The sequence below is a fragment of the Thioalkalivibrio sp. ALE16 genome, assembly GCF_000381305.1.
In the GTDB taxonomy this organism is placed as follows: domain Bacteria; phylum Pseudomonadota; class Gammaproteobacteria; order Ectothiorhodospirales; family Ectothiorhodospiraceae; genus Thioalkalivibrio.
Map to the genome: position 1 here is coordinate 1 of NZ_KB906356.1, position 115,343 is coordinate 115,343.

The window sequence follows — 115,343 nt, forward strand, 5'->3', positions numbered from 1 at the left end:
ACCACAAGCACATGAAGAGCACCAACATGCTCGAGCGGCTGAACGAGGAGATCCGGCGCCGGACCCGGGTGGTCCGGATCTTCCCCAACACCCACAGCTGTCTACGTCTGGTGCGGGCCCTGGCCGTCGAAATCCACGAAGGCTGGCTGGAGGACAACCGCTACCTGAACATGGATCTGCTCAAAGAACACAAGAAGATCTTGCTCCGGCAGGCCGAGGCCGCCTGAGCCATACGGACCAACCGAACATGGCCGACTCATTTCTGCACAACTTGACGCACACAACCGGATGCGTCGGTAGTCGACCTCGCACTTAATAGTGATATCGGCAGGAGATGATCGTGATAGACGAATCCTCCACCGCATACACAAGTCGATTGGTGTCATCAATCCGACGCGACCAGAAACCCGCCAGGTTCTCCTTGAGGGCTTCCGGCTTGCCAATGCCTTCAAATGGAGACCGCCTCACGTCTTCTATCAACTTGTTGATCCGCTTCAGGGTCTTCTTGTCCTGACGTTGCCAGTAGAGGTAGTCAGTCCATGCTTCGTCGGTCCAGCAAAGCAACCGACTACTCATCCCCACCTACCAACGCACGCTCGGTCGCCTTTCCTGCCTTGTATTGCGTAATGGACCTGTTGAGGTGCTCTGCATTGGCAGGGGAACGCAAAAGATGCACCGTTTCCATCAGGCTGTTGTAGTGATCAAGTGACATGACCACTGCATCCTCCGAATCACGGCGCGTAATCACCGTGGTGTCGGCATCGTTGACCACCCCATCCAGTACGGCCTTGAGACCGTTGCGAGCCTCGGTGAATGAAACAATCTTCATGGCGCCTCCTGTACCTTGACTTGTACAAGTATAGGCCGGCCGGCCCACATGTACAACCAACTGTGCAGGTTGTGCTATCGCGTCGCCGAGTGAAATACCGGTTACCTGACAGCCACTCGCCTGACGCTGGTGGACCCCGTGTTCACCGCGCGGGGCGCGAGCCTGCTGCCTCGGGCCACCTCGACGGTACCCTGTTCATCGATCGCGTCACCGAAACTACCCGCCTCGCCTTCCTCGACGAATACCGCGAGTTCCACGCGGAGGCGTAGGCATCACGCCCCGTGGAGGCGCGGCCAGGCGTTGCGCACCACCTCCGCCCCCAGCGCATCCAGCAACGGGTGGGCCGCCAGGCCGAGCAGGCCGTCGGTCAGGGGGTTCTCGTCGCCGCAGCGCACGGCCAGTTCCAGATGCGTGCCGCGCGCGCTCGGGGTTAGCCGATAGCAGCCCTCGCAGGACAAGCCGGCCAGCGCGCGCCAGCCGAGCAGACGTGGCGGGACCGCGACCAGCACCTCCACGTCGAACGTCAGCGGCACCCCGGCCACCCGCACACGCCAGCGGTAGCGCTCGGGCCCGACGCAGGTGATGGACTCGATAGCCTCGCTGTAGGCGGCGAACGCCTCCACCCGGGCCATCAGCTCGAACACCGCCTCCGGAGCGGCGTCGATCTCCATCTCGTGGTGGATCACCGACATCGGCCACCGCTCCAGGTTGCAGGGTCGCCGCCGGTCGGGCCGGCGGCGCAGGCCCGATCAGTCGTGCACGATGATGCGGGAGCCGGCGGCGTCGATATCCACGCGGGAGCTGGAGTAGGCGCAGGCCTGCGCGATGTCCTATAGGGGAACACTGACCCATGTACACGCTCGCGCTCGAGTCGCTTTTGCGTGCGAACAAGGCGCGGTGACTGCCGTGCAGTCATTCTGCACAAGGGAACCGCAACGCCGTGCGCGCGCAAAAGCGGCCGAGCCCCTTCGGGGTTGGCACCCCAGGTTCCCCGATCCTGCGTTGCGGCCCTTGCCGGTAGAACCACTACCGGCTGCACGCCGCGCCTTGCCTCGGAAAACCTGGGGTACCAACGCGAGTGTGTACATGGGTCAGTGTTTCCCTGGTCCGGGCATGTCATTGAGCTCCGCAAGCCGATGCAGAAGACTGCCGCCTTCGCAGTCGTGTGGCACGCCGTTCTCGTCCAGCGTGCAGCCGAACTCGCCCTCGTTCACCGACCAGTCTATGTCGGCCGGCATCTTCAGCACCACCGGCTCCTCGTGCATCACCTGGAACTTCGCCCGCATGGCGTTCTTGCCGTCCTGCCAGTCGAGCACCGGCATGTTGTCTACGCTGCGCATGGTGTGCCTCCTTCGCGATTCCGCGAGGTTGCAACGGGTTTGCCGGAGCCGTTCCCTGCCCCTCTCCTTTGACGCTAGACGCCGTCCACGAGGCGGTCAAAGGTGACCCCGGCGGCGATGGGGAAGGATTCGTGTGGTCCATTACCGTTTGGTGGACTCCTTCAACAGGTGGCACACCGCAGGGCAAGCGGCAATTGCCCCCGAAGTTCTCGCTCCCGATCAAGCTATTTGGCGGTCCAGGACGTCGGTTCAAGGGCCCGCCCACGCGCATGGAGAGCCGTAGGTCCCTGACTACGGTGAAAAACTGGAGCCCGGACCGAGCATCAGCTACACAACAGCTTGACGACTCGTACACAAATGTACGAGTCTATGGGCAAGGGATTAGTGGGCCGCAACATGAATGGAAACGAATACCTGAAGCGGCTGCAGAAGCTGGGAAAGAAAACCGGCACGCCGGTTCAACTGGTCGAGCACCAAGGGAAAGGGAGCCATGGCCGAATCTACTACGGTGACCGCTTTACGACCCTGAAGGACCGTAAGAAGGAGATCGGCCCCGGGCTGCTGAAAGCCATGTGCAAGCAGCTCGGTATCGACCCGAACGACATTTGAGGACAGAGCCATGCGCTACGCATACCCCGTACAACTCGAACGCGACGAAGGCGGCCACTACCTGGCCACGTGCCGGGACGTGCCCGAGGCCCTGACGGACGGGGAATCTCAAGAGGAGGCGCTGCGCGAAATGGGTGAGGCCCTGGGCGCGGCGCTCGCTGGCTATGTCATGGAGGGGCGCCCCATCCCCTCCCCCACCGACCCAGAACCGGGCGAGGCCATCGCGCCGGTGTCGCCCCTGATCGCCGCCAAACTCGCGCTCCGGGTCGCCATGCGGGCGGAAGGGGTCAGCAACTCGGAACTGGCGCGCCGAATGGGCAGCCATGAGGGCGCGATCCGGCGGCTAATCGACGTGGATCACCGCTCCAGGATCGAGGCGGTCCACGCCGCGATCGCCAGTCTGGGTCATGGTCTCGTCGTGGAGGATGCTCGCCCCTTTAAACCCGTCGCAGCATAGAGGGTAACCGCCAGCGCCCGCCCGGGCCCGCGGGTTCAGGCCTGCGCGGCCTCGCCGATGCGGCGGAGGAAGGGGGCCTGCGGCGGGCCGGTGACGATCAGCTCGTCCATGGCCCGGGTCATGGCCACGTAGAGCAGGCGGGCCTCTTCGGCCTCGCGCTCCTCGGCCGTGTCCATCTCGCCCAGGCCGGTCAGGGCCACCACGGGAAACTCGAGGCCCTTGCTGGAGTGCATGGTCACCATCTTGACCGTGTCGGCCGGGGTGGCCGACTTCTGGCGATTGCGATCCCCGAGGTTTTCCAGCGGGATGCCCGCGCGCTCGAACACCGCGCGGATCTTGCCGGCGGCGGGCACGCGGCGGTGCAGCACGGCCATCTCGCTCCAGGGGCGGCCCTGTTCGTGCAGCCGCTTGAAGTGCCCGGCGATGTATTCGATCTCCTGCGGCTGAGCGGGCAGGGGGATGATCGCGGGCTCCGGGCCTTCGCGGCCCGCGCTTTCCGGCGGCACGAGCGGGATGCCGTCTTCCTCGGCCTCCTGCGGATCCAGCAGTTCGCGGGCGAAACGAGTGGCCAGGTCCAGCACCTGGCGGGTGTTGCGGTAATTCACCCGCAGGATGGTGGTGCGCCCGCGGGCCTCCACGCCCACGCTCGAGAAGCTGAACCGGCTCTGGCTGCGGCCGTAGATCGACTGGGCGTCGTCGTACAGCACCAGCACCGAGTTGGTGTCCGGGTCGACCATCTGCGTGGCCAGCCGGAACCAGTGCGGCTCGAAGTCGTGCCCCTCGTCGATCATCACTGCGCCGTACTGCCCGCCGGGGATCTGCCCCTGGTCGACGCCCTCGATCACCTGCTGCACCAGCTGGTCGAAGAACGCCCGCTTGTCCGTGTTATTCGGCGGTGGCGGCACGTTGTAGGTGCGCAGCTGGGCGTGGCACCAGCGGTGGAAGTTGTACACCACCACCTGATCGCCCGCGCCCTTCTCCGCCAGGATGGCCTGCAGGCGGTCGGCCAGGGTGCGGTTGTAGCACAGCACCAGGATCGGCTTGCGCAGGGCCCGCGCCAGATGCAGGCAGCGGTAGACCAGGATCAGCGTCTTGCCCGCCCCGGCCGCGCCATGGATCACCCGATGCCCGGTGCCCAGGCTGCGCGCCAGCTGCTCCTGCTGCAGGTCCATCACCCGCATCAGGTCCGGGAGCATATCGGCCGGGGATTCGGTGTCGTCCGCGTCGTGCGCATCGTCGAACAGGCTGCCCTGGCGGATGCGGATCTCGGGGAACAGATGGCCGCGGATGCGGTCGATCTGCGGCAGCGACAACCGATGCGGGAACTGCACGGTGAACATGTCCCACAGCCGCTTCTGGAAATCCTCCGAATCCTGCGACTCGGTCATCTCGTCGCGACAGATGACCCGATTGGCCGGAATCACCTCGCCCAGCTCCTGCTGCTCGAACTGCGCGCGGGTAATATTGGCCAGCACCACGCCGTGCCCGAACGGCAGCATCAACCGGCCCTGCAGCGAAGACCCCGGCGGATGCACCAGCTGCGGATCGCGCTCCAGTGGCTTGATGACCTGATAGGCATACTGGCGCGCCTGCTCCAGCGGGTTGGGCACCACCTTCAGGCCCCGGTCCGTCAGGATGGTCGCCTCCTGGCGATCGATCTGCCGGATGATCTCCAGCCGCCAGTCCTTCACCTCCAGGATCAGCAGCCCCCGCTGCGGGTGCAGCACGATGAAATCCGGATGCGCCGACCGCCCGCCTACCGGCACGTCGTACCAGCACAGGTAGTCGTCCTCCAGGAAGTGCTCCAGACGCCGCGCAAAGCGCTTCTCGCCCGACGTCATCCGTGGGAGGCAGCTGTTCAGCGAAGGTATTAGCGTTGTCATTCTCCGAACCCTACCTGCGTGGATAACGATAATCTGAGCCGCGCCGACCCCGACGCAGGATCACAAGCACCCGCGTCTCACGGCGTCGGCTCAGGCGCATTGTTATACAGAGACGGCCATCTATTTCTTGAATACATCCAGATAATCGACTAATAGCTCGTCTTTGCACTCACTTGGTTTCTTAAAGAGCTGAATGCCCGCGTCTGAGAAGAGTTTGTTTTGGCTCGAGAGCATACACTTTACGAACTCGTTACCCGACACATCTGGATTATCAATCATTTTGCGAAACTCTGTGATACCGAGTCCTAAGTATCGGCTGAAAAACACGTACCAGACCACCTCGAACGCCGACCCCTTTTTAGACGCCGACCTGAGTTCCCATTCCACGACGGCTTTTAGGTAAGCCTTTAGCTCTGGACGTATATGTTTCTTTCCTAAGTAGACAACCTGAATAATCGCAAGCACGTGGCAAAGCGTCTTCTCCGATTCTCGCTTGACAAGAAATAGCAGGGAAATCATCTTCTTTACTTGATCGAGCTCCCGCCGTTTTCCGTTAGAGAACCGAATCTTTAACTTGTTTTCTCGACTAAAGAGTTCAGACATAAACTTCTCGAGAATACTAGTCCCCGGAAATCTTCTATGCACATCGAGCGCGATAAGCAACGTGTGCTCGAATGTTTTAAAAGGTATTTCCGTTCGCCAGCGCAGGGAGTGCGGGAAATACTCTCGATCGTGAGCGCGATACAGCCCATCCGGCAGTTCAGTAATGTGGGTCTTGCGCTCATTCAGGGATAGGTTTATATCCGAAAGCTCCTCCGAAATCCGACGGAGTACTTTTTTGGCCTCCTCCTCTGTCTGCGCCAAAATTCTATAGTCATCCTTAAACCGAACTGCAATAAAATCGACATCTGATAGCTTTTCTGATACACGCCTATCGATGTCCGCAAGTACGATTTCAGCGACTAGATCACTGAGGGCAGAGCCAACCGCTATTCCGTTCGTTCGGGCATCGTTGGAATACTGGAATAACTTGTCGATCTTGTTTCCGAAGAGCGAACAATGCTTATCCTTAAAGGCCTCTTCCCTTCCTTCGAGTGCCCACGCAATGCTATGCGTATATATCGAGGCATAGAAGTTCGCGACGTCGGTTCTCGCTAGGACTTTGTACGATACAGCGTCGGATACGAGGTCATTCTCGGCCATCTGAATCCACTCGTATATCATCCGGCCGGCTCGTAGTCGGCTCAGACCTGGGAAGTCACTCTTTGTTACGGGTATGGGAATACTATATGAGTAGATTCTGAGATTTTTATGGAAAAGTATATCGAGGATTGTCGACCAATGCTTATTTAGATAGAAGACAATGTCGTGGTAGTTTCTCGGATCCATTACGGCGAACTTCCTCGCTGTCAATAGCGATTTTGGATAGGACAGCGCGATGAGCTTCCGCCTTTTCAGGGATGTGATATTGCTATTGTACGGCTTCTTCCTAAGCGTGAAGTTGTGAGTTCCAAACGTAGGGGGGGCGACGTGGTTCTCAGGGAAATACCCCCGGCGAAGCATCCATTCAGAGACGTCATCGTTCGGAATTTTCCGAAGGAGTCGCTCGGTCTCACGAAAATGCTTTTCAACGAGATAGCGTTCTAGATACATGAGACGTTCGGCATACAGACTTCGTGTTCGGTATAACGGCGAAGCTCAGCCGAGGAAGGCCGCATTGCGGCCTGAGGTCGGCTGAAGCGCGTGGTTAGCATAGTTCTGACAAGCCTCTTGCAACGCCAACTGCCAGCAGACCGGCGACAAAACACCACCACTCAACGTAGTGCTTGATCTCATGCTTCCTACCGAGACGGTCAAGAACAACATCGAATCGACCGGCATTTTCATCAACTTTGGCAATCACTTCCTGAATTGGCATTGATTTCTGGCTTTCAGCGTCTATTACGTAGGGGCTCCCCTTTTGTTGAGCTACTCGTAGATCCCGAGATATCTGGACGTAGTTTTCCTTCCGTGACTTCGTATAAAGCATGCTGGAAATCCACTGCACTTTAGAAAGGCCAGCAATGCCAGAAGAAGCCAATAAGGCCCAACCAACCAACTCCATCCAAATGGAAACGTTTGGACTCGAAGTGAAGTTCGCGGTCTGAACGGAGGCTCCAAGCAGTGTAAAGATAAGCGCCAAAAAATAGAACTCGAACTTCTCCATGACACTTTGAGATGTTGGCTCTGCCATGAACTCTCCTTAGATGCTAACGCTCAGCTTAACCGGTCGGCTTTGGAGCGCGAGGGAAAAGCCGGTCCATGTTTAAGCTTTTGTTATGTTTGTGCTTCACATGCAATCGGAAATAGTAGCGACCTTCTTCGTCGGCAAAGAGCGTCTGATTGTGTTCGTATTCCAGTTCAACCTCATAGCGCTGAGAAAAAGTATCTTCTGCCAAACTTGAGTAGCGCACAGTGAGTTCCGCCGGAACAAAGTTTGGAATAGGAACATACTTTTTCCTGTCATCACGCTCATGAATCAATACGTGCAAATAAACCACGAAGGCTTCCATGAAGAACGCCGGAGGTCGCACGTATACGGGTTCTTCTGTGCCACGCGGGGCGATTATTTGTACTCTCTCCTCCAACTGACGCGCGTAGAAGTGATTCCAGCTTAACCTAAGTTCATTCCAGTTCTCGTCCTGCCCTTCGTGGATATGAACGTTATAGATCTTTCGCTGATCGACTTCTCGCAGAAACTCAACCAGCTCCTTCACATCAATGGACCAACGAAGTTCGAGATTGAGCAGAGGCCCCCTGCCAAAGTTTTCCAGCCTAATACCTTCGAAGTCGACTGTGTGCTGGAGCTGCGGCTTGGTCTGCTGGATATGCACGCTGCCTTGCGAGTCGAGGGGAAAAAGCTTCGGGTTCGTCGACACCTCTCGAGACAGCCGCGTCTCACGCAATGTTTTGAACGTTGCAATAGAGGTTCCCAACGCGGCCATCGCGGTGAGAAGTGTTCCAGTCGCCAATAGGATCTCAACCATCAGGATCGCCTACATGCATCAATACATAACGCATAGCTAACCGGCGCGAGGTACGAGCGTCCGGTTGAGCGACGTGTTATGTGCGTGACTCACGAATCAGTTCCGCGATCTCTGTCGCTATTTCTTCGACTGTGTGAGTACCCGTGCTGCGAGCAACCTTGTCAGCCAGCGATGGGCTGTACTCCATTACTTGCTTCTTAGTTACGCCGTGCCAAATAGGCAGAAGAACCTGTTCTCCCGATACGCTCCGTGAGACGATGCCGTCGAGTTCGTAGTTTGCCCAGCCCTTTCCAAAAAAGGCCTCCGAGAAGACAACCAAGCCGACGCGGCTGCGCGCAAGCCCTTGATCGATCTTCTGCCGCAAACTATCTCCGATCCGGAGCGAGAAATCGTCGTACCAAACGTCTAGGCCTTCGGCGACAAGGGCATTCGCCAGGTCTCGGACTATCGACTCTTTGTCGTCCGACGCATGAGAGATGAAGACATCGTGCTCTTTCTGTCCGCTTGATACTCCCGGCGGCGGCTCGTCATGCACAAGACCCGGGACTGACGATAGCGCTGGCTCTTTCATCTCTGGCAAGGCACCCGGTAGGACTCGCACTGACGCGTTCGTTTTGCCTCGTAGCCCCTGCATATCCACTGCGACATGCCAGTGGCCATTGCTCGGGATCTGCAACTTTACCGGTGAGCGCTTCGCCAGACCTCCGTGGTAGCGATGGCGGCCGCCCCGTTTGTACGCTGCGAAGTTCGAACTGTCCATAAGGCGCACATTCGCGGCGTTCCCGGTAAGTGTGATTTCTACGGTTTCTCCGCGCTTCCTCTGCCCAAGGTCGGTGTGTATAAACTTCATCGTGAGCCGTTCACTCCTTTACCTATTGAGCACATAACGCCGCAAATCAGCCGACCGAAAACCGCGCAGTGGTTTTTGGGTCGGCTGGATTTCCTTGTTAGGGCATTATTAAGTCTAAAAATCATCATTTGGCACCAGCCAACTTTCACTTGGCTCATGGCCGACACGCAAAGCACTCTTTATAAAGCTGGTTGTGGTTGATATTGCTTGTCGTATTGCTTCGCGCTCTGATTCGCATGAGGTTCGCGAAGGATAGTAAGGCCCTGCTTGCTCTGGCGTGTGGACGTGATGACTAACTTCGAAGTGATAAGTTGCGCTCGGGATGACGCTGCTTTTATATATTTTGATTTTTATTCGCGGATTAAAAGATCCTTGACCGACATCAAGGTATGCCTTGATTTCACGAAGAAGAACATACGACTCCATAACCTCATCATCTTCATCAAGGACTTCTATGGCACTATCAACTGACATCTGGTTTCTCCTTTTTATGTCCTAACAGTAGATTAGACAGAATCTGTCATATTGGTGATATACAGTTTCTGCATATCATCCCGTCGTTCTCCTCTCGGTGGCACACCACCACATCTAAACCATGCTTTTATCATGGTAGTGTGCATCGCGTCGAGTGGCGGGGCATCCGGCCCACTGGGACGAAGAATCTTTGGAGCTTAGTCAAAGTCTTACATCGGCCCGGCGATCCAACATAGGCGGGATGCAGGGGCCGACGTTGAAGGCTTGGGGGGGTGAACGGATTCGGGGCGAGACGTGGAAAGCGGCGGTTCGGGCGTGACAGAGCGCGGTGCTATACAGAATCGGTATATCACCGTTAGCGCAGTGTGGGGTGACGGGAGGAGCCACCACGCGGGGCGCGAGAATTGGGCTTCCGGCGGGAGCCGTGGCGGCGTTCCCTGGTACGATCCGGCCAGAGGTTAACGGAGAGCCGGTGTTGGAAACGCTCATAGAAGCGAATCAGGCGGTGGTGGTCTGCGGCATTCTGGAGGATGCGCAGGGGCGGATCTTTCTGGCGCGTCGCGGGGCCGATCAGGCGCTGGCGGGGTATTGGGAATTTCCCGGTGGCAAGGCGGAGCCGGGCGAGAGCCTGGAGGCCGCGTTGTGCCGCGAATTTCGCGAGGAGCTGGCGCTGGAGCTTCGAGTCGGGGAAGAGATCGGTCGTTCGCCGATTCCGGGTAACGGAAGCCTTGAGCTGGTTGCGCTGCGTGCGTGGACGGATGACGAGAGCCCGGTGCTGGCGGTGCACGATCGCTGGTGCTGGGTGTCGCCGGCGGAGGCGCGCGGGCTCGAGCTGGCGCCTGCGGACATCCCGTTGCTCGAAGCCTTTATTGCCGGACGTTCCGCATGAGCCGGGATAGCGCCGCCAAGTCCCGGTCCGGGGCCGAATGGGTCGGCCTGCATGAACGGCTGGATACGCCGCGGGTACGGCAGGCGCTGGAAGCCCTGGGGCTGGAGGACCACGCCCGCTGGAGCCAGGGGCTGGAGGGTGACGATCTGGCGATGACCCTGGCGGCCGAACTGGCCCAGCGGCTGGCGGAGCGGGCCGGGGAGCTGCGCGAGAAGGGGCATGAGGATTGGACCCGGGCCGTGCAGATCCTGGCGGATGCGCTGGCGGCGGCCGGGCATCCGCTGTCGGGCATTGAGGAGGACCTGCCCCACCCGCCGTTTCGGCAGTTGTTGGAGGTGCGCTCTCCGACCGCCGATCAGGTGGGGCAGCAGGAGACGCCACGGCCGGATGTTCCGCTGGCTCTGTCCAGCCTGCTCACCGGTTCAGATCGCACACCGAGTCTGGTGACGCAGATCGAGAAGGAGCTGGCCAGTGCGGAGCGGGCAGATTGGTTGGTGTCCTTCATCAAGTGGAGCGGCATTCGCGCCCTGCGCGAGACGCTGAAGCGCTTTACCGAGACCCCGACGGTGGATGGCTCTCCCAGGCTGCGGATCGCGACGACCTCGTACCTCGGGGCTACCGACCTCAAGGCGATCGAGTTTCTGCTGGGCCTGCCGAACACCGAGATTCGGGTCTCGTACGACACGCACCGCACGCGCCTGCACGCCAAGGCCTACCTGTTCCATCGGGGCACGGGGTTTGGCAGTGCCTACATCGGCTCGGCGAATGTCTCGCGGGTAGCGATGGATGAGGGGCTGGAGTGGACGGCCAAGGTCAGTGAATACGAGCTGCCGCATATGTGGCGCCAGATCCAGACCTCGTTCGAGGCGCACTGGGCAGACCCGGCGGAGTTCGAACCGCTCACCACGGACGACCTACCCCGCCTGCAACAGGCACTGGAGTCGGAATCCAGCTCGGGGCCCGGGGCGCAGAAAGACGCCACCGCGTTCTTCGACCTGCGGCCGTATGCCTTCCAGCAGGAGATCCTGGAGGACATCCAGCGCGAACGCCGTTCGGGGATCGACCGCCATCTGGTGATCGCCGCCACCGGGACCGGCAAGACGATGATCGCCGCGTTCGACTATCGGCGCTTTGCGCGTGAGCAGGCGGATAAAGGGCGTCCGTCGTTGCTGTTCATCGCTCACCGCGAGGAGATCCTGCGTCAGGCGATGGCGAGCTTCCGGCAGGTACTACAGGACCACGAGTTTGGTGACTTGCTGGTGGGCGGGGCGCGCCCGAGTCAGGACCGCCATCTGTTCTGTACGGTGGCGAGCTGGAATGCACGGGACCTCGACCGGCTGGCCCCGGAGCATTTCGATTACGTGGTGCTGGATGAGGCGCACCACAGTACCGCCGGCAGCTACCAACGAATCCTCGACCATGTGCGGCCCAAGTGCCTGCTGGGCCTGACGGCGACCCCGGAGCGCACGGATGCCGACGACATCCGCCAGCACTTCGGCCAGCGTTACACCCACGAGATCCGCCTGCCGGATGCGATCGAGCGGCGCCTGCTGGTGCCGTTCCATTACTTCGGCGTGGCCGACCATGAGTCCGTGGATCTGAGCCGAGTGAGCTGGCAGCGTGGCGGCTATGACGCCGACGAACTGGAAGGGGTGTTAACCGGCAACCGGGCGCGCGCCGACTGGGTCCTGCAGCAGGCCCATGAACACGCCACGGATCTCGGGACGGTGCGAGGCTTGGGCTTTTGCATCAGTCGCGCCCATGCCCGATTCATGGCCGAGCATTTCTCGGCCAAGCAGGTGCCCAGCGCGGTGCTGACTGGCGAGAGTTCTGACCACGAGCGGCTGTCGGTACAGCGTGACCTGCGCGAGGGGCGCATCCGCTTCATCTTTACGGTGGACCTCTACAACGAAGGCGTGGACCTGCCGGAGGTGGACACCGTTTTGCTGCTGCGCCCGACCGAGAGCCTGACGGTCTACCTACAGCAGATGGGCCGCGGCCTGCGCTTGCACGAGGGCAAGCCGCACCTGACCGTGCTGGATTTCGTCGCGCCACAGGATCGGCGTTTTCGTTATGCCGCTCGGTTCCGGGCCCTGAGCGCGCGGCCGGAGAAGCGGGTGGATCACCAGATCCAGGAAGGCTTCCCTTGGTTACCCAGCGGCTGCCTGATCCACCTCGACCGCTTGGCCACCCAGCACGTGCTCGACAACATCCGTTCGCAGATCAACCGCCAGCGACCGCAGATCGTGCGCGAGCTGAAGGACTGTTTCCGGGAGGACATCGACTCCGCCAGCCTGTCCAAGATGCTCGACTGCCTGCATATGGATGATGCGGAAGACCTGCTGCGCAAGGACCTGCCCTCCCGGCTGCGCGCGGACTGCGGAGGCGAGTCGACCGAAGCGCTGGGACCCTATGTCAGCAGCCTCAAACGTGGGCTGCAGCGCTTAGCGCGGTGTGACGATCACCAGTTGCTGGAAACCCTGCAGACCCATCTGGCGCAGCCGGCCGCGAACGTGGAGCAGCTTGCCGAAGAAGATCGGCTCCGGCTGGCACTCGTCCACAGCACCCTATGGGGCAAGACGCGGCCGGGGGACGGGGACCTAACCGCAGTGGACGCATTCGTCCGCGAACAACGCCCCCTTTACCGGGATCTCCAGGAAGTCGCCACCTGGCGACACGAGCGTATCGTCCCCGCCAGCGGCATCACCTTCCCGGAGCAGACGGGGCCGCTGGAGCTGCACGCGTCGTACACCCGCGAGCAGATCCTGCTGGCGCTGGGACTTGGCAGCCTGGAGAAGCCGATCACCCAGCAGGAGGGTGTGCGGCACGTACCGGAGCGGCGGGTGGATGCGTTGTTCGTGACCCTGGAGAAATCCGAGCAGGAGTTCTCGCCCACCACCATGTACGAGGACTACGCCCTCAACGAGCGGCGATTCCACTGGCAGTCGCAGTCCGGCACCTCCCCCAGCTCGGACACCGGGCAGCGCTACATCCACCACGAGGCGCGTGGCTACACCCCCATGCTGTTCATTCGGCGGGCTAAGCGTGATGCGACGGGCCTCAGCGAGCCTTTCACCTTCTGCGGCCCGGTGCGTTACCAGCACCACGAGGGCAGCAAGCCGATGAGCATCATCTGGGAGCTGGAGTACGAGATGCCCGCGCGGCTCCTGCACCTCGCCCGCCGCACGGTCCTGTAACGCGGCTGGGGAAACGCGGATCAGGCGGTCTGTAGCGCGGTCTTCTGTTCCCAGGCGAGGGCGTGGCGGACGATCTGGTCGAGGTCGTCGTATTGCGGCTCCCAGGCGAGGGTCTGGCGGATGCGGCGGGCGTCGGCCATCAGGGCGGGCGGGTCGCCTTCGCGGCGCGGGCCGAGGGTGACGGGGAAGTCCACGCCGCTGGCGCGTTTCACCGCGTCGATGACCTCGAGCACGCTGTAGGCGTGGCCGTAGCCGCAGTTGAGCACCTGAGAGTCGCCGCCGCCGTCGAGGTGTTCCAGGGCGCGGACGTGGGCGGCGGCCAGGTCTTCCACGTGGATGTAGTCGCGTTCGCAGGTGCCGTCGCGGGTGTCGTAGTCGGTGCCGAATACGGTGATGCCGTCGCGCTGGCCGGTGGCGGCCTGGCAGGCGACCTTGATCAGGTGGGTGGCGTCGGGCGTGGCCTGCCCCAGGTGGCCGTCGGGGGCGGCGCCGGCCACGTTGAAGTAGCGCAGGCTGACGTAGCGCAGGTCCGAGGCGGCGCCCAGGTCCATCAGCATGCGCTCGGACATCATCTTGGAGGCGCCGTAGGGGTTGATCGGCTGCAGCGGTGCGCCTTCCGCAACCGAGACGGTGTCGGGGATGCCGTAGACCGCGGCGGTGGAGGAAAACACGAAATGGCGCACGCCGGTATCCGCACAGGCCTGCAGCAGATTGAGGGTGTTGCGGGTGTTGTTGCCGTAGTACTTGAGCGGATCGGCGACCGATTCGGGCACGACGATATGCGCGGCGAAGTGGAGCACGCCGTCGAAGCCGCGCGCGAGGGTGTCGCGCAGGCCTTCGGTATCGGCCAGGTCGCCGACGACCAGCTCGGCATCCCCCACAGCCCAGGCGTGGCCGGTGCTGAGGTTGTCGTACACGGTGACCGTGTGCCCCGCCCTGCGCAGGTGCTGCAGGACATGGCTGCCGATATAGCCGGCCCCGCCCGTTACCAGCAGTTTCATCCATCGCCCCCGGTCGCTGTGGATTGGGGCTGGCGGGGCGCGTCAGGGGTCGGATGGTGCCGGGTGACGGCCGTATTGCCAGCGATACCACAGAATACCGAGGTACTCGTGCATGGCGAGCCAGCTCGTGCGCATGGCGTTAGCCTGGGGTTTGAAGGCGCCTAACGACAGCCGCGTGTCATGCGCGACGAACGCCCCGGTCGGTGCCGGGATGGGTTCCAGCCCGGCGCGCTCGAACGCGGCCGTGGCGCGCGGCAGGTGGTGGGCATGGGTGACCAGCAGGACGCGTTGCAGGCCGTGTTCCTGCAGCAGCGCGGCCGAGTGGCGGGCATTGCCCTGCGTGTCGCGCGCCCGCGGTTCCTGCCACACCGGCGATACCCCGAACTCCTCCAGCACCTCGGCCATCCAGCGGGCCTCCGGTTCCCGATCGTCCGGGCCGCCGCCGGTGGCGACCACCGGCAGGCCGGTGCGCCGGTGCAGGGCCGCGGCATAGCGCAGGCGCACCAGGGCCAGGTCGTTCACCGTCTCGCCGGAGAACTCGACGGCACCGCTGCGGTAGCCGGCGCCCAGCACGACGATCGCCTCGGCGCGTTCCAGCGCCGCCGCGTCGGGGGGTGACCACGGCGCCTGCAACGGGGCCATCAGGGCGTGGCTGACGGGCGGGAGGCTGAAGGCGTAGGTCAGCAGGAGCCCGGTGATCAGCAGCGCCTTGCCCGCGAGGGTGCGCATCAGCAGAAGGCCCGCCAGGGCCAGCAGCAGCGGCCCGCTGGGCGGGAGCAGCAGCCAGTCGGCCAGAAAACGCAGCGACAGAAAATCCACGGGGCACCCTTGTTGGCGGTAGCAGGACGGCCCGGCGGCGCCGTAACGCGAACGTTAGTCAGGAGCCGCCGGGAATGAAGGCCTTACGTGGACTCTGTTCACAACCGGGGCCTAACATCAAGTTGCTTGTGGAATCCGGTATTCCCGGTAAGCGTAGCCAGGTATCGCGGCCTTCGGGGTGCGGTGCGGGCCCGGTTCCCGGTCGGGTGAAGCCTCCAAACAACCGTCAGAAATGTCCAAGGGGGAGTCGCGATGTCCCTGATCCATGCTTCAAAGGTCGGGCCGAAGTTCGGGTTCGCCTTCCTGCTGCCGGCCCTGATCCTGGGTGGCTGCGCCACGACCGATTTTCCGGATGCCCCGACCTCCATCGAGCGCACGGTGATCGAGCAGTACATCATCGGTCCCGGGGACTCCCTGCAGGTGTCTGTGCGTGGCAATCCGGATCTCTCCACCGGCGTATCCGTACGCCCGGACGGGCAGATCACCACCCCGCTGGTCGAGGATGTCCAGGCCAGCGGCCAGACGCCCACCGAACTGGCGCGGGCGATGGAGGAGGAGCTCTCCCGGTTCCTGCGCGATCCGATCGTCACGGTGATGGTGACCGGCTTCGCCGGGCCCTACAGCCGCCAGATCCGGGTGATCGGGCAGGCCGCGGAGCCGCAGGCGCTGCAGTACCGCGAGGAGATGAGCGTGATGGACGTGATGATCGCGGTGGGCGGTATCACCGACTTCGCGGCCGGCAATCGCGCGGTGATCGTGCGCAACGAGGACGGCGAGCGCAAGCAGTACCGGGTGCGCCTGGACGACCTGGTGAACGGCGGCGACATCTCGGCCAACGTGGACATGCTGCCCGGCGACACGCTGATCATTCCGGAACGACGCTTCTGACGAGCCCGGGGCGCGACGGGCGGGTTCCGGGCGCGCGGCGCTGAGGCGCCGCCGGGGAATCGTCGCCGCCACGCTGCGGGATCGGGGACGGTAGACATGGACCCCCTGACAAGGACGCACAACCCCGCTGCGCAAGCGCCTCGGCGAGAGGGCTAGTCGTGCGCATCTTCGGCCACTACATACGCCGCCGCGTGCTGATGCTCGCGACCGCGGAACTGCTGGTGGCGTATCTGTGCCTGTATCTGGTGCTGAGCCTGCCGCCCTTCCAGCCGGAGGCCCTCAGCCTGCTGGACCCGGAGCTGGTGGCGGCGACGCTGGTCGTCCTGCTGGTGCTCACCCTGGCGGGCCTGTACGAGTCGGACTATCTGGCCACCCGCAGCACGCTGCGCTCCCTGTTGCGCCTGGTGCCGGCGCTGCTGTTCGTGGGCGGGCTGCTGCTCCTGTATGGGGCCCTGGTGCCGGCGGCACTGTTTTCGCCAACGGCGGTCGGCGGCGGGGTGCTGCTGTTGCTGACCGGGCTGGTTGCCGAGCGCACCCTCTGGTGCAATTTCTCCGACGCCGACGCCTTCAAGCGCCGCATCCTGGTGCTGGGTACCGGCAGCCGGGCCCGCGCGATCGAGACGGTCCACCCGGACAAGGCCCCGGACGACCTGCCGTTCCGGGTGCTGGGCTACATCGCCACCGAGGGCGAGAAGGACTGCCCGCAGGATCCGGCGCGCCAGTTACAGCTGGGCTGCGATGCGAGCCTGCTGGAGATGGCGCGCGAGTTTCGGGCCCACGAGATCGTGGTCGCCATCCGCGACCGACGGGGCAACCTGCCCGTCCGGCAGCTGCTCGAGTGCAAGCTGAACGGGGTGGCTGTCACCGATGTGTCCAGTTTCTTCGAGCGCGAACAGCAGCGGGTGCAACTGGACTCGCTGAACGCCAGCTGGCTGATCTTCGGCGAGGGATTCCGCCAGCACTGGTCCCGCAACGCCATCAAGCGGACCTTCGACGTGCTGGCCAGTTCGATGCTACTGCTGGCCACCCTGCCGGTGATGCTGGTCACCGCCCTGGCCATCAAGCTGGAAAGCCGCGGCCCGGTGTTCTACTGGCAGACGCGCGTGGGGCTGGGGAATGTGCCATTCGAGGTCTGCAAGTTCCGCAGCATGCGCGAAGACGCCGAAGTCGATGGCGTGGCGCGCTGGGCGGTGCGCGACGACGACCGCGTGACCCGCGTGGGGCGCATCATCCGCAAGCTGCGTATCGACGAGCTGCCGCAGGTGATCAACGTATTTCAGGGCAGCATGTCGTTCGTCGGGCCGCGCCCGGAGCGGCCCGTGTTCGTCGAACAGCTGACCGAGCAGATCCCCTATTTCCCGGCGCGCCACTCGATCCGCCCCGGCATTACCGGCTGGGCGCAGGTGCGCTACCCCTACGGGGCCTCGGTCGAGGACGCGCGGCAGAAGCTGCAGTACGACCTGTACTACGTGAAGAATCACACCCTGTTCCTGGATGTCCTGATCCTGATCGAGACGGTCAAGGTCGTCCTGTTCGGCCGCGGCGCGCGCTGATCCCGTAATGACCAGTGTTCCCCTGGCCGCGATCGGCTACCTGACAGCGGCACTGGCGTTCCTGGTGCTGGCGGTGGTGACGCTGGTGCGCTGGCGCAACCGGCCCTCGGGCCTGTGGGTGGTCCTGGCCGCGTTGCTGTCGGTGGGCTGGGCGGGCTACCTGGGTTTTCTCGCCTGGCAGTACGGGACCAGCGCGGCGATCTCCGGCGGCGTGATGGAGGTGGCCCGCAATGCCGGCTGGTTCGCGCTCCTGCTGGCATTGCTCGCGGGCAGCGGAAGCCGCCCGGGGGTCGATCCGCGCGCCCTGCGCTGGTGGGCCAGTGGCGTCGCGGCCTTTCTGCTGTTCATCCTGGTGCCGATGCTGTGGCCGCAGCTGCTGGGCGCGATCTGGCCGGGGCTGGCCACGCTGCTGATGGCGATCGCCGGGCTGGTGCTGGTGGAACAGGTCTACCGCAACACGCCGCCGCAGAACCGCTGGGAGATCAAGTTCCTGTGCCTGGGTCTGGGCGGCCTGTTCGCCTTCGACCTGTTCCTGTTCGCGGATCTGGTGCTGTTCCAGACCATCGACAGCCCGTCCTGGCAGGCCCGAGGGTTCGTGAATGCGCTGGTGGTCCCGCTACTGGCAATTTCGGTGAGCCGGCGCCTGCCGCAGCGCGAGGGGCCCACGGTTTCGCGCCACCTGCTGTTTCACACCGCGTCGCTGATCGGGGCCGGGCTGTACCTGCTGGCGGTCGGCGGCGCGGGCTACTACCTGCGCCACCACGGTGGCGACCTGGGTGCCCTGCTGCAGGTGACTCTCCTGTTCGGGGCGGTGCTGCTGCTGGCGGTGGTGCTCTTCTCCGGCAGCGTCCGCGCCCAGCTGCGGGTATGGCTGGCCAAGCACTTCTTCAACTACCGCTACGACTACCGCCAGGAATGGCTGCGCTTTACCGGAACCCTCGCGCAGACCGATGACGAGACCCCGTTCCGGCAGCGGGCGATCCAGGCCATCGGCGAGCTGGTCGAGAGCCCCGGTGGCCTGCTCTGGGTCCATCGCGACGACGGCCGCTTTGCCCTCGACGGCGTGCTGAACCTGGGCGAGCCGGAGTACCCGGCGCTGGAACCGGACGATCCCCTGGTGGCATTCCTGATGCGCTCCGGCTGGGTGATCGACATCGACGAGTTTCGCCGCGATCCGACGTTCTATCACGGGCTGGAGCTGCCGGCCTGGCTGGTGGACAACCCGCGCCACTGGGCCGTGGTGCCGCTGCTGAAAAGCGATGGCCTGGAGGGCTTTGTCGTGCTGGCCCAGCCGCGGGCGCGGCATCGCATCGACTGGGAGGAGCGCGATTTGCTGAAGACCGCGGGTCGCCAGCTCGCCGTGTACGTGGCGCTGGTCCAGACCGACGAGGCGCTGCTGGAGGCGCGCCAGTTCGAGACCTTCCATCGGCTGGCGGCGTTCCTGGTCCACGACCTCAAGAACGTCTCCGCCCAGTTGTCCCTGATCAGCGCCAACGCCGAGCGCCACCGCGACAATCCCGAGTTCGTGGCGGATGCCTTCCGCACCGTGGGCCATGCCCGCGAGCGCCTGGAGCGCACCCTGGCCCAGCTGCGCAAGGCCCAGCCGGGGGCCGACAGCCCGCGTCAGGCGATCGAGGTGGACGCCCTGCTGGAGGAGGTCGCGCACGACAGCCGCGAGGTTCGGCCGGTGCCCCGGGTCACGGTCGAGGCCAGCGCCGGAGTCCTCGGAAACCGCGACGCACTGCGGAATGTGCTGCTGCACCTGGTGCGGAATGCACAGGAGGCCACGCCGGATAACGGCGATATAACCATGACCCTGAAAACCCGGGATCAATGGGCCATCATCGAAATCGAGGACAACGGGGCGGGCATGGACGAGGACTTCGTCCGGCGGCGGCTCTTCCGCCCCTTCCAGACCACCAAGGGAAACGCCGGCATGGGCATTGGCCTGTACGAGGCCCGGGACCTGGTGGTCCGGATGGGTGGGCGGATCGATGTATCCAGCCGCGTTGGCGAGGGGACCGCCTTCACGCTGCGTCTGCCACGGTACGGCACATGAGGCGTCTTCGTGCCGTTCACCATCACGTCCTCGCGGGGCCGGGTGCAAAGTAATGGAGTCGATGCTCAAGCTGCTGATTGTCGAGGATGACGCCGGCCTGCAAAGCCAGTTGCGCTGGTGCCTGGACGGCTACGAGATCCTGCAGGCCCAGGATCGCGCGAGCGCGATGGCGCATATGCGCCGGCACGAGCCCGAACTGGTCACCCTGGACCTCGGCCTGCCCCCCGACCCGGCCAACGCCACCGAGGGCCTCGCGCTGCTGGAGGAGATCCTGGCGTTCAACCCCGGGGTCAAGGTGATCGTGGTCACCGGCAATGACGATCGCGAGAACGCGCTGAAGGCCGTCGCCCTGGGGGCCTACGATTTCTACATCAAGCCCGTGGATGCCGAGCTCCTGCGCCTGATCGTGGACCGTGCCGCCCGGCTGTACGAACTCGAGGAGGAGAACCGCCGGCTGGCCCGTGGCAGCACCTCTTCGCTGTCCGGGATCATCACCTCGGATCCGCAAATGCTGCAGGTCTGCCGCATGGTGGAGCGCGTGGCGCCCTCCGACGCGACCGTCCTGCTGCTGGGCGACAGCGGGACCGGCAAAGAGGTCCTGGCGCGCGCCGTCCACGACCTCAGCAACCGCGCGAAGGAGCGCTTCGTCGCGATCAACTGCGCCGCGATCCCGGAGAACCTCCTGGAGAGCGAACTGTTCGGCTACGAGAAAGGTGCCTTCACCGGCGCGACGCGCCAGACCATCGGCAAGATCGAGCATGCCGACAAGGGCACGCTGTTCCTCGACGAGATCGGCGACCTGCCGCAGAGCCTGCAGGCCAAGCTGCTGCGCTTCCTGCAGGAGCGCACGGTCGAGCGCTTGGGCGGGCGCAACGAGATCCCGGTGGACGTCCGCATCATCGGCGCCACCAATCAGGACCTCCAGGCCCTGATCCGGGCGGGCGACTTCCGCGAAGACCTGTTCTATCGCATCAGCGAGATCAGTATCGACATCCCGCCGGTGCGCGAACGCCAGGGGGATGCGACCCTGCTGGCCCACGCCCTGCTGGAGCGCTTCGCGCGCGAGCAGGGCAAGCCGCGCCGCGGCTTTACCGCCGACGCGCTGCGCGCGATCGAGGGCCACCCCTGGCCCGGCAATGTGCGCGAGATGGAAAACCTGATCCGGCGCGCCGTGATCATGGCCGACGGCAACCTGGTGACCGCGGAGGACCTCGGGCTCGAGGACCACGACCAGGAAGCGCCGCCGGAGCGTCTGCGCGAGGCCCGCGACCGGGCCGAATACCAGTCCGTGATCAAGGCGATGGGCCGCTGCAACGGCAACATCGCCCAGGCGGCCGATACCCTCGGCATTACCCGTCCAACGCTCTACGGCCTGCTCGACAAGTACGGGCTCAGATGAGGCACACCATGGTGACTACCCGATACACGAAACAAGCATCCGGCCCGGCCCGGCCCCGTCACAATGGGATACTGCCGGGACGCCTGAAGCCGCTGGCACTGGCGGTGGTCCTGGCCACCGGCGTGGGCCTGGCGGGCTGTGACCAGATCGGGACGGCCAGCGAACAGGACTACCTCGACCGTGCCCAGGCCCTGCAGGAGCAGGGGGACTACCGGGGCGCCCGCATCGAGTATCGCAACGCCCTGCAACTGAACACCGATGCCCCGGCCACGCGCCGCAGTCTCGGCGTGGTGTATCTGCAGCTGGACAACCCGGAGGAGGCCCGCCGCCAGCTGGAACGGGCGCAGTCGCTCGGTATCCCGGAGGCGCAGGTGGCGCTGCCGCTAGCCGAGGCGTGGTTCGCGACCGACCGCTTCGCGCGGATCCGGGCGCAGTCGGTGCCGGAGGATCTCGCCGCCGAGGAGCGGCCACGGCTGCACGCGCTGCGGGCGGTCGCCTTTGCCGCCGTGGGCGAGCGCGACGCCGCGGAGGCCGAGCTGGCACAGGTCGAAGCGTCCGAGCAGGCGCCGCTGCAGGCCCTGGCGCATGCCCATCTGGCGATGGCCGAGGGTGATGCCGAGCGGGCGATGGCGTCCCTCGAACAGGCGCTCGATCAGGACCCCGAGCTGGCGCATGCCTGGAGCCTGCTGGGCGAGTACCGCCGTATCACCGGCGATTCCGAGGGCGCGGAAGAGGCCTTCACCCGGGCCATCGAGGTGCGCCCGGCTTCCGGACGTGACTACATGGCGCGCGCGATGGTGCGCCTGAATGCCGGCGATTATGAAGGGGCGCGGGCGGACGTCGACGGCCTGATGCAGGGTGGCTCGTCGCATCCCGGCGTGCATTACCTGGACGGGATGCTCCTGATGCAGGAGGAACGCTACAGCGACGCGCGCGCGAGTTTCGAACGGGCCGTGGCCGGAAATCGCACCTACAGCCCCGCATTGCTGGGGCTTGGCCTGGCGCATCGCAGCCTGGGCAATCTGGAGCAGGCCGAGCACAACCTGAACCGGCATGTGCAGGAGAGCCCGGGATCGCTGCAGGGCATCCGTACCCTGACCGCGATCTATCTGGAACAGGATCGGGTGGAGGATGCGCTGCGGTTCGTGGACCGGGTCAGCCGCGACTACACCGGCGATCCCGCCGACATGGCGGAGCTGCGCGGGCGCCTGCTGCTGGTGGCCGGCGACTCCGAAGCCGGGATCGAAGCCTTGCGCGATGCCGTGGCCGCGAGCCCCGGCTCTCAGGGCCTGCAGGAACTCCTGGCGGTGGCGCTGCTCCGGGGTGGCGAGACCGAGGAAGGCCTGGACGTGATGCGTGCCGCCGGTGGCGGCGAGGTTACGGCGCAACAGGTCGATACCACCATGGTGCTCTACCTGTTGCAGGCGGGTCGCTATGACGAGGCGCTGGAACGCGCCCAGCGCCTGCAGGAGCTGCAGCCGGAGGCCGCCGGCCCGCTGAGTCTCCAGGGCGCCGCCCTGATGGGACTGGGCCGGACCGACGAGGCGCGCGCCGCGTTCCGCGAAGGGGTCGAACGTGACCCGGACGATATCTCCGTGGCGATGAACCTTGCCAGCCTGGAATTGCAGGCCGGCAACCGTGGCGCGGCACGGGAGGTCCTGGAAGCGATTCAGGATCGCCACCCCGGGCATGCCCGCTCCGCGCAGCGCCTGGCCAACCTGAGTCTCCAGGACGGGGACCAGCAGGGCGCCGCCCGCTGGTTTCGGGTGGCGATCGAGTCACAGCCCGAGATGCTGCCACCGCATCTCGCGCTGGCCCAGATCCAGCTCCAGGGCGGCCGCCCCGAGCAGGCCCTGGAGACGCTCGAGGCTGCGAGTGAACATCATCCGGACAATCCCGATCTGCTGTATGCGCTGGCCGATGTCCAGCAGACGCTTAATCGTCCCGATGCCGCGGTCGCCAGTCTCGAGGCGGCCGTCGGGCAGGCGCCGGACAATGTGAACCTTCGGCTTGCCCTGGCCCGCGCGCATGCGCAGGCCGGTGACGAGGCCGCCACCGAGGCCACGCTGCGCGAGCTGCTGGAACGCCAGCCGGAACATTACCGGGCCCGCGTGCTGCTGGCTCGAGGGCTGGTCAACCAGGAGCGCACGGAGGACGCCCGGCCGCATCTGCAGCGGCTGGAAGAACGCTTCGAGGATCGCAGCGAGGTCCAGGCCCTGCTGGGACGTGCGGCCCTGCAGCGGGATGATCCCGCGGCCGCCGTGCGGCACTACCGGGCCGCGCTGGCGGATCCGGGTGGCCAGCGCCGGGACTGGGTCCATGAACTGGCCCGCGCGCAACGGGAATCCGGCGAGTTCGAGGCCGGCCAGGCCACGCTGGAAGGCTGGCTCGACGAGCACCCGCAGGACCTGGCGACCCGGCACATCTATGCGGCGCAGCAGATGGGGGCCGGCGACGAGTCGGGCGCCGTGGCCTCGTACCGCCGCATCGTCGAGCAGGATGCGGACGACGTGATTGCCCTCAACAACCTGGCCTGGACCCTGCGTGAACGCGAGACCGAAGAGGCGCTCGGACACGCGCGCCGGGCCGCCGAACTCGCTCCGGAGGCGCCCCCGGTGCTGGACACGCTGGCCGTGGTGCTGATCCACGCGGGCGAGCCGGCCGAGGCCGCGGATATCCTGGGTCGCGCGCACGAGCTGGCTCCGGAGGATCCGGGCATCCAGTACCACCTGGCCTGGGCGGAAAGCGAACAGGGCGCACGCGACGCCGCCGCCGACCGCCTGCGGCAACTGCTGGATGCGCACGACGCCTTCCCGCAACGGGCCGACGCCGAGGCCTTGCTCGACCGCCTGTAAGCCCGAAGAGGTCCGACGTTCGAAGGGGCTGCCACAGGCAGCCCCTTTTTTCATGCCTGCCCGTACGCCTGCACGGCCGGGATGACGGTGTGTGGGGGTATGAGGCCGGGAATCTGGATGGCCTGTTCCGCCCCCTGTAGGAGCCTGCTCGCAGGCGAATGCCCCTGCCCGCGTCCGGCTCTGGCAGGAGCTTCGCCTGCAAGCAGGCTCCCACAAGGATGTTTCCACCGCGCACCCCTCTGTCGTCATCCCGGAGACCGCGCAGCGGTTATCCGGGATCTGCCGGGATCTGCCGGGGGCTGCCGGGGGCTGCCGGGGGCTGGCGCGGCGTCGGTGGCGGGGGTGGGAGATCCCGGCTCTTCGCTTCGCTACGGCCGGGATGGCGGAGTGTGGGGGAGTGCAGCGGTGGGGAATCCGGATGTCCTGATGTGACCCCTTGACCCCTGTGGGAGCCTGCTTGCAGGCGAATGCTCCTGCCCGCGTCCGGCTCTGGCAGGGGCTTCGCCTGCAAGCAGGCTCCTACAAGGATGTTTCCACCGCGCACCTCCCTGTTCGTCATCCCGGAAACCGCGTAGCGGGTATCCGGGATCTTCAGGGCTGGCGTGGCGTTGGTGGCAGCGTCGGGAGATCCCGGCTCTTCGCTTTGCTGCGGCTGGGATGACGAGGTGTGGGGGAGCGCTGGACCTGGGGTGACGCGGGTGTGTGGGGGCGTGGTGTCCGGGGCGGATTGACGGGCGTGGGGGAAGGCTCTGACTGGGGTGTAGATGATGGTGGTGCGTGATGGTTGGTATGCCCAGGGCTGGGCGTGGGGTTGCCGTATGGGCCGGGGCCGGGCAGAAAAAAGGGCTCCGCGGAGGGAGCCCTTAACTCGGTGACCCCACAGGGGGGGGTGGCCACCAAGGCTGTTGGTGGTGCGTGTTATGCGGCCTGGCGGTGGGTGCTGTTGGAGCGGCGGCGCATGCCACCGACGCCGATGAAGCCCGCCAGGATCAGCAGGGAGAGGCCCATCAGCGCCAGGGTGCCCGGTTCCGGCACCGCGAAGCGCAGGCTGCCGTCGTGGGTCGACTGGGTCTCGCTGAAGAGGCCTTGCCCTTCGCGCTCGTCGCCATAGACGTTGTTGGCGTCATCGCCGAAGAACGTCACGGGACCGGGTTCCTGGATCGTGCCGGCGCTGGCAAAGGCCGAGACCATGAACGTCGGGGCGCCTTCTTCGTCTTCGATCAGGTCGGCGAAGTCGATGCCGTCAGCGGTGAACCAGAAGCCCGGGAGCACGCTCACGACCTGGAATTCGAAGGTGAAGGTCCCTTCGATGAAGTCCCCGCCCGCGCTGTCGAACTCCAGGATGCTGTTGCCGGACTTCAGGGCCAGCTCCATCACCTGTTCGCCAGCGCTGAAGTGGGCCGCCGCCGCTTCATAGTCCTGACCGAAGCCGGGATTCAGGTCGGAGACGAAGAGCTGGAAGTTGTCGGTGCCCACCGAGGTGTAGTTGGCGTTGACCACGTAGTTGTTTGCGGGGTTACCGTCGACGTAGCCGGCGCTGGCGACCACCCCGCGGAGTTCATCCCAGAGGAGCCCCATGGAGTATGTGGCCCCAACGAAGTCAGGCCCGGACTGGGGAGCAGATCCGCCGAGCGAGGTCCGGTAGGACCCGGCATCGCCGTAGCCTCGGTCATAGAAGACATCGCCGGCCTGCACCGGGTTCAACGGATCCTGAACGTACTGGAAGGTCTGGGTGTTCAGGTCGAACTGGATGCGGCGGATGTTTTCGGCCGAACCGCTGTAGTTCGTCGTGGCGTCGAGGTTGATGTCGAAGTCGATGATCTCTGCCGCTGTCGCCGTGCTCGCGCCGGCGGCGAACATGCCGACAAAGAGCGAAGCGAGAAGTACTTTTTTCGCGTTCATGGGGCTCTCCTGATGCTCAATTTACAGCGATTCAACCATCGCCGGGGTCTGGCCTGGTGGCCGTGTCTGTTGCTTTCGGTTGAATACAAAGCAGGCTCCGTGCCAATTTCCAGGCTCAGGGCGGATGGGTCGCAAGGCATTGAAAAGAACGGAGAAAATTGGGGGTCAGCTGCTGGGCCATGGACCGCGTGATCGCAGGAGGGTCTTCTGGCCGGGGAACTGTAAAGGGTGTCGACGAGCGGGCCGGCTGGATGAGGCCGTCAGGACGCCCGAAACCGGAGAAACCGGTAAAGAATGTGCAAAAACATAGGGTTGTGCGGATCACTTGGCTTGTAAAGCATCTCGACAGGCCGGTCGCCAGAGGCGCGGCCGGGGCTCGGTCAGGCCGTGCGGGCCCGCGCGAGCCGGTGCCCGACGACCAGCAGGGCCGGTAGTACCAGCAGGTCGAACAGTAGCGCCGCGATCAGCCCGAAGGCGGTCAACCAGCCAAAGGCGGCCGTGGGCTGGAAGTCGGACAGGGCCAGCAGCAGGAACTGGCCCACCAGCACGATGGTGGTGGCGGTGATCGCGCGCCCGCTTCGGCGGAAGCTGCGGGCGAGCGCCCAGGCGACCGGACTGCCCCGCCCGCGGCGCTGGCGATAGTTGTGCAGGATGTGGATGGTGTCGTCCACGGCGATGCCGATGGCGACACTGGCAATCATGGCCGTGGCCATGTCCAGCCAGATGCCGAGCAGGCCCATCAGGGCGAAGATCATCGCCACCGGTGCCAGGTTGGGGATCATGCTGAGCAGCGTCAGCGGGATCGAGCGCCACATCAGCAGCATCAGCAGCGTGATCATCGCGGCCACGGCATACAGGCTGTGCAGCTGCCCCTCGATCAGTAACCGCTCCTGGTCCGCGAACAGTCGGGCCATCCCGGCCATGTCCCATTCCAGGTCGGCTGGCGGGTTGGCCTCCAGGTGGTCGCGCAGGTCGTCCATCAGCGCGTTGATGGCCCGTGCCCCGTGGGCGTTCAGGTTGAGCAGGATGCGGCTGCGTTCGAAGTCGCGGTCGACGGCATCGAACAGGTCGCGGCCGTCGTAGATGAACAGGTACTGGGCGACCAGGTTGGGGTCGTCCGGGATGCGCCGGAAGGCCGGGTCTTCCTCGTTGAAGGCCCAGTGCATCTCGGCGACGAGATCCGGCAGGGACAGGCTGTAGTCCACCTCGGGACGCTGGTCCAGCCAGTCCTGCACGCGCTGGATGGCCTGCATGCGTTCCGGGTCCTGCAGGCTGTCCCAGTCCGGCCCGTCGAACACCACCTCCAGTGCCATCACCCCGGAGAGTTCGTTCTCCACCGCACGGGTCGCCTGGGTGATCGAGTGGTTGTCGTCGAAGAAGGCGTAGAGATCGGTTTCGACCTCGACATGCCGGATCTGCGGGATGGCCAGCGCCAGCAGGATGGCCGTGGCCAGCAGGACCCAGCCGGCCCGGCGGATCGCCAGGTGTGCCGCCAGCGCCGTCACGCGGTCCAGCAGGCGCAGCCCGCGCCGGGGCGCGAGCCAGTTGCCACGGTCCCAGCGCACCATGATCGCCGGCAGGATCAGCAGCACGACCGCTGCCGCGACGAGGACGCCAAAGGCCCCGATCAGGCCGAAGGTCTCGATCGGCCGGATGCTGCTGACCTGCAGCGAGGCGAGCCCCGCCGCCGTGGTCAGCGCCATGAACCACGTGGGCCGGGCCACGGCGGAAAGCGCCGCTTCCACTCGCGCGCGCCCCCGGTGGCCACGTTGCGCGGCGTGCAGCATGGCGTTGAAGAAGTGCATCAGCATCGCCACCGTCAATGCGGTCAGCAGGGGCGGCAGGATGGCGGAGATCAGTGTGAACGGCCGGTCGAGCAGGATCAGCAGGGCGATCGCGGGCCCGGTGACCGCGCTGATCGTGGCAGCGGACAGCACGACCACCAGCGGGCGCCGGAACAGCCACCACAGCAGCAGGAGGCTGATGGTCATGGTGCCCGGAACCAGGAAGGCGAGGTCCTTGACCATCGCCCGGAGCTGCGCGACATCCAGGGCGATATGGCCGGCGATGGCGGTCAGATCGCCTTCCAGGTCGTGCTCGGCGATCCGGTCGCGGAGCAGGCGTTCCAGCTGCAGGCGCTGCAGGCTGTTTTCCAGCGCGTGCGGGCGCACGACCACCGCCAGGACCTCGCCGTCGGGGCCGGCTACCAGGCCGGGGGCGAAGCGGTCACGCAAGACCCGCTCGCGCCATTCATCGGCCGTGCGTTCGTCCAGCGCGCGGCCGTCCACCAGGCGGTCCACGGTGAAGCCGTCGGTCGTGGCCCGAATGTGGTCCAGGGTGGTGACCGACAGGACCCGTTCGACGCTCGGGTCGGCCTCCATGTCGCGCACCAGCGCGTCGATGCGTTGCAGGAAATCGGCCTCGAACAGCTCGCTGCCGGTAAACAGGCCGACCAGTACCTGATCCTGAGGGAAGCGTTCGCGCAGTTCGCGATCGAAGGTGACGGCCGCGGCATCCTCGGGGAAATAGGACTCGGGGGCGTTATCCAGGTTGACCTGCAGGAGAACGGGGCCGGGCAGGAAGAGCAGCAGGACCAGGATGCCCAGTGCCAGTCGCGGGCGCCCCAGCAACCAGCGCATCAGAACTGCCCCCGCCAGCCGGTGACGAGCATGCGGTTATCGCGGTAGAAGCCCCCGGCCGTGCCCTCGGCCCCGTCCAGCCAGTGCAGGCCGATATAGAATTCCATGGGTTCGCGGGCGATCCATGCCAGTTCCGGGTTCAGGTAGACGTCGCGGCGGTTGAGCCCGATCGAATAGCGCAGGCGCGCCCGCCAGTTGTAGTCGGCAAACGGGCTCTCCAGTTCTCCGGTCAGGAAGTAGCTTTCGCGCGCATCCAGCATGTCGCCGGCGTTCAGCAGGTGCTGGCCCGCCAGCTGGGTGGTCATGCGGAAGTCCCCGTCTCCGGGGAAGCCCTCGGCGCCGACCACCCAGTCGACCCCCTCCACCGTGGTCTGGCGCAGGTCATCCGCGCGAGTCACCGGTACGTCGCTCAGCCAGGCGGCCTCGGCGCGCCAGGTCCAGGCGCCGGTGGCAAAGGCGGTGTCGCCGCCCACCACCCAGGTCCGCGGGTGGACGGCCTCCAGCGTCGGGTCCCCGGGTGGCTGGCCGGCAAGGATGGCCTGGCGGGTGTCGGTATCGAAGCGGTAGTAGGGCTGCGAATGCCGGGCCCGCTGGACGGTGACGGCGAAATCGGCGCCGCGGCCGGAGCGCCCCAGGCGCACGCCGGCGCCGCCGTTGCCGGAGACATCGTCGTCCAGCGCGGCCTGCTGGATCACCGGCGCCAGCGCCGGGTCCTGTGGCAGCCCCAGCAGGCGTCCGCGGTTGCGGTCCACCGGGTGCCAGAGGCTGTCAAGGTCGGGCAGCTCCGCCGGCCGGAACAGGGGCAGGAAGACCAGGTCCGCATGCCACGGCCCCTGGAAGAATTCCGCGCGGATCGCCGGGTTCGCGCGGCGCCGTTCGCCGTACGGGTCCAGGCCGAAGCGGGTCAGGTCCTTGGTGCTGAGCCGGTCGGTGGGCGGGATCTCGTCCACCCGTCCCCACAGGATGCGCTGGGTGCCCACGGTGACGCGCGTACGATCGCCCCGGTAGCGCAGGAAATTTTCGTCATAGTCGGCGCGTGCGCGGGTGGTGCTCGGGTAGTCGCCGCCCTGCTGGGCCTGGATGTCCGCGCGCGCGCCCAGGCGCAGCTCCCAGGCCTCGTTCAGGTCGCGGCGGGCACTGACCACGCCGCGACCGTGCTGCACATGGTCCACGGGGCGCCCGGATGTGCCCAGCACGCCCAGTTCGATGCGGGCGTCCTCTACCCGCAGGTCCCAGGCGGCGGCGCCGGTCTGGGTGTCCGCGTCCGCATCCTCGGCCGACTCCTCGCCGAATACGAACGCGCGCTGTGCTTCGTCTTCGGCATCACCGTTTGGGGTGTCGCGCGACGGTGCCGGAGTGTCAGGCGCGGCGTCGCTCGCGGGAGCGGAGGATGCGTCGGCGACGGCGACGGGCGCAGCGGCGGACCCAGCCGTGGGCATGTCCGGGACCTGCAGCACCGCGCCGGCGCGCAGGGTATGCACGTCGCCGTCGAAGGCGTGCGGATTGTGTTCGAACAGGCGCTGGACCATCTTCCGAGTGGGGATGCGCGGGTCCGGGCGCAGGCGCTCGGCCACGCTCCACAGGGTGTCGCTGGCGCGCACGGTGTAGTAGTTGCCGGCGCCCGGGATGGGCGCGGGTTCGGTGCGCGCAAGCTCGTCCGGCGCGGGCGGCTGGAGCGTCGCCCCGGCCTTCAGGCCCTCGGGCCCGCCGTCAAAGGCATCCGGGTTGCGGGCATACAGCGCCTGCGCCATGGCCTGGATGCGGACGGACGGGTCGGGGCGCAGATCGCGGGCGATGCTCCAGAGGGTGTCGCCCGGCTGCACGGTATAGGGGGCCGGCGCCGCGGCGGCCAGCGGCATTGGCCCCAGCACCAGCAGCCCGGCGAGCACCGTGGCGCACCATCCCCCGGGCCGGGGCGTGGGCGCTTCATGGGCGATAGGGGCGCGCAAGGCTCGGGTCCGATAGGCCGCGGAGGGTGAATAGCTCGTCCGGGAGACCGCTATTGTAGGTCACGTCCTCGACCTCGAGGATGGTGGTGCGGCCGCTGGCAAGATCGGTCATGGAGCTGCGGGTTACCGTCCAGTAGCCCTGGATCTCCTCGATCCGCTGTACCTCCAGGCGCTTCGCGGGCTCGTCGCCCCCTTCGTACAGGTCGATACGCAGCGGCAGGAGGGTCTCCTCGTGGATCCAGCTGACTCGCTTGCTGTAGACGGAGTTGCCGCTGTCCACGGGCACGCTCTCGAGCACGGTGACCGGGGTGCCCTCGTAGGTATCCTCGCCCAGGATGCGGTGGTGGTCCTTGTGCGGTTCGCGGTCTTCCAGGTCCTCGAAGTAGAGCTCGGACTGCACGAAGCTGCCGCCCCGGTTCTCGCTGCTGATGCGGCGCTCGCGCTGGATCGCGGGCAGGTAGAGCCACTGGTCGACATCGCCGCCCGGGTGGTTGTGGACCAGGATGGCCGTGTCGGCAATGTTGCGCGGCGACGTAAAGCGAATGAGGTTGCGGCTGGCACCGGGCTCGTCGCCATCCAGCCGGTACTCGTAGCTTTCGCGCACGCGCTCGCGGCGGCCGCCGCCGGTGAGTGTCATGATCCCCCGGGTGACGGCGTCGTCCCCGTCCGGGCGCTCGTGGACGGCGCGGGCCAGCTCGCGCGCCGCGGATTCCTCCGCCAGCGCCGTGGCGGGCAGGGTGGCCACCGCGAGCAGGAGGCCCGCGCCGAGGAACATGGCGGTCCGGTTCATCATGGCGTCATTGTACCTCCGGGTTCGCGGCCCGCTGGTGCGCGCGCTGGGCGCGCAGTCGCCGGCGGGCGATCCGGATCAGCAGGCGGTGGAGCGGGTTGCGATTGCCCCCGGGGCGCCAGGTGCGGGCGAGGCGCTGGCGGTAGGCGTCGAAGTGCACGCCCCGCGGGGCCCAGGTCAGCGCACCGCGCCCCAGCAGCAGCTTGAGCACCTCGGTGCCCATGACCCCGGCGCACAGGTCGCAGGCCATCGGCGTGGAGGGGCCGCGGCGTGCCGCCAGGTCGACGGCTGTCGGGTCGGCCAGGTAGCCCATCTGCAGCATCGCGGGCGCCAGGCCGATCATGAAGCGCAGGGCCAGCTCCTCGTCGTCCAGGTCGTCGTGCAGGTCGAAGTAGGCGTCGAAGCTCATCCCGTCGGGGCGGAAGTTCAGCAGGGCGGCCCCCATGCCGAGCGGGGCCACCGTGACGGCGGGGATGCCGCGCTCGGCACAGGCCCGGAAGACCTGGCGCCGGATGTCGAAGGCGAAGAAGTCGAGGCCGTCCACGTAGACATCCACGCCGTCGAGGAAGGCCTCCAGGTTGTCGGCGTGGACGCCCTGCGCAAAGGCGTCGATCTCGAGTTCCGGGTTGATGTCCCGGGCCATCTCTTCCAGCACCTCGACCTTGGGTCGGTCCAGCCGCGACAGGGCCGCGCCGACCTGGCGGTTCATGTTGTGCAGCTCGAAGATGTCGGGGTCGGCGATGCGGAAATGGCCGATCCCGAGGCGCACCAGGGTCAGCAGGTGGGCGCCGCCGACCCCGCCAAGACCGGCGATCGCGATGCGGGCGCCGCGCAGCCGCTGCAGTTCGGCCGGCGTCACCCAGCCAACCGTTCGTGCGAAGGCCGTCTGGTAGTCGAACCCGGAACTCAATGTGCCAACCCGTTGAGTCCCGGTTGCGAGCGTGCGGGTAGCGGCAGGCGTGTCCGGCCGGTCGGGCGGACGACAGGGCACCCGGCAGCGCCCGGGAAGCGGAGCATCTGCGCGGATGTCACGACCGGGGGGACACGCGGGGCGCGCAGCAAGGTCGACTCCACGTGCCGGCACAGCTCGCTCAGGGCACTCGATCGCTGGATGCTTTCGTGTGCCTCGCCGGAGTCGATGTAGAACGCCGCGCGCTTGCCGTGATAGTGCACGACCTCGCCGATCTGGGTGAACTCCAGCCCGGTATGCCGCAGGATGCGGGCGAGGGCCGGCTCCATCATCGCGAAGGCATGCTGCTTGCGGTAGTGCACGCAGAGCAGGGTTGCGGCCACGAACAGGCTGACCGCGAGGATCGGAAACACGCGGATCTGGTCGGGCGAGAGTTTCAGGGCCTCGATGTCCCCGATCGGGGTGGCGGCCTCGCCGTTGCGGCGGCGGAACATGCTGTGCACGGCGAGCCGGGACACCTCGCAGACGTTGTCGCGCTCCAGCCGGTCCGGGCGCCAGGGGGTGTCGAAAAAGCTGTCGTGGCAATGGCGCTCCATGGGCAGTTGTCCGATCGGGTCCCGGGTGTCGACATGCACTACGCGCACACAGCCGGCGGCCATCCCGCTGGGCTTGTGCTCCAGCAGGCAGTGCCAGGCCTGGGCGTCGTACGCGTCGACCTCCTTGTGGCCCGGGCAATCCTCCTCCCGCTCGAAGCCGAACTCCTTGCAGTACACCTGGTAGCGAAGATGCTGGATGTCCTCCAGGTGTTCCCCGGTGCGCTGGGAGAGATCGAAGTACCGCTTGAAACCGCTGACGATCGAGTCGCTTTCCACGACTAGTTTCCTCCTGCTGCAAGCCCCGCCACGTCCGGTGGCGGCCCCCACGCGGCGGGCACCTCCGTCGGATGCGGCGCCCCGCCCGTGGCGGGCTCTTCCCACGCAGTGTAGTGGGGAATCTCCGCCGCTGCCGGGAGTTGCAGGCGCTCTCGCCAGGCGCGCAGGGCCGTGCCCGCGGCCTCGGTGTGCGCGAGGCACGGGATGCGGGTGCCACGATGACGGTGGGGGGCGCCGCACACCTCGATGGGCAGGCCGTGGCGTCGCAGCAGTCGCACGAGTGCCGGGCGCACCAGGAAGAACATCCGGCGGTAGCCGTGGCGCCGCGCGTACTCCTGCGAGGCCTGGCACAGGTGATAGAGCACCTCGGGCGAAGCCCCGCGCACGATCAGGCGCGACACCTCCAGTGCGGGTTCCCGGGACTGGGCTGCCACCTCGGGAAACAGCCGGCAGTTCGCCGTGGTCGGCAGGGGTTGGTTCCCCGGCAGGATCAGGCGCATGGCGCCCACCCAGCGAGCGTCCGGCGGGCGGCCTTCGTGGCTGATCAGGAAATGCTCGGCATGCTCGTCGTAGGCATCGCGCTCGATGCCTTCCGGGTGTTGTTCGGCGGGTTCGAAACCGGTTTCGCGGCAGTACACCTCGTAGCGCAGGCGGAAATGGATCCGTCGGGCGGCCTCCGAGCGTGCGAGATAGGCGCGGAACCGTCCGGCCCTATTCACGCGCAGAGCCGCATCCGGAACCGGATGCGGCGGGCGGTCGAGGGGGTGTGTCTGTACTTCGGTTGGGTGTCGAGTCCGTATTCGGATAATGCATGTTTCTGCTCCCATGGTCCGAGATTGAATGCCGCACCGTTCAGTGCGCGGCATTCGCGAACTGCAGACCGACCCCGCGCGGACTGGAAAACACCACCACGCCGTCGCGCACGCTGCCCTCCGCCACCATGACCCGGATGGGCGTTCCCGGGGGCAGTCGCGGCTGGTAGCGCAGCGGCATGACGCGTGCGCCGTAGCGCGAGATGTCCACCAGCCGGCAGCGCGCCGGTCGTCCCTGCACCCACATCTCGGTGAGTCGGTTGACGATCTCGCGCGGCCAGCGCCGCCGTTCCTCAGGCATCGGGGTGGTTGCCCCGTCGTCCTGTCCCTCGCCGAACTGCCATGCCATGGCCGCGCCCCAGTGCCGTTCCTCCGACGAGCTGGCGTAGATCTGTGCCTGCGCCGGATGCGTGATCGGGGGTGACCCCAGTCGGTCGATCAAGGCCGCCACGAAGCTGGCGGAGACCTGTTCATACTCGCCGACGGTCTCCAGATCCTGATACAGCTGGCCGTGGACCTCGTCCAGGATGCGCAGGCGTTCCTCCCAGGGTTGATCCGCGATCGCCGGGAACCAGAAGTCCGCGAGCTCCAGTGCCAACTTTTCGTGACTCATCAGCGATCCTTGAGGGTCGGTGCAGGGGCCGCTGCAGGCTTACGACTCTACCCAGTGACCCGGTAGCAAACCCTGTACCAGTTCACAGAACCGCCCGGGATTCATTCGCCTCCGTGCGATCGCCCGCGCCGTGATCTGCGCGTCAGTTCGCCGTGTGTAAACAATCCCGACATCTGTGGACAGGTCTGCACAAACCCACTTGAATGAACCTGGGATTTCCCCAAACCCGGCAGGACCGGCATGACGGTGCCAGACCCGGGTGGTCCCGGCGCAACGCAGGCGCGTCCGGGGGACAGGTATTCGCTGCAGATCGGCCCGCGGGCGCTCCCATGCGCCAGTGCGGTCGGCGGGAAGCTGGGCCGTATGGAAAAGATCGTTCAAGAGCTCTGGCAGCATGTGCGGGGCACCTGGCGCAAGCGCTGGTGGATCCTGCCAATTGCCTGGCTGGTCTGTATCGGTGGCTGGGCCTACGCCCACAACCTGCCGGATACCTACCAGGCGGATGCCCGGATCTACGTGAACACCCAGTCGGTGCTGGACCCGCTGCTGCGCGGGATGACGGTACGCCCGAACACCGAGCAGCGCCTGCGCATGATTACCCGCACCCTGCTCAGTCGCGACAACCTCGAGGAGATCGCCCGCGAGAGCGATCTCGATGTGCTGACCGGGAACGCCAGCCTGGATGCCCAGGTGGCATTGCTGCGTTCGCGGCTGACCCTGGAGGGGGGCGAGCGCGACAACATCTACAGCGTCCGCTTCCGCCACAGCAACCCCGAGGTCGCCTACCGCGTGGTCCGCGAGACAGTCGACCTGTTCATGGCCCGCGGCATGGGCGACTCGCGCCTGGATCTCACGACCTCGCAGCAGTTTATCGAGCGCCAGCTGGAGAACTACGAACAGCAGCTGCAGGAGAAGGAGGCCGAGATCGAGCAGTTCAAGCGCGACAACGCGCGCTTCCTCAGTGGCGATGGCAACTTCTACTCGCGGCTCGAGCGCACCCGTGACCAGTTGCAGCAGGCCCGGCTGCAGCGCCGCGAGGCCGAGAGCCGCCTGCAGACCCTGGAGCGGCGCGCCCGCGAGGGCCGGGCCAGTGGCGTGGGCCCCGGCGGCTACGAGAACTCGGAACTGGACCGGCGCATCAGCGAATTGCAGGAGAACATCGACGCGATGCGGCTGCGCTACACCGATGAACACCCGGACGTGGTGTCGTCGCGCCGCATCCTCGTCGAGCTGGAGGAGCGCCGGGAACGGGAGGCGCAGGAGTTCGCGCGCAACCCGCAGGCCATCCAGCGCCCGGGCAGCAGCAACGAGGCGCTGCAGAACGCGATCTCCGAAACCGAAAGCGAGATCGCCTCGCTGACCACCCGCATTGCCGAGTTCGAGGAGCGGGTGGCGCGGCTGGAGGGCGATGTGGACCGCGCGCCGGCGGTGGAGTCCGAGCTGACTTCCCTGACCCGCAACTACGACGTGCTGCGCAATTCCTACCGCCAGCTGCAGGACCGTCGCGAGCAGGCGGTGATGTCCGAGGCCGTGGAGAGCCAGACCGACGCGGTCGATTTCCGGGTGCTGGAGCCACCGCGCCAGCCCACGGCGCCGGCCTCGCCGGATCGGCCCATGCTGGCCACCGCCGTCCTGCTGGTCGGCCTGGGGGCGGGCACCGGATTTGCCTTCCTGCTGTCGCAGCTGCGGCGAACCATCAGCAGCAGCCAGCAGCTGGCGGCGGTGACCGGCCGCCCGGTCCTCGGCAGTGTCTCGCGCGTGCGCACCCCGATGACCCGGCACCGGCGGCTGTCCGAGCTGGCCGTGTTTGCGGCGGCACTGGGGACCCTGGTGCTGGTCTACGCCGTGGTCATGGGGCTCTATGCGACCGGGTCCGAGTTCCTTCTGGACGAGCTCATGGGATGGCTGCGATGAGGGTGCCGGGCGGGTTCGCCGGGCACGTTTCCGGTCATCGCCGGGCGCACCGACTATCTTTCAGGGAACGGGCCGATTCGACGCAATCGGTTGCCGGCAGGGGGCAGACAGCGCGATGAGCATTATCGAGAAGGCACTGGACAAGAACCGGGCGCGACAGCCGGTCCCCGAAGCCAGGGCGGAACAGGCGCCGGCCCCCGAAACCGCGACACCCGAGCCCGAACCTCAACGGGCGCCGGTATCACAGGAAGTCAGCATCGATTTTGCCTGGCTTCGCAAGCAGGGGCTCATCGTGCCCGGGGATCAACGCTCCAGCGTGGCGGAAGAGTTCCGCATGATGAAGCGCCCGCTGCTGAACAACGCCTTCGGGCGCCACGCGGCAATGCGCGTGCCCCGTGGTCGGCTGATCATGATCACCAGTGCCCTGCCAGGGGAAGGCAAGACCTTCACCAGTGTGAACCTGGCGCTCAGCATGGCGATGGAGCTGGAACGCACGGTGCTGCTGGTGGATGCCGATGTGGCGCGACCGGCGATCCCCCGCACGCTGGGTTTCAAGGCCGACCTCGGGCTGATGGATGTGCTCAGCGAGCCGGATATCCAGATCCCCGATGTCCTGCTGCGCACCAACGTGGAGAACCTGACCGTTCTGCCCGCGGGCCGTCCGCACGGGCGTTCGACCGAGATCCTGGCGAGCGACGTGATGCGGGATCTGGTCGACGACCTGCACGATCGCTACGAGGACCGGATCATCCTGTTCGACTCCCCGCCCCTGCTGGCGACCAGCGAGCCGGGTGTGCTCGCGACCCACATGGGACAGGTGGTGATGGTGGTCGAGGCCGATCGCACGCCGGCCAGCACGGTGGAGCGGGCCATGCATCAACTGGATTCCTGCGGGGTCGTGCTCACCTCCCTCAACCGTGCGACGCCCGGTATCGGCATGGGGGGGCAGTACTACGGGGGCAGCTACTATGGCAGCGAGCGTGATCATGTCGCCGGCGCCCCGTCCCGATAGCCCCCGGGGCCCGGCGATGGCCCGTCGGTGGTGGCTCGGCGCGGCCGTGGTCGTGCTGGCGGTGCCCGGCAGTGCGCAGGCCGTCGACTGGACGTTCACTCCGCGGGTCACGGTATCCGCGGAGGTGACCGACAACGCCCGCCTGGCCCCGCGGGGGCAGGAGGAGGCCGACCTGATCGGCACGGTCGCGCCCGGGTTCACGCTGCGCGGCGAAGGCGCGCGCAGCGACACCCGCATCGACTACCGCATGAACTCGCGTTTCTATGCCGACGATACACGCCAGGACCGCACGACCCATTCCCTGCGCGGCCGCACGAACTGGGAGCTGGTGGACGACACCTTTTTCGTCGATGCCGGGGCCTCGCGTACCGAGCAGGCGGCCTCGATCCTCGGGCCGGTCGGGATCGGGGGCAGCACCCCGCGCGAGAACCTGCAGGAGACCACCACCTACAGCGTCTCGCCGATGCTGCGCACCCGCTACGGCAGTTTCGCCACGCAGGAGATCCGCTACACCTACGGCGAGAATCTCTACCACCGCAGCAACCGCCAGGACAGCGACTTCCACCGGGGTGAATACGTCCTCGACAGCGGGGCCGCCTTCAACCGTCCCTTCTGGCAGGTCGCAGGGTTCTACGAGAAGGAGCGCTTCGAGGATGGCCTGGAGGGCGAGTTCGGACAGGTCAGCGGGACCCTGGGCTACCGGTTCGGGCGGTCCCTGCGCCTGTTCGGCGTGGTCGGCGAAGAGTTCAACGACTATGCCACCACCCGCGAGGACGATGATGGAAGTTTCTGGCAGGTAGGGGCGGGTTGGGCCCCAACCCGGGTCACCAACATCGAGGCCCGCTACGGCGAGCGCTATTTCGGCAAGAACCGGTCGCTTTCGGTGGACCACCGCAGCCGCCGCGCCACCTATCGCCTCAGCTATAACGAGGGCATCAACTCGACCCGCCAACGGGGCGGCCGGCAGTGGGATGCCCTGGCCGATGAACTGGGTGTGTCCGTTGACGAGCTGTTCTTTCTGGCAGGGGTCTTCGGTCCGGACTTCATCGATCTGCTCCTGGCAGACTTCGGCCTGACCGATGAGGCGTTCGTGGAAGGCTTCTACCTGACCCGAACCTGGCGCGCCGGCTGGAGCTACGACACCGGTCGCAGTGTGTTCGGCGTCAACCTGATCCAGACCGAGCGCGAATCCGAGACTCAGACCAACGTCGGCCTGTTCGAGGACAACCGCACCCAGCGTGGGGCCAGCGCGTTCTGGCAATGGCGCTACGGTCCGCGCACGACGACCCTGCTGACCACCGGCATCAGCCGGACCGACTTCACCGACAGCGATCGCGAGGATGACCTCTGGTTCCTGCGCGCCAGCGTCAGTCGTCAGCTGACGCCGGATACCAGCGCCAGCCTGGCCTACCGGCACCAGCGCCGGGATTCGAACGCCGCGGCCAACGAGTACCGCGAGAACGCGATCATCGGCACGCTGACACGGGAGTTCTGAGGCATGTACGAGGAATTCTATGGTTTCACCGGCCGGCCCTTCGCGCTGAGCCCCGATCCGCGGTTCTTCTACGCGAGCAAGGGCCACAGCCGGGCGATGGCCTATCTCGAATACGGCGTGCAGCTGGAGGAAGGCTTCATCGTCATCACCGGCGAGGTCGGGGCCGGCAAGACCACCCTGGTGCGCAGCCTGTTCGAGACCCTGAGCGACAAGCCCCTGGTGGCGGCCCAGCTGGTGAGTACACAGCTGGATGCCGAAGACCTGCTGCGCTCGGTCTGTCTCGCCTTTGGGCTGGAGGATGCCCCGAATCACAAGGCCGGTCAGTTGCGCCGCCTGGAGTCCTTCCTGCACGACACGCGGGCCCGGGGCCAGCGCGCGCTGCTGGTGGTCGACGAGGCACAGAACCTGGGCCCCGACGCCGTGGAAGAACTGCGCATGCTGTCCAACTTCCAGGGCGAGGACGGCCCCCTGCTGCAGAGCTTTCTGCTCGGTCAGCCGGAGTTCCGGCGCCTGCTGCGCAGCGAGAACATGCAGCAGCTGCGCCAGCGGGTGATCGCGACCTACCACCTCGGCCCGATGGACGAGGACGATACGCGCGCCTACGTCGAGCACCGGCTCGCGCGGGTGGGCTGGAATGGAAGACCGCATTTCGACGCCGACATCTGGCCGCGCATCCACGACTACACCGGCGGCATCCCGCGCAAGGTGAACACCTTCTGCGACCGCCTGCTGCTGATGGGGTATCTGGAGGAATGTGCCGATCTGGATGCGGCACGGGCGCAGCAGGTGATCGACGAGATTGAGGAGGACCTGGAGGGCGTGCTGCTGGACGAGACGCCCCCCGCCGCCGGTTCATCGGGGCCGCGCCGGGAGGCGCACGCGGGCACGGACGACCAAGGCGACCAGGGCGACCAGGGCGACCCGGATCAGGCCGTCGCCAGCCAGGTCTCCATGCTGCGCATCGAACAGGATCTCGAGGCGCTGGAAGAGCGCCTGCACCGGATCGAGCGCAACCTCCTGGTCAACTTCCGCGTGACCCAGGAGGTGCTCAAAATCGTGCGCGACGAGGGCTACGAGCCGGAGTCCTTGTCCCCGGTTCCCAGCGCCGTACGGTCGTAGGGGCGGAGCCTCGTCATGCAGCCGAAAAACGCCCATCGGCCCAATGCTCTGACCGTCGATGTCGAAGACTACTTCCAGGTCTCCGCGCTGGCGCCGCAGATCCCGCGCGACTCCTGGGATTGTCGTGAGTGCCGTATTGAGCGGAACCTCGATCGCATCCTCGACCTGTTCGAGCGCCGTGGGGCGCACGCCACCTTCTTTACCCTGGGCTGGATTGCCGAACGTTACCCTCAGGCCATCCGGCGTATCGTCGAGGCCGGGCACGAACTCGCCAGCCATGGCTATGGCCACGAGCGGGTGACGGACCTCACGCCCGCCGCCTTCCGGGCGGATATCGAGCGGGCCCAGCGTATTCTCGAGGACCTCGCGGGCGCCCCGGTGCGCGGTTATCGCGCCCCCAGCTTTTCCATCGGCGAGGGCAATCTCTGGGCCCTGGAGGTCCTGCGCGAGGCGGGGCTGGAGTACAGCTCGAGCATTTACCCGGTACATCATGACCACTACGGCATGCCGCAGGCCCCCCGACATCCGCACCGCCCCCTGTCCGCCGGGGTTCTGGAGCTCCCGCCGGCGACCCTGCGCATGGGGGGGCGCAATCTGCCGGCCGCCGGGGGTGGCTACTTCCGCCTGTTGCCCTATGCGCTGTCGCGTCGGGCACTGCGCCGGATCGGCGCGGTGGATTCGATGCCGGCGGTGTTTTATTTCCACCCCTGGGAGATCGACCCGGACCAGCCGCGGGTGCCCGGGCTCGGCGCGCGCAGTCGCTTTCGGCACTACGTGAACCTGCACCGCATGGAATCGCGTCTGGAGCGTCTCCTGCGGGACTTCCGCTGGGACCGCATGGATCGCGTGTTCGCCACGGAGCTGGCGGCGTTCACCGACCCGGCGCGGGCAACGGGAGGCGGTGATGTACGAACCGCCTGACCAGCGCGCACACGGTTCCGGTTCCCTGCAGGTCCGCACGCTGACGCCGGACGACCATGCGCGCTGGGATGCCTTCGTGGCGTACTGCCCGCAGGCCACCTTCTTTCACCGCGCGGGCTGGGCCACCGTCTTGCGCGAGGCCTTCGGGCACGAGACCCACTTTCTCTATGCCGAGGCAGACGGCGTCATCCAGGGCGTGCTGCCGCTGGCGCGCATCCAGTCCCGCCTGTTCGGGCACTCGCTGGCGTCGCTGCCCTTCTGTGTTTATGGCGGGATTGCCGCGACCACCGAGGCCGCGGCCGCGGCGCTGGATGACCGGGCGCAGGCGCTCGCCCGCAGCCTGAAGGTCGACTACCTCGAATACCGGAACCTCGAGCCGCGGCACCCGGAATGGCCGACCAAGAGCGAGCTCTACGTGACCTTCCGCCGCAGGCTGGACCCGGATGTGGAGGCCAACATGAACGCCATCCCGCGCAAGCAGCGGCGCATGGTGCGCAAGGGGATCAAGGCGGGCCTGGTCAGCGAGATCGACCCGGATATCGAGCGGTTCTATCCGATCTACGCGGCCAATGTCCGGCGCATGGGGACGCCCGTCTTCGGGCGGCAGTATTTCCGCAGCCTGCTGGAGGTGTTCGGCGATGACTGCGACGTGCTGACCGTGACGCACGACGGCGAGGCGGTCGCCAGCGTGGTCAGCTTCTGGTTCCGCGACGAGGTGCTGCCCTACTACGGCGGCGGCACGCCCCGGGCGCGCGAGGTCGCGGGCTACGACTTCCTCTACTGGGAGCTGATGCGCCGCGCCTGCGAGGCGGGCTACCGGGTGTTCGACTTCGGCCGCAGCAAGCGCGATACGGGTTCGTTCAGCTTCAAGAAGAACTGGGGCTTCGAGCCGCAGCCGCTGTACTACGAATACGACTTGGTCCGCGCCCGCGAGATACCCGACGTCAACCCGCTGAACCCCAAGTACCAGTACTTCATCAAGGCCTGGCAGCGCCTGCCCCTGCCCGTCGCCAACTGGCTCGGCCCCAAACTCTCCCGCTCCCTCGGTTGAAGGGCCTTCCCGCCACCGAGGCCACAGCCAACACCGAGCAGGTCAAGGTCAAGGGCGGATTCACCACGAAGAACACGAAGACACGAAGGCATGCCAGGGCAAGTTCAAATGCAGAGCAGGCCTTGCCACGGGGTACACGGAGAGGGGGGGTGATTGCAAGAGCGGGGTCAAGGGCGGATTTACCACGAAGAACACGAAGACACGAAGGAATGCCAAGGCAAGTTCAAATGCAGAGCAGGCCTTGCCACCGGGGCCATGGGGCAAACGGAGAGCGGCGACTGCAAGAGCGGGTTGACCGCGAAGGCACGAAGGGGAACCAGAAAGTGATTATGGGGGAGAAATGGAATTCGACCCGCTATCGAAGAAGGCCATTGGATTGGCGATCGAGGTACATCGCGAGCTTGGGCCGGGGCTCTTGGAGTCGGTTTACGAGAAATGCCTGGTGCACGAAATGCTGGAATCCGGCCTGTACTGCGTGTCCCAGGTTCCGATCCCGGTCACGTACAAAGGGCGGGAGCTGGATTGTGGCTACCGTATCGACATCCTGGTCGAGGACAGACTGATGCTGGAGCTGAAAAGCGTGGACGCCCTGCAAAGGATTCACGAGGCCCAAACCCTCACATACATGAAGCTCGCGAATGTTCCGCAAGCGCTGTTGATCAACTTCAACAATGTGCGCCTGAAAGACGGTCTCAAACGACTAGTCCTTTGAAGTGAAGGCCCTTCTTCGTGCCTTCGTGACCTTCGTGGTGAATACGCCCTATGGATGATCTTCTTTATCTGGTGCATCGGATTCCGTGGCCGCCGAACAAGGGCGACAAGATTCGTTCGCACCACATCCTACGCTATCTGGCGCAGCACTATCGTGTGCACCTGGGTACGTTCATCGATGACCCGGCGGATGCGGCGTATCTGCCCGAGCTCAAGCGCATTTGCACGACGGTCTGTGCCCGTCCGCTGCCGCGCCGGCGGGCCCAGTTGCGCGCGCTGACCGGCTTCCTGAGCGGCGAGCCGCTGACCGTGCCCTGGTATCGCGACCGCGAACTGGCACGTTGGGTTAGGACCACGCTGATCCGCCAGCCGGTCGCCTGTGCCGTGGCCTTTTCCTCGGCGATGGCCCAGTACCTGCCGGAAGGGGGCGGGCGAACCCGGGTGGTCGACTTCGTGGACGTCGATTCCGACAAGTGGACGCAGTACGCCCCGACGCGGCGCTGGCCCATGAGCGCGGTGTATCGGCGCGAGGGCCGTCGGCTGCTGGACTACGAGCGCCGGGTCGCGCAGGCCAGCGATGCCAGCCTGTTCGTGTCGCCGGCCGAAGCAGACAGCTTCCGCCAGCGCGCCCCGGAGTCGGCAGACCGGGTGCATGCGCTGAACAATGGCGTTGATGCCGCCTTCTTTGCGCCCGAGGCGGTGGCGGGTTCCAACCCCTATGCCGACGGCGCCCGCACCATCGTATTTTCGGGCGCGATGGATTACTGGCCCAACGTCGATGCGGTGGTGTGGTTCGCCGATCAAGTCCTGCCCGGCTTGCGTGCGGAACACCCGGGTGTGGAGTTCTGCATCGTCGGCAGCCGGCCGGCGCCGGAGGTGGCGGCCCTGGCGGCCCGGCCCGGCGTGACGGTGACCGGCTTCGTGGACGACGTGCGTCCCTGGATCGCGCACGCCACGCTCGCGGTCGCGCCCCTGCGCATCGCGCGTGGCGTGCAGAACAAGGTCCTGGAGGCGATGGCGCTGGGGCGTCCGGTCGTGGCCAGCCCGCAGGCCCTGGAGGGGCTGACCGCGACCCCCGGGCACGAGGTCGTCGCGGCGGACGCCGAGCCGCGCGCGTTCCTGGAGGCCGTCTCCGGGTACCTGCGCGCCCCGGACCCGGCGCTGGGGCAGGCGGCCCGCGCCCGGGTGCTGGCGGACTACGACTGGGCGCGCAATCTCGCGCACCTGGGCGAGATCCTGCGGCGTCGCCCGGGCCGCGTGTCGGGTACGGTGTCGATCGAGGAGGCCGCACATGGTCGCTGACGCGCTGAATTCCCGAACACGCGCCCGCGGTTCCTCCTGGTGGTTTGCCGCGCCGGTCCTGGTGCTGGGCCTGGTCGTGCTGGGGTGGATGTTCTACCCGACGTTCGCCTCCATCGTTACGATCTGGAACCGCTCGGACACCTTTGCGCACGGCTTCCTGATCGTCCCCATCGTCCTGTTCCTGCTGTTTCTCAAGCGTCAGGAGGTGCTTGCGCTGGAGCCGCGCCCATCCTGGTGGGCGTTGTTGCCCTTGGTGGGGCTGTCCCTCGTCTGGGTGGCGGGGGAGTTGGTGGATGTGGTGTCGGTGCGCCAGTTCGCGGCCGTGCTGATGATTCCCGCGCTGTTCTGGCTGGTGCTGGGCAACGCGATCACCTGGCGCCTGCAGTTCCCCCTGGCGTATCTGCTGTTCGCGGTCCCGTTCGGCGAGTTCCTGGTGCCGCCGATGATGGATCTGACCGCGGATTTCACGGTGACCGCCGTGCAGCTGACCGGGATCCCGGTCTATCGCGACGGGCTGTATTTCGATCTGCCCACCGGCCGCTGGTCGGTGATCGAGGCCTGCAGTGGCGTGCGCTACCTGATCGCGTCGGTCGCGCTGGGCACGCTGTATGCCTATCTCATGTACCGCAGTCCCTGGCGGCGGATCGTGTTTGTCGGCGTGTCGATCGTGGTCCCGATCGTTGCCAACGGCCTGCGCGCCTACATGATCGTGATGATCGGCCACCTGAGCGACATGGAGCATGCGGCCGGGGTGGATCACCTGATCTATGGCTGGATCTTCTTCGGCGTGGTCATCGCGCTGATGTTCGCGATCGGTGCGTTGTGGCGCGAGGACATGGAGCCGTTGCCGACCCCGACGGTGCCTCCCGCGCAACCCGGGCGCTCCGCGCAGGCGGGTTCGTTCGTTGCCGCCGCGGTGCTGACGGTCGTCCTGGCCAGTGCGGCGCCGCTGTATGCCGAGTGGATGAACCAGCGTGATCTCGGCCCCGTGGCGGGCCTGGGTACGGGCCCGCTGGCACCAGCAGGCTGGCAGGTCCTGGAGGAACAGGATGCCGCCTGGGAGCCGGGGTATCGTGGCGCCCGCGACGGTCGCGGTGGCCTGGTGACGGCCGCCGACGGCGGCGAGCCGGTGGGTATGCATGTGCTGTTCTACCGCGAGCAGTACCGGCACGGGAACATGGTGGGCTGGAGCAATACCCTGGCCGGGCGCGATCGGGCGCTGGAATGGTCGCAGTCGCGTCGCGGCCGGGCCACGCTGGAGGGATACCCCAACCCGGAACGCTTCCTGCTGAACGGCCCCGGGCAGCGGTTCCTGGTGTGGCGCTGGTACTGGGTGGATGGCCGCCTGACTACCCGGCCGCATGAGGTCAAGGCGCGGGAGGCGCTGAACCGGTTATTCGGTGGTCGGGACGATGCCGCGCTGGTGGTGCTGTATGCGCCGCTCGAGTTCGACAACGGCACCGATGCGGCGGAGGCGGCATTGCGGACCTACGCCGCGGATGCCCTGCCCGAGCTGCTCGAACAGCTCGACCACGTCGCGCGGCAGTGACGGGCGCCTCCGTACCCGTGGCCCGGGAGGGTGATCAGCGCCCCTGTGTGGCCCACATCATCCATCGCCTGGATATCGGCGGGATGGAGAACGGGCTGGTCAACCTGATCAATCACATGCCGGCCGATCGCTTCCGCCACGCGATCATCTGCATGACGGACTACACCGACTTTCGCCGACGCCTCCAGCGGGACGATGTCACCCTGCACGCCCTGCACAAGCGCGAAGGCAAGGATCCGCGGGTGCACCTGCGCCTGTGGCGGCTGCTGCGCCGCCTGCAACCGGACATCGTGCATACCCGCAACTTCGGCACGCTGGAGGCGCAGGTGACCGCCGCGCTCGCCGGGGTGCGGGCGCGGGTGCACGGCGAGCACGGCTGGGATGTCGGGGACCTCGACGGCACACGTGACCGCAACCGCCGCCTGCGCCGCCTGGTGCGGCCACTGGTGGGGCATTACATCGCCCTGTCGCAGCACCAGACGGGCTATCTGCGGGAGGCCATCGCGGTGCCCGCGGCACGCCTGTCGCACATCTTCAATGGTGTGGATACCGGCCGCTTCGCGCCGCCGCACGAGGGCTTTGTGTCCCCGTTGCCGCAGGCATTTCGGGACCCCGGCACGTTCGTGATCGGTTCGGTCATGCGCATGCAGGCGGTCAAGGCGCCACTGGATCTGGCGCGGGCCTTTGTCGCGCTGCGCGAGCTCCTGCCGGAGGCCTTTCCGCGCCTGCGCCTGGTGATGATCGGGGATGGGCCTTTGCGTGCCGAGGTCGTTCAGTTCCTGGAGCAGGCCGGGGTCGCGGACCAGGCCTGGCTCCCCGGCGCCCGGGAAGACGTCGCCGACTGCCTGCGGGCGCTGGACCTGTTCGTGTTGCCGTCGCTGGCCGAGGGCATCTGCAACACCATCCTCGAGGCGATGGCGACCGGCCTGCCGGTGGTCGCGACGGATGTCGGGGGCAACCCCGATCTGGTACAGCCCGGGGTGACCGGGGCACTGGTGCCGGCGGGGGATCCCGACGCGATGGCCCGCGCGCTGATGGCCTATCCCGCCGATCCCGCGCGGACCGCACGCGAGGGACAGGCCGCCCGCGCCCGGGCCGAGGCGGCGTTCAGCATGGAGGCGATGGTCAAGGGCTACATGGCGGTATACGACCGGGTACTGGCCCGGCGTTAGTTGTGGCGCTAACGCCAGCCGCCCCACGGCGCGAATCGCGGGCGCTCGGTGGCGGGGTTGTCGTTTATTCTGGATTTTCCGTGATGGTGCGAGGGCCCGGCCCGAACCGGTGTCCGCCCGGCGGCACCGCCCAGTGTCGACCTGGCCGTGGATCGCCCGAATTCGACCGACGCCCAGGCAAGGAAGCAATCAGGATCCCTACATGTGCGGCATTACCGGCATCTTCGATCTGCGCGACCGGCGGCCGGTCAATCGGGCCCTGCTGGCGGCGATGAACGAGACCCAGTTTCACAGGGGCCCGGACGAGGGCGGTGTGCATCTGGAGCCGGGTGTGGGGCTGGCGCATCGGCGCCTGTCGATCATCGACCTGGCCAGCGGGCAGCAGCCGCTGTTCAACGAGGACGAGACCGTCGTCGTGACCTACAACGGCGAGATCTACAACTTCCCCGAGTTGACCGCCGAGCTGCAGCAGGCAGGCCATCGCTTCCGCTCGCATTGCGATACCGAGGTGATCGTGCATGCCTGGGAGGAGTGGGGCGAGGCCTGCGTGCAGCGCTTTCGCGGCATGTTTGCCTTCGCCGTCTGGGACCGCAACCGGGATACCCTGTTCCTGGCCCGCGATCGCCTCGGGATCAAGCCCCTTTATTACAGCGCGCTGGCCGACGGGCACCTGATCTTCGGCTCGGAGCTCAAGGCGCTGATGGCGCATCCGGGGCTGCCCCGGCGCATGGATCCGCATGCGGTGGAGGACTACTTCGCCTTCGGCTACGTCCCGGAGCCGCGCAGCATCTTCCGCGGCGTGCACAAGCTGCCGCCCGGCCACACGCTGACCGTACACCGCGGGCAGGGCAACCTGAGCGAACCGCGCGAATACTGGGACGTGCCGTTCGCGGACAACGGCGTCACGCACCTGGACACGGCCGCCGAGGAACTGACCGCCCGCCTGCGCGAGGCGGTGGACATCCGCATGGTGGCAGACGTCCCGCTGGGCGCGTTTCTCTCCGGCGGGGTGGACTCCAGCGCGGTGGTTGCGATGATGGCGGGGCTGTCCGACGACCCGGTGCGCACGAGCTCCATCGGCTTTGCCGATCCCGCCTACGACGAGTCCCGCTACGCGCGCCTGGTGGCCGAGCGCTACCACACCGACCACCATACGCGGGAGGTCGATCCCGACGACTTCGCGCTGCTGGATCGCCTGAGCGGGCTGTACGACGAACCGTTTGCCGACAGCTCCGCGCTGCCGACCTACCGCGTCTGCGAACAGGCGCGGCAGCAGGTGGTGGTGGCCCTGTCGGGGGATGGTGGCGACGAGAACCTGGCGGGCTACCGCCGCTATCGCCACCATCTCGCCGAGGAGCGTCTGCGCGCACCGTTGCCGCTGGGGCTGCGGCGACCGCTGTTCGGCACACTCGCGCATCTCTATCCCAAGGCGGATTGGGCCCCGCGTCCACTGCGCGCCAAGGCCACCTTTCAGGCCCTGTCCAGGGATTCGATCGAAGGCTACTTCCAGGGCGTCTCCATCCTGCGCGATGATCTGCGCGCGCACTTGTTTTCGCCGGCATTCCGGCGCTCGCTGCAGGGCTACGGCGCGCTGGAAGTCCTGTGCCGGCACGCGGAACGCGCGCCCACCGAACACCCGCTGTCCCTGGTGCAGTACCTGGACATGAAGACCTACCTGCCGGGCGACATCCTGACCAAGGTCGACCGCGCGAGCATGGCGCATGCGCTGGAGGTCCGGGTCCCCATCCTCGACCACCAGCTGGTCGAGTGGATCTCGGGGCTGCCGCCGGAACTCAAGCTGCGCGGCCCCGAGGGCAAGTTCGTGTTCAAGAAGGCCATGGAGCCCTACCTGCCGGAGGAGATCCTTTACCGCCGCAAGAAGGGGTTCTCCGTGCCGGTTGCGGAATGGTTCCGCGGCCCGTTGCGCGAGCGCATGCAGGCCCAGGTCCTCGGCCCGCGCATCGCCGACTCCGGCATCTTCGACATGGACTTCCTCAAGACCCTCGTGAACCAGCACGTCAGCGGCGCCCGCGATCACAGCCCGGCACTGTGGTCGCTGCTGATGTTCGAGGGCTTTCTGGCGCGCTCGGCGGCCTGATGCGGGGGTGATGATGAAAATCCTGCACGTCCTTGATCACTCTATCCCGCTGCACAGCGGGTATACCTTCCGCACCGCCGCCATCCTGCGCGAGCAGCACCGGCTGGGCTGGGAGACGTTTCATCTGACCAGCCCCAAGCAGGGGGCGGTGGATGCGGACGAGGAGGATGTCGACGGCCTGCACTTCTACCGCACGCGTTATCGCCCGCGGACCCTGCCGGGGCTGGGTGAGTGGGGCCTGATGCGTGCCCTGACCCGACGCCTCGAGACCGTAGCCCGGGAGGTGCGGCCGGATGTCCTGCATGCGCATTCCCCGGTGCTCAACGCGCTGCCGGCCTTGCGGGTAGGGCGGCGTCTCGGCATCCCCGTGGTTTACGAGGTCCGGGCCTTCTGGGAGGACGCCGCGGTGGATCACGGGACCAGCCGCGAACACGGGCTGCGTTACCGCCTGACGCGCGGCTTCGAGACACACGTGTTTCGCCGGGTGGACCATGTGACCACCATCTGCGAAGGCCTGCGCCAGGACATCGTCGCCCGGGGCATCCCTCCGGACCGGGTCACCGTGATCCCCAATGCCGTGGATGCCGAGGCCTTCCGCCTGGGCGGGGCGCCGGATGCCGAGCTGAAGGCGCAACTGGGGCTGGGAGACGCCCGCGTGCTCGGTTTTATCGGCTCGTTCTATGCCTACGAGGGGCTGGACCTGCTGCTGGAAGCGTATCCGCGCATCCGCGAGCAGGCGCCCGATGTGCGCATCCTGCTGGTGGGTGGCGGCCCGCAGGCGGAACGCCTGCAGGAGCAGGCCCGACGCCTGGGCATCGCAGATCAGGTTGTTTTTGCGGGCCGTGTGCCGCATGACCAGGTACAGCGCTACTACGACCTGGTCGACCTGCTCGTGTACCCCCGGCACTCGATGCGGCTGACCGAACTGGTCACCCCGCTCAAGCCGCTGGAGGCGATGGCCCAGGGGCGACTGCTGGTGGCCTCGGACGTGGGCGGCCACCAGGAACTGATCCGGCACGGCGAGACCGGCTGGCTGTTTCCGGCCGACGATTCCGAGGCACTGGCGAACACCGTACTGGACACCCTGGCCCGCGAGCCCGAATGGGATGCGGTGCGCGCCGCGGGGCGCCGCTTTGTCGAGCGGGAACGCACCTGGGCGAGGAGTGTGGCCCGCTACCAGGCGATTTACGAACGTCTGCGGGGTGTCGTGGAGCCCGCCCATGCCCGGTGATCGGCGTCATCCGGGCCGACGTCCACGGCTCGTGGTCTTCACCCGTGTCTATCCGAACGCCGCGCAGCCGAACCTCGGCCTGTTCGTGCGCGAACGCATGCGGCGGGTGGCCGGACACCTGGATCTGGTCGTCGTGGCACCGGCCCCGTGGTTTCCGTTCCAGGGATTGCTCGGGCGTCTCAGGCCGCATTCGCGCCCCCCGCTGCCGCGCTACGAGGAGCAGGACGGCATTGCGGTCTACCACCCCCGGTTTTTTTGTTTCCCCGGCGTGCTCAAGTGGACCGACGGGCTCTTCCTGGCGCTGGGCAGTTTCCGGTTGATGCGGCGGTTGCGGCGTGACTTCGGATTCGACGTAATCGACGCGCACTTTGTGTATCCCGACGGCGTGGCCGCCCGCTGGCTGGCGCGCTGGCTGCGCTGCCCCTACACCATCACCCTGCGTGGGAGCCTGACGCGCTTTGCGGGTAGCGCCCTGCATCGGCGCCAGATCAACCGGGCGCTGAGCGCGGCCGCCCGCGTGTTCTCGGTGGCGGACTCGCTACGCCAGGATGCGATTGCCTGGGGGCAGGCGCCCGGACATGTCCAGGTGGTCGGCAACGGCGCGGACCTGGCGCGTTTCCGCCCCGAGGACCGGGCCGCGGCCCGGCAGCGTCTGGGTCTGCCGCAGGAAGGCCGTTTCCTGGTGTCGGTGGGCGGGCTGACCGAGCGCAAGGGTTTTCACCGGGTGATCGCGACGCTGCCCGAATTGCTGCACACGCAGCCCGACCTGCATCTGGTGATTGCGGGCGGGGCGACGCCCGAGGGCAACAACGAGGCGGAGTTGCGTGAGCAGGTGCGGACGCTGGGTCTGGAGGCGCGGGTGTGGTTCCTGGGGCAGGTGGCGCCCGACGATCTGCGCTTCGTCTATTCGGCGGGCGATGTGTTTGTCCTGGCCACCCGGTTCGAGGGCTGGGCCAACGTCTTCCTGGAGGCCTCCGCCTGTGGCCTGCCGATCGTGACCACTCGTGTCGGTGGCAACGCCGAGGTGGTGAATTCCGATCAGGTCGGCATCGTGGTCCCGTACGGTGACCATGACGCGCTGCGTGGCGCTCTCAAGGAGGCCCTTGAACGCGACTGGGATCGCAAGGCCATCCTGGCGCATGCGCGGGAGAACGCCTGGGAGACGCGCATCCCGCAACTGGTCGCAGCCTTCGAGCAGATCGTGGCCCCAGATCGTGCTGCGGCCCCCGGGGCCGCGCGCTCCGGCTGAACATGGGGCTCTACACGCAATGCGTCGCGCGGGGGCTGTTCCCGCTGCAGGAACGGCTCAAGGGCCACCCAACCGTGCGCCACCTGCGGGCCCTGGAGGCAAGCCAGTGGTGGACAGCTGAGGGCCTGCGGCACCTGCAGGACCAGCGGCTGCGGCACCTCGTGGAGCAGGTTGCACGGCAGGTGCCATTCTATCGGGAGTGGTGGGCGCAGCAGGGAGGGGCGCCAGCCGATTTCTCTGGCATCGATGATCTCCAGCGCCTCCCGGTCGTCGACAAGGTGCTGATCCGCGAACAGGGCGTGGCCTGGCGCGCGGAAGGCGCGGGGAACCTGGAAGAGCACCACACCAGCGGATCATCCGGCGAGCCACTGAGCTTCTGGCTGGGCGCCGATCGTATCGGGATGGACATTGCCGCTCGCTGGCGAGCGACGCGCTGGTGGGGTGTGGATGTGGGTGATCGCGAACTCGTGCTCTGGGGGTCCGCGGTCGAGAACGAGGCCCAGAATCGCGTACGGGCCTGGCGCGATCGCCTGTTCCGTTCGCATCTGGTGCCAGCCCGTGACCTGAATCCGGATCGGCTCGACCGGATCATTGAGCAGATCCGGCTGCGGCGCCCGCGCATGTTGTTCGGCTATCCGTCGGCGTTGTCCCGCGTCGCCTGGCGCGCGCGCGAGCGCGGGCAGCGACTGGACGACCTCGGGATCCGCGTCGCCTTCACCACCTCGGAGGTCCTGCGGCCGGAGTGGCGCGAGGTGATCGGCGATGTGCTGGGCTGCGGGGTGGCCAACGAATACGGTGCGCGCGACGCGGGGTTCATCGCCCGTGAGTGTCCGGCGGGTGGGATGCACATCACGGCCGAGGCCCTGATCGTCGAGATCCTGGACGACGAGGACCGGCCGGTGTCACCCGGCGAGTCCGGCAACATCGTCGTCACCAACCTGACGGGGCCGGGGTTCCCGTTCATCCGTTATCGCACGGGGGATCGGGGGGCGCTGGACCCGCGACCCTGCTCCTGCGGACGCGGCCTGCCGCTGCTGCGCAACATCGAGGGCCGCGCCAATGACGGTCTGATCGCGGTGGATGGCGCCTGGGTGCACGGCAGCCGCTTCAACTACCTGATGCGCGAGTTGCCGGGCCTGCGCGCTTACAAGGTCATCCAGCACGACCGGAATCGCGTCGAGGTTCTGCTGAACCTGGCCGCTCCATTGCCGACCGAGGTGGAGGAGCGACTGCGCCACGCGATTGTCGACGCACTGGGCCAGGCGATCCATGTGGAGGTCCACGTCGTGGATGTCATCCCCCCGGAGCCCAACGGCAAGCACCGCCACGTCGTCTGCCGCGTTCCCGCCCCCGATCGATCCGGGTGATGTCGTTCCCCGTGCCGACGTGGATTTTTTGCACCACAGAGGGCATGGAGCACACGGAGGGGAAAGATTGGGTTCACCACGAAGCGCACGAAGGCACGAAGAAGGGCTCGTTCACAGGAAGCGAGGGAAGAAGGGAAGATTTGTGAGAGTGGTACCGGGGTATGCCGGGTGAGCGGGGTAACCACCCGCGCGACGTATGCAGGTGAGCTGCGAAGCCGGTGTCTTGTGCGTGGACGTGGTCGAGGCCGCGATGCGTTTTGTTGCGCTAAAGGCATCCTGCCCGCTACTGCGTACCCGGTGCCGTCATCCCGGAAACGCGCAGCGGTTATCCGGGATCTCGTTGGGGGTTGCGCAGCGTGGGTGACAGGGCCTGGAGATCCCGGCTCTCCGCTGCGCTGCGGCCGAGATGACGGTGGTGGCCGCGTTGCGGCGGGGATGACAGTGTCTTTTCATCCAGAGCTTTCCCGCTCTTCTCGTCTTCCTGTTACCCGTCCTTGCGGCGAACCCGGCTCAGGCAGTCTGTTTCCACGAACTGAATTCGCGGATTTGTTCCAGATCGGCCTGTTCCGATTGCTGGGCCTTGAATAAATCCCAGCGCACCTGAAGATTCAGCCAGAAATCGGGCGACATGCCGAAAAAGCGTGCCAGACGCAGCGCCGTGCTTGGGGTAATGCCGCGCTTCTGGTTCACCAGCTCGTTGATGCGCTGATACGGCACATGGAGCGCATCCGCCAGTTGGCGCTGGGAGATGTGCATCGGCTCCAGGAACTCTTTCGCCAGCATTTCACCGGGGTGAGTCGGCTGCCGGTGGGTAGGGATGCGGACCATGATTCTGCCTCAGTGGTAATCCGTGATTTCGACCTGGTCGGGCCCGGCGTCTGTCCAGGCGAAGCAGACCCGATACTGTTCGTTGATTCGAATGCTGTACTGGCCTTTTCGACCTCCTGCCAAGGCCTCCAATCGGTTACCCGGCGGGATTCTCAGCTCCTCAACGGTTACGGCCGAATCCAGCAATTCCAGCTTCCTTGCGGCAATCCGCCACAGGGATTGTGGGCAGACCTTGCGAGCAGCCTTCGACGAAAGGCCGTTGAAGATATCTTCCGTGCCTCGATCCTTGAAGCATACAATCATGAAAGCACGGTATCACGGACTCCATGCTATTCCAAAACCAGAAAAGGGTCGAAGGGCGGCGAAGGGGGCGTGGGCGCCAGGGCCTGGAGATCCCGGCTCTCCGCTTCGCTGCGGCCGGGATGACGATGGTGGTGCGCTGCGGCCCGGATGAAAGTGTCTTTCCGTCCAGAGCCTTCCCACTCTTCCATCTTCCTGTGACTCGCCCTTGGCCTGAAGGGATTGAATTCACCACGAAGCACACGAAGGCACGAAGAAATTCTTTTGCTGTCGTTACAGCATGTCTGGGACGCCCCGATGCCGGACAGCTCCAGACAGGACGCGATCACCAGACCTACCAACCCTGGTCTAGCTCTTCTTCGTGCCTTCGTGCGCTTCGTGGTGAACACACCTAGGCATGTGATGTACTATGGTATGCGCGCATACCACCGGATATTACATTATGACCATACGTACAGGAGATACCCGTCAAACGGCTGTCCGGCTCCCGAAAGAGACGTATGGGCGTCTGAAAGCTCTGGCCGAAAAGACGGGCCGCACGACCACATACTACATCCGAGAAGCCATCGAGGAGCACCTGGAAGACCTGGAGGACATCTACCTGGCCGAGCAAACGCTGGAACGTATCCGGAGCGGCGAGGAAGAGGTAATCAGCTCCCAGGAGTTCTGGCGTGACCTGGAGGATTGAGTACGCTCATTCGACCCGGAAGGCGGTGCAGAAACTCGACCGGAAGGCCCGCCAGCGCATACGCCAGTATCTGGAGGAGCGTGTAGCCCATCTGGATGATCCGCGAGAGCTCGGGAAACCGCTCAAGGGGCGGTTTACCCAGCTATGGCGTTATCGGGTTGGGGGCTACCGTGTGATCTGCGAGCTGCGTGACGAGTCATTGGTGGTACTGGTTGTGCGGATTGGACACCGGAAAGAGGTTTACGATTAATGGCAGACAACCCGTCTGGTTCCTGCGACTGGCTGGCTCTCATTGCTAATCAGGTGCCCTGAAGAGGTTGTTTCACCACAGAGTGCACGGAGTGCGCAGAGGGAAAAGACCGGGTTCACCACGAAGGACACGAAGGCACGAAGGAGGGCTTGTTCACAGGAAGTGAGGGAAGATTCGTGAAGGTGGTGCCGAGGCATGCCGGGTGATCGGGGTATCCCCAGCGCGGCGGATGCAGGCGACCACCGAAGCCCACAAGGACTTGAGTCCGAACTCCGCCGCCCAGATGTCATCCCGGAAACCGCGCAGCGGTTATCCGGGATCTCCGACGTCGGGGCTTGGTCGGGCGCCTGGGGCAGCTTCTATGTGCAAGCTCCCGGCTCTTCGCTTTGCTGCTGCCGGGATGACAATGGTTGTGTGCTGCGGCCCAGATGAGGGGAGATGGAAACCGGTGCAGACGGGTGAGTTCCAGGCAGTCGACGCCGAGTCATTTCAGCCTGAGCCTTCCCTTCTTCCCGTCTTCCTGTGACCCGCCCTTGACCTGAAGGGATTGAATTCACCATGAAGCACACGAAGGCACGAAGAAATTCTTGTGCTGTCTTTACAGCATGCCTGCGACACCCCGGTGCCGGACAGTGTCAGACAGGACGCGATCACCAGACCTACCAACCCTAATCCAGCCCTTCTCCGTGCCCTCTGTGTCCTCCGTGTCCTCCGTGGTGTAACCGTCCTTGACCTTGCCCTTCTTCGTGCCTTCGTGCGCTTCGTGGTGAACAAATAGCGAGCGCAGGCGGCTAGCGGGCGGCGGGGTGCGACTCCAGCCAGAGGTCCAGCATCATCAGGATCCAGACGAAGTCGCCGTAATAGGCCGCGTGGCCTTCGCGGTGCAGACGGATCAGTTCGTCGATGAAGTCGTCGCGCAGGAAATCGCGGCCTTTCAGGCGTAACAGGCTGTCGTAGGCCAGTTCCTGTAATGGGGCGTGCTCCTGCATCCAGACGCCGAACGGCAGGCCGAAGCCGTGCTTCTTCTTGTCGATGATGGCGTCGGGCAGAAAGCCGGTGAACGCCTCCTTGTAAAAGTGGCGCAGGCGACCGTTCTTCAGCTTGAGGTCCGACGGCACGCGACAGGAGAACTCCACCAGGTCGTCGTCCAGCATCGGAAAGGCGACGTCTACCCCGGCCAGCTGGCACATCTCCGCGACCTTGCGCAGGTCGTTGTCGGCCAGGGTCTGCTGCCAGTCCAGGTACATCATGCGGTTGAGGGATGATGCCGAATCTGGCTCAGAGTAGATCCGCCGCATCAGCTCCCAGGGGCCCTCGGTGTCCACCGCTGCGAGAAACTCCGGCTCGAACATCGTCTCCGGCGCCAGGCGATGCAGGTAGTTGTAGGTCTGCAGGCGGTCCGGCAGCGGGATGCGTGCCTGTTCCACGTAGCTGCGGGCCTTGCCGGCCAAGGGCAGGCCGCGCGGAAGGCGGGTGAACAGCGGGTCCAGCAGGTGGTGGCGCAGCGGCGCGGGGATCCGGCCCCAGTGTTCGAACACCCCTTGCTTGGCGTACCGCGCATTCCCGGCGAACAGTTCGTCACCACCGTCGCCGGCGAGCAACCGGGTGACGCCGGCGTCCTTTGCCATGCGGGCGCAGAAGTAGGCCGGCAGCGCGGAGGAGTTGCCGAAGGGCTCGTCGTAGCTGGCGGCGATCCGGGGCACGGCCTCGACGACGTCTTCCGGCGTCACGTAGTACTCGTGTGCCTGGGTGCCGAAGTGCTGCGCGGCGATGCGCGCATACTCCATCTCGTCGTAGCCGGGCGCGTTGAAGCCGATGCTGAAGCTGTCCGCCCCGGGCTGGATGCCGGCGAGCATGCCGGTGACCGTGGAGCTGTCCAGGCCGCCGCTCAGGAAGGCGCCGGTTCGCGGCGAGTCCGCGCGCCGGTCCACCGCGATTTGTACCCGTTCGCGAAGCTCCTGTTCCAGCGCTGCCGGCGCGGCGCTGCCGTCCTCCGCGAAGACGGGGCGCCAGTAGGCGTTCACTTCGGCCCGGTCGCCGTTGTGGATCAGGCAGTGCGCCGCGGGCAGCTTTTCCAGTCCGGCAAACAGACTGACCGGGGCTGGCAGCATGTGGAAGAAGCAGTAGTGGTAGAGCCCCTCGCGCGTCACCTCGGTGGCGACCGCTGGATGGGCAATCACGCTCCCCGCGGTGGTGCCGAAGGCCACGCCGCCATTCAGCCGTGCAAAGTGCAAAGGCGTCTGGCCCAGACGATCGGTGCCGGCTACCAGGTGCCCCTGGCCTGCATCCACGATGACCAGCGCGAAGTCGCCGGTTATCTGTTCGAACAGGCCGCTGCCCTGTTGCCGCCAGGCCTCCAGCAGAGCCTGCGCGGGGTCGCGTTCGCGCGCACACTCCGCCAGCGCGGGTTTGCGCCATTGCGGGTGGCCGGTGATCGCGGCGATGACGTCCCCTTCCTGCGCGGTCCAGCCGCCCCGTACAAGGCAACCACCCAGGCGGTTCGTGCACCGGGATTCACGTGCCCCGGGGAGCCCCGTGAGGGCCGCTCCCTGGGCCTCGAGGGCGTCGCCCGGGGATGCGGCATTGACCGCGAACCATCCACAAAGTCCCGCCATCCGTCCGCCTGTTGCCTGGTCGGTCCAGGGAAACGCTGGTTGATGTACGCACCCGGGCGTGGGCCCGGCGATCCGTGCCGTATGGGTCCCCATTCTACGTCCGGGGTCGGGCGTTCGAAGGCGGGCCGGGTGCAGGAGGTTAACGAGCCGATCACGCGGGGCCCGCGGCCTGTCGGGGACGATCTGGACAGCCTGTGCAGATACGGTAACCTGCCGGGTAACCCGCATCTCCGGTCGGGCACGGATACCCGCCTTCAGGAACCTTCATATGTCGACCCTCGATCACACCCGCAATCTGCTGGACAGCGCCCTCAGCCTGAATGGACGTGCGCAGCAGTTCGACCGCAACACCACGCTGCTGGGCGGCGTCCCCGAACTGGACTCCATGGCGGTGGTCTCGCTGATCACCGCGATCGAGAGCCACTTCGACATTGTGATCGATGACGACGACGTCAGCGCCGAGACCTTCGAGACGGTTGGCACCCTCGCCGATTTCATCGACGCCAAGCTGGACTAGCTCGGTCATGGAAGCCGGGTTCCTGGAGGGCAAGGCCGGACCGGTGTTCCATGTGCTGCATCGACCGAAAGGCCCTTCCGTCCGTGGCCGTGTGCTGTTTTTCCCGCCGTTCGCCGAAGAGCTCAACAAGTCCCGCCGCATGGTGAACCTGCAGGCTCGCCGCATGGCGCAGGCCGGGTATGCGGTGCTGATCCCGGATCTCTACGGATGCGGCGACAGTGGCGGCGACTTCGGCGATGCCGACTGGGACCTCTGGCTGGATGACCTCGCCCGCTGTAATGACCACCTCGAGGCCTGGTGCCCGGCTCCCCTTCTGGTCTGGGGCTTGCGCGCCGGCTGTCTGCTGGCGGGCGACTTCCTGGCCGCGCGTGCCGAACAGGCCGCCGCCGCGATCTACTGGGCGCCCGTCACCAATGGCGAACAGCACCTGACCCAGTTTCTCCGCCTGCGCATGGCTGCCGGGATGATGGGCGGGCAGAAGGAATCCACCGGTGATCTGCGTTCGCGGCTGCGGGATGGCGAAGCGCTGGAGGTGGCGGGCTACACCCTGGCACCCGCCCTGGCCGAGCGCCTTGCCATCGCCCGCCTCGAGCAGCCCCGGGCGGCATCCGTCGCCTGGCTCGACATCGCAGCACAGGACGATGCCCCGCTGCCGCCGGCGAGCGAGCGCATGGTCGAACGCTGGCGCGAGGCCGGTGCCGCTGTCGACGCCCGCGTGGTCGGGGGCGATGCCTTCTGGTCCACCCAGGACATCATCGAGGTGCCGCGCTTGCTGGAGGCGACCACGCAGTGCCTGGAGGCCCTGGCATGAGCGAGCGTGCCGTTGTCTTCCGGGTGGGGGAGGAGGAACTGCTGGGTATCCTGCACCCCGGCGCGGAGGGCGCCCGGCGTGGTGTGCTGATTGCCGTGGGCGGGCCGCAGTACCGAGTGGGCAGTCACCGCCAGTTCCTGCTGCTCGCGCGCCACCTGGCGGCGCAAGGCATCCCGGTATTCCGCTTCGACTTTCGCGGCATGGGGGATGCAACCGGCCGCCAGCGCGATTACGAAGAAGTGCATGAAGACATGAGCGCGGCCATGGATACCTTTACGCAGCAGGTGCCGGACCTGCGCGAGGTCGTGATCTGGGGCTTGTGCGGTGCCGCCTCGGCCGGCCTGTTCTATGCCTGGCGAGATACCCGCGTGGCGGGGCTGGTGCTGGCCAACCCCTGGGTGCGGACCGACGAAGGCCTGGCCCGCGCGTACTTGAAGACCTACTACCTCAAGCGCCTGTTCAGCCGGGAGTTCTGGGTCGGTGTCCTGCGTGGTCGCTTCAACCCCTGGACCTCGGTCCAGTCACTCGCGCGCATGACTGGCGCCGCCCTGTGCTCGCGAGGCACGCAGGGCGATTCCAGTAACCCCGAGGCCCCACGCGCCGATCTGGGCAATGGCCCGCTGCCGGATCGGATGGCGGAGGGCTGGCGGCGCTTCGACGGGCCGATCCTGGTGATCCTCAGCGGCGATGATCTGACCGCGGCCGAGTTTCGCGACGTGGCCACCGCTGCCCCGGCCTGGAAGGGCTTGCTGGCAGAGCCGCGCGTGACCCTGCGCGAGCTGCCGCAGGCCAACCACACGTTCTCGCGTCGCGAATGGCGCGATCGGGTGGCCGCCTGGACACAGGACTGGGTGCAGACTGCTCCCAATCGGGGAGCTACATGACCGCGACCACGCCGCCCAGCACCAATACGAACCCCGCCGAGGCACCGAGGGCGAGCAGCAGTGCGCCGCGGGTATCGGTGGTGATGCCGGCCTTCAATACCGCCGCCTACATCGCCGAGTCCATCGACAGCGTGCTGGAGCAGGACTACCCGAACCTGGAACTGATCGTGGTGGACGACGGCTCCACCGACGGCACCGTGGAGATCATCCGGGGCTATGGCGATCAACTGACGCTGCTGACGCAGCAGAACCAGGGCGCGGCCGTGGCCCGCAACGCGGGTATCGCAGCCGCCACCGGGGAGTACATCGCCTTTATCGACTCCGACGATATCTGGCTGCAGGGCAAGATCACCGCGCAGGTGATGTATATGGAGCAGCATCCGGAGATCGGTTTTACCCATACCCATTTTCTCTCCTGGAAGCCCGGCGCCGACGGCGCATTCCCGCCGCCCTCGCAGATGGCGGCCCCCGAGGTGCCGGTGCGCGAGGCCCCGGGCGTGGTCGCGGAGGGCTCCGGCTGGGTCTACAACCAGCTCTTGATGGAGTCCCTGCCGCACACCATTACCGTCATGATGCGGCGGCAGCTGGTGGACGAGGTAGGCGAGTTCGATCCGCAGCTCAAGCGCGGCCAGGACTACGACTACTGGATTCGCGCATCGCGGTTGTCCGAGTACCGGCAGTTGGATCGCGTCACGGCGCTCTACCGCCTACACGGCGCCGGCTGCATCACCAAATACCCGGATGTGAACTACGAAGTCGAGGTGGTCCAGCGCGCGCTGGCGCGCTGGGGGCGGGTCGGGCCGAACGGGGACGAAACCCCGGCCGCTGCCGTGCGCGAGCGGCTTGGCGATGCCTGGTTCACGTTTGGTTACCATCACTACTGGAGCGCAAGCCCGCGTATCGCCCGGAATGCGTTTCTGCAGTCGATCCGGCAGCGCCCGCTGCGCCCGAAGTCCTGGGCCTATCTCGGGCTCAGCGCACTCAAATCCGTGCGCGCCCCGCGCCGGTAGCAGTTCCGGGCTGCACTCGGGCGATCAAGTACGGCTGCGGTATATCGCAACCCGGCCGATCGGCATTTTGCGAAAGCGTTTGGTGCGGTATTCGCGGTAGGTGACCAGCTCCAGAAACGGAGCCGCGTCCAGCAGCCTTCTCTGGGTTGGATTCTGATACACGATCAGCACTTCCCGTGGTTCGGTCCGCATGGCGTTTTCGAGATTTGCGAGCACCCGTTCCATGATGGCGGCCCTGAACGGGTTGAACAGATAGATCAGCAAGTCGCCTGCGGGCAGGTCGTATGCGCCGGCATCGCCGCATACGGTCTCGATATTCGCTACCTTGCGTTCCGGATGTTGGTAGAGACGTGCGTTCTCGGTGGCAATGTCGTTCAGACGCGCGTTGTACTCGACCCCGATCACGCGGCGGAATGGGTGGTGCGAGGCGAGCAGCAGCGCTTTGCCCTTGCCTGAGCCCAGATCAATGAAGGCGTAGCGGCTGGGGGCGATCTGCAGAGAGCGCACGATCCGATGGAACAGACGCGGCGGTGCACCTTCGTAGCCTTCATGTTCCTGCGGCAGACCTGCGTCATCCTCGGCCTGCATCCCGGTATTGGTAGAGTACTTGCGATCGAAGTCCGTCAGATGGAACAGGATGTTTCGCGGGATGAGTATCAGGGTGCGCCACCAGCCATTTTTGCGCAGGGAGGCGCGCAGCCGCGCAAGTGCATCCGTCATGTGCTCGTCCGGGTGCTTGTGCAGTCGGAACAGGGGATGTGTTTCATGCCTCAGTGGTCTCCAGCTGCGCGACAAGCGCCTTGCGGTCGATCTTGCCGTTCGCGTTCAACGGCAGGCTCTCCAGCGAGTGGATGATTCGCGGGATCATCACGGCGGGCAGGCGCTGGCGTAGCCGGTCGCGCAGGACTGCTTCGTCGGCGCCTTCCGCGACCACGAAGGCCACGATCCCGGAGGCGCCGCTTTCCGTTCGCGGCCATCCGACAGCCACCGCCTGGTCCGTACCGGCGGCCTCGCGCAGCGCCGCCTCTACCTCGCCGAGCTCGATGCGTACCCCGCCGATCTTGATCTGATGGTCCAGGCGCCCGAGAAAGATGATCGGCTCGCCCGGGCCCGGGCGGCGCACCAGGTCCCCGGTCCGGTAGTGCACGCGATCGTCCTTAAGTTGCACGAAGGCCTGCGCCGTGCGCTTCGGGTCCTTCCAGTAGCCGGGGGTCACCTGGGGGCCGCTGATCAGTAATTCGCCCTCGGACCCGACCGGCACCTCCTGCAGGGCCTCGTCCGCCACCCGCAGCTCCACCTGGTTGCCCGGATAGCCGATCGGGACCATTCCATGTTCGCACTCGGCCGGCGATTGCTCCGCGTCCCAGCGATAGAAACAGGCATCCACCGTGCACTCGGTAGGGCCGTAGGCGTTGTCGATCCAGGCGTTGGGCGCGGCGACGGCCATTGCCGCGGCCAGTTCCGCCGACAGGGCCTCGCCGCCAAAGCGGCACAGGCGCAGATCCGGGAAACGCCCCGGCGCCCAGCCGTTGCGACGGTTCATCCCGTGCCCGGCCGAGGGCGTGATGTCGATCACCGTAAGGGCCTTGTCCGCTATGTAGCGGTTGGGGTTGAACCACTCCTTTGCGGACGGGCAGCACAGGCAGGCGCCAAAGGCCCACGAGACGTACAGATCGAACATCGACGAGTCGAAGGTGATGTCGTAGAACTGGGAAAAGCGGTCAGTCTCATTGATGCCGAAGTCCCGGTAGCGCTCCAGCGACATCTCCACAAACCGCGCCGCATTGCGCTGGAGTACGCCCACGCCCTTGGGTATGCCCGTGCTGCCCGAGGTGAAGAAGAGGCAGGCCAGGTTGTCCGGTGATACGGCCGCCGGTACCCAGTCCGTGCGTCGAGCGGCGTCTCCGGCCACCCGAAAGTCGTGTCCGGGCCAGCGCGCCTGGAGCTCGTCCAGCCGCTCGGCATCGGGCAGCAGGATCACGAGCGGGCGGGAGAATGCCCCCAGCAATTCATCGAGCCGCTCCAGCCCCTGATGATCCACCAGCAGCGCCGACAGATCGGCTTGCTCGGCCATGGCGAGCGTGCGTTCCGTCGGAAAGCCCGGGTTCAACGGGACCAGAGTATGGCCGCCCATCAGGGTGCCCAGGATGCCCTGGTACATCGGCAGCGACCGCTGCGCCAGTACACCGACCCGATCTGGTTCGCTTGCACTCAGGGCATGTTGCAGCGCATGACCGACATTCGTCCCCGCTTCGAATAGCTCGAGGTAGGTGAACACGTGGCCTTCTACGTCCAGCGCAGGGCGGTCGGGGAATCGTTCCGCCGAGCGCAGGAAGCCTGTCAGAACACCCCTCGTTAGCCTGGCGTTTGGCATGGCTGCGGCCCTCGATCTGCTCCAAAACCCTTGTCCGACGCGGCTTCCGGGATCTTCCGGTCGGCTCGCACTGGGCATCCATTCGCGCCGTTGTGCGCTCGCGCGTCCACGGTGCCGTCAACGAGAGCATCGGTGATCACCTCATCTCGTACAATCGAAACGAGAAGCCAGCCGCCAGGCTGGGCTAACGGCTGCCTGATGGCGGTTCCCCCGTGGGTCGCCAAGGCCCCTCGCATGAAGGATCCGGGTCGGCGAAACCATGCTGCAAACCCTGCGCAAGCTGAATGCCCTGCTGGACCCCCGCGATCGCGGGAAGGTCGGGCTTCTGGTGATTCTCATGATCGTCACGGCCTTTATGCAGACCGCGGGCATTGCCTCGGTCATGCCGTTCCTGGCCGTACTGTCCGACCCGAACATGGTCCACGACAACGAGCTGCTGCGCCTCGCCTACGAATGGCTGGGGTTCGAGTCCACCGGCAGCTTTCTCTACTTCCTGGGTGTGGCGGCGTTTGTGCTCTTCGTCAGCGGAACCGCACTCCAGGCCCTGAACCAGTGGGCCATCACGCGGTTCACCCACATGCAGCAGTACGAGCTTTCGCGGCGGCTGATGGGCGACTACCTCAGCCGGCCGTTCACGTTTTTCCTAAACCGCAATTCGGGCGACCTTGCCAAGACCGTTCTGCAGGAGACGACTCAGGCCATCAATGGCGCATTGATGCCGGCCATGAAGCTGGTGAGCCAGGGCCTTCTGGCATTATCGATTATCACGCTCCTGGTCGTGGTCCAGCCTTGGCTGGCGGTCACCGTCGCCCTTGGGCTCGGCAGTATCTACGCGGGCATCTACCTTGCCGCGCGAACCTGGTTGAACCGCATCGGCAAGGATCGAGTGGAGGCAAACCGGGAGCGCTTTACGGCAGCAGCGGAGGCTTTCGCTGGTGCCAAGGAGATCCGCCTTCTCGGGCGTGAGCGAGACTACCTGGAGCGTTACCGGCGCCCATCGAAGCGATTTGCCAGCCATCAGGCCAACGCGATCCTGCTAAAAGAGATCCCACAGTATGCGATCGAAGCCATCGCGTTTGGCGGGGTTCTCCTTCTGGTCCTGTTTCTGATGGCTGGCGACGGAGGCCTTGCCACGGCTCTTCCCTTGATCGGGGTATATGCACTGGCGGGCCGGCAACTGATCCCAGCGTTCCAGAAGATCTTTCAGCAGTTTGCCTCGCTGCGTTTCAATGTCGCTGCAGTCGACAACATCCTTCAGGATCTTGGCCATCCGACCCGGGCCGAATTTTCGACCGAAACCGCAGATGGAGTGGCGCCACTGGCGCCCAGGTCAGTTCTAACCACCACGGATCTTGCATACACCTATCCCGGTCACGATGAGCCGGCGGTCCGCGATGTTTCGATAACCATCGAGGCTAGGACGACCGTCGGGTTCATCGGTTCGTCCGGCGCGGGAAAAAGCACCTTGCTAGACCTGCTACTGGGGCTGCTCGAACCGAACCAGGGCCAAATCCGGATCGACGATGAACCCCTTGGGCTCCGCAACGTGCGCAATTGGCACCAAGCAATCGGCTATGTTCCACAGCACATCTTCCTGGCGGACCAAAGTGTTGCTGCGAACATCGCCCTCGGCGTTCCGTCCTCCCGGATCGATTATGCGGCCGTAGAACGAGCCGCCCGTCTCGCGAACTTGCATGATTTTGTCACCCGAGAGCTTCCTCTCGGCTACAACACAATCGTGGGCGAACGGGGTACCCGGCTTTCCGGCGGTCAGCGCCAGCGTATTGGTATTGCTCGCGCCCTCTATCGCGACCCTGAGGTGTTGTTCTTCGACGAGGCGACCAGCGCGCTCGATAACGCCACCGAGCGCGCCGTCATGGATGCCATTCACAAACTCGCCGGGAACAAAACGATCATCCTCGTTGCTCACCGATTGACAACCGTCGCCCCCTGCGACCGGATCTTTATTCTGGAAAAGGGGCGGGTAGTCGATGCGGGGACTTGGGAGGAGCTCTCCGAGCGGAGTGGCTCCTTCAAGACTCTGGCGGCCAGCGCAAGTTGATGGTACTGGGTCTAACCCCTGCGACCGCTATCGCCACACTGACCCGCTTGGAGCACACGTGACGAACGCAAAGCTTCCCGTTGATACCCGCGCCTTCCAAGACCAGACGGGCCGTTCTGCGGGCAGTGGTTCTAATGCGTAAGCGGTGCACCGCAGTAACGGAGGAAAGCTGTAGTGCTACCCCGCAACCCGTTGAAGGCGGGGATCGGCCGCCTGTTACTGATAACAACGGGCGTGCTACGGCGAGCGGCTCCGTTGTGCAGGCTGATTGCACGGCGCTCGCTGCGCCCGGTTCTCGCGCAAAAGCGACTCGCGCGCGAACATCTACATTAATCACTGTCCCCCAGCGAACGAAAATGAAGCCGGAGTGAGCAATAATGGAATCAGGCCAGACGGAGGAGGCGGTTCCGGTGGGAGCCTGCTGGCGCACGTTGATGCGCCGTGCCCGCCGCAAGATGCTCCGCCATGTCAGACCCCCGGTGAAGCTTTCTCAAACACAGCGCGCCTACTATCGAAAGCAGCACGTCGACATTAATGACGAGACCTTCGCGCGCTTTTACAAAGCGGGTCTTCTAGATGACCTTGATCGTGACACTGTGGAGCGAGCCCGGGCCTATCAGCTGCGTGTGTTGGGGCGCCCAATGGATGTTGCGATCCATGCGGCTTTCCATAACCTCCACGGGTATTCGGATTCGCGCCTGCTTCCACGCCACTTGTACTGGCACATCCTCATGCCTTTCCTCAATGACCTCAATTTTCGTTCCGCATATTCTGACAAGAATCTGTATCACTATTTTGCAGGCGCTTCACGAACCCCGATTTCTCGTCTCAAGTGTGTTGCCGGGAATTTCTACGATTCTGATAATGTACCGCTGAGCCGGTCCACTCCGGTCCGGGATGTCTTGGGTGGGGCGGGAAATATGATTATCAAGCCATCCAGAACCGATAATGGATGCCGCATCGCATCTCTTTACCTGTCGCCCGACGGTGTGGAGTGTGATGGGCTTCTCCGTAGAACCGTGGGTGAGCTTTCCGACGTCTATGGGGCGAACTTTGTTGTCCAGGAGAAGCTGGCTCAGCATCCGGTCCTGGCGGCCCCTCATCCACCCTCGGTTAATACCCTGCGGATACTTACGCTGCGCTGGTCGGGCGAAATCCACTATTTGTTGGCCTTCGCGCGTTTCGGTACGGGTGGAGCCGTTAACGACAATGCGGGAACGGGGGGTATCTGCGTTGGAATCGCTGGCAACGGGGCGTTGAAGGATCATGCCGTGACCGAGGCGGTAGAGCGCCTGGCTCGGCATCCTGATACGGGCTACGAGTTTGGCCGGCGTCCGGTGGTCCCCGCCTTCGAGAGGGCGGTGAATTTATGCAAGGACATGCATCGCGACGTGTTGCATCATAATCTTGTGTCATGGGACATCGCCATTGATGTGAACGAGGAGCCAGTGTTTATCGAACATAATTTTCGCGGAGCATTGTGGCTTTACCAGATGGCGGTTGGGACGCCCGCGTTGGGGACGCTTACCGACGAGGTATTGTCGTGGGCAGCACAGCAACAAGGGCAGATTGGATAAAAGCGCAAAGCGGCTGTGGGAGTGATGTCCTTGTTGCGCCTAGGGAAACACTGATCAATGTACACGCTCGCGCTCGAGTCGCTTTTGCGTGCGAACAAGGCGCGGCGACTGCCGTGCAGTCATTCTGCACAAGGGAGCCGCAACGCCGTGCGCATGCCCGTTTTCGACAACAACGGGCGGCCGAGCCCCTGCTTTCAATGGGTTGTGGGGTTGGCACCCCAGGTTCCCCGATCCTGCGTTGCGCCGCTTACAGGTAGAACCACTACCTGTTGCACGACGCGCCTTGTCTCTGAAAACTTGGGGTACCAACGCGAGTGTGTACATTGATCAGTGTTTCCCTAGGCCTTCGGTCCGGCCACGAGCCTGACCGGTTGGGAGAACCTTGAGATGGCCCAGCGTAAGGGGCTTCTTCTGTTTTCACGTCCCGATGCCAAGTTCGAGAGTTGGGCACGGGGCGTTCGGGCTATATCAGACACCCATGAGGCGGTATCCGCGTGGCGTCCCTGGTTCGGGTTCTGCCATTTCCTCCGGTATAGAGTTCAGGGCTACCGAGTTGAAGCCTTCGTCGTGCGCTACCTCAACGATCCTGGGTCCCTGGCATCGGCGCTGCTACGGCTTGGAGGGGATGCGGTCACGCTATTTGTCGCACGCCTTCTTGGGATCCCCATATTCTGGATACTGCACAATGTGGATCGTGAGACGTGTAACCAGCGCCCTTTGATTATCCGGTGTCGTCGTCACCTGGTACGCCGGAACGCATCGGCGTTTTTCGTGACCGAGAAGGCGTTGGTGGAGCCGGCACAACGACTGCACGCTCTGCCAGCGCCGGTTCAGGTCCTGCCGTTGGGTGAGCCCAGTGACGCGAGCCTTTACCCAGAGCAGTCATCAGACACATGGGATCGTTTTCGGAGTGGGGCCGAGCGATGGCTCAGGGCAGAAGGGGCGCAGGCGGTTGACTTCCCCCCCTGCCTCCTGGTGGTTGGAACCCCGGAAGAGAAATACACGCACTTCTGGCGGTTGCGCGAATTGCTGGACCACGCCCGAGGGCGTGGTCTGTCTGTCAGAGCGCTCGTAGTTGCGCCCCTTGATGAAGGGTATGGGGAGGATTTGCGGCGGGAGCTGGCCGAGCACGTAGCCCGCGGGACGGTGTACCTCAGCGAGACTTATGTCCCGTTGAACTGGAAATGGGCGAAAAAGCACTGCACGGCGTTGCTTCGAGGCTATTCGGACTTATCGATGTCGCATGCGATCTACCACTCAGTGTCTGTGGGGATGCCGGTCCTGGCGATGCCCGGGTCTGTAGTTCCCAAGGTGGTTCGTGACGAGGAGATTGGCGAGGTACTGGAGGACGACTTCAGTAATCTGGAGCAAGTCCTGCGGCAGCTACAGCCTTTGAATGATGCAACAGTCGCTGGGTTCTTTTCCGCGCGAAGCGGTGTGCGTGCCGCTGAAGTGCTGCTCCAGGCTCTACGCGATCTTGCCGCAGCGCGATGAAGAGGGGCCTGGTCTAGGTGTGGCCTCTCAAGGTGATCCTCGGGCTACCGTTGGGCAGCCTTGTGGGGTCCACTGCCAGCGTCTTCCGCGACGCACTGTGCCGGCCCACTTTACGCTGTACGGCAGTGCCGGCGCGCGACCTAATGCTCGAGACGGCGCACAAAGGGAGGTGTTTCCCTAGCATGACGTGCGACGCTTGCTACCAAGCCCTTCCCAGAAGCTTCGGTGCTGTATTCGACGTAGAAACGGGATCCTCCAGCCCATGCCTTGCTCAATCGCGTACTTGCATGGCGCGCAGCGGCCACAGGGTTTCCCCGCTCTGGGCTGGTGGCAGAACCATGTCTCTTGCATGATCGAGCGAAAGCCGTTTTCGTCTGCGATCTGCATCATGTCGGTTTTTGAAAGGTGCATGATCGGAAATCGGAACGGCTCGAACAGCGTCCATATTGCATGGTCGAATTCCGACTTTCCTGTCGCTGACAGTTTCCCGTGGTGAACGTGTGGCCCGAGCGCTTTCTCTATCCGTCCACCGCCCTGGATCCCGAGTTCCAGCGGGCGCTCCAAACGCCTGGCATATCCAGCGAGCCAAGGGTATTGGGTGCCGATGTCCTTGTGGCTGTAGATGGTCTTGAAGGCGCGTCGGATATCATCCGGAATAGGAGCTCCCCGAGCGGGCGCATACTCAGTGGGGAGTAGGCGATCAGATGTCTCACTCCATAGCTGTTGGGCCATCGCTCGTATTCTCGACATAGCCCGGATTTCCTCGCCGGTCGACCCCCGTGTCTCGTCTACGAGATAGTGAGGTTGGATGACGTCACTGGACTCAGCGAGGATCTGACAAACTCGGAAGGTACTGTCAAACCCCCCAGTCCAGAGAATGTTGCGTACAGGTTTGCTCATATGGAGTGTCATGGAGTGAAGGCGGGTCGAGTGCGCCATTCAGGCGTAGCGTTGAAGGAGGTCCAGAAGCCGTTTCCTGCAATGCCATAGTACCCGGGCTTCCAGTGCCTTGCGGCGCCGGACCTGCGGAAATGTGTCGCTTCCGTTAGCGAGGCGTAGAAGGAAGTATCGCGCGGCGACAAGTTCGAACAGCGGATTGTTCTGGTGATTTACTGAGCAGCCATCCAGAAAGGCGTCCTGCAGTTGGCCAAGTGCGCGTGCGGAATTGAGATGTTCCCATTTGGAACATTCGAGTTCGACCCAGAACGAGCAGACGTCCACCATTGGTATGTCCATGCCCGAGTTCCCGAAATCAAGCACTTGTATGCGTCCATCAGCGATCCAGATGTTGTGAGACTTGTAGTCTCCGTGACAAAAGGTGGTTGCAAGCTGGGTCTCCGGTTGCCTCGAGATGATGTCCTGGGCCACGCGTTCGAATTTCGTGAGGTAGTCCGGTGGGAGCCAGGGGATCCGTTGGTTCGAAATGCGAATGACCTGTGCCTCGCAGAATTCGAGAAGCGAGTCTGCCTCGAACGTGTCGGTATCGTCATCGGCTAGTGTGTGCAATTCGCGTAGCCAGCCCCCCACATGGCGCACAGGCTCCTTCAGATCGAGTAGCAAGCGCGGGTTCCACGCGGACATGTGCTCGGCAAGCAAGTGTCTGAGCGGCTTCCCGGGGAGGGCGCTCATGGCGAGGGCGTTGTAGTCGGGGTAATAGCCGATGGGATCCGGAGTGCTCGGCTCGGTCAGAAGAGGCGCGGCACTTACGCGTTGGAGTGTGGCGTACTCCTTTCGAAGTTTCTCCGCCCGGACCTCTGCTTCCATGCCGCTGACCCAACGCGGAAGGCCTTTAAGGTACACCAGGAAAGAGCCTCCCGTGTCGACGAAATGTAGCCGGAAGATGCGGGAGTACGGATAGTCCTGGACCCATACTCGATGAAGGTGAGGGGGGGATGTGGAGCCCCGGTGTCGTTGAACATCGTGAACGAGCCGTTCTCGTAGTGTCGTTGGCAGTCCAGTGCGGTTAATCAGCTTCATGCCGTCCCTCTGCATGGGATCTCTCCGGGTGGACCCGGCGCATTAGTGGATCGAGAAATGTCTGCCATCCTCTGTATGCAGCCTGCTGCGTTATGCCGCAGGGTTGTCATTACGCCTCCCTCGGGAGGCGTTGCTGGTTGTTAAAGTTTTCGATCCGTTCCTGAATTCGCGTCAACCGGTCGTTCAAGACGGCATCCTTGCCAAGCTGAAAGCTCTGGCTTCGAGACAGCTGAGCCAGTTTTTGACGGAAGGCGACCGCCTTGAGTCCGGCGACCGCCCTCCCTGCCAAGGAGGAGGGAGGCCTGGACCAGATAACCGGGAGGCTTCGAAAATGGATCGACGTGTCCATTGAGGCGGCCCAGTCTTCCCACTTGGAAAGCAACATCTCCCGGTTGGTCATGACAGGTAACCAGGGCACGCGCAGGGCTTCCGCGGCAATGGCGCCGTGCATGGCAGAACAGATGAGGCGGCGCGAACGTCCGATCTGGTCGAGGACGCTGGCACAAGGTTCCTCGGGGTGGATGAAATGAACCCCGGCCTGCTCGCATAGCGCCTTCATGTGCTCGGAGTAGAGGCCGTGGTGGGGCATGAAGGCGCAGTCGATGTCCTTGGTGCAGTTCAGGCTCTGTGTTTCGTGAACGAGCAGGCCCGGGTCCGAAATGGCGAATTCGGGCGGCAATCCAAGAGTGTTGGCGGTCAATGGCCCGCGAACAAAGTGCACCCGCCAGCGAGCTTTGGCATCGGGCTGAACATTTCCGTAGCCGGAGCCACTGCCAAAGATGTGCAATACGCCCTTCGGGGGCAGGCGTTCATTCAGCAAGGTTCCGATTCCCACAAATACCTCTTGGGATCCTGGCGTCTTCTCCAGAGGCGCTTGAATAAAATGCGGCCAGAGATAGTCGTTGAGGGCATCGCCAAAGTTGGGGCGCTTACGATAGCTATAGAGATACATCTAGGGCTCCAGCACAATTCAGGGATGCTCCCCGGGCTCCGGATTTGGGCGGATGACCGTGAGCGCCACAGGGCGACTGTTTAGGCCTCTTCATGGAGAGAACGCCATGTCCGTGAATCCTGCAAAGATTGCGGTGGTGATACCGTATTTCCAGCGTAAGCGAGGGCTTCTGCGCCAGTGCGTGCGCTCGGTGCTGGAGAATGCCACCGGCGTCGATACGGCCGTCGTGGTGGTCGACGATGGGTCTCCGTTGCCTGCCGAGGAAGAGATCGGTGATCTGCTGAGGGATGGCCCTGTCGAAATCGTTCACCAGAAGAATGCCGGGCCGGCGGCCGCCCGGAATACGGGACTCCGCCGTGTCGAACCCTACGCGTCTTACGTGACCTTCCTGGACTCTGATGACGAATGGATCGGCCCCTTCCTGGAAGATGCCGTCCGCGCGCTGGACCAGGGGTTCGATCTCTTCGTAGGAAACAGTCGCCGGGTTGGAATTCCGGTGTCGCGGTTCGAGTGGTCCGATGTCCAGAGCCAGAATATCCATCCAGGCGGGCACCGCCTGGTGGACCCAGATCATGATGTTTACGAGTACGTAGGGAGTTTTTTCGATCTCTTGGTTCGGCGAAGCAATGTGATTGGCCCGACAACGATGGCTTTCCGTCTTGACCGATTCCCCGGGATTCGCTTCCGCGAGAGTCTTTTTCAAGGCGAAGATCGGCTGTTCAAGCTCACACTGGGGCAGTCGCTGGGCCGCGTAGCGTTTTCGCCCCGCATCTATGCGGAGGAAGGCGAGGGCGTAAATATATTCGACAAATCGGGTTGGAAGACGGACGGATACCTGCGTCTGACATCCAATTACATTGCGCTGTCGCGCATGGTGCTGGATGAGATCCGGCTTGATGCATCGCAGCGTGCTTTTGTGCGGGGGCAACTGGCCGACTCGCGGCGTGCCTTCGTGGCCGCGGTGCTGCACCAGCTGAGACACCGGAAGCCGCTCGACTGGGCACAGGTCCGGGCGACACTGCGCCGCGATCCGACAGGGACTGTCCTGTTCCTCCCGAATGTTCTTCGCCTGGTCGCTGGCCACCTTGGAGTAAAGGGACGGCGGCCTCCAGGGTAGGCGATGTTGTCGTCCTAGCATGGCGAACCTGCGATATCGAACACGCGAGCGGGCCATTCCAGAATCAGCTCGGACCTGCAAGAACCTTTCGCGATACGTTCGGGACTTTGGCAACCCCCCCTGCCGCCAGCGATGGCAGAGGGCAAGGCTCTCTCAAGCCATTCGTTCGATGGATGGCCGTTTGAGGTGCCTTTCGTTTCCCACTGGAAGGAACGTTCCGCCATTGGCAGGTCGGTCACCGTGTGCCCGCCCGGGTTCAGGTAAGTGAGCGGGTGCTGCCCGTCGTATTCGAGTTCGAGCCGCTGACTGAGACGGGGTCTCCGTAGTGAAATGGTCAGGGAAAGGGTGGCAGCCAAGGGCGGGAAGGCGTGTCTCTGAAGGGCGGCTCGCCGCCCAAGCGCGCCACCCAGTAGTCGCCAGTCCAGCGCTGCGAGAGCCCGTTTCGGGAGACCCTTTTCAACTGGGCGAAGCAGCGGGCGTGGGCGTCCCCAGAGCGTTATTTGAAGGTATTCCTTCGAGGCGTCGGTTTCGCAGCGCTCGAAGTCGGTGAGCCCGAACAGCTGCCCGTCGATCAGGAAGATGGGCGTCCAGCCGGCCAGAGCCGGCGTCTCCAGCAGCGTTTTTGCGGGGATTCGCACAGGAGCGGGACACAGAACCTTGCCCTGCCAGGTCACGTGCAGAGGTATGCCACCGGCATAGCGCAGTTCCACGGTGTCGCGACTGAAGCCCTGCGGGGGTTGTCCGCGAGCCGAGACCAGAGCAAGTGTTCCGGAAGGGTCGCCGACCCTCAGGATTTCCAAGCCGTCGCAGGCGGGTGGTGCGGACTCACATTCCTCCAAGGGGAAAATTCGATCGCGTTCAGTGCGGCCGGCTTTGCCGCGTGACCATGCGACAAGAGCCGCCGTCCAGGCGTTATAGACGGACAGATGCATGTAGTCATCCCACCCAGTCCTGGGCTTTGCGGTGTCTGCGGGATTCAGCCCGAGAAAACCGTCCGGCCGGACCTGGTGGGCCCAGCGTTCCAGCACGCCCTCGAGCATCCGACCGGGCGCCGTCTTGGGGTGCCAGTCTTCCGCTGCTCCAAGCAGTAGCAGGCTTGCCACGAGGCAGGCGTCTCCGAAGAGCGCGTGGCTGCTCCGCCCGAGGCCACCGACGTGGCCGTGGCCGTCCCATACGTAAAGGCTCCAGGTCAGCAACCTTTTAATAATGGGTTTCCACACATCCTGGTTCCCGTACTCCGCAGCCATGACCGCTACGAACAGCGCTTTGTGGTGGTAGGCCGCGGGCGTCGCCCCGCGTGCCGGTATTCCGGGGCGGGCCGGGTAATCGACGAATGCACCGGAAGGCGTGATCCAGCGGTCAAAGAGCCCTCGCAGGCGCGCATGCGCACGGATTCTGGCGTTGCCGCTGGCTTCCTGTAGTTCACATAACCGGGCCAGCAGGGACCAGTTGTTGGAGGGATATCCGCGGGAAAGCTTGCACCGTCGCGCCAGGCGTCGAATGTGCGAGACCTCGCTTGCGGATGCGCCGGATTGCTCGAGGTGCTCTGCGAGCAGATTCAGGAGGAATCGGTTGAAGGGGGCGTGCCCTGTCTGGTGCGCCGGCAAGGCCTCCCATGCCTCCAGGGGGTGGTGCCAAAACTCGGCATCGGAACCCCCCTGGGTGGCGAGTGCCAGCGCGGCGGCGGTCTGTCCGTAGTGGTCCCCCGGCGTGGGGGCTTCGTCCGCTGGATCGTAGAGGCCCACCCCGGGCTGGGTGTTGGCACGTAGCGCTGCGGTCAGGCTGTTTATGCATTTGTCCAACGCGATCGTCGTCTGGGTAGAGGTAGCGTTGATCGTGAAGGACTCCATCAGGCCGTTATCCACAACTGGAATCAGCTTCGGGATGACGATGGCCCCATCAGGGTGCCGGACACGACCGTGTCGCTTTCCGTCTTGACCGGTGCGGGATCGGGATCGGGATCGGGATCGGGGTCGAGGTCGGGAGAGGAGGACGGTTCCGGCTGTACCGGCCCGCTGGCGACCGGAGCCGTGGCGGGCTGTGGGGCCTGTTCCAGTTCTCTGCGCATGATGACGGCCAGGGCGACAAAGGCGTACAGGAGGTTGAAGTAGGCGACATCGAGGAAGATGCCGGATATCAGGTAGCCAACCAGCCCCACTTGGAGTGCCCAGGCGTATTCCGATAGCCAGATCTCTCCGGTTCTTTGACGTGCCGTTCGCCGGACGCGGTTGAGGGTGTGAAAGGTGAAGGCGATCAGTAGCAGGAATACCGCCAGCCCGCCGAATCCGTGTTGGCCCAATATCCCGAAGTACACGCTGTGGGGAGACAGCACGTGGCGCCATCGGCCTTCAAAGTTCGCATAACCGATCCACCAGTCATAGCCCAATGCCGCGTTCCGGAAGCCCATTCCGGTCAGGGGCCGCTCCAGCGCCATGTTCCAGGCCACGCCCCAGGACTGGATGCGCTGCATGGCGGACTGGTCTTCCTCGTAGGTCTCGATGGTCTGCCATCGCTCGACGAGGGGCTCTGGTGCGGTCACGCCGACGACCGCGACCAGGAAGAAGCCGACGAGCACCATCAGCCACTTTTTGTGCATGTGCCAGAAGAGCAGGGGCACAATTGCCAGCAGGCCGACGAACGCACCGCGCGAGTGGGTCGCGAGGATGGCGATGGCGGTCAGCCAGAAGACGCCATAGAGGAACCACCCGATCGGGCGCGAGAAGCGACTGAGGAACTCGAAGCCGAGGTCGGCCGACCAGCGCTGGTGGAACATTCGGGCGGATACGAGGATCAGAGGCAGGATCATCAGCATGGCGAGCCCGATGTAGGTGTTGCCGGAGAGGTACGAACCGGTAGGGCCGAGGACCATGTGGGCGCCACCCGTCTGAACGGCGAAGATCCCGCCTTTGAACCCGTAGAACGCGAGCGAGGCGGTGATGACCAGCAACAGCCACACGATGCGGCGTTCGCCGTAGATCAGTAGCGGGGTAATGAAAGTGATCAGCAGGATCTTCATGAAGTGGATCCAGAAGTCCCACGCCCCGCTGGAGTTGACCGCGAAATAGCTGGTCATCGCGAAATAGCCCGCCAGAGCGAACAGCATCACCGTCTCGCGGGTGAACGGGAAGGGTTTTCGGTCCTTCGCCAGGAACAGTGCGATCAGTGTGGCCCCGCCCAGGTAGGTGGCCAGCGGGGCGCCGCGCATGAAGGTCCAGGTGTGCCACTGGGGCGCAAAGAGCCCGACCCAGAACCAGGCCAGGATGCCGATCCACGCGTAGCGCACGATCAGGGGCACGAGCACGACGACGATCAGGGCGAGCAGGTAGTCACGCATGCAGTTCGAACCTCGCGCCGCTGTGGCTGGTTCAGGCGATAGGGGCTGGCTCATGGCCCGTTTCGTCGCATGTTACACGCGGCCGCTCCCGTGTAACCCCGGGCCGACGAACGGGCTACTAACGGTGCGCCCGGGCCGCGGCCGGAAGCGGCTAGTGCCTGGGGTATGATCGAGCCGTCAGTTTCCGATAGCCCCGGGCGCCGAGATGTCCTTTCTTGTGCACGATTCCGTATGGATGCAAGCCGATAGCGCAGCGGCCGCCCCGGCCCTGCGCTATCGGGACGAGGGCGAGGACTACGCGACGCTGGCGACCGGTATCGATCGAGCCGCCCGGCGCCTTCTGGGGTGCGGTCTGGGGCGTCAGGAACGGGTGGCGGTCTACCTCGACAAGCGGCCGGAGACGGTGCACGCCCTGTTCGGCGCCAGCCGGGCCGGCGGCGTCTTCGTGCCGGTAAACCCGTTGCTCAAGGCGGAGCAGGTGGCGCATATCCTGCGCGACTGCAACGTGCGCATCCTGGTGACCTCCGCCGACCGACTGGTGACGCTGCGGACGGTATTGCCCGACTGCCCGGATTTGCACACGGTGCTGCTGGTAGGGCGGGAGCCGAGCCAAGACTCGGGCGATGGCGAGGTCGGGCATGTGAGAGTGGATATGTGGGATGCCGCGCCGGAGCATGACGGCCTGCGCCGGCACCGGGTGATCGATACCGACATGGCGGCGATCCTCTATACCTCCGGGAGTACCGGACGTCCCAAGGGGGTCGTGCTCTCGCATCGCAACATGGTCGCGGGTGCACAAAGCGTGTCGACCTACCTGGAGAATCGGCCGGACGATCGAATCCTTGCCGTGTTGCCGTTCAGCTTCGACTATGGCCTGAGCCAGCTGACCACGGCGTTTCGCACCGGGGCCCTGGCCGTGTTGCTGAACTACCTGCTCCCGCGCGACGTGATTCGGGCGGTGGAGCGTTACGGCATCACGGGGCTGGCGGCCGTGCCTCCGCTCTGGATCCAGCTTGCGCGTCTGGAATGGCCCGAGGCGGCGCGGGCGACGTTGCGCTATCTCACCAACTCCGGTGGCGCGATGCCGAAGGAGACGCTGTCGGCCCTGCGAGCCGCACTGCCCGGCACCGACTGCTATTTGATGTATGGCCTGACCGAGGCGTTTCGGTCCACCTATCTTCCGCCCATGGAGCTTGATCGGCGCCCCGGCTCCATGGGCCGGGCGATCCCTAATGCGGAGATCCAGGTGGTCCGCGAGGATGGCAGCCCCTGCGCCCCCGGCGAGCCGGGAGAGCTGGTGCATCGTGGCGCCCTGGTCGCCATGGGGTACTGGAACGATCCGGAACGTACGGCCGAGCGGTTCCGCCCGGCGCCCGGCCAGCCGTCCGGTACCCCGCTGCCCGAGATCGCGGTGTGGTCCGGCGACACGGTGCGCATGGACGAGGACGGCTTCCTGTATTTCGTGGGCCGCCGGGACGAGATGATCAAGACCTCGGGATACCGCGTGAGCCCTAACGAGGTGGAAGAGGCGGTCTATGCCACGGGGCTGGTGGCGGAGGCCGCGGCGCTGGGGGTGGAGCACCCGGATCTGGGCCAGGCGATTGTGCTGGTGGCCCTGCCGCAGGCGCCGGAGTTGGACCCGGACGACCTGATCCAGGCCCTGCGCCCCCGTGTGCCGGGCTTCATGCTGCCGGCGCATGTCGGGTTGCGCGCCGAGCCATTGCCGCGCAATACCAACGGGAAGATCGACCGCAAGCTGCTTGCCGCGGAATTCGGTGATCTGTTCCGGGAGGGCGTTCCGGCATGAACGATACGCGCCCCGGCCACAGTGCGATGGGTCAGTTCGCGGTGGTGGACGACTGCCTTCAGCTCGGCGACCAGTCGCTCGTGGATCTGGCCGCACGTGTTGGGCAGACCCCTTTCTACGCCTACTCGCGGGAGGCGATGACCCGGCGGGTGGCGCAATTGCGCGCCGCACTGCCGGACGGTCTGTCGCTGCATTACGCGATCAAGGCCAACCCGATGCCGGCCGTTGTGCAGCACATGGCCGGCCTGGTGGATGGCCTGGACGTGGCCTCGCAGCGGGAAATGCAGGTGGCGCTGGATACCGGGGCCCGCCCCGGGGATATCAGCTTCGCGGGGCCGGGCAAGTCGATCGCCGAGCTGGAGGCGGCCGTCGCGGCCGGAATCACCCTCAATCTGGAATCGCCCACCGAACTGGAGCGGGTGGGTGCGATCGCGGCGCGCACTGGGCATCAGGCGCACGTGGCCGTCCGGGTGAACCCGGACTTCGAGCTGAAAAGCTCCGGTATGCGCATGAGCGGCGGCCCCAAGGCCTTCGGCGTGGATGCCGAGCGTGTGCCCGAGCTGCTGACCCGTATCGGCGAGCTGGGCCTGCACTTCCGCGGGTTTCACATCTTTTCCGGCTCACAGAACCTGCGCCCGGAAACCCTGGTCGAGGCGCAGGGGCATACCTTCGATCTCGCCCTGCGCCTGGCCGAGTCGGCACCGGGGCCGGTCGAGATGCTGAACATTGGCGGTGGCTTCGGCATCCCATATTTCCCGGGGGATCAGCCGCTGGATCTCGGGCCCATCGCGGAACACCTGGAGAACCGCCTGCCGGGGGTGCGCGATGCGCTGCCGGATGCGGAGATCATGCTGGAGCTGGGTCGCTATCTGGTTGGCGAGGCCGGAATCTACGTGGCCGAGGTGCTGGACCGCAAGGAGTCCCGTGGTCAGGTCTTCCTGGTTACGAACGGCGGGCTGCACCACCACCTGGCCGCCTCCGGCAACTTCGGCCAGGTGATCCGCAAGAACTATCCGGTGGTGGTGGGCAACCGGGTGCATGGCCACGAGCGTGAGCTCGTGAACGTGGTCGGCCCGCTGTGTACCCCGCTGGACGTGCTGGCCCAGCAGATGGAGCTGGCGCGTGCCGATGTGGGCGATCTGATCGTGGTCTTCCAGTCGGGTGCCTACGGCTATACCGCCAGCCCGACGCGCTTTCTGAGCCATCCGGAACCGGTGGAGATCCTGGTGTGAGCACCGCCGTTGCCGCTTCCGTGGAGCCCTCGGCGTTGCCGCTGGCGCGGCAGAGCGTGTATCTGCCCTTCCGCTTCGGGTATCGCACGCTGGCGGAGCCGGTGCGCACGATGCAGGTGCTGCAGCTCCCGTTTACCCGGATTCGTGTCGAGCATGCCGAGCAGATCCTCGCGGCTGCACCGGAGGAGGACTGCCTGATCCGCTCCATGCCGGTGGAGGCGCCTTTGCCCCGCATCTCGCGGTTCCGGGGGCGGCTGCGCTTCGTGCCGCGGCAGTACCAGCGCCACTTCATTGACCTGACGACCGGCTGGGAGGCCTATCAGGCGCGTTTTTCCTCGAAATCGAGGTCGAGCATGCGCCGCAAGGTGCGCAAGCTGGCAGACGCTTCCGGAGGCGCGGTGGACTGGCGCCAGTACGACACGCCAGAAGGTATACAGGAATTTCATCAGCTGGCTCGCGAGGTCTCGTCGCGGACCTATCAGGAACGGCTGCTGGATGCGGGGCTTCCGGGCAGCGAGGGATTCATCGAGCAGATGCTGGAGCGTGCGCGCGAGGGGCGGGTGCGGGGCTACCTGCTGTTCCTGCACGGGCAGCCCATTGCATATTTGTATTGTCCGATCGATGACGGAATCCTGCGGTATGCATTCCTCGGATACCTCCAGGAACATGCCGACCTGTCGCCCGGCACGGTCCTGCAGTGGCTGGTGCTGGAGGCGCTGTTCCGCGAGGGTCGGTTTGCCCTGTTTGATTTCAGCCCGGGTGAGGGGGCGCACAAGTCGCTGTTCGGAAAGGATGCCCGCTTTTGCGCCGACTTGTACTTGTTGCGCCCGTCCTGGCGTAACCGCGCCCTGGTGTACTCGTATCTGGCGGTAACGGACCTTTCGCGCCTGGTCAGCGCCGCCCTTGGCCGCCTGCGGCTGAAGGGGCGGGCCAAGCGTCATGCCAGGGCCGCCTCGGCCGGTTGAGACGAGAGAGCTCGTGCGCCGTTTGCGGCTGTCACCGATGACGCTCGAGGCCTCCTCGCTTTGGTTGCTGAAGCGCGTGACCGGCATCCAGGTGCACTGGCTCTATCAACTGGGTGCGAATACGCCGCATGGTGGCCAATCCCGAGGCATGCCGGCCGATGCGCGTCATCACCAGTTCATTGATGTGGCGGGGTTCGATGGTTTGCCCGAGGAGCATGCCCGGGCCATCGCGGGACACACCGGCCGATCCCCTCGTCGCCTGTTGCGCGAGGGGGGGCGCATCCATGCGCTGGAGTCGAATGGACGGATCGTCTCCCAGCTCAACGTGCAGTTCGGCGAATTCGATGTGTCCACGCCGATTCCGTTGCGCTTCTGCCTGCCGAGCGATGCCTTCTTCGTGTCCTTCCTGTACACACCGCCAGCCGAGCGTGGTCACGGGTACGCCCAGATCCTGTTGCGACATGCCTGCGAGGCCCTGTTCCAGGAAGGCTATGGCCGCGCGTTTTGTCATGTGCGCTCCACCAATCTGGCGTCGCGCCAGGCGTTCCGGCGTGCGGGCTGGCGGCCGGCGGGGGGGATTGTAAGCAGCCTTTCCGGGCGGCTGGTTGGCACACCCGGGGTGGGTCGGGGCCTTGGGATCTCGCCGGTCAGCGCTTCTTCAGGCGACGCTTGAGGCCACCCTTGATTTGCAGTTGCCCGGCGAGCGTCGAGACTGCATCCGACGCGCTGTTGAAAACGCCGAGGCTTGCGTAGCGCAGGGTGCCGCGCCAGTCCCGGGGGAACAGGTAGAACTTGCCCTCGTTGTGCGCACGGTTGCCGAGCTTGCGCTTGGCCGGATTGTCGCCGTGGAGGAGGTCGATGCGTTGCGCAGCGGGATGCAGAGAGACCAGGTCCCGGATCGACTTGATGTGCAGCACCATCCCAGGCGTCCAGTCGCTGAAGTCCGGATCGAATCCTACGTGGTGACTGAAGTAGGTGCCGCCATGGAGAAAACCTATCCGCCAGGCGATGACGTTGTTGTCGACGTACAGGCCATAGCAGCGCGCTCGACCTTTATCCGATGCTGCCAGTAGCTGGCGCTCGATGGCGCCGCCGGGCCCTACGCCGAGCTTCAGGATCCGGTGCTGGTAGGTGCGGCGGGAGACTGGGGCCACCTGTTCAAGGAAGGACTTGAGTTCGTCTGCTTGTGTCATGACCCGGACCTCCGCGCGCGGGCCGAACTCCCGGTCAAATCGGCGTTCTCGCCGTTTCAGGTCCTTGCGATGGTCACGCGGGAGACTACCGAGGTAGTCATCAAAGCATGGGGGCAGGTCGATGCCTCGACGGACATCGGTGTGGCCACTTTGCAGCACGTGATAATCGCGTCGAAGCTCGACGGAGTGCAGGGCTTGCCACAGCGGCTCGCCTTCGACCACACCGATCAGGAACACCACACCACGGCTGTCCAGCTGTCCCCTCAGCGCGGAGAGGATGGCGGTCAGGTCGTCTCGTGACCAGTCGGGCAGGTTGCCGGTGAGTACGTGACGCCGGATCTCGATGCGCCGCAGGGCCATGCCACCGAGGACGAAGCTGAGGGCCCCGTCGTGGACATAGATCGGTAACTGGCGGGAGTCCTGTTCGGCCAGCAGCACGCGGCCGTGGCCCGGGTGGCGAATGGCGAGCAGCCACTCCGGGTCATGTTCCATCATGGTACCCGGCGCCGGGGGAGCGAAGGCCTCGTCCGGCGAAGCCTCGCGCAGTTGCCAGCCCGTTGCCCGGGCATCATCACCGCGCTGCGTCGCTGCCCGGGTCTGCATGCCTACACCCCGACCCGGGCGTGGTTGAAACGGTTGACCAGGATGCGCCCCAGGGCGCGGTAGGCGGGCACGTCCAGCGTATCTTCATGGGGTGTCGCCGGCGCGTGGCCGAGTGCGCTCATGCAGGCCGCCTCCAGACCGGGTGTTTCCGTGACGAACTCGCACAGCCGCTCCAGGCGGTGTCGAGTCACGCGATCGATGGGCGGCGGCCGGGTGGCGTCGCCCCGGTGCTTGACGAACTCGAATGGGTGGGTGAGGACCACGACATCCGATATCCCCTGTTCACAGGCCTTTTTCAGGACGGTGCGGGTCTCCGGCCAGGAGCAGCCCGTGATCGTGAGGGTCTTGTGGTGGCGCCGCCCGGGCCAGCGGAAGTCGGAGTAGGTGGTGACCGGGAACTCGCGAATGCCGTCGATATCGTGGTGCCCGGCGAACAACTGCAACTCTGGTTCGTGCGGACGGAAGATCGCGAGGCCGATGTTCGAGGCCATCCCGATGCCGCATTGGCGCATCGCCGCGTACACGCCCAGTCCGACCTTGAGTCCACCGGTGCGCAGGACGCCGGGGGCGGGTAGCCCCCAGCGGCGAAACGTGTCCTGGCCCATCTGGATCAGGCGCACCTGTTCGTCCTCGCTGCGGCGGGTGATGTCGTCGTTCGGTGGGTCTACCTGGAGCCTTTGGGCCCAGTCCGGCTTTTCGAAGTACGTCCAGCAGGGGTGCAGGTGGAGCTGCACGTCATGCCCGCGCGCGGCAATCTCGCGCGCAATGCCTCCCATCGGCTCGTCGCCGAAAAAGCAGGTGTTCAGGGCCTCGACAAAGAAGGTGCCGCGGATACCGTGCTGTTCCAGGGTCGCCATCAGATAGCCCAGGCCTTCCGAGCGGCCCTGGCGCTCGCAGTACACGGATGGAGGCCCGACCGGTGTCCGATTCTCCGGATCGGCAAAGGCCCCGCCGATGCTGAACTCGGTGTCGACCGTGATATGGACGCGGGTGGTCATGCCGCTTGGCGCTCGCGGGGTTCGGCGAGGTTGCGGGCCAGGCGCAGGCCGAAGCGCATGGGGGTGCGGTCCCAGGGCGTGAAGCGCGGAAGCTGGTACGGGTCGGAATCGATGCGTGCGGCGCCGGCGGCGGTGGAGACGGCGGCATCGAAGCCGCAGTCGCGCGCGATCCGGACGTGCTCGGCGGCGTAGTCGCGGCCGGGACGGCCGTTCGGGTAGGCGAACAGCCGCAGGGGCCGGCTCAGCATCTGCTCCAGATCGGTCTTGCCGCGCTGAATCTCGGCGCGGGCGGTGTCGGCATCCACTTCGGTCAGGATCGGGTGAGTGGCCGTGTGCCCGCCGATCCCCATGCCCGCCGCTGCCAGCTCGTGTACCTGGGCGCGGGTCATCATCAGGTCGTTCGGCAGATCGATCCCGAAACGCCGGGCCAGTGCCTCGGTACCGGCGGTTCGCTGCTCGGCGGGCTGGTACTTGAACTGGCTGATCAGGGCGTGGATCAGCTTCAGCCGGTCCTGGTGGGTCTCCAGCGTCCACTCGCCAAGGCCTTCCGGGCCCAGGTCGGCATTTTTCGGCAGGCGGCGCACCGTCTCGATCAAGGTGTCGTTGAACATGCGTCCGCCGTCGAGATACCCGGTGGCGATGAAGAACGTGGCCGGGACGCCCTCCTCGCGCAGGATGGGCAGGGCGACCTCGGCGTTGTCGGCATAGCCGTCATCGAAGGTCACACTGACTGCGCGGGCGGGCAGCGCGCCGGCCCGCAGGCGGTCCACGGCTTCGTCCAGTGGAAGCGGGTTCATGGATCGGGCGAGGAGCCGCATCTGCCAGCGGAAGTCGTCGGCGTGCGGATCGCCAGGCAACAACGGGTCGGGTGCGGGCAGTACGCGGTGGTAGATCAGGATGGACAGGCGTGCGCGGGCGCCGCCGGGCGACATCAGGGACAGCAGCGAGCGCAGCAGCATGGCGGTCAGCCCGTGGCTTGGGCGCGCGGTTCTTGCCCCAGCCATCGGGCGATGACGGCCGCGATGCGTTCCCCAGCCCGGCCATCCCAGTACTGCGGCACGCGGCCCTTCTTGCCCCCATGGTCCATGACGTCACGGAAGGCGGCCTGCAGGCGTTCCGGGTCGTGTCCGACCAGGACATTGGTGCCATCGTCGATGGTGATGGGCCGCTCGGTATTCTCCCGCAGGGTGATGCAGGGGACACCCAGGGCGGTGGTCTCTTCCTGCATGCCGCCGGAGTCGGTGAGGACCACTCGCGCGTCCTTCATCAGGCCCAGCATTTCCAGGTAGCCCGCTGGTGGCAGTACCGCGATGGCCGCCTCGTTCAGGTGGTGTTCCAGCCCGGAGGCCCGCAGCCGATCACGGGTGCGGGGGTGCAGTGGAAAGACCAGGGGCAGCTCGCGGGCGATGCTCGCGAGGGTGGTGATCAGGCGTTCCAGGGTTGCCGGATCGTCGACATTGGACGGGCGGTGCAGGGTCAGTACGCCATAAGCGCCGTCCGGGGCGAAACGGGCCGGGTCTAAGCCCGCGGCCTGCAGGGAGTCGCTCCAGGGGGCGGCCCGGTCCAGGTTGTAAAGCTGGGTGTCGATCATCACGTTGCCGACGAAGTGGACGCGCTCGCGTTCGATCCCCTCGCGGGCGAGGTTGTCGATGGCGTGTCCTTCGGTTGTGAACAGGAGATCGGAGATCTGGTCGGTCAGGACCCGGTTGATCTCTTCCGGCATGCGTCGATCATAGCTGCGCAGGCCGGCCTCTACGTGGATGACGCCGATCCCCTTCTTGGCCGCGACCAGGGCGCAGGCAATGGTGGAGTTTACGTCGCCCACGACCAGAACGGCCTGTGGATTCAGGCGGTCGAGTACCGGTTCGAAGCGGCTCATGACCTCGGCGGTCTGGACGGCGTGGGAGGAGGAGCCGACCTCCAGGTTGATGTCCGGGTACGGGATGTTCAGATCGGTGAAGAAGCGCTCGTTCATCGCCGGGTCGTAGTGCTGGCCGGTATGCACGAGCTGGGCACTGATGCCGGCGTCTGTCAGTGCGCGCATCACCGGGCCAATCTTCATGAAGTTCGGCCGTGCGCCGACTACGCACAGGATTTCGCATTGCGGCTGGGCAGTCATGGGCTATCGAGACATCCTGTAGGCGCATGGGCGGGCCCGCTCGCGACGACGCCAACGGGCGCGGCTCGGCATCCTTGTCGGGTTCGTCGGCCCGGTCCGGATCCCTGTCGAATCACTTTATCGTTTCGGCAGGAACGCGCGGCACCGTTCGTGAATAGCTCGTTAGATCCGGGATGCGGGTTTGCGCGTGACAACCGAGTGGGAGGCGCTCATCGTTGGATCCAGAAGACGGGTGCGGCACGAACTGCGTGAATCCGCATACCGGTACCGAGGTTCGGTGATGGGGTGTTTCGAGCACGTACTGCTTAAGTGGCTTTGCGCAATGTTTGCGGCGTGCGTCTTGCTGCTTTGGATGCCGGTGGCCGCTGCCGGTATCGTCGCTGAGGCGGTATCGGCGAGTCCTGGCGGTGGTCTGCCGGATGAGGGCCGGAATGTCGTTCAGGCTGGGCCGGAGGACTACCGGGCGGCGGTGGCTGCGCTGGGGCCCGGTGACTGGTTGCAGCTGGAGCCGGGGGACTATCCGCGTTCGCTGCGGTTACACGGAGTGCGCGGGACGCCGGAGCGGCCCATCGTGATCAGCGGGCCAGCGGAAGGTGAGCCGGCCGTGCTGCGCGGGCGCCGCGGGGAGAACACGATCAGCCTGGTGGATGCGGAACATCTGGTGATCCGGCATCTGACGCTGGATGGCGGCGGGGAACCGGTTGCGGGGGTGGTGGCGGAGGCGCGCGGTGACGGCGTGCATCACGTGACGCTGGAGCACCTGACCATCCGCCATTATGACCGTTCGCAGGGCAACACGGGGATCACGACGCGCGTGCCGGCCTGGGGCTGGGTGATCCGGCACAACGAGATCCATGATGTGGGTACCGGGATGTATCTCGGACAGCCGGATGGCACCAGCCCGTTTGTCGGTGGCGTGATCGAGCACAACCATGTGCACCGCACTCTGGGGTACAACATACAGATCAAGCACCAGACGGAAAGGGAGATGATTCCGGATCAGGACCCGGGCCCGCGCGAGACGCGGATTCGCTTCAATTTTCTGAACAAGGCAGAACGCGGGAGCGACGGGGCTCGGGCCCGCCCCAATCTGCTGGTGGGGCATTTCCCGCCCACCGGCCCGGGGTCTGAAGACCGCTATCGCATCGAAGGGAATCTGTTCTACCAGAACCCGCACGAGCGACTGTTCCAGGGCGAGGGCAACCTTCTGATCCACGACAACCTGTTCGTGAATGATGTCGGCGATGCGGTGCTGGTCCGCCCGCACAATCACCTGCCTCGCGAGGTCCGCATTGTGAACAACACGGTCCTGGCGACCGGGTTCGGGATTCGGGTGGACGAGCCCGACCGGGCACACGAGCAGGTGGTGGCGGGCAACGCCGTGTTCGCCGGGCACCCGTTGCAGCTCTCAGGCGGTATCGCGGGAGCCGAGAATTTTACGGCCTCACGCGAAGCCGCGGCCCGTTACCTCGTGGCCCCGGATGCGGGACTGGATGAGCTGGATCTCTACCCGCGCGCGGGCGGTTTGCGGGAACGTGGAGACAGCGTGAGTTCGCCCGCAATCGCGGGCGCGGATCGCGATTACAATGGCCGCCTGCGCGAACGACCGGTCTGGGGCGCCTATGCCGGTCCGCCGGGCCCCAATCCTGGGCGTGTGGAGGGGATCGGGCCGCGCGTGCCGGGTTGTGCGCCCTGCCAATAGGGAAACATGGATCCGTGTTTCCCTGAGCCGGACGCGGTCCAGGGACAGAACGGCCCCCGCCGGGGTGCCGCATGACGAAGAGCAACGAGAACGGACATCTTATGCATACGCTTCCCGCGCTGGATGAAGTCACCATTGGGGTCATCGGTCTTGGGTATGTCGGCCTGCCGCTGGCCGTCGAATTCGGCCATCACTGGTCCACCATCGGGTTCGACATCGACCCGGAACGGGTGCAACAGCTGCGGGCCGGGGTGGATCGCACGCGCGAGGTGGAGGCGGACAAGCTGGCGGCCACGCCGCATCTGGAATACACCTCGGACCTGGAGGCGATGCGGGCCTGCAACGTGTTCGTGGTGACGGTGCCGACCCCCATCGACCGGCACAAGCGCCCCGACCTCGGACCGCTGCTCGGGGCCAGCCGCAGTGTGGGGCGGGTGCTCAAGCCGGGCGATACGGTGATCTACGAATCCACCGTGTATCCGGGGGCCACGGAGGAGGATTGCGTGCCGATCCTGGAGGCGGAGTCCGGCCTGGTGCACAACCAGGATTTCTTTACCGGCTACAGCCCCGAGCGCATCAACCCGGGTGACAAGGAGCACGGGGTGACCTCCATCATGAAGGTCACGGCCGGCTCCACGCCGGAGGTGGCCGACTTCGTCGACGCGCTGTACGCACGGGTGATCACCGCCGGTACGCACAAGGCCGAGAGCATCCGCGTGGCCGAGGCCGCCAAGGTGATCGAGAACACCCAGCGCGACGTGAACATCGCGCTGATCAACGAGCTGGCGCTGCTGTTCGAGCGCCTGGGGCTGGATACGGAGGCGGTGCTGAAGGCGGCCGGGACCAAGTGGAACTTCCTGCCGTTCCGCCCCGGGCTGGTGGGCGGCCACTGCATCGGCGTGGACCCGTACTACCTGACGCACAAGGCGCAGGCGGTGGGGCACCACCCGGAGATGATCCTGGCCGGGCGGCGGGTGAACGACTCGATGGGCGCCCACATCTCGGACAACACGGTGCGGGCCCTGGTGCGCAAGGGCATCAACCCGGTGGGCGCTCGCATCCTGGTGATGGGGCTGACCTTCAAGGAAAACTGCCCCGACCTGCGCAACACCCGCGTGATCGACATTCACGCCACCCTGGCCGGCTATAACGCCGAGGTAACCGTCTTCGACCCCTGGGTGGACCCGGCCGAGGCCGAGCACGAATACGGCATCACCCCGGTGACCGAGACCCCGGACCCGGGGCAGTTCGATGCGATCATTGTCGCGGTGCCGCACCGCGAGTTCCTGAAGATGGGGATCGAGGCGATCCGGGCGCTGGCACGCCCGGAGTCGGTGATCTTCGACGTGAAATCGGTCTTCCCGCGGGAATCGACCGACCTGCGCTTATAACAGCGGTTCGGGATGCACTCGCAGGGAGGCATCGAATCCATCGTTCGGTGTCGCCCCGGTCTTGCGACGAAACGATCTTCGACGGGTGGTGCAGAGCCCGTCGAAGATCTCCGTGGTGGATGTTTCAGCTGCCGCTGTCGGACCGCTTGCGGCGCCAGAGCATCGATCCGGCTACCAGCAAACCGCTAGCAAACAATACTAGAGTGCCGGGCGTCGGGACTGGCGTAACTTGTTCGAGTTCACCGATGGTCATATTGTCGAAGCTGAAGATGTCGGTCGTCGGCCCTGCGACCAGGTCAAAGTCGAGCGAAGTGAACAGAAAGTCCTCACTTGAGGCGATTGCGCCGAAGTAGAAGACCGAGCCGTCCGTAGATCCGAACGATCCCACGGTGTGCGGGACGATTTCCTGGTGGACGCCTCCCGAACTCAGGTTGAAATTGATCAGCAGTTGCCCGCCGAAGTCCCCGATGTCGATCCCGTAGAACCCGAAGGCGGCGATGTCCTGTCCGAAGTCCACGCCGAATCCGTCGTCTCCCGTCGCATCGGCCCGCCAAGTGTTGGTGCCCGATACGGAGTACCGACCAGCGAAGGCGCTGCCCTCGGAGACGGTCTTGATGCGGCCGTCCCCCGTAAGGGTCGCGTCAAGCGTGCCACCACCGAAGCCGGGGAAGGTCAGATTCAGTGGCGCAGTGGTCCCCGTGGCAAAGCCTTCGAAGTCCTCGGTTCCGACGCCACTGAGCGACCCGAGAAAGGCGCTTTCGGCCGCATCTGAGTTGGGGGTCTCAGACAACGGAACGGTCGCCGAGTTGTTCAGATCCTCTCCGAAATAAGTGATGAACGCGGCCTGGGCCGAGGTTCCGGCTAGCATCGCCCCCGCGGCGATCAGTGCAATAGCGAGTGGTCCTTTCATGCTGCGACTCCCTTGTTGGCATCCTGGGTCCCGTCCGAAGCAGCAATCGTGCCATTGCGCTGCAACTCACTGACTTGTCGGGATTCAACGGGGCATACGAGAGGGTTCGGCCTTGCCGGTGTAAACGTTCGTGACGCTTGTCGCGATTCCTGTGCGCTACTGCTCCGCGGACTCCACCGGGTATACAGTGATGACCCGGCCCCATCCCCGAGCGCCGCATGAACGCGATGGCGAATGCAGACGAGCCCTTGTCCCTGCGCACCTGTGCGCTGTGGGCCTGGCTGTCGCTGGGGGCGGCGATCTATCTGACGCTGCTGCCGTTCGAATTCGGCTCGATGAGTCTGGAACGCGCCTGGGAGATCTACCGCGGCATGAGCCTGACCGGCCCCGGCACCAGCGGCCGCCAGCAGTTTATGGCCAATGCCCTGATGTTCTTGCCGCTGGGGTTCTTCTGGACCGCGTGGCTGACCCATGGCCGCCGTAATCGACTGACGGCGTTTGCGGTGTTCACCTTTGTGGCGGCCCTGGGGCTGGCGGTTACGGCGAGCGTGGAGTTCCTGCAGGTCTGGCTGCCCTATCGGCACCCCGCGGGCGCCGATATTGCCGGTAACTTTTCCGGGGCCGTGGCCGGTTCGCTCGCCTGGCTGGCCCTGCGCAATCCGCTGGTGCGCTGGCGACAGGTGCTGGAAGGCGCGGGTGCGCAGACCCTGACCGCCGGCCTGGTGGTCTATGCCGCGCTCTACGTGCTGGTTGGCTTCGTCCCCTTTGACTTTGTACTGGCCGCGGACGAGTTGCGGGCCCGGTTGGCATCGGATGCCTGGGGCTGGTGGGTGGCGGCCGGCGCCTGCACTGGCGGCGTTCGCTGTATCAGCTGGCTGATGCTGGAGGTGGTGGTCAGCGTGCCGGTGGGGTTGCTCCTGGCATTGTGGCTGCAGCGGCGTGGAGCATCGCTGCTGGGGGTCGGGATACCCCTGGCTCTGCTATTGGCGGGGCTTCTGGAGCTGTTGAATCTGGCGACCCTGTCGGGGATTGCCGAAGGCCGCTCCGTGCTGCTGCGGGCGCTGGGGATGGGGGTCGGCCTTGTGCTGTTCCGCCGCCTGCCCGCGCATCCCCATGGCGTGATCCGTTCGCTGCAGCAGTTCGCCCCGCCGTTGCTTGCGACCGGCGCTGTCGCCTACGCCTTGCTGCTGGTCGCGCTCAACCACGGCTTCGGTGCGTTTCACGCCGACGGGGAGGCGGCCCGGGCGCAGTGGGCCGACCTGAACCTGTGGCCGTTCTATTACCACTACCACGTGGACGAGATCCACGCCCTGCGCAGTACCGCGCTGCACCTGGCCATGTACGCGCCTCTGGGGGGGCTGGTCTGGCTCTGGCAGTTGCGTCATCCGCTGCAACCGGCCGCGTTGAACCTGCTGGCCGTCGTCGCGGGGGCGGTGCTGGCACTGGCGGTCGAGGCCGCCAAGCTGTTCGTGGACGGTGCCCGCCCGGACCCGGCCAGCCTGGTTCTGGCCGGGCTGGCGGCCGGATTCATGGCGGCCTCGCTGCAGTGGCTGGAACGCGCGAGCGTGGCGGGTGTCGCGCAACCGGCCGTCGCGTCGCGAGACGAGCCCCGCAATGCAGCCCCGGGACCGAGCGTTCCCGGCCCCGTCGAGGGCTCTCTGCAGCGGTTGCGGCAGGCCCTTGGCGGTCTCCTGGCTTTGGTGGCCGTGCTGGCGGCGGTGACCTGGCCGGTGGCGCCGGTCGCGCTGGCCGCGGGGTTGCTGGCCTACGCCGCCTTGCTGGCCTGGCGCCCGCAGGCCTGGCTGGTCGTGATGCCGATTCTGCTGGCCACGCTGGACCTGACTCTCTACCACGGGCGCCTGTTCGTCTCCGAGCTGGATCTGTTCCTGCTGATGACCCTGGCCGTGGCCCTGTGGCGGGGGCCCCATGCGCTGCATGCGGGCGTATCGCTGCTGCCGCGCGGGATCCGCTGGCCACTGGGGCTGCTGGTCGTTTCCACCCTGATCGGCCTAGCGCTGGCCCTGTGGCCGCCCGGAGGCTGGAATCCCGGCGCAGCGGTGCACTTTGCCCACGAGTGGAATGCGCTGCGGGTGGCCAAGGGACTGCTGTGGGCGGTGGTGCTGCTGGCGGTGTTGCGCGTGGCGCCCATTCCGGTCCGGGAGCAGGTGACACGCTGGTTTCTCCCAGGCGTGGCCCTGGCCCTGCTGGCGCAGCTGGCCTTCGTGGTGCGGGAACGGATCACCTACCCCGGGCTGCTGGATTTCGACAGCGGCTACCGGCTCTCCGGCCTGTTCTCGGAGATGCAGGCCGGTGGCCCCAGTATCGAGAGCTTCCTGGTATTGGCCTTTCCGCTGGCCCTGGTCTGGTGCTGGCGGCAGCGTCCCGGCCTGATGCTCGCGGGCACCGCCGTGCTGGCGCTGGGGACGGCCTACGCGGTCGCAATGACCTATTCTCGCGGCGGCTACCTCGGTCTGGCGGTGGCCGTGGCCATCCTGCTGCTCGGAGTGGTACTGGCCACAGTGGCCGGGCGCGCGCGCCCGGGCCGCGGCGCGGTAGTGGGCGTGCTGCTGCCGCTGGTGGCGATAGCCGTGGTGGCGGGCACCACGCTGGGCGGTTTCGCCGAACAGCGTCTGGGCCAGATCGAGCGCGATTTCGGCACCCGTGCAGACCACTGGCGCGAGGCCCTGGAACTGCCCGGTGGCGGTTCTCTGGCCGCGCTGCTAGGGCGCGGGGTAGGCAGTTTCCCCGAGCACTACCGTACGGGCAACCGCGACGGACGCCTGCCCGCGAACCTCGCCTTCAGCCGCGAAGAGGGTGAGCCGCGCCTGCAGATCGGGGGTGGCGACTCGCTGTTCGTGAACCAACGCGTGCGTCTGCCCCGCGACGGTCAGTACACCGCGAGCGTGCGGGTGGCCGGTGCCGAGGCCGCTGGCTTCCGGGTGTTTGTCTGCGAAAAGCCGATCCGGCATTCGTTTGCCTGTCGCAGTGAGGGGATGCGTCTGCAGGAGGGAGGGCGCGAGTCCTTCCAGTGGCGTTTCGATCTGGAGCCGATGGAGTCGCGCCGGTGGCCGTTCCAGCGCGGACTGGTGCTGTCCCTGGCGGTCGATGCGCGGCAGCAGTCTGTCGTCGAATTTTACAGTGTGCAGATCCGCGATTCGGAGGGCCGTGAATATGTGGCCAATGCCGATTTCCGACAGCTGGGGCGGTACTGGTATTTCACGACGGATCACCTTCGCCCGTGGCGGGTCGAGAATCAGTGGCTGGAGATCTACTTCGACCAGGGCGGGCTCGGCCTGCTGGCCTTCGTCTGGCTCACCCTGGCCGCCCTCGTCCTGCTGCTGCGGCGTGGCCTGACGGGCGATCGGGTGGCGCTGGGGGCCGCCGCCGCACTTACGGGGGCCTTGGCTATCGGACTGTTCAGCACGCTGTTCTTCTCGCCACGAATCGCGCTGCTGTTTTACCTGACGCTGTTGCTGGGCGTGGCGTCGGCGCCGCTGCGAGCCGGTTTGGATGCTAACGCTGTTTCGGCGCGGGCCGGGCCTGGAGCCAGCTGAGCTGGCCGGTAACCCCCGGTGCTGGCTTTTCGCCAGACCGGGGGGTTTTCGTGTCGGCTCACGGTCGCGCAGACGGCATGGCCCGGGGCGGGTACCTGTCGGGAAATCCCGCTGCTACTCTCGTTTGACCGACCTTCCTTGGATCCCGGGAGATGAACAAGGCCTTCGAGGCGTTTGACGAGCACCTGCTCGAGCTGGCCCGGTTTGTTGAAGAAGCCGAGTCCATGGAGAAGGGGCTGCACCAGTTGACGGTCCTGGTGGGCCACGCCATGGACTGCCGGCATTGCTCGATCATGCTGGTCAAACAGGATCCGGAGACCGGCGAACCACGCCTCCGGGTCGAGGCGCACCAGGGGGCGCTCGTGCCGCAGGCCTACGGGGAGTCCCAGCGTTTCGGGACCGGCATCGCGGGACAGGTCGCCGCATCCGGCAAAGGACTCCTGATCAACGATCTCCACCATTCCGAATTTGCCGGCGACGCCCGCCGTTGCCACGAGGTGGAGGCGGTCGACGTGATCGCGGTGCCGGTGGTGCTCGATGGCGAGGTGATCGGTGTGATCAATATTGATTCCCCGCGCGATCAGCGGCGGCTGACGCAGGAGGATCTGCGCATGGCATCGATCCTGGCGCTGGTGGTGGCCAAGTCCGTACTGGTCCATCGGCTGAAGGGGCTGCTGCGCACCAGTTTCACGCAAATGGCGCTGGCCCGTCAGCCGGGAGCGGCGACGGGGCCCATTACCCACGCACCGGAGCGCGTGGCCCGGTTGCTCGCGCGCACGCTGTACGACGAGATGAGCCGCGCCGGGTTTTCCCGCGATCATGTGCTGACGGCCGCGACCGAACTGATCGGCCAGGTGAGCGAGGGGCGGGAATGACGGCGAGGGTGCCATGAAGGACACCGGATTCGAGCGCCGCTGGCGCCAGCGTTTCCTCGAACGCGGAGCGAGCCTGGAGGATGACGCCGGGATCGCCGGCTGGACGCCGACCGGCCTGAACAGCCGCGTGCGGCAGTTCGAGCGTCTCTGGCGGGACGCGGCCCATGCGCCCGGACGCTGGCTCGATATCGGCTGTGGCGCGGGTACCTACACGCGGATGCTGCATGCGCAGGGTCATGCGGTGTGGGGGCTGGACTACTCCACCCCGTCCCTGGCGAAGGCGAGGGATCGCAGCAATCCGACGATCCCGTGGCTGGCGGCGGATATCCAGCAGCTCCCGCTGCCGGATGCCGCGTTCGACGGGGTACTCTGCTTTGGCGTAATGCAGGCGTTGTCGGAGCCTGCGCCGGCACTGGCGGAGATCCGGCGGGTCCTGCGTCCCGGTGGCGAGGCCTGGGTCGATGCGCTGAACCTGCGGTGTCTGCCCACGGCGCTTCGGGAGTGGCGGCGCCATCGCCGGGGACAGCCGCCGCATTTGCGCTACGACGATCCCGCCGCCTTGCGCGCGACGGCCGAGGCCGCGGGTCTGGTGGCGCTGGAGCTGGACTGGTTGCCGCTGGCACCCGGGCGTCTCGCGCGCCTGCAGCCACTGCTGGAGAACCGGGGCACCCGTGGTGTGCTGCAGTCGGTCCCGGTCGCCGGGGCATGGCTGAGCCATTCGTTCATTCTGCGGTTGCGCAGGGCGTGATGCGCTGACTGCCCCCGAGCCCCTGTCGGGAAATTTTGCACTTGGTGGCGTCGAGCACCTTTTCTCAGGCATGCCTGTGTCGGGTGGCCCTCGATATCAGTGAGTTACCCGTTATTCGACGAAGTGGCATCCCGCTTGCTAACTCTTCAAGGAAAGCGTCTGATTGCAGTGTGCCCCGAAAATCGCCCGGTGCGGGTGGAGGCGGGCGCCCCGGCGCGAACGGCGTAACGCCGGGGACGGACCTGGAGCAGGCAAGAATGAGTGACGAACACGATCAGAACCACAGCCATGGCCCGGAGGGCGAGGATCCGTCCGGCAGCCCCGTGGATCGGGACGAGGCTTCGTCCGGCCCGCGCAGCCGGACTCGCCGCCGCCTGACCACCGCCGGCCTGGGTGGCGCGATGCTGGTGTCTCTCCCCGCCAAGTCGGTCTGGGGTGCACAGGGGCAGTGTTCGCTGTCGGGTAATATCTTCTCCGCCAACGTCTCCAATATCGACCACGAGTGCACCGAGGGCGATGGCTGCACGCCGGGCTTCTGGAAGAACAACTGGTTCGCCTGGGACTGCACCGGCTACTCGCCGGGGACCTGCCACAAGACCAATCCACCGGGCAACCAGTGCCGCAGCTTCGATGCGACGGTGCATCCCGGTGGCGCGACCTCCTTCGAGTCGGTGTTCGGCTACAAGCCGGAGTGTCTGAGTGGCTCGCCGTCGCTGATGGAGGTGCTGCAGGCCAGTGGCGTGTGCAGTGGATCGCTGGACTGGCATGCGGTGGGGGCGGTCCTGAACGCGGCCTGCACCTCGATCGACTTTGGCGCCTCGGTGGATGAGGTGGTGAAGGCCTATTCCATGGCCCGCGATGACGCGGACAAGTACACGGCCGTGAAGAACGTCTTCGTCTACATGAACGAGCGCTTCTGCCCAATCAACAGCCAGGGCGACTGCGAGGATGGATACTCGCGCAACGAACTGGGCGTATGCGTAGAGGTGCGGACCACCACGTCCAACCAGAAGGGCAATCGCTGACCTGCGGGGCGCTGCCCCGGGTACGGCTGGCCGTACGGTAAACGAGGCGCACTTGTCCGTTCCCGAAGAACCCCTCGAACTGATTTCGCTGCCGGTCGCTCACGTGCGGGCGTGGGGCGAATCCGTGGTCGTCTTTGATCAGCGCTGTGGCGAGACACACGTGCTGCAACCGCCCCTCACCGAGCTCTTCCAGGCCCTGCAAGAGGGGCCGATGACGCCGACGGCCCTGTTCGAGTACCTTGAACAGCGTTACGAAGCCGCCGAGGGGGAGCTGGAGGATGCGATGCAGGCCGGCCTGAGTCAGTTGCGGGAGCATCACCTGATCTGTGATCCGGCGGACTCGCGGGACGCGTGACAGCCCCAGAAGACCTGCGCGCGGGGCTGCGCGGCGCCGGGGTGGCCCTCCAGGTGGGCCCGTTCGTGGTCCGGCTGCGTTCGCGGCTGGACCGGGTCGAACGCGCGCTGGCCCTGTTCTACGACCGGCAGTTGCTGCCGCCGGAACAGGCGGCGTTTGCCGATTTTCACATCACGCTCGCACGGGCCTCCGGCCTGCACTGGCTCTGGCGCCCGCAGGCGCGATTCTTCCTCGACGGTCGATCACCGTTTCGCCCCCTCCCGCTGGCCCACGCCTACCCGCTGTTCGAGTGGGGGCTGAACTGGTGCATTGCCCAGCACGCCCACGACTTCCTGATGATCCACGCGGCGGTGCTGGAACGTAACGGTCGGGCGCTGGTGATGCCGGGCGAGCCGGGGGCGGGGAAGAGCACGCTGACCGCCGCGCTGACCCTGTCCGGCTGGCGCCTGCTGTCGGACGAATTCGCCCTGCTTTCCCTGACGGACGGGCAGCTGGTGGCCCTGCCGCGCCCGGTCAGCCTGAAGAATGCCGCCATTGACCTGATCCGCGAGCGCTACCCGCAGGCGGTCATCGGGCCCGCCTCGCATGACACCAGCAAGGGGACCGTGGCGCACCTTCGGCCACCGGATGCGAGTATCCAGCGGATGGGTGACCCGGCGCGACCGGCCTGGCTGGTCTTTCCGCGGTTTGCCGCCGGGGGCCGTGACCACCTTGCGCCGCTGGACCGGGCCGTGGCCCTGCAGCGGCTGGTCGGGTCGTCGTTCAACTACAGCGTGGTGGGGGCCGCGGGCTTCGAGGCCGCGGCCGACCTGATCGAGCAGAGTGCGTGCCTCGAGCTCGAGTACGCAGATCTGGATGCCACCCTGGGGCTGCTGAACGACCTGACCGCGGGGGGCGCGTGACATCCTCCGCGCTGACGCAACTGCTCGCGGTCCTGGGCGCTCCGAAGTCGGCCGGGCGGCTTTCGCTGGCGGACTGGGACCTGCTGGTGCGGGTGGCGCGGGTGGCCTCCCTGGAAGGGCGGCTGCATGCATTGATCGAGGAGGCCGGGACACTGCCCGAGGTGCCACCGGCGCCGCGACGGCACCTGCACGCGGCCCGGGTCCTGGCGGACCGTCAGCACGCCATGGTCCGCTGGGAGGTGGCGCGGATCCACGAGGCCCTGGCGCCCGAGGCGATCCCGATGATGCTGCTCAAGGGCGCTGCCTATGTCATGGCGGGCTTGCCCTGCGCCCCGGGGCGTCAGTTCTCCGATGTCGACATCCTCGTCCCGCAGGCGCGGATTGAGCAGGCGGAGCAGCACCTGTTTGTCCAGGGTTGGGTCTGCGAGGGCTACGATGCCTATGACCAGCGGTACTACCGCCAGTGGATGCACGAACTGCCGCCGCTCACGCATATCCAGCGCAAGAGCGTGCTGGACGTGCACCACACCATCCTGCCGCCGACCGCGCGGCTGCATCCCGACCCGGATCTTCTGTGGCAGGCGGCGCTGCCGCTCGACGACTATCCGGGTGTGTATATCCCGGCTCCGGTGGACATGGTCCTGCACAGCGCGACGCACCTGTTCCACGACGGCGAGCTGGAGAACGGGCTGCGGGACCTGGCCGATCTGGATGCGCTGCTGCGGTACTTTGTGGCCGAGGATCCGGGTTTCTGGGAGCGGCTGACGGCGCGCGCCTTCGAGATGGATCTGGCACGCCCGCTCTTCTACGCCCTGCGCTATGGCCGCGAATTCCTGCAGACCCCCGTGCCCGATTCGGCCTTCGCGGCCCTGGCCCGCGCGCGCCCGTCGGCGCCTCTGCGTGGGCTGATGGACGGGCTGTTCCGTCGCGGCCTGATACCCCATCACTGGACCTGCGATGGCGTCGGGTCCGGCGCCGCGCGCTGGCTGTTGTACGTGCGTTCCCATTACCTGCGCATGCCGCTCCACCTGCTCCTGCCTCATCTGGTGCGCAAGGCGGTCAAGGACCAGCGCAAGGGGAAGCGGGAACGGCCCGAACCCTGAGGGAGACGCTGATTGAATCGCACGTCCGCGTTGGTGCCCCCCCCCAGTTGTTCGAGACAAACGTTCCGAGACAAGGCGCGTCGTGCAGCGGGTAGTGGTTCTACCCGCCCGTTTTGGATGGATTCGGGGCGCAACGCAGGATCGGGCCATATTCATTCAGAATCGGGGGGCACCAACCCCACAAGCCATAGAAAGCAGGGGCTCGGCCGCCCGTTGTTGATCAAAAACGGGCGCGGGAACGGCGTTGCGGTTCCCTTGTGCAGAATGACTGCACCGCAGTCACCGCGCCTTGTTCGTACGCAAAAGCGACTCGAGCGCGGACGTGCGATTCAATCAGCGTCTCCCTGAGGTCCGCGCGCTCCCGAACCCGCAGCTCGACCGCCGCCCGTCTACCCGACCAGCGGGCCTTTACCCGGTAGCGGGGTCCGCCTCTACGCTTAGGGGTGCCAGGAGCAGCTCGGCGCGAAACAGGACGCGCGGGCCGGCCACCAGGCCGAGGCAGCGGTAGCGCTGCTGTGCCATCCCGGAGCCGGCCAGGCCGCGATCCGAGGTGTCCACGTGTTCGACCGGGCTCACCAGCATATGCAGGGCATCGGCGCTGCGCAGGGCGCGCGCCAGACGCTGGTCGACGCTGATGTGATGCGCGGTATAGATCATGGGGTCGCGATAGAAATCGTGGCCATCGGCATGGGCCTTCTCCAGCAGCGCGCAGGAGATCAGGGATGCCGGAAACATGTCGGGAAAGTTGACCCGGTCCTCCAGCTCGTCGAAGTAGTCCGCCTGGCGCACGAGCGAACCCGACAGCAGATTCTTCGCGTTGCTGTTGGTCATGAACTTGCGCTTGTGGAACCACCCGTTGTCCGGCAGTTCGCGGCGGTCCTCGAGCCGGTCGAGGTCGAACCCCGCGGGCAGGGGCAGTGCCGCGTCCGGCAGCGCGCGGGGGGTGGCCGTGTCGCGCACGTGTCCCAGCAGCACCAGACCGCCGGATGTGCGCATCGCGATGCGGTTCGACAGTTGCGGCCGTCCCGCCTCGTCCATGCGCCGGTTCGTGGGCTTGACCACGGTGGTCAGGGCCTCGTCCGGGCGCAGGGCCCCGGCAAAGGTGAACTGGTAGTTCCGGAATGGCCGTTCGCGGATGTTCCCGCTGTCGCCCTCCGCCTGGCGTACCTGCGTGATCAGGGCCTCGGCGAGGCATTCCAGTTGAAAGCCCAGCACAATCGGGCCGCCAAACGGGTTGCCGCGGATCCGCATCCACTTGTCGCCGTCATGGAACGGGTTGAAGTCATCGGTGGCGTTGCGCGCCACGTCGATGTGGATCTGACGAAAGACGCGGGGGGCGTCGAGAGGGGACGCGGCCATGGGCGTGCGTTCTACCGGGCAGGGCCTGCCGTGACGTGTGCGGGCGTCGATGGGTTACTCCCGGGCGTTTGCCAGCAGCGGACGAATCCGGTCCGCTGGCACCGCGTAGCTGATCCCGCTGGGGTGGCCGACCGCCGCCTCGCGTCCGCCCTGGACGAAGACCTGATTGATCACGCCGACGACTTCGCCGCTGTCGATCCGGTAGACGGGGCTCCCGCTGTTGCCGGGGTAGGCGGTGGCATCCAGCTGAAACACCATGGGTGCCCCAGCCCGCAGTTGCCGGATGCGCGCCTCGCTCAGTTCGCTCGAGCGCCGGGCGGTGATCGCCATGGGGGTGCGCGCCGCCACGCTCGCGCGATGGGTCGCGGGATAGGTGCCCAGGACCATGCCGATCGGGAAGCCGGTAAAGGCCAGTTGTTCGCCTTCGCGCACGGCATCGGAGGATCCCAGCTGCAGGGGTGGCAGCGGGGGCCCGGCAATCCGCAGCAGGGCCAGGTCGTCGTCCGCCGAATGGGCCACCAGTTCCGCGCTGTGGATGGAGGTGTCACGGCCTTCGCCGCTGACCACCACGAGTTGTTCGCGGTTCTCGTGATCCAGGGACGTCGGGATCACATGGTGATTGGTGACGATCAGGCTACCGTCGCCAACCGCAAAGCCGGTGGCGAGGTAATGGGCCCGGGGGCTGCGCGCGGGCTGGTGGGTGGCGATGCTGACCACCGAGGGTTTGATGCGCTCGATGGTGTCGGGCAGCGCATCGGCCGCGGCCGGGGGCTGGAGGACCAGAAGGGCCAGAAGGCTGGCCGCGGCCAGGGCCTTCAGCGTCCGCCATTTGCGCGGGCGGGTGCATGGCGCAGAGGCCGGTGACAAGAGGCCGGATCGCGTGCTCGTCGTATTGTTCATGGGCCACCCCCCGCCGGTTGATGGTCCAAGTCTAGGCCAGGCGTCTCCGGTCGTGGTGGCGGTGCGTTAGGTGACGCGGGTGGCGGCCGGCGGCGGCGTTAAGAAAGATGAATCCGCGCGGCAGGGCGGGGCGTCTCCCTAGTTGAAGACGATGGTCTTGTTGCCGTGGGTGAGGACGCGGCCTTCGAGGTGGTAGCGCAGGCCGCGGGCGAGGACCCAGCGTTCGACGTCGCGGCCCTTGCGGATGAGATCCTGCACGCCGTCATCATGGCGGATGCGGGTGACGTCCTGTTCGATGATCGGCCCGGCGTCGAGGTCCTCGGTGACGTAGTGGCAGGTCGCACCGATCAGCTTCACGCCGCGGGCGAAGGCCTGGTGGTAGGGCCGTGCGCCGACGAACGACGGCAGGAAGCTGTGGTGGATGTTCAGGATGCGTTCGGGGTATTCGTCGCACAGCGCGGGCGGCAGGATCTGCATGTAGCGCGCCAGTACGATGGCGTCGGGCGCGAGTTCGGCGAGTCGCGCCTGCAGGGTAGCGAAGGCGGTCTCGCGGTCCTCGCGCGGCACGGGGATGTGCTCGAACGGGATGCCGTAGCACCGGGCCAGCGGCTCCAGGTCACGATGGTTGGAGAGGATCGCCGGGATCTCCATCGGCAGTTCGCCGTTGCTCCAGCGGGCCAGCAGGTCGCTGAGGCAGTGCGGCTCGCGCGAGACCATCAGGACCACACGTGGTCGCGTTTCGGCGCCCGCCAGCCACCAGTCCATGCCGAGATCGAGGGCCAGCTCGTCCAGGCGTTCGCGCAGGGCGGGCTCGGCATCGACGGGCAGCGAGAACACCCAGCGCATGAAGAACCAGCCGGCCTCGGCATCGGTGTGTTGTGCGGCCTCGGTGATCCAGCCATCGGTGTTGGCGATCGCGTTGGCGATGCGCGCGACGATCCCGTGCTGATCCGGGCAGCGAATACTCAGCCGAAAACGCGGTCGATCATCCATGTCGTTTATGTATCCCGGATAAGGTCAAGGGCGGGTTTTACCACGAAGCTCACGAAGACACGAAGAAGGGCAAGGTCAAAGGCAGTTGCACCACAGAGTGCACGGAGGACACGGAGAAAGACGACAAAGGGTTATAAGGGCAGGAAGCGATTCGCTACGCTCATCGGAATCCTGCCTGCCACAAAACCATTCCCAGTTTTCTCTGTGTCCTCCGTGATCTCTGTGGTTAATCCGCCCTTGCCCTTCTTCGTGCCTTCGTGAGCTTCGTGGTGAACACAAAGCGGCGCCAGGAAAGACGAGGGGTGTTAGGCGGATTCGCGGCGCAGGCCGGAGGGGATGGAGAAGGTGATGGTCTCTTCGCGGCCGGACAGTTCGGAGATGGTGTCGACGCCGTGCCCGCGCAGGAAGTCGAGCACCTCGTTGACCAGGACCTCCGGGGCCGAGGCGCCGGCGGTGACGCCGATGCGGCTCTTGCCCTCCAGCCAGGCGGGGTCGATGTCGGCGGCACCGTCCACCAGGTAGGAGGCTACGCCCATGCGGGCGCCGATCTCGCTCAGGCGGTTGGAGTTCGAGCTGTTCTTCGAGCCGACCACCAGCAGCAGGTCGCACTGCTTCGCCAGGTCCTTCACCGCATCCTGACGGTTCTGGGTGGCGTAGCAGATGTCCATCTTGCGCGGGCCCTCGATCTTCGGGAAGCGCGCGGTAAGGGCATCGATGATGCCGGCGGTGTCGTCCATCGACAGCGTGGTCTGGGAGACGAAGGCCAGACGGTCCGGGTTCGCAACCTCCAGATTCTCGACGTCCGCGATGGTCTCGACCAGCATCATGCAGCCGCCCCGGGAGTCGTCGAACTGGCCCATGGTGCCCTCGACCTCGGGGTGCCCGGCGTGGCCGATCAGTACGACCTCGCGACCCTCGCGGGCGTAGCGCGCCACCTCCAGATGGACCTTGGTGACCAGCGGGCAGGTGGCATCGAACACGGTCAGGCCGCGATCCTCGGCCTCCTGCTGCACGCGGCGCGGCACGCCGTGCGCGGAGAAGATCACCACCTGGCCGTCGGGCACTTCGCTCAGTTCCTCGACGAAGCGCACGCCCGCATCCGTCAGGCGGCCGACCACGTGGCGGTTGTGCACCACCTCGTGGCGCACGTACAGCGGCGCGCCGTAGATCTCCAGGGCGCGTTCCACGATCTCGATGGCGCGTTCCACCCCGGCGCAGAAACCGCGCGGATTGGCGAGCTGGGCCTGGATACTCATGGTGTTCTCCTGCGGTCGGTCGCGACCTATTGTGGCTCCCGTACGGATACCACATCCACCTCGAAGGTGAAGTGTTGCCCCGCCAGCGGGTGGTTGAAATCCACCGTCACGGTGTCGTCCTCCACCGCTTCGATGCGGCCGGGCACGGCCTCGCCGGAGGGGCTGTTGAACTCGTAGATGTAGTCCACTTCCAGCGGCAGGTCATCCGGGAACTGCGAGCGCGGCATGCGTTGCACCGCCGCCTGATCCCGGAACGGGAACATGACGCCGGCCTCGATCGCAAATTCCCGGTGGTCGCCGGCCTCCAGCCCGACCAGCAGATCCTCCAGGCCGGGCAGGATCTCGCCGGAGCCGATCTCCAGGGTAATGGGTTCGTCGCCGGTCCCGTCCACTACAAAGCCGTTTTCGAGGATCAGGCGATAGTGCATCTCGATGTGCGCGCCCTTGGTGGCCGTGGTCATGCGTGCTCCCGTGTTCAGTGCTTGTCTTCGGAATGGCTGTGGTCACCCTCGATGAAGGTCGCCACGATCAGCGTGATCGCCCCCACCACGATGGCCATGTCCGCCACGTTGAAGGCCGGCCAGTGATAGCCCGCCCAGTGAAAGTCGAGAAAATCCACCACCGCGCCGTGGCGCACGCGGTCGATCAGGTTGCCGACGGCCCCGCCCAGTACCAGGCCCAGGGCCGTCACCGACCACCACGCCCGGCGCGGCAGGCGGGCCAGCCAGCCGATGATCAGCAGCCCGATCACCACGGCGATGCCGGTCAGCAGCCAGCGGCCCCAGTCCCCGGCGCCGGCCAGGAAGCTGAAGGCCGCACCGGGGTTGTAGACCAGCGACAGATTGAAGAAGCTCGTCACCTCGACCGGGGCGAACAGCGTCAGCGCGTGTTCCGCCCAGATCTTGGTGACCTGGTCCGCGACCACGATCGCGGCCGCGATCAGCAGCCCCGGGCCCAGACCGGAACCCCGCAGTTGCATCAGGCGAAGTGCCGGGTCTCGCCCGGGCCTTCCACGTTGCTGACGCAGCGCCCGCACAGTTCCGGGTGTTGCGCGTGCTCGCCGACATCCGGACGGCGGTGCCAGCAGCGCACGCACTTGGGCTGTTCGCTCTTGTGCACCACCACGCCCAGCGCTGTCCCGTCTGTCAGTTCGGCGGTATGCGCGCCTTCCGGGGCGGCGCCCTCGGCCAGACGGGCCTCGGAGGTGATCAACACGAAGCGCAGCTCGTCGCCCAGGCGCTCCAGCAGCGCGCGCGTCGCGGAGTCGGCCGGCAGATGCAGGTCGATCTCGGCATTCAGCGAGGCGCCGATGCCCTGTTCGTTGCGCGCCAGTTCCAGCGCGCGGGCGACGTGGGTGCGCACCTCCAGGATGCGGTCCCAGTCACCGTCGGAGAACGTCGCGTCCTCCGGCAGCGGGGCCAGTCCCTCGTACCAGGTGGCGAACAGCACGCTGTCCGGCCGCTCGCCGGGCAGCAGCTCCCAGATCTCTTCGGCGGTAAAGGTCAGGATCGGAGCCACCCAGCGGGTCAGGGCCTCGGCCACGTGGTACAGCGCGGTCTGCGCCGAGCGCCGGGCGTGCGAATCCGCCTGCGTGGTGTACTGGCGATCCTTGATCACGTCCAGGTAGAAGCTGCCCAGCTCCACCGAGCAGAAGTTGTGTACCCGCTGGTAGATCTGGTGGAACAGGTAGTCGTCATAGGCCTTGGTGACCTGGCCCTGTACCTGCAGCGCGCGGGCGACGATCCAGCGATCCAGCGGCAGCAGATCGTCCAGCGGCAGGGCGTGCTCGGCCGGCTCGAAGCCGTTGAGGTTGCCCAGCAGGAAGCGCGTGGTGTTGCGGATGCGGCGGTAGGCATCGGCGGTGCGATCGAGGATGTCCTTGGAGATCGCCATCTCGCCGGAGAAGTCGGTGGCCGCGACCCACAGGCGCAGGATATCCGCGCCCAGGGTGGAGACGACCTCCTGCGGCGCGACCACGTTGCCGCGCGACTTGGACATCTTCTCGCCCTTCTCGTCCACGGTGAAGCCGTGGGTCAGCACCGCCTTGTAGGGCGCCGCGCCGCGCATGGCCACGCTGGTCAGCAGGCTGGACTGGAACCAGCCGCGGTGCTGGTCGGAGCCTTCCAGGAACAGGTCCACCGGCAGTCCGCCCAGTTCCGGGCGCTTCTCCACCACCGTGGAGTGCAGCACGCCGGAGTCGAACCAGACGTCGAGGGTGTCGTTCAGCTTCACGTAGTCGTCGGCCTTGTCGCCCAGCAACTCCTTCGGGTCCAGCTGGAACCACGCCTCGATGCCTTCCTGCTCGATGCGCTGCGCGACTGCCTCGACCAACTCCGCGGTGTGCGGGTGCAGGCGGTTGGTTTCCTTGTGCACGAAGAACGGGATCGGCACGCCCCAGTTACGCTGGCGCGAGATGCACCAGTCCGGACGGTTGACCACCATGCCGTGGATGCGGGCCTGGCCCCAGCTCGGCATCCACCGGGTGTCGGCGATCGCCTTGAGCGCATCCGCGCGCAGCTCGGCGCGGTCCATGCTGATGAACCACTGCGGGGTCGCGCGGAAGATGATCGGCGTCTTGTGGCGCCAGCAGTGCGGATAGCTGTGCTCGAACTTCACTGCCACGATCAGCGCGCCGTGTTCCTTCAGTACGTCGATCACATGGCCGTTGGCCTGGTGCACGTTCTCGCCGGCGAAATGCGGGGTGTCCGGCAGGAAGCGCCCGTCCGGGCCCACCGGGTTTTCCACCGGCAGGCTGTACTGCAACCCGACCGCGTAGTCCTCCTGGCCGTGGCCGGGGGCGGTGTGCACCGCGCCGGTACCGGTCTCGGTGGTCACGTGGTCGCCCAGGATCAGCGGGACTTCGCGGTCCAGGAACGGGTGGCGCAGCATCAGGCCTTCCAGCGCCTGGCCCTTGGCGCGGGCGACGATCCGGCCCTCGCCCAGCGAATAGCGGGCCAGGCAGTCCTCGACCAGGTCCTCCGCCAGCAGGATGCGCTCGTGCTCCAGCTCCACCAGGGCGTAGTCCAGCTCCGGGTGCAGGGCGACCGCCTGGTTGGCCGGCAGGGTCCACGGCGTGGTGGTCCAGATGACCACGCTGATCGGGCCGCGCGAGCCGTCGATGCCGTCGAAGCGGCGCAGGAAGTCGATGTCGTCGACCACGCGGAAGCGCACGTCGATCGCCTGCGAGATCTTGTCCTCGTACTCGACCTCGGCCTCGGCCAGGGCCGAGCCGCAGTCCACGCACCAGTGCACCGGCTTCTCGCCCATCTGCACGTGGCCGCGCTTGAAGATCGTGCCCAGCGCGCGAACGGTATCGGCCTCCACCTGGTAGTTCATGGTCAGGTAGGGGTGGTCCCAGTCGCCCAGTACGCCCAGGCGCTGGAAGTCCGCACTCTGGCCGTCCACCTGCTCCTGGGCGTATTCGCGGCAGGCCTTGCGGAAGGTCGCGGCATCCACGTCGCGCCCGGCCTTGCCCAGGTTCTGTTCCACCTTCAGCTCGATCGGCAGGCCGTGGCAGTCCCAGCCCGGCACGTAGGGCGCATCAAAGCCGGCCAGGGTGCGGCTTTTCACGATCACGTCCTTGAGGATCTTGTTGACCGCGTGGCCGACATGGATCGAGCCGTTGGCGTAGGGCGGGCCGTCCGCCAGCACGAAGCGCGGCCGCCCGGCACAGTGCTCGCGCAGGCGCTGGTAGCGGCCCTCGGCCTTCCAGGCCTCCAGCCATTCGGGCTCCCGCGTCGCCAGGCCGGCGCGCATGGGGAAGGCCGTCTCGGGCAGGTTGAGGGTGTCCTTGTAGGGATTCGGCGGTGCCGGTTTGCGTGCCATGAGCGAGTTCCGGATCGGCCCTGCGGGCCGGTTTCAGTCGAGTTCGGAGAGTTGCATGCGGGCCGTGTCGACGTCGCGCGCGATCTGTGCGCGCAGCGCCTCCAGGCCCTCGAAGCGTTGTTCGCCGCGCACCTGCGCGACCGGCTCGAAGCACACGGCCTCGCCGTACAGGTCGGGCTGGCCCTCGAGCACGTGGGCCTCCAGGCGCTGTTCGGTGCCGTCCACGGTCGGGCGCCAGCCGATATTGGCGACCGCCGGCAGGGCCTCGCCGGAGGCGCGTCGCAGCCAGCCGGAGTACACCCCGCGCAGCGCCAGCGGCCAGGGCCCCAGGCGCAGGTTCGCGGTGGGGAAGCCGATGGTGCGCCCGCGCTTCTCGCCATGCGCGACCCGACCGTGCAGGCGGTAGGGCCGGCCGAGCAGCTCGGTCACCCGGGCGAAGTCCCCGGCGACGGCCGCGGCGCGCACCCGCGTGCTGCTGATACGGCCCTCGGCGTCGCGCACCGTCGGGGTGGACTCCACAGTGAAACCGAGGCGTCGGCCGGCGGTCTGCAGCGCGGCCTGGTCGCCCTCGCGGCCGCGGCCGAAGCGGAAGTCGTCCCCGACCAGGACGTGCCGCGCCCCCAGCCGCTGGTGCAGGACCTCCTCCATGAAGGCGTTCGCCGACAGCCCGGCCAAGTGCGCGTCGAAGCGCAGGATCCAGGCGGCATCCAGGGCGCTGTCGCCCAGGGTGACCAGGCGGTCGCGCAGCCGCTGCAGGCGCCCGGGCGGAGCCGGGGCCTGGGTCCGCGCGCCAAAGTACTCGCGCGGCAGCGGTTCGAAGGTCATCAGGAGCGCCGGCGCCTGGCGCTCCTGCGCCGCCTCGAGCAGGCGCCCCAGAACAGCCTGATGACCACGATGGAGACCATCAAAGTTGCCAATGGTCACCACCGCGCCGTGCAGGCCGGCCGCCTCGAACGCCTTGCTGTCGGCCGGCCCCAGGCCGCGAATCAGCCGCATCGCCCCGATCCCGCGCAAAACCGCGAGTATAACCCGCCGGGGCCACCCCGGGCATCATTGATCCGCGCCTTCCGTGGACTCGCGCAGCAACAGGTGACGCGGACGCAGCCCGGCCAGCCACAGCGTGGCGGCGAGCGTGGCGGTCCCGGCCAGAATCAGACCCGCGAGCGCCATAAGGCGTGTATCGATGGACCACTCGGTCCACTGGCCGAACTCGGGCGAGAGCCAGGCCAGCACGCCGATCATCGCGGCCAGGCCCAGCGGCAGCCCGAGCCGCAGCCGGCGCAGGCCCGGGCCCGGCTGGTAGATGCCCTCGCGGATCAGCCCGCGATAGAGCAGCCCGGCGTTGATGTAGGCGGAGGCCGAGGTGGCGAGCGCCAGCCCGGCATGCGCCCCCGGCATACCGGAGAGATACCACGGCAGCACGAAGGCCCCGTTCAGCACCATGTTCCAGAGCATGGCGATGATCGCGATCTTGACCGGGGTCTTCGTGTCCTGGCGGGCGAAGAAGCCGGGTGCCAGGACCTTGATCAGGATGAACCCGGGCAGGCCCAGCGCATATGCGGCCAGCGCCATCGCGGTCATGTAGGTGTCGAACTGGGTGAAGGCCTGGTACTGGATCAGCGTGGCCAGGATCGGCACCGCCAGCACCACCAGTCCGACCATGGACGGCAGCGCCACCAGCATCGCCAGGCGCAGGGCCCAGTCCAGCGTACGGCCGAACGCGGCCGGGTCGGCCTGGTTGTACTGGCGCGCCAGGCGCGGAAGGATCACCGTGCCGATGGCGATCCCGAACAGCGCCAGCGGCAGCTCCACGAAGCGGTCGCCGAAGTACAGCCAGGAGATCGACCCTGCGACCAGAAACGAGGCGATCAGGGTGTCCACCAGCAGGTTGATCTGCACCACCGAGGTCCCGAGGATCGCCGGCAGCATCAGCTTCACGATCCGGCGAACCCCCTCGTGGGCGCGCCGGAAACGGGGGCGGGGCAGCAGTCCCGCGCGCCACAGGAACGGGATCTGGAAGGCGAGTTGCAGGGCCCCGGCGATGAACACGCCCCAGGCCAGGGCCATGATCGGTTCTTCGAACATCGGCGCCAGCCACAGCGCCGCGCCGATCAGCGCCAGGTTCAGGAACACCGGGGTGAAGGCGGGCACCGCGAAACGCCCGATGCTGTTGAGGATGCCGGCTGCCATCGCGGTCAGCGAGATGAACAGCAGGTAGGGGAAGGTGATCCGCAGCATGGTGGCGGCCAGATCCTCGCGCCCGGCCTCCTGGGTGCCCAGGCCCGGGGCGAATACCCAGATCAGCGCCGGTGCCGCCAGGACCCCGATCAGGGTCACCACGGTCACCACGGTCATCAGGGTGCCGGCGGTGTGATCCAGCAGATCGCGCAGGGCTTCGCGCCCGCGCTTCTCGCGAAACTCGGCGAACACCGGCACGAAGGCCTGGTTGAAGGCGCCCTCGGCGAACAGCCGGCGCAGGAAGTTGGGGATGCGAAAGGCGACGAAGAAGGCGTCGGTCGCGGGGCCGGCGCCGAAGGTGACCGCCAGCACCATGTCGCGCAGATAGCCCATGATCCGGGAGATCATGGTCATGCCACTGACAACGGCGGTGGAGCGGAACAGGCGGTTCATCGCGTGCGGGCGGCCGACGGGAAAGCCCCGCAGTGTACTTGAATCACCCGCACCGGACTGCTGCCTTCGCCACGAAGCCCGCGACGAAAGACCAGGTGAAAAGCGATTTCACCACGAAGGGCACGAAGGCACGAAGAAAGGCAAGGTCAAGGGCGCTTGCACCACGGAGGGCACAGAGGGCACGGAGAAAAACAGGGTTGGTTTGGTGGAAGGGGATGTGGATGAGCGCAGCGAATCGCATCAATCCCAACGGACGGCCCGGCATCGATACATTTCGCATCGCTCACCGCATCCTGCCGCCTCCGGGCCGGTATCCGCCTCAAGTCTTTGCAGCTTTCTCCGTGGTCTCTGTGTGCTCTGTGGTGAAAATGCCTTTGCCCTTCTTCGTGCCTTCGTGTGCTTCGTGGTGAATACAGGTGGTGAGATCAGAATGCCGGGCACGAAAAAGGCCGCCCGGAGGCGGCCTTCTTGGACGGTCCAGTGAAGGAGCCGTCAGCCATGGGAGTGGCGCCTTAGATGGCGGTCACTTCGCCGGCGGCGAGGCCCTTGGCGGTTTCCTGGATCTCAAAGGAGACCTTCTGGCCTTCGGCCAGGGTCTTGAAACCCGAACCGTTGATCGCGGAGAAATGGACGAACACGTCCTTGCCGCCATCATCGGGGGTGATGAAACCGAAACCCTTGCTCTCGTTGAACCACTTCACAACACCAGTATTCACAACTTGTAACCTCTTCATGTAACTAACAAATGTGTTCGCGGCATGCTGCCAACAGATCAACGGGAGCACTGGTTCAGAAACTAGAAACTTCCTAGTGTTGCCGCTCAACCACGAATCACGTCTCCGACTATACGCCGCATCCCCGGCAAAATCCAACGCCCCTCCATGAACTTTTTTTGGCGCTGCGACGCCGATTTTCCGCATGCCGGGAGATTCACCACGAAGCGCACGAAGACACGAAGAAGGGCAAGGGCCTGTGACAGGAAGACGCGAAGATTCGAAGCGGGATCGGGTCGGAGCGTACAGGGCGGGGCTGACGGTCCGGGCATGCCCCGATTCCATGCCAGTACCCACACCCAAGGACCCTTCCTGCCTTCGCGTCTTCCTGTGAATCGCCCTTGACCGGCTTCGTGGTGCAACCGGAAGGGGGGGTCAGAGCTGGCGGATGTCGACGAAGCTGCCGCGGGTGGTCTGGTGCAGGCGGGGCAGGACGTCGAGGATGGCGCGGGCGGCATCTTCGGGGCCGGGCATGTCCTGCGTGCCGCGAGCGGCCTTCAGGCGCTGGAGGACCGGAAAGCTCTCGCGGTCGGCCTCGTCGCACAGGTAGTCCTGCATCGCAGTATCCACCAGGCCCGGGGCGAAGGCGTTGATCGCCGTCTCTTCCGGGAATTCGTGGGCGTAGAGCTGCATCATCATGTTCAGCGCCGCCTTGGAGAGCGAGTAGCCGCTCCAGCCGGCATGTCCGGAGACCGAGGCGCCGGAGGAGATGGCGATGATCTGGCCAACCCGCACGCGGTGCTTCAGCAGCGCGTCGAGGATCACCTTGTTGGCGAAGGTGTTCACGTCCATGAGCAGGCGTAGCTCGTCCATCGGCGCGTCCTGCATGCGCTGCATGTGGCCCAACAGTCCCGCGTTGAGCACCACCAGGTCCAGCGAGTCCACGCCCTGCAGCAGGCGTTCCATCGCGGCCCCGGTGGCGGTGAAGTCACCGAGGTCCACCCGCTCGTCACCGCTGACCCCGGCCTCGGGGCAGCCGCGACGGCTCATGCCATAGACGTGTGCGCCCTGTTCCAGCAGTACCCGGGTCAGCCCCAGGCCCAGCCCGCTGGAGTTGCCGGTCACGAGCGCCGAACCAAAACGGCCGTCCTGCATATCGCTCTCCTTCAGGTTCTGAATGTGCGGATTGTCTACCACGAAGCGCACGAAGGCACGAAGAAGGGCCAGGTCAAAAGCGTTTGCACAGGAAGATGCGAAGACCGGAAGAGGGATATGGGATGAAGCGCGAGTGCTATGCCGGACTTCTCGGATGTGCCTCGGCCGCCCATCCAGTACCCACCAAAATCCTTCCAGACTTCCCGTCTTCCTGTGAACCGCCCTTGCCCTACTTCGTGCCTTCGTGTGCTTCGTGGTGGATTAAAGTGATCGACCCCGGCGTACGGGCGCGTTCGCGCCAATCGCGTTCGAGGTCGGCGGCCGGCATCGGGCGGCCGAGGAGGAAGCCCTGGACCTCGTCGCAGCCCATCTCGCGCAGGAATCGGTGCTGCGCTTCGGTCTCCACGCCCTCGGCCAGCACCCGCAGCTTGAGGGTCTTGCCCAGGCCGATGATGGCGCGGGTGATGGCCTCGTCGTCCGGGTCGTTGCCGATGCCCCAGGTGAACTCGCGGTCGATCTTGAGTGTGGTCAGCGGCAGCCGCCGGAGGTAGCGCAGGGATGATTGTCCGGTGCCGAAGTCGTCGATGGCCACCGACACCCCGAGGTGCACCAGGCGCTGGAGCATGGCCGCGGCCGCGTCGATGTCCTCGACCAGGACACTCTCGGTGACCTCCACCTCCAGGCGCTCGGGGGCGAGCCCGGCTGCCTGAAGCGTCTCGAGGATGCGCTCGGGCAGGTTGGGGTCGGCGAACTGGCGCGCAGAGAGATTGATCGCCAGGCGTAGCGCCGGCAGGCCCTTGCGGTCCCATTCCACCAGTTGTTGCGTGGCGGTGCGCAGCACCCAGTCGCCGATCGGCACGATCAGCCCGGTCTGTTCCGCCAGCGGGATGAAATCCGCCGGCGAGATCATCCCGCGCTCCGGGTGGCGCCAGCGGATCAGGGCCTCGATGCCGACCGTGTCACCCCGATTCAGGCCGGTCTGCGGCTGATAGTGGAGCTCGAACTCGCTCTGGCGCAGCGCGGTGCGCAGCCCCTGCTCCAGTTCCAGTTGCTCGCGCGCCTGGGTGTTCAGCCTCTGCGTGTAGAAGCGACAGGTGTTGCCGCCGGCGTTCTTGGCATCGTGCAGGGCGCTGGTGGCATGGCGCAGCAGGTCGTCCTTGCCCCGTGCATCCTGCGGGAACAGGCTGACGCCGGCACTGATCGTCGCCACATGCTGGCCATCCCCCAGGGCGAACGGCTCGGCGCAGTGTTGCAGGATGGCCTGCGTGCGATCACGGGCCTCGGCCGGGTCTGCGATCGCGGTCAGGACCAGGGCGAATTCGTCCGCGGCCAGTCGTGCGAGGGTATCGCGTGGCTGCAACTGATGCTGCAGCCGTTGTGCGAGTGCGTTCAGCAGGGCGTCCCCGGTGTCGTGTCCCAGGGTGCTGTTGATCGAGGTGAAGCGGTCGATGTCCAGCAGCAGTACCGCCAGTGGTTCCCCCTGGCGTTCGGCCTCGTCGAGGGTCGCACGCAGGCGGGTGCGCAGCCCGGTCCGGTTGGGGAGGCCGGTCAGGGCGTCGAAGTTGACCAGCTTGAACAGGGCCTGTTCAGTCTTCTCGCGTTCGGTCAGGTCCTGGTGGATGCCGAGGATGCGCGTGGGCGTCTCCTCTGCGCGTTCGCCTTCGGCCAGCATGTAGCGTTCTTCGCCGTGGGGCAGCAGCAGGCGATGCCGGATGGAGAAGCGGTGGGTCTGGCCGTTGGCCAGGCGCAGCAGGGCGAATGCCAGCGCGGCGCGATCATCCGGATGGGTGGCCTCCACCAGGGCCTCGCGGGTCAGGGTGCGGGGCTGGTCGCCATGTCCGAAGAGTTTGCTTGCCTCGGGCGAGAGGTGGACCTCGTCGGTCTCCAGGTCCAGGTCCCAGTGGCCGATGCGGGCCACACGCTGTGCGGCCAGCAGGCGTTGATGGCTGTCCTGCAGGGCCTGCTCGGCGCGCATGCGTTCCTGCACCTGATGGGTCAGCAGGTCGATAGCCTCGCGCAGGTGTTCGGCCTGCTCCGGTGTGTCGTCCGGCCGGTCCGCGCGCTGTTCGCGCAGGACCGCGAACTGCAGCGGCTCTAGGGCGTGCTGGCAGGTCCCGATGTCGATCAGGGCGGGACGGGGCCGGCCGTCCTCGCGGACCAGGTCCACCGGGTCGCGCCGCGGGATCCAGCCCTCTGCCCGGGTCGCCTCGCGCAGCCGCTCGTGCAGGTCGAAGGCCGGGTCTCGCGGCGTGATCAGGCGGGCCAGATTGCGGCCGTCCAGGCTGCAGGCGGTGGTGCCGAACAGGCGTTCCGCCGCCGGGTTGGCGTAGCGTACGGTGCCGTCGGCCGTGACGAAGAGGATCGCCTCGCTCAGCGCGTTCACCAGATCAAGCGGGGCGGGGCTTTGACGGGTCTCCAGGGCGCAGGTCATGGCGTATCGCCGGATTCGCGCTGGGCGTCGGGGTCCTCTTGCCAGCGGTAGTCCGCCTCGACCCGGTTGCCGCTGCCGTGATAGCGCACCTGTTCGCACAGCTGGCGTACCAGAGTCAGTCCGCGCCCCCACAGGCGCTGGTCGCCGCGGCCCTCCAGGGCTTCCTGGATCCGCTGGTGGTCGAAGCCCGGTCCGCTGTCGCGCACGCGGATGCGGATGCAGTGCTGACCATCCAGCGGGCGGTATCGCAGGGAGAGGGCGATCCGGCCGCGGATGTCGCTCAGGGCCGCGGCGCGCTGGCGATAGTACTGCTCGAAGCCCTCCACCGTGGCCTTCATGCCGGAGTCCAGCCGCAGGACGCCGTGTTCGAAGGCGTTGTTGCACAGCTCCGCAATCACGGTCTGCAGGGCTTCGGCATGGCCCCCTCCCAGGTTCGGCAGCCATTCGAGCAGCTGGCTGCGCGCTGCGCCGACCAGGTCGACTTCGGCGAGGCGCTGGTCGCTGGCCTCCAGGGACCAGCGCAGCGTGCCCCGAAGCTCGTGGCTCTGCGGTCGTTCGCTCTCGGTGACCACGCCCGGGCTGCAGTCGATGGTCACCAGAGTCATGTCGTCGGCCGGCGTCTGGTCGCCACAGTGGGTATCCAGTGCCTCGCGGATGCGCTCGAAGGCGGTCCCGGCCGATTCGCCGGCCTGGCAGTGGCGAAGGATTGCGTCCTCGCCAAAGGCCGTTCCGGCGATATCGGTGGCTTCGAGGACGCCGTCGCTGACCAGCGTCAGCCAGTCGCCGTCGTCGAGTTCGTAGCTGCGTGCCCCGGTGTCGAGGTCCAGCCGGGCGAGGATGCCCAAGGGCATGGCCCGGGACTGGATACGCCGGACTCGGTCCTGGCGGGTATTGCACAGCCAGGCGTCCGGCATACCGCCATTCCACAGGCGTACCCGGCGGCCGTCGGCGGAGAAGGTGGCGAGCAGGGCCCCCATGAACATCGCCGGCGGCAGGAAATCATGCAGCACATGGTTCAGCTCGTGCAGCAGCTCCTGGTCGTCCACGCCGGCCTCGGTCAGGGTGTGGAAGGTCTCGCTGACCGGGTAGGCGCCGATCGCCGCGCTCAGGCCGTGGCCGGTGAAGTCGCCCACCAGCACGCGCAGGGCCCCGTCGGGCCTGTAGTCGGACAGCACCACGTCGCCGCTGAAGGTGGAGGCCGCGCAGCGATGCAGCTGCAGTCGGTCCAGCCCGCGGTTGCGGCGGGTGATGGCGCGCGAGAACAGGGTCTCGGCGGTTTCCTCTTCCCAGGCCTGGCGTGCCTGGGCGCGGAGCAGGGCGGCGTTGCGGCTTTGCAGACCGGTGTGCAGATCGCGCAGGCGTTCCATCGCGTGGATCTTGGCTTTCAGGACTGCGAGGTTCAGCGGCTTGGTGAGGAAGTCGTCACCGCCCGATTCGATCGCCCGCAGCAGGGCGTTTTCGTCGTCCAGCGCGGTCAGGAAGATCACCGGGATGAAGTGCGCGCCCATCTCCGCCTTGATCCGGGACGTCGCCTGGTAGCCGTCCATCTCCGGCATCATCACGTCCATCAGGATCAGGTCGGGGGCCTGCTCCCGGCAGGCCTGCACGGCTGCCCGGCCATCCGCGGCCTCGCGCACGTCGTAGCCGGCGCCCACCAGCATCACGCGCAGCAGTCGCCGGTTGTGCGGGTCGTCGTCGGCGACCAGTACCAGGCCTTCGCCGGAGATCAGGTCACCGGGCGGGGTTGGGTGTGCCTCGGAGGCGTGGGCGGTGTCTTCCACGGGGCCGGTTACTGGATGCGGAACAGGCGGCCGAAATTAGCGATGTCCAGCACCTTGCGCACGGCCTCCGAGGCGCCGGTGATGCTGACGTCGGAGAACTCGCCGCCGGCGTGTTCGCGCAGCAGGAGCAGCATGCCCAGTGCGGAGCTGTCCATGTACTCGGTGTGGGCGAGGTCGACGATGTAGCGCACGCCGGTCCCGCCGGTGTCGCGGTAGGCGGCGCGGAAATCCTGGTGCTGCTCGAAGTCGAACCGGCCCTTGACCCGGATGCGGACTTCCTTGCCGTCGTCGGAGGTGTGCTGCTCGATGCTCATATGCGGTTCCTGGCGCTGTGGCGGGCTTCATGCCCGGTGAGAGTTGGTACGCGGCCCCGGGATTCGTGATCGGGTACGCGGGGGTTCGACGGAAAAACCTCAGAACAATTCCACATCCCCCGTACCCATGTTCTGCTGATCCACCGCGCGGTGATAGGTCTCCTGGCGGCGCTCGCGCCATTCGCGCACGCGGGTGGCCATGGCCCGTGCGTCCTCGGTAGAGCGGGCCTCGTGCAGGATGCTTCGCAGCTCCTGCAGGTGTGCCACGGCCTCCTCCGCGGTGCCCAGTGACTGGCGGGCGATGTCCTCGAACTGCAGCGAGCGCACGGCGGTCGCGACCGCCTGGTTCATGCGCTCGCTCAGCTCGGCCTCCTCGCGGATGCGGGCCTCTACCTCGTCGGTGGCCCGCTGTGCATAGCGAAGCAACCGGGTCATGCGTTCCTTCTCGCCCATGCTCTTGCTCATGTCGCGCGAGGCCATGTCGTGCACGGTCCCGTGGACCTTGTTGATCGATTCGCGGGCCTGGTCGATCTGTGCACGGATGTCGTCGTGGAAGTTCGCCGAGCGCTGGGACAGCGAGCGCACCTCGTCGGCGACCACCGAGAAGCCACGCCCTGCCTCGCCGGCCCGCGCCGCTTCGATGCTGGCGTTGAGCGCCAGCAGGTTGGTCTGCCCGGCGATCGCGCCGGCGCTGTCCAGCAGCTTGAACACCCCGTCCATGTGCTGGCTCATGTCCTCCATGTGGTGGGCGCTCTCCACGCTCTGGCGGCTGATCTGCACCAGGGTGTCGATGAACATCTGCAGGGTCTCGTCGGACTTGCGGGTGAGTTCGGTGATGACCTCGGCATGGGTCATCGCCTGATCGTCGCCGTCTTCCTGGGCAAGGTCGCTGGTCATCAGTTCCATC

Annotated in this window: 96 protein-coding genes and 2 pseudogenes (1 of these 98 running past the window's edge); 48 read left to right on the top strand and 50 right to left on the bottom strand. The window is 66.0% G+C overall.

The window, feature by feature from the left end:
- Positions 1-227, top strand: a 227-nt coding sequence (locus F627_RS15535; RefSeq protein WP_026279207.1) for a transposase, incomplete at its 5' end; no start/stop codon positions are given.
- Between the two features lie 85 nt (positions 228-312).
- Here the strand turns inward: F627_RS15535 and F627_RS0103495 are convergent.
- Together F627_RS0103495 and F627_RS0103500 are read right to left on the bottom strand one after the other, a co-directional pair.
- Positions 313-576, bottom strand: coding sequence for a Txe/YoeB family addiction module toxin (locus tag F627_RS0103495; RefSeq protein ID WP_018866579.1), 264 nt, complete (start codon positions 574-576; stop codon positions 313-315).
- On the bottom strand, positions 569-829 hold the full coding sequence (locus F627_RS0103500) for a type II toxin-antitoxin system Phd/YefM family antitoxin (RefSeq protein WP_018866580.1): 261 nt from the start codon (positions 827-829) through the stop codon (positions 569-571). Before F627_RS0103500 ends, F627_RS0103495 begins: the two co-directional genes overlap by 8 nt.
- A gap of 176 nt (positions 830-1,005) precedes the next feature.
- On the opposite strand from F627_RS0103500, the pseudogene F627_RS16225 reads away from it, so the two are divergent.
- Positions 1,006-1,098, top strand: a pseudogene (locus F627_RS16225) (peptide deformylase); the annotation flags it as partial.
- Positions 1,099-1,101: 3 nt separating this feature from the next.
- Here the strand turns inward: F627_RS16225 and F627_RS0103505 are convergent.
- Together F627_RS0103505 and F627_RS0103510 are read right to left on the bottom strand one after the other, a co-directional pair.
- On the bottom strand, positions 1,102-1,521 hold the full coding sequence (locus F627_RS0103505) for an SRPBCC family protein (RefSeq protein WP_018876723.1): 420 nt from the start codon (positions 1,519-1,521) through the stop codon (positions 1,102-1,104).
- A gap of 417 nt (positions 1,522-1,938) precedes the next feature.
- Positions 1,939-2,169: pseudogene (locus F627_RS0103510) on the bottom strand (hypothetical protein); the annotation flags it as partial.
- A 357-nt stretch (positions 2,170-2,526) separates the two neighbouring features.
- Here F627_RS0103510 and F627_RS0103515 point away from each other — a divergent pair.
- Positions 2,527-2,778, top strand: coding sequence for a type II toxin-antitoxin system HicA family toxin (locus F627_RS0103515; RefSeq protein ID WP_019021526.1), 252 nt, complete (start codon positions 2,527-2,529; stop codon positions 2,776-2,778).
- A gap of 10 nt (positions 2,779-2,788) precedes the next feature.
- Positions 2,789-3,235 (top strand): type II toxin-antitoxin system HicB family antitoxin, encoded by a 447-nt coding sequence (locus tag F627_RS0103520; protein WP_019583292.1) that lies wholly within the window; start codon positions 2,789-2,791, stop codon positions 3,233-3,235.
- A 35-nt stretch (positions 3,236-3,270) separates the two neighbouring features.
- Here the strand turns inward: F627_RS0103520 and F627_RS0103525 are convergent, their stop codons facing one another.
- From F627_RS0103525 to F627_RS16860, 6 genes are all read right to left on the bottom strand, one after another.
- Entirely contained in the window at positions 3,271-5,076 is a 1,806-nt protein-coding gene (locus F627_RS0103525) for a DEAD/DEAH box helicase (RefSeq protein WP_019583293.1), read from the bottom strand.
- 162 nt (positions 5,077-5,238) lie between these two features.
- Positions 5,239-6,771: an RNA-directed DNA polymerase gene (locus F627_RS0103530; protein ID WP_026332014.1), complete on the bottom strand. Its 1,533-nt coding sequence runs from the start codon at positions 6,769-6,771 to the stop codon at positions 5,239-5,241.
- A gap of 94 nt (positions 6,772-6,865) precedes the next feature.
- Positions 6,866-7,351, bottom strand: a complete 486-nt coding sequence (locus F627_RS16855; RefSeq protein ID WP_155987090.1) for a hypothetical protein — start codon at positions 7,349-7,351, stop codon at positions 6,866-6,868.
- A 28-nt stretch (positions 7,352-7,379) separates the two neighbouring features.
- Positions 7,380-8,144 carry a hypothetical protein gene (locus F627_RS0103540; RefSeq protein ID WP_019583295.1) on the bottom strand — a complete coding sequence of 255 codons (765 nt, stop codon included), beginning with the start codon at positions 8,142-8,144 and terminating at the stop codon, positions 7,380-7,382.
- A gap of 76 nt (positions 8,145-8,220) precedes the next feature.
- Positions 8,221-8,994 carry a DUF1883 domain-containing protein gene (locus tag F627_RS0103545; protein WP_019583296.1) on the bottom strand — a complete coding sequence of 258 codons (774 nt, stop codon included), beginning with the start codon at positions 8,992-8,994 and terminating at the stop codon, positions 8,221-8,223.
- Positions 8,995-9,108: 114 nt separating this feature from the next.
- Positions 9,109-9,468 (bottom strand): hypothetical protein, encoded by a 360-nt coding sequence (locus tag F627_RS16860; protein ID WP_155987091.1) that lies wholly within the window; start codon positions 9,466-9,468, stop codon positions 9,109-9,111.
- A gap of 472 nt (positions 9,469-9,940) precedes the next feature.
- Here F627_RS16860 and F627_RS0103555 point away from each other — a divergent pair, with 472 nt between their 5' ends.
- Both F627_RS0103555 and F627_RS0103560 read left to right on the top strand, forming a co-directional pair.
- The gene (locus F627_RS0103555; protein WP_081630711.1) at positions 9,941-10,357 is read left to right on the top strand and encodes a (deoxy)nucleoside triphosphate pyrophosphohydrolase; all 417 of its coding nucleotides are present in this window, start codon (positions 9,941-9,943) and stop codon (positions 10,355-10,357) included.
- Positions 10,354-13,554, top strand: a complete 3,201-nt coding sequence (locus F627_RS0103560; protein WP_019583299.1) for a DUF3427 domain-containing protein — start codon at positions 10,354-10,356, stop codon at positions 13,552-13,554. The genes F627_RS0103555 and F627_RS0103560 overlap by 4 nt, the downstream gene beginning before the upstream one ends.
- Before the next feature lie 20 nt (positions 13,555-13,574).
- Here F627_RS0103560 and galE read toward each other — a convergent pair whose 3' ends face one another.
- Together galE and F627_RS0103570 are read right to left on the bottom strand one after the other, a co-directional pair.
- Positions 13,575-14,555, bottom strand: coding sequence for a UDP-glucose 4-epimerase GalE (galE, locus tag F627_RS0103565; RefSeq protein WP_019583300.1), 981 nt, complete (start codon positions 14,553-14,555; stop codon positions 13,575-13,577).
- Positions 14,556-14,597: 42 nt separating this feature from the next.
- Positions 14,598-15,374, bottom strand: coding sequence for a YdcF family protein (locus F627_RS0103570; RefSeq protein WP_019583301.1), 777 nt, complete (start codon positions 15,372-15,374; stop codon positions 14,598-14,600).
- Between the two features lie 252 nt (positions 15,375-15,626).
- On the opposite strand from F627_RS0103570, the gene F627_RS0103575 reads away from it, so the two are divergent.
- The 5 genes from F627_RS0103575 to prsT all read left to right on the top strand — a co-directional run bounded on the left by F627_RS0103575 (position 15,627) and on the right by prsT (position 24,128).
- A complete protein-coding gene (locus F627_RS0103575) occupies positions 15,627-16,262 on the top strand; it encodes an XrtA/PEP-CTERM system exopolysaccharide export protein (RefSeq protein WP_018866590.1) in 636 nt (211 codons plus the stop codon).
- Positions 16,263-16,420: 158 nt separating this feature from the next.
- Positions 16,421-17,815, top strand: coding sequence for a TIGR03013 family XrtA/PEP-CTERM system glycosyltransferase (locus F627_RS0103580; protein WP_018866591.1), 1,395 nt, complete (start codon positions 16,421-16,423; stop codon positions 17,813-17,815).
- A gap of 7 nt (positions 17,816-17,822) precedes the next feature.
- A complete protein-coding gene (gene prsK / locus F627_RS0103585) occupies positions 17,823-19,874 on the top strand; it encodes an XrtA/PEP-CTERM system histidine kinase PrsK (RefSeq protein ID WP_018880175.1) in 2,052 nt (683 codons plus the stop codon).
- A gap of 61 nt (positions 19,875-19,935) precedes the next feature.
- Complete coding sequence (prsR, locus tag F627_RS0103590; protein WP_018876712.1) at positions 19,936-21,273, top strand: PEP-CTERM-box response regulator transcription factor; 1,338 nt, start codon at positions 19,936-19,938, stop codon at positions 21,271-21,273.
- A gap of 8 nt (positions 21,274-21,281) precedes the next feature.
- Positions 21,282-24,128, top strand: a complete 2,847-nt coding sequence (prsT, locus tag F627_RS0103595; protein ID WP_231370129.1) for an XrtA/PEP-CTERM system TPR-repeat protein PrsT — start codon at positions 21,282-21,284, stop codon at positions 24,126-24,128.
- 918 nt (positions 24,129-25,046) lie between these two features.
- Here prsT and F627_RS0103600 read toward each other — a convergent pair.
- From F627_RS0103600 to F627_RS0103635, 8 genes are all read right to left on the bottom strand, one after another.
- The gene (locus F627_RS0103600; protein ID WP_019583303.1) at positions 25,047-26,030 is read right to left on the bottom strand and encodes a PEP-CTERM sorting domain-containing protein; all 984 of its coding nucleotides are present in this window, start codon (positions 26,028-26,030) and stop codon (positions 25,047-25,049) included.
- A 380-nt stretch (positions 26,031-26,410) separates the two neighbouring features.
- Positions 26,411-28,669, bottom strand: coding sequence for an RND family transporter (locus F627_RS0103605; RefSeq protein ID WP_019583304.1), 2,259 nt, complete (start codon positions 28,667-28,669; stop codon positions 26,411-26,413).
- Entirely contained in the window at positions 28,669-30,558 is a 1,890-nt protein-coding gene (locus F627_RS0103610) for a LysM peptidoglycan-binding domain-containing protein (protein ID WP_019583305.1), read from the bottom strand. Before F627_RS0103610 ends, F627_RS0103605 begins: the two co-directional genes overlap by 1 nt.
- 37 nt (positions 30,559-30,595) lie before the next feature.
- A complete protein-coding gene (locus tag F627_RS0103615; RefSeq protein ID WP_018878391.1) occupies positions 30,596-31,411 on the bottom strand; it encodes an outer membrane lipoprotein-sorting protein in 816 nt (271 codons plus the stop codon).
- 4 nt (positions 31,412-31,415) lie between these two features.
- Positions 31,416-32,318 carry a ThiF family adenylyltransferase gene (locus F627_RS0103620; protein ID WP_019583306.1) on the bottom strand — a complete coding sequence of 301 codons (903 nt, stop codon included), beginning with the start codon at positions 32,316-32,318 and terminating at the stop codon, positions 31,416-31,418.
- A complete protein-coding gene (locus F627_RS0103625; protein ID WP_019583307.1) occupies positions 32,315-33,190 on the bottom strand; it encodes a PEP-CTERM/exosortase system-associated acyltransferase in 876 nt (291 codons plus the stop codon). Before F627_RS0103625 ends, F627_RS0103620 begins: the two co-directional genes overlap by 4 nt.
- A gap of 2 nt (positions 33,191-33,192) precedes the next feature.
- Entirely contained in the window at positions 33,193-33,909 is a 717-nt protein-coding gene (locus tag F627_RS0103630) for an acyl-homoserine-lactone synthase (protein ID WP_018880168.1), read from the bottom strand.
- Positions 33,910-34,042: 133 nt separating this feature from the next.
- Complete coding sequence (locus F627_RS0103635) at positions 34,043-34,615, bottom strand: PilZ domain-containing protein (protein ID WP_018881921.1); 573 nt, start codon at positions 34,613-34,615, stop codon at positions 34,043-34,045.
- A gap of 363 nt (positions 34,616-34,978) precedes the next feature.
- On the opposite strand from F627_RS0103635, the gene F627_RS0103640 reads away from it, so the two are divergent.
- From F627_RS0103640 to F627_RS0103705, 14 genes are all read left to right on the top strand, one after another.
- Entirely contained in the window at positions 34,979-36,529 is a 1,551-nt protein-coding gene (locus tag F627_RS0103640) for an XrtA system polysaccharide chain length determinant (RefSeq protein ID WP_019583308.1), read from the top strand.
- 115 nt (positions 36,530-36,644) lie between these two features.
- The gene (locus F627_RS0103645; RefSeq protein ID WP_019583309.1) at positions 36,645-37,541 is read left to right on the top strand and encodes an XrtA-associated tyrosine autokinase; all 897 of its coding nucleotides are present in this window, start codon (positions 36,645-36,647) and stop codon (positions 37,539-37,541) included.
- A 16-nt stretch (positions 37,542-37,557) separates the two neighbouring features.
- Positions 37,558-39,036, top strand: a complete 1,479-nt coding sequence (locus F627_RS0103650; protein ID WP_018881920.1) for a TIGR03016 family PEP-CTERM system-associated outer membrane protein — start codon at positions 37,558-37,560, stop codon at positions 39,034-39,036.
- A gap of 3 nt (positions 39,037-39,039) precedes the next feature.
- Entirely contained in the window at positions 39,040-40,155 is a 1,116-nt protein-coding gene (locus F627_RS0103655; RefSeq protein ID WP_019583310.1) for an XrtA/PEP-CTERM system-associated ATPase, read from the top strand.
- A 15-nt stretch (positions 40,156-40,170) separates the two neighbouring features.
- The gene (locus tag F627_RS0103660) at positions 40,171-41,076 is read left to right on the top strand and encodes an XrtA system polysaccharide deacetylase (RefSeq protein ID WP_019583311.1); all 906 of its coding nucleotides are present in this window, start codon (positions 40,171-40,173) and stop codon (positions 41,074-41,076) included.
- The gene (locus tag F627_RS0103665) at positions 41,060-42,127 is read left to right on the top strand and encodes a FemAB family XrtA/PEP-CTERM system-associated protein (protein ID WP_019583312.1); all 1,068 of its coding nucleotides are present in this window, start codon (positions 41,060-41,062) and stop codon (positions 42,125-42,127) included. Before F627_RS0103660 ends, F627_RS0103665 begins: the two co-directional genes overlap by 17 nt.
- A 340-nt stretch (positions 42,128-42,467) precedes the next feature.
- Positions 42,468-42,839 carry a GxxExxY protein gene (locus F627_RS0103670; protein ID WP_018876701.1) on the top strand — a complete coding sequence of 124 codons (372 nt, stop codon included), beginning with the start codon at positions 42,468-42,470 and terminating at the stop codon, positions 42,837-42,839.
- A gap of 50 nt (positions 42,840-42,889) precedes the next feature.
- A complete protein-coding gene (locus F627_RS0103675) occupies positions 42,890-44,140 on the top strand; it encodes a TIGR03087 family PEP-CTERM/XrtA system glycosyltransferase (RefSeq protein ID WP_019583313.1) in 1,251 nt (416 codons plus the stop codon).
- Positions 44,130-45,689 (top strand): exosortase A, encoded by a 1,560-nt coding sequence (gene xrtA, locus F627_RS0103680; protein ID WP_019583314.1) that lies wholly within the window; start codon positions 44,130-44,132, stop codon positions 45,687-45,689. The genes F627_RS0103675 and xrtA overlap by 11 nt, the downstream gene beginning before the upstream one ends.
- A 47-nt stretch (positions 45,690-45,736) precedes the next feature.
- The gene (locus F627_RS0103685; RefSeq protein WP_019583315.1) at positions 45,737-46,861 is read left to right on the top strand and encodes a TIGR03088 family PEP-CTERM/XrtA system glycosyltransferase; all 1,125 of its coding nucleotides are present in this window, start codon (positions 45,737-45,739) and stop codon (positions 46,859-46,861) included.
- A gap of 202 nt (positions 46,862-47,063) precedes the next feature.
- Positions 47,064-48,959 (top strand): XrtA/PEP-CTERM system amidotransferase, encoded by a 1,896-nt coding sequence (locus tag F627_RS0103690; protein ID WP_019583316.1) that lies wholly within the window; start codon positions 47,064-47,066, stop codon positions 48,957-48,959.
- Between the two features lie 13 nt (positions 48,960-48,972).
- Positions 48,973-50,190 (top strand): TIGR04063 family PEP-CTERM/XrtA system glycosyltransferase, encoded by a 1,218-nt coding sequence (locus F627_RS0103695; protein WP_026280832.1) that lies wholly within the window; start codon positions 48,973-48,975, stop codon positions 50,188-50,190.
- On the top strand, positions 50,180-51,439 hold the full coding sequence (locus F627_RS0103700) for a glycosyltransferase (protein ID WP_018881912.1): 1,260 nt from the start codon (positions 50,180-50,182) through the stop codon (positions 51,437-51,439). The genes F627_RS0103695 and F627_RS0103700 overlap by 11 nt, the downstream gene beginning before the upstream one ends.
- A gap of 2 nt (positions 51,440-51,441) precedes the next feature.
- The gene (locus F627_RS0103705; RefSeq protein WP_019583317.1) at positions 51,442-52,806 is read left to right on the top strand and encodes a phenylacetate--CoA ligase family protein; all 1,365 of its coding nucleotides are present in this window, start codon (positions 51,442-51,444) and stop codon (positions 52,804-52,806) included.
- Between the two features lie 510 nt (positions 52,807-53,316).
- Here F627_RS0103705 and F627_RS0103715 read toward each other — a convergent pair.
- Together F627_RS0103715 and F627_RS0103720 are read right to left on the bottom strand one after the other, a co-directional pair.
- Complete coding sequence (locus tag F627_RS0103715; protein WP_026279226.1) at positions 53,317-53,634, bottom strand: HigA family addiction module antitoxin; 318 nt, start codon at positions 53,632-53,634, stop codon at positions 53,317-53,319.
- A 9-nt stretch (positions 53,635-53,643) separates the two neighbouring features.
- Entirely contained in the window at positions 53,644-53,937 is a 294-nt protein-coding gene (locus F627_RS0103720; RefSeq protein WP_019583318.1) for a type II toxin-antitoxin system RelE/ParE family toxin, read from the bottom strand.
- Between the two features lie 439 nt (positions 53,938-54,376).
- Here F627_RS0103720 and F627_RS0103725 point away from each other — a divergent pair, with 439 nt between their 5' ends.
- Together F627_RS0103725 and F627_RS0103730 are read left to right on the top strand one after the other, a co-directional pair.
- A complete protein-coding gene (locus F627_RS0103725) occupies positions 54,377-54,622 on the top strand; it encodes a DUF6290 family protein (protein WP_018881910.1) in 246 nt (81 codons plus the stop codon).
- Positions 54,606-54,872 carry a type II toxin-antitoxin system RelE/ParE family toxin gene (locus F627_RS0103730; protein ID WP_018880435.1) on the top strand — a complete coding sequence of 89 codons (267 nt, stop codon included), beginning with the start codon at positions 54,606-54,608 and terminating at the stop codon, positions 54,870-54,872. The genes F627_RS0103725 and F627_RS0103730 overlap by 17 nt, the downstream gene beginning before the upstream one ends.
- Before the next feature lie 791 nt (positions 54,873-55,663).
- Here the strand turns inward: F627_RS0103730 and F627_RS0103735 are convergent.
- Complete coding sequence (locus F627_RS0103735; protein ID WP_018881909.1) at positions 55,664-57,487, bottom strand: asparagine synthetase B; 1,824 nt, start codon at positions 57,485-57,487, stop codon at positions 55,664-55,666.
- A gap of 268 nt (positions 57,488-57,755) precedes the next feature.
- On the opposite strand from F627_RS0103735, the gene F627_RS0103740 reads away from it, so the two are divergent.
- The 4 genes from F627_RS0103740 to F627_RS0103755 are packed head-to-tail and all read left to right on the top strand — an operon-like array spanning position 57,756 to position 60,709.
- Positions 57,756-58,004, top strand: coding sequence for a phosphopantetheine-binding protein (locus F627_RS0103740; protein WP_017941958.1), 249 nt, complete (start codon positions 57,756-57,758; stop codon positions 58,002-58,004).
- Between the two features lie 7 nt (positions 58,005-58,011).
- On the top strand, positions 58,012-58,815 hold the full coding sequence (locus tag F627_RS0103745; RefSeq protein WP_019583319.1) for a hydrolase 2, exosortase A system-associated: 804 nt from the start codon (positions 58,012-58,014) through the stop codon (positions 58,813-58,815).
- On the top strand, positions 58,812-59,699 hold the full coding sequence (locus tag F627_RS0103750) for a hydrolase 1, exosortase A system-associated (protein ID WP_019583320.1): 888 nt from the start codon (positions 58,812-58,814) through the stop codon (positions 59,697-59,699). Before F627_RS0103745 ends, F627_RS0103750 begins: the two co-directional genes overlap by 4 nt.
- On the top strand, positions 59,696-60,709 hold the full coding sequence (locus F627_RS0103755; protein ID WP_026332015.1) for a glycosyltransferase: 1,014 nt from the start codon (positions 59,696-59,698) through the stop codon (positions 60,707-60,709). Before F627_RS0103750 ends, F627_RS0103755 begins: the two co-directional genes overlap by 4 nt.
- Before the next feature lie 24 nt (positions 60,710-60,733).
- On the opposite strand, the gene F627_RS0103760 is transcribed toward F627_RS0103755, so the two are convergent.
- Together F627_RS0103760 and F627_RS0103765 are read right to left on the bottom strand one after the other, a co-directional pair.
- Complete coding sequence (locus tag F627_RS0103760; protein ID WP_019583323.1) at positions 60,734-61,429, bottom strand: class I SAM-dependent methyltransferase; 696 nt, start codon at positions 61,427-61,429, stop codon at positions 60,734-60,736.
- Positions 61,430-61,472: 43 nt separating this feature from the next.
- On the bottom strand, positions 61,473-63,083 hold the full coding sequence (locus F627_RS0103765) for an AMP-binding protein (RefSeq protein ID WP_026332016.1): 1,611 nt from the start codon (positions 63,081-63,083) through the stop codon (positions 61,473-61,475).
- A gap of 259 nt (positions 63,084-63,342) precedes the next feature.
- Between F627_RS0103765 and F627_RS0103770 the strand changes: the two genes are divergently transcribed.
- From F627_RS0103770 to F627_RS0103785, 3 genes are all read left to right on the top strand, one after another.
- Positions 63,343-65,145: an ABC transporter ATP-binding protein gene (locus tag F627_RS0103770; RefSeq protein ID WP_019583325.1), complete on the top strand. Its 1,803-nt coding sequence runs from the start codon at positions 63,343-63,345 to the stop codon at positions 65,143-65,145.
- Positions 65,146-65,522: 377 nt separating this feature from the next.
- On the top strand, positions 65,523-66,722 hold the full coding sequence (locus F627_RS16240; RefSeq protein WP_081630712.1) for a sugar-transfer associated ATP-grasp domain-containing protein: 1,200 nt from the start codon (positions 65,523-65,525) through the stop codon (positions 66,720-66,722).
- A 387-nt stretch (positions 66,723-67,109) separates the two neighbouring features.
- Positions 67,110-68,216, top strand: a complete 1,107-nt coding sequence (locus F627_RS0103785; RefSeq protein WP_231370130.1) for a hypothetical protein — start codon at positions 67,110-67,112, stop codon at positions 68,214-68,216.
- Between the two features lie 177 nt (positions 68,217-68,393).
- On the opposite strand, the gene F627_RS17305 is transcribed toward F627_RS0103785, so the two are convergent.
- The 3 genes from F627_RS17305 to F627_RS0103800 form a co-directional block, all read right to left on the bottom strand.
- On the bottom strand, positions 68,394-69,155 hold the full coding sequence (locus F627_RS17305; RefSeq protein ID WP_019583328.1) for a 7-cyano-7-deazaguanine synthase: 762 nt from the start codon (positions 69,153-69,155) through the stop codon (positions 68,394-68,396).
- Positions 69,156-69,980, bottom strand: coding sequence for an aminoglycoside phosphotransferase family protein (locus F627_RS0103795; RefSeq protein WP_231370131.1), 825 nt, complete (start codon positions 69,978-69,980; stop codon positions 69,156-69,158).
- 322 nt (positions 69,981-70,302) lie between these two features.
- A complete protein-coding gene (locus F627_RS0103800) occupies positions 70,303-71,145 on the bottom strand; it encodes a hypothetical protein (protein ID WP_019583330.1) in 843 nt (280 codons plus the stop codon).
- A 106-nt stretch (positions 71,146-71,251) separates the two neighbouring features.
- Between F627_RS0103800 and F627_RS0103805 the strand changes: the two genes are divergently transcribed.
- Positions 71,252-72,262 (top strand): glycosyltransferase, encoded by a 1,011-nt coding sequence (locus F627_RS0103805; RefSeq protein ID WP_019583331.1) that lies wholly within the window; start codon positions 71,252-71,254, stop codon positions 72,260-72,262.
- 14 nt (positions 72,263-72,276) lie between these two features.
- Here F627_RS0103805 and F627_RS0103810 read toward each other — a convergent pair whose 3' ends face one another.
- Together F627_RS0103810 and F627_RS0103815 are read right to left on the bottom strand one after the other, a co-directional pair.
- Positions 72,277-74,112, bottom strand: coding sequence for a hypothetical protein (locus tag F627_RS0103810; RefSeq protein WP_019583332.1), 1,836 nt, complete (start codon positions 74,110-74,112; stop codon positions 72,277-72,279).
- Positions 74,113-74,135: 23 nt separating this feature from the next.
- Positions 74,136-75,596 carry a putative O-glycosylation ligase, exosortase A system-associated gene (locus F627_RS0103815; RefSeq protein WP_019583333.1) on the bottom strand — a complete coding sequence of 487 codons (1,461 nt, stop codon included), beginning with the start codon at positions 75,594-75,596 and terminating at the stop codon, positions 74,136-74,138.
- 235 nt (positions 75,597-75,831) lie between these two features.
- Between F627_RS0103815 and F627_RS0103820 the strand changes: the two genes are divergently transcribed.
- From F627_RS0103820 to F627_RS0103835, 4 genes are read left to right on the top strand one after another with little or no spacing between them, the layout of a single operon-like run.
- Positions 75,832-77,403, top strand: coding sequence for an acyl-CoA ligase (AMP-forming), exosortase A system-associated (locus F627_RS0103820; RefSeq protein WP_026332018.1), 1,572 nt, complete (start codon positions 75,832-75,834; stop codon positions 77,401-77,403).
- A complete protein-coding gene (locus F627_RS0103825; RefSeq protein ID WP_019558820.1) occupies positions 77,400-78,635 on the top strand; it encodes a pyridoxal-dependent decarboxylase, exosortase A system-associated in 1,236 nt (411 codons plus the stop codon). Before F627_RS0103820 ends, F627_RS0103825 begins: the two co-directional genes overlap by 4 nt.
- Complete coding sequence (locus F627_RS0103830; RefSeq protein WP_018881894.1) at positions 78,632-79,600, top strand: GNAT family N-acetyltransferase; 969 nt, start codon at positions 78,632-78,634, stop codon at positions 79,598-79,600. Before F627_RS0103825 ends, F627_RS0103830 begins: the two co-directional genes overlap by 4 nt.
- Before the next feature lie 37 nt (positions 79,601-79,637).
- Complete coding sequence (locus F627_RS0103835) at positions 79,638-80,273, top strand: GNAT family N-acetyltransferase (RefSeq protein ID WP_019583335.1); 636 nt, start codon at positions 79,638-79,640, stop codon at positions 80,271-80,273.
- On the opposite strand, the gene F627_RS0103840 is transcribed toward F627_RS0103835, so the two are convergent.
- The 4 genes from F627_RS0103840 to wecB are packed head-to-tail and all read right to left on the bottom strand — an operon-like array spanning position 80,248 to position 84,513.
- The gene (locus F627_RS0103840; RefSeq protein WP_019583336.1) at positions 80,248-81,396 is read right to left on the bottom strand and encodes a GNAT family N-acetyltransferase; all 1,149 of its coding nucleotides are present in this window, start codon (positions 81,394-81,396) and stop codon (positions 80,248-80,250) included. The genes F627_RS0103835 and F627_RS0103840 overlap by 26 nt on opposite strands.
- A 2-nt stretch (positions 81,397-81,398) precedes the next feature.
- Complete coding sequence (locus tag F627_RS0103845; RefSeq protein WP_019583337.1) at positions 81,399-82,394, bottom strand: hypothetical protein; 996 nt, start codon at positions 82,392-82,394, stop codon at positions 81,399-81,401.
- A complete protein-coding gene (locus tag F627_RS0103850) occupies positions 82,391-83,353 on the bottom strand; it encodes a polysaccharide deacetylase family protein (protein WP_019583338.1) in 963 nt (320 codons plus the stop codon). Before F627_RS0103850 ends, F627_RS0103845 begins: the two co-directional genes overlap by 4 nt.
- A 5-nt stretch (positions 83,354-83,358) precedes the next feature.
- A complete protein-coding gene (gene wecB, locus F627_RS0103855) occupies positions 83,359-84,513 on the bottom strand; it encodes a non-hydrolyzing UDP-N-acetylglucosamine 2-epimerase (protein ID WP_019583339.1) in 1,155 nt (384 codons plus the stop codon).
- Positions 84,514-85,084: 571 nt separating this feature from the next.
- Here wecB and F627_RS0103860 point away from each other — a divergent pair.
- Both F627_RS0103860 and tviB read left to right on the top strand, forming a co-directional pair.
- Positions 85,085-86,215, top strand: a complete 1,131-nt coding sequence (locus F627_RS0103860; protein ID WP_026332019.1) for a hypothetical protein — start codon at positions 85,085-85,087, stop codon at positions 86,213-86,215.
- A gap of 101 nt (positions 86,216-86,316) precedes the next feature.
- Positions 86,317-87,606 carry a Vi polysaccharide biosynthesis UDP-N-acetylglucosamine C-6 dehydrogenase TviB gene (gene tviB, locus F627_RS0103865; RefSeq protein ID WP_019583341.1) on the top strand — a complete coding sequence of 430 codons (1,290 nt, stop codon included), beginning with the start codon at positions 86,317-86,319 and terminating at the stop codon, positions 87,604-87,606.
- Positions 87,607-87,730: 124 nt separating this feature from the next.
- Here tviB and F627_RS0103870 read toward each other — a convergent pair whose 3' ends face one another.
- Positions 87,731-88,516 (bottom strand): hypothetical protein, encoded by a 786-nt coding sequence (locus F627_RS0103870; RefSeq protein ID WP_018880096.1) that lies wholly within the window; start codon positions 88,514-88,516, stop codon positions 87,731-87,733.
- Positions 88,517-88,734: 218 nt separating this feature from the next.
- On the opposite strand from F627_RS0103870, the gene F627_RS0103875 reads away from it, so the two are divergent.
- The 7 genes from F627_RS0103875 to F627_RS0103905 all read left to right on the top strand — a co-directional run bounded on the left by F627_RS0103875 (position 88,735) and on the right by F627_RS0103905 (position 97,078).
- Positions 88,735-92,070 carry a VanZ family protein gene (locus F627_RS0103875; protein ID WP_019583342.1) on the top strand — a complete coding sequence of 1,112 codons (3,336 nt, stop codon included), beginning with the start codon at positions 88,735-88,737 and terminating at the stop codon, positions 92,068-92,070.
- Between the two features lie 152 nt (positions 92,071-92,222).
- Complete coding sequence (locus tag F627_RS0103880; protein WP_018876666.1) at positions 92,223-92,945, top strand: GAF domain-containing protein; 723 nt, start codon at positions 92,223-92,225, stop codon at positions 92,943-92,945.
- Between the two features lie 13 nt (positions 92,946-92,958).
- Positions 92,959-93,693, top strand: a complete 735-nt coding sequence (locus F627_RS0103885) for a class I SAM-dependent methyltransferase (RefSeq protein ID WP_018876665.1) — start codon at positions 92,959-92,961, stop codon at positions 93,691-93,693.
- Positions 93,694-93,950: 257 nt separating this feature from the next.
- A complete protein-coding gene (locus F627_RS0103890; protein WP_018876664.1) occupies positions 93,951-94,718 on the top strand; it encodes a hypothetical protein in 768 nt (255 codons plus the stop codon).
- Positions 94,719-94,770: 52 nt separating this feature from the next.
- Positions 94,771-95,073 carry an HPr-rel-A system PqqD family peptide chaperone gene (locus F627_RS0103895; protein ID WP_018876663.1) on the top strand — a complete coding sequence of 101 codons (303 nt, stop codon included), beginning with the start codon at positions 94,771-94,773 and terminating at the stop codon, positions 95,071-95,073.
- Positions 95,070-95,975, top strand: coding sequence for an HprK-related kinase A (locus F627_RS0103900; protein WP_019583343.1), 906 nt, complete (start codon positions 95,070-95,072; stop codon positions 95,973-95,975). The genes F627_RS0103895 and F627_RS0103900 overlap by 4 nt, the downstream gene beginning before the upstream one ends.
- Positions 95,972-97,078 carry a nucleotidyltransferase family protein gene (locus F627_RS0103905; RefSeq protein ID WP_019583344.1) on the top strand — a complete coding sequence of 369 codons (1,107 nt, stop codon included), beginning with the start codon at positions 95,972-95,974 and terminating at the stop codon, positions 97,076-97,078. The genes F627_RS0103900 and F627_RS0103905 overlap by 4 nt, the downstream gene beginning before the upstream one ends.
- 408 nt (positions 97,079-97,486) lie before the next feature.
- On the opposite strand, the gene F627_RS0103910 is transcribed toward F627_RS0103905, so the two are convergent.
- The 15 genes from F627_RS0103910 to F627_RS0103985 form a co-directional block, all read right to left on the bottom strand.
- Positions 97,487-98,437: a hypothetical protein gene (locus tag F627_RS0103910; protein WP_019583345.1), complete on the bottom strand. Its 951-nt coding sequence runs from the start codon at positions 98,435-98,437 to the stop codon at positions 97,487-97,489.
- 54 nt (positions 98,438-98,491) lie between these two features.
- A complete protein-coding gene (locus tag F627_RS0103915; protein WP_038035702.1) occupies positions 98,492-99,337 on the bottom strand; it encodes a S1C family serine protease in 846 nt (281 codons plus the stop codon).
- A 138-nt stretch (positions 99,338-99,475) separates the two neighbouring features.
- Positions 99,476-100,330, bottom strand: coding sequence for a formyltetrahydrofolate deformylase (gene purU, locus F627_RS0103920; protein WP_018878433.1), 855 nt, complete (start codon positions 100,328-100,330; stop codon positions 99,476-99,478).
- A 305-nt stretch (positions 100,331-100,635) separates the two neighbouring features.
- Positions 100,636-101,586, bottom strand: coding sequence for a 4-hydroxy-3-methylbut-2-enyl diphosphate reductase (gene ispH / locus F627_RS0103925; protein WP_018881043.1), 951 nt, complete (start codon positions 101,584-101,586; stop codon positions 100,636-100,638).
- A gap of 26 nt (positions 101,587-101,612) precedes the next feature.
- Positions 101,613-102,047: a peptidylprolyl isomerase gene (locus F627_RS0103930; protein WP_018876657.1), complete on the bottom strand. Its 435-nt coding sequence runs from the start codon at positions 102,045-102,047 to the stop codon at positions 101,613-101,615.
- 14 nt (positions 102,048-102,061) lie between these two features.
- A complete protein-coding gene (gene lspA, locus F627_RS0103935) occupies positions 102,062-102,565 on the bottom strand; it encodes a signal peptidase II (protein ID WP_019583346.1) in 504 nt (167 codons plus the stop codon).
- Complete coding sequence (gene ileS, locus F627_RS0103940; protein WP_019583347.1) at positions 102,565-105,411, bottom strand: isoleucine--tRNA ligase; 2,847 nt, start codon at positions 105,409-105,411, stop codon at positions 102,565-102,567. Before ileS ends, lspA begins: the two co-directional genes overlap by 1 nt.
- A 33-nt stretch (positions 105,412-105,444) precedes the next feature.
- Complete coding sequence (locus F627_RS0103945; protein WP_019583348.1) at positions 105,445-106,407, bottom strand: bifunctional riboflavin kinase/FAD synthetase; 963 nt, start codon at positions 106,405-106,407, stop codon at positions 105,445-105,447.
- A 54-nt stretch (positions 106,408-106,461) separates the two neighbouring features.
- Positions 106,462-108,042: a murein biosynthesis integral membrane protein MurJ gene (gene murJ, locus F627_RS0103950; RefSeq protein WP_018878436.1), complete on the bottom strand. Its 1,581-nt coding sequence runs from the start codon at positions 108,040-108,042 to the stop codon at positions 106,462-106,464.
- Positions 108,043-108,554: 512 nt separating this feature from the next.
- Positions 108,555-108,758, bottom strand: coding sequence for a cold-shock protein (locus F627_RS0103960; RefSeq protein WP_018873518.1), 204 nt, complete (start codon positions 108,756-108,758; stop codon positions 108,555-108,557).
- Positions 108,759-109,190: 432 nt separating this feature from the next.
- Complete coding sequence (locus F627_RS0103965) at positions 109,191-109,910, bottom strand: SDR family NAD(P)-dependent oxidoreductase (protein ID WP_019583350.1); 720 nt, start codon at positions 109,908-109,910, stop codon at positions 109,191-109,193.
- 229 nt (positions 109,911-110,139) lie between these two features.
- On the bottom strand, positions 110,140-112,341 hold the full coding sequence (locus tag F627_RS0103970) for a bifunctional diguanylate cyclase/phosphodiesterase (protein WP_019583351.1): 2,202 nt from the start codon (positions 112,339-112,341) through the stop codon (positions 110,140-110,142).
- Positions 112,338-114,122 (bottom strand): SpoIIE family protein phosphatase, encoded by a 1,785-nt coding sequence (locus F627_RS0103975; RefSeq protein ID WP_019583352.1) that lies wholly within the window; start codon positions 114,120-114,122, stop codon positions 112,338-112,340. The genes F627_RS0103970 and F627_RS0103975 overlap by 4 nt, the downstream gene beginning before the upstream one ends.
- Before the next feature lie 8 nt (positions 114,123-114,130).
- Positions 114,131-114,436, bottom strand: a complete 306-nt coding sequence (locus F627_RS0103980) for an STAS domain-containing protein (protein ID WP_019583353.1) — start codon at positions 114,434-114,436, stop codon at positions 114,131-114,133.
- Between the two features lie 99 nt (positions 114,437-114,535).
- Positions 114,536-115,343: the 3' portion of a methyl-accepting chemotaxis protein gene (locus F627_RS0103985; RefSeq protein ID WP_019583354.1), read on the bottom strand. 392 nt of this gene lie beyond the right edge of the window; only the last 808 of its 1,200 coding nucleotides appear in the window; its start codon lies beyond the right edge, outside the window; it ends in the stop codon at positions 114,536-114,538.

Coding starts and splice junctions, on each gene's coding strand:
- F627_RS0103495 (WP_018866579.1), bottom strand. CDS start 576: ATGAGTAGTCGGTTGCTTTGCTGGACCGACGAAGCATGGACTGACTAC.
- F627_RS0103500 (WP_018866580.1), bottom strand. CDS start 829: ATGAAGATTGTTTCATTCACCGAGGCTCGCAACGGTCTCAAGGCCGTA.
- F627_RS0103505 (WP_018876723.1), bottom strand. CDS start 1,521: ATGTCGGTGATCCACCACGAGATGGAGATCGACGCCGCTCCGGAGGCG.
- F627_RS0103515 (WP_019021526.1), top strand. CDS start 2,527: ATGTACGAGTCTATGGGCAAGGGATTAGTGGGCCGCAACATGAATGGA.
- F627_RS0103520 (WP_019583292.1), top strand. CDS start 2,789: ATGCGCTACGCATACCCCGTACAACTCGAACGCGACGAAGGCGGCCAC.
- F627_RS0103525 (WP_019583293.1), bottom strand. CDS start 5,076: ATGACGTCGGGCGAGAAGCGCTTTGCGCGGCGTCTGGAGCACTTCCTG.
- F627_RS0103530 (WP_026332014.1), bottom strand. CDS start 6,771: ATGTATCTAGAACGCTATCTCGTTGAAAAGCATTTTCGTGAGACCGAG.
- F627_RS16855 (WP_155987090.1), bottom strand. CDS start 7,351: ATGGCAGAGCCAACATCTCAAAGTGTCATGGAGAAGTTCGAGTTCTAT.
- F627_RS0103540 (WP_019583295.1), bottom strand. CDS start 8,144: ATGGTTGAGATCCTATTGGCGACTGGAACACTTCTCACCGCGATGGCC.
- F627_RS0103545 (WP_019583296.1), bottom strand. CDS start 8,994: ATGAAGTTTATACACACCGACCTTGGGCAGAGGAAGCGCGGAGAAACC.
- F627_RS16860 (WP_155987091.1), bottom strand. CDS start 9,468: ATGTCAGTTGATAGTGCCATAGAAGTCCTTGATGAAGATGATGAGGTT.
- F627_RS0103560 (WP_019583299.1), top strand. CDS start 10,354: ATGAGCCGGGATAGCGCCGCCAAGTCCCGGTCCGGGGCCGAATGGGTC.
- galE (WP_019583300.1), bottom strand. CDS start 14,555: ATGAAACTGCTGGTAACGGGCGGGGCCGGCTATATCGGCAGCCATGTC.
- F627_RS0103575 (WP_018866590.1), top strand. CDS start 15,627: ATGTCCCTGATCCATGCTTCAAAGGTCGGGCCGAAGTTCGGGTTCGCC.
- prsK (WP_018880175.1), top strand. CDS start 17,823: ATGACCAGTGTTCCCCTGGCCGCGATCGGCTACCTGACAGCGGCACTG.
- prsR (WP_018876712.1), top strand. CDS start 19,936: ATGCTCAAGCTGCTGATTGTCGAGGATGACGCCGGCCTGCAAAGCCAG.
- prsT (WP_231370129.1), top strand. CDS start 21,282: ATGGTGACTACCCGATACACGAAACAAGCATCCGGCCCGGCCCGGCCC.
- F627_RS0103600 (WP_019583303.1), bottom strand. CDS start 26,030: ATGAACGCGAAAAAAGTACTTCTCGCTTCGCTCTTTGTCGGCATGTTC.
- F627_RS0103605 (WP_019583304.1), bottom strand. CDS start 28,669: ATGCGCTGGTTGCTGGGGCGCCCGCGACTGGCACTGGGCATCCTGGTC.
- F627_RS0103615 (WP_018878391.1), bottom strand. CDS start 31,411: ATGATGAACCGGACCGCCATGTTCCTCGGCGCGGGCCTCCTGCTCGCG.
- F627_RS0103635 (WP_018881921.1), bottom strand. CDS start 34,615: ATGAGTCACGAAAAGTTGGCACTGGAGCTCGCGGACTTCTGGTTCCCG.
- F627_RS0103640 (WP_019583308.1), top strand. CDS start 34,979: ATGGAAAAGATCGTTCAAGAGCTCTGGCAGCATGTGCGGGGCACCTGG.
- F627_RS0103645 (WP_019583309.1), top strand. CDS start 36,645: ATGAGCATTATCGAGAAGGCACTGGACAAGAACCGGGCGCGACAGCCG.
- F627_RS0103650 (WP_018881920.1), top strand. CDS start 37,558: ATGGCCCGTCGGTGGTGGCTCGGCGCGGCCGTGGTCGTGCTGGCGGTG.
- F627_RS0103655 (WP_019583310.1), top strand. CDS start 39,040: ATGTACGAGGAATTCTATGGTTTCACCGGCCGGCCCTTCGCGCTGAGC.
- F627_RS0103660 (WP_019583311.1), top strand. CDS start 40,171: ATGCAGCCGAAAAACGCCCATCGGCCCAATGCTCTGACCGTCGATGTC.
- F627_RS0103665 (WP_019583312.1), top strand. CDS start 41,060: ATGTACGAACCGCCTGACCAGCGCGCACACGGTTCCGGTTCCCTGCAG.
- F627_RS0103670 (WP_018876701.1), top strand. CDS start 42,468: ATGGAATTCGACCCGCTATCGAAGAAGGCCATTGGATTGGCGATCGAG.
- F627_RS0103675 (WP_019583313.1), top strand. CDS start 42,890: ATGGATGATCTTCTTTATCTGGTGCATCGGATTCCGTGGCCGCCGAAC.
- xrtA (WP_019583314.1), top strand. CDS start 44,130: ATGGTCGCTGACGCGCTGAATTCCCGAACACGCGCCCGCGGTTCCTCC.
- F627_RS0103690 (WP_019583316.1), top strand. CDS start 47,064: ATGTGCGGCATTACCGGCATCTTCGATCTGCGCGACCGGCGGCCGGTC.
- F627_RS0103695 (WP_026280832.1), top strand. CDS start 48,973: ATGAAAATCCTGCACGTCCTTGATCACTCTATCCCGCTGCACAGCGGG.
- F627_RS0103700 (WP_018881912.1), top strand. CDS start 50,180: ATGCCCGGTGATCGGCGTCATCCGGGCCGACGTCCACGGCTCGTGGTC.
- F627_RS0103705 (WP_019583317.1), top strand. CDS start 51,442: ATGGGGCTCTACACGCAATGCGTCGCGCGGGGGCTGTTCCCGCTGCAG.
- F627_RS0103715 (WP_026279226.1), bottom strand. CDS start 53,634: ATGGTCCGCATCCCTACCCACCGGCAGCCGACTCACCCCGGTGAAATG.
- F627_RS0103720 (WP_019583318.1), bottom strand. CDS start 53,937: ATGATTGTATGCTTCAAGGATCGAGGCACGGAAGATATCTTCAACGGC.
- F627_RS0103725 (WP_018881910.1), top strand. CDS start 54,377: ATGACCATACGTACAGGAGATACCCGTCAAACGGCTGTCCGGCTCCCG.
- F627_RS0103735 (WP_018881909.1), bottom strand. CDS start 57,487: ATGGCGGGACTTTGTGGATGGTTCGCGGTCAATGCCGCATCCCCGGGC.
- F627_RS0103740 (WP_017941958.1), top strand. CDS start 57,756: ATGTCGACCCTCGATCACACCCGCAATCTGCTGGACAGCGCCCTCAGC.
- F627_RS0103745 (WP_019583319.1), top strand. CDS start 58,012: ATGGAAGCCGGGTTCCTGGAGGGCAAGGCCGGACCGGTGTTCCATGTG.
- F627_RS0103750 (WP_019583320.1), top strand. CDS start 58,812: ATGAGCGAGCGTGCCGTTGTCTTCCGGGTGGGGGAGGAGGAACTGCTG.
- F627_RS0103755 (WP_026332015.1), top strand. CDS start 59,696: ATGACCGCGACCACGCCGCCCAGCACCAATACGAACCCCGCCGAGGCA.
- F627_RS0103760 (WP_019583323.1), bottom strand. CDS start 61,429: ATGACGGATGCACTTGCGCGGCTGCGCGCCTCCCTGCGCAAAAATGGC.
- F627_RS0103765 (WP_026332016.1), bottom strand. CDS start 63,083: ATGCCAAACGCCAGGCTAACGAGGGGTGTTCTGACAGGCTTCCTGCGC.
- F627_RS0103770 (WP_019583325.1), top strand. CDS start 63,343: ATGCTGCAAACCCTGCGCAAGCTGAATGCCCTGCTGGACCCCCGCGAT.
- F627_RS16240 (WP_081630712.1), top strand. CDS start 65,523: ATGGAATCAGGCCAGACGGAGGAGGCGGTTCCGGTGGGAGCCTGCTGG.
- F627_RS0103785 (WP_231370130.1), top strand. CDS start 67,110: ATGGCCCAGCGTAAGGGGCTTCTTCTGTTTTCACGTCCCGATGCCAAG.
- F627_RS17305 (WP_019583328.1), bottom strand. CDS start 69,155: ATGGCGCACTCGACCCGCCTTCACTCCATGACACTCCATATGAGCAAA.
- F627_RS0103795 (WP_231370131.1), bottom strand. CDS start 69,980: ATGGAAGCAGAGGTCCGGGCGGAGAAACTTCGAAAGGAGTACGCCACA.
- F627_RS0103800 (WP_019583330.1), bottom strand. CDS start 71,145: ATGTATCTCTATAGCTATCGTAAGCGCCCCAACTTTGGCGATGCCCTC.
- F627_RS0103805 (WP_019583331.1), top strand. CDS start 71,252: ATGTCCGTGAATCCTGCAAAGATTGCGGTGGTGATACCGTATTTCCAG.
- F627_RS0103810 (WP_019583332.1), bottom strand. CDS start 74,112: ATGGAGTCCTTCACGATCAACGCTACCTCTACCCAGACGACGATCGCG.
- F627_RS0103815 (WP_019583333.1), bottom strand. CDS start 75,596: ATGCGTGACTACCTGCTCGCCCTGATCGTCGTCGTGCTCGTGCCCCTG.
- F627_RS0103820 (WP_026332018.1), top strand. CDS start 75,832: ATGCAAGCCGATAGCGCAGCGGCCGCCCCGGCCCTGCGCTATCGGGAC.
- F627_RS0103825 (WP_019558820.1), top strand. CDS start 77,400: ATGAACGATACGCGCCCCGGCCACAGTGCGATGGGTCAGTTCGCGGTG.
- F627_RS0103835 (WP_019583335.1), top strand. CDS start 79,638: ATGACGCTCGAGGCCTCCTCGCTTTGGTTGCTGAAGCGCGTGACCGGC.
- F627_RS0103840 (WP_019583336.1), bottom strand. CDS start 81,396: ATGCAGACCCGGGCAGCGACGCAGCGCGGTGATGATGCCCGGGCAACG.
- F627_RS0103845 (WP_019583337.1), bottom strand. CDS start 82,394: ATGACCACCCGCGTCCATATCACGGTCGACACCGAGTTCAGCATCGGC.
- F627_RS0103850 (WP_019583338.1), bottom strand. CDS start 83,353: ATGCTGCTGCGCTCGCTGCTGTCCCTGATGTCGCCCGGCGGCGCCCGC.
- wecB (WP_019583339.1), bottom strand. CDS start 84,513: ATGACTGCCCAGCCGCAATGCGAAATCCTGTGCGTAGTCGGCGCACGG.
- tviB (WP_019583341.1), top strand. CDS start 86,317: ATGCATACGCTTCCCGCGCTGGATGAAGTCACCATTGGGGTCATCGGT.
- F627_RS0103870 (WP_018880096.1), bottom strand. CDS start 88,516: ATGAAAGGACCACTCGCTATTGCACTGATCGCCGCGGGGGCGATGCTA.
- F627_RS0103875 (WP_019583342.1), top strand. CDS start 88,735: ATGAACGCGATGGCGAATGCAGACGAGCCCTTGTCCCTGCGCACCTGT.
- F627_RS0103880 (WP_018876666.1), top strand. CDS start 92,223: ATGAACAAGGCCTTCGAGGCGTTTGACGAGCACCTGCTCGAGCTGGCC.
- F627_RS0103885 (WP_018876665.1), top strand. CDS start 92,959: ATGAAGGACACCGGATTCGAGCGCCGCTGGCGCCAGCGTTTCCTCGAA.
- F627_RS0103890 (WP_018876664.1), top strand. CDS start 93,951: ATGAGTGACGAACACGATCAGAACCACAGCCATGGCCCGGAGGGCGAG.
- F627_RS0103910 (WP_019583345.1), bottom strand. CDS start 98,437: ATGGCCGCGTCCCCTCTCGACGCCCCCCGCGTCTTTCGTCAGATCCAC.
- F627_RS0103915 (WP_038035702.1), bottom strand. CDS start 99,337: ATGAACAATACGACGAGCACGCGATCCGGCCTCTTGTCACCGGCCTCT.
- purU (WP_018878433.1), bottom strand. CDS start 100,330: ATGGATGATCGACCGCGTTTTCGGCTGAGTATTCGCTGCCCGGATCAG.
- ispH (WP_018881043.1), bottom strand. CDS start 101,586: ATGAGTATCCAGGCCCAGCTCGCCAATCCGCGCGGTTTCTGCGCCGGG.
- F627_RS0103930 (WP_018876657.1), bottom strand. CDS start 102,047: ATGACCACGGCCACCAAGGGCGCGCACATCGAGATGCACTATCGCCTG.
- lspA (WP_019583346.1), bottom strand. CDS start 102,565: ATGCAACTGCGGGGTTCCGGTCTGGGCCCGGGGCTGCTGATCGCGGCC.
- ileS (WP_019583347.1), bottom strand. CDS start 105,411: ATGGCACGCAAACCGGCACCGCCGAATCCCTACAAGGACACCCTCAAC.
- F627_RS0103945 (WP_019583348.1), bottom strand. CDS start 106,407: ATGCGGCTGATTCGCGGCCTGGGGCCGGCCGACAGCAAGGCGTTCGAG.
- murJ (WP_018878436.1), bottom strand. CDS start 108,042: ATGAACCGCCTGTTCCGCTCCACCGCCGTTGTCAGTGGCATGACCATG.
- F627_RS0103965 (WP_019583350.1), bottom strand. CDS start 109,910: ATGCAGGACGGCCGTTTTGGTTCGGCGCTCGTGACCGGCAACTCCAGC.
- F627_RS0103970 (WP_019583351.1), bottom strand. CDS start 112,341: ATGACCTGCGCCCTGGAGACCCGTCAAAGCCCCGCCCCGCTTGATCTG.
- F627_RS0103980 (WP_019583353.1), bottom strand. CDS start 114,436: ATGAGCATCGAGCAGCACACCTCCGACGACGGCAAGGAAGTCCGCATC.